Source organism: Azotobacter vinelandii CA, assembly GCF_000380335.1.
GTDB lineage: Bacteria > Pseudomonadota > Gammaproteobacteria > Pseudomonadales > Pseudomonadaceae > Azotobacter > Azotobacter vinelandii.
Genome location: NC_021149.1, coordinates 1,534,433 through 1,649,775, shown reverse-complemented (window position 1 = coordinate 1,649,775; position 115,343 = coordinate 1,534,433). Strand labels below are relative to the sequence as shown.

General features: G+C 63.1%; 93 protein-coding genes and 5 pseudogenes (2 of these 98 running past the window's edge). 24 read left to right on the top strand and 74 right to left on the bottom strand.

What is annotated here, in order from left to right; translation table 11 throughout:
* The 8 genes from AVCA_RS07620 to AVCA_RS07585 form a co-directional block, all read right to left on the bottom strand.
* Positions 1–422 carry the 5' end (the start) of a maltoporin gene (locus tag AVCA_RS07620; protein ID WP_407919057.1) on the bottom strand. The gene continues 748 nt to the left of window position 1, outside the view, so only the first 422 of its 1,170 coding nucleotides appear in the window; its start codon is at positions 420–422; the stop codon falls past the left edge of the window.
* Positions 423–708: 286 nt separating this feature from the next.
* Complete coding sequence (locus AVCA_RS07615; protein ID WP_407919052.1) at positions 709–1,737, bottom strand: IS5 family transposase; 1,029 nt, start codon at positions 1,735–1,737, stop codon at positions 709–711.
* Between the two features lie 292 nt (positions 1,738–2,029).
* On the bottom strand, positions 2,030–3,694 hold the full coding sequence (gene pgi / locus AVCA_RS07610; protein ID WP_012700286.1) for a glucose-6-phosphate isomerase: 1,665 nt from the start codon (positions 3,692–3,694) through the stop codon (positions 2,030–2,032).
* Between the two features lie 198 nt (positions 3,695–3,892).
* Positions 3,893–5,356: a glucose-6-phosphate dehydrogenase gene (zwf, locus tag AVCA_RS07605; protein ID WP_012700285.1), complete on the bottom strand. Its 1,464-nt coding sequence runs from the start codon at positions 5,354–5,356 to the stop codon at positions 3,893–3,895.
* A 186-nt stretch (positions 5,357–5,542) separates the two neighbouring features.
* Positions 5,543–6,514 carry a carbohydrate kinase family protein gene (locus tag AVCA_RS24555; RefSeq protein WP_012700284.1) on the bottom strand — a complete coding sequence of 324 codons (972 nt, stop codon included), beginning with the start codon at positions 6,512–6,514 and terminating at the stop codon, positions 5,543–5,545.
* 51 nt (positions 6,515–6,565) lie between these two features.
* Entirely contained in the window at positions 6,566–7,471 is a 906-nt protein-coding gene (locus AVCA_RS07595; protein WP_012700283.1) for a helix-turn-helix domain-containing protein, read from the bottom strand.
* Between the two features lie 49 nt (positions 7,472–7,520).
* The gene (locus AVCA_RS07590; protein WP_012700282.1) at positions 7,521–8,561 is read right to left on the bottom strand and encodes an NAD(P)-dependent alcohol dehydrogenase; all 1,041 of its coding nucleotides are present in this window, start codon (positions 8,559–8,561) and stop codon (positions 7,521–7,523) included.
* Positions 8,562–8,575: 14 nt separating this feature from the next.
* Positions 8,576–9,883 (bottom strand): MFS transporter, encoded by a 1,308-nt coding sequence (locus AVCA_RS07585; RefSeq protein WP_050764374.1) that lies wholly within the window; start codon positions 9,881–9,883, stop codon positions 8,576–8,578.
* A gap of 422 nt (positions 9,884–10,305) precedes the next feature.
* Here AVCA_RS07585 and AVCA_RS07580 point away from each other — a divergent pair.
* Positions 10,306–10,572: pseudogene (locus tag AVCA_RS07580) on the top strand (transposase); the annotation flags it as partial.
* A 377-nt stretch (positions 10,573–10,949) separates the two neighbouring features.
* Here AVCA_RS07580 and AVCA_RS07575 read toward each other — a convergent pair.
* From AVCA_RS07575 to AVCA_RS27230, 5 genes and pseudogenes are all read right to left on the bottom strand, one after another.
* Positions 10,950–12,106, bottom strand: a protein-coding gene (locus AVCA_RS07575; protein WP_085930845.1) for an IS3-like element ISAzvi9 family transposase whose coding sequence is annotated in 2 segments (ribosomal slippage) — positions 10,950–11,848 and positions 11,848–12,106 — 1,158 coding nt in all. Because the reading frame shifts where the segments join, the coding sequence is not laid out codon by codon here.
* A 241-nt stretch (positions 12,107–12,347) separates the two neighbouring features.
* On the bottom strand, positions 12,348–12,542 hold the full coding sequence (locus AVCA_RS25940; protein ID WP_144061660.1) for a sugar MFS transporter: 195 nt from the start codon (positions 12,540–12,542) through the stop codon (positions 12,348–12,350).
* Positions 12,543–12,552: 10 nt separating this feature from the next.
* Positions 12,553–13,684 (bottom strand): annotated as a pseudogene (locus AVCA_RS25935) (IS630 family transposase).
* Between the two features lie 61 nt (positions 13,685–13,745).
* Complete coding sequence (locus tag AVCA_RS07555; protein WP_012700277.1) at positions 13,746–13,955, bottom strand: hypothetical protein; 210 nt, start codon at positions 13,953–13,955, stop codon at positions 13,746–13,748.
* A 255-nt stretch (positions 13,956–14,210) separates the two neighbouring features.
* The gene (locus AVCA_RS27230) at positions 14,211–14,465 is read right to left on the bottom strand and encodes a transposase (RefSeq protein ID WP_157158202.1); all 255 of its coding nucleotides are present in this window, start codon (positions 14,463–14,465) and stop codon (positions 14,211–14,213) included.
* A gap of 230 nt (positions 14,466–14,695) precedes the next feature.
* Between AVCA_RS27230 and AVCA_RS07550 the strand changes: the two genes are divergently transcribed.
* On the top strand, positions 14,696–15,487 hold the full coding sequence (locus AVCA_RS07550; protein WP_004543221.1) for an SDR family NAD(P)-dependent oxidoreductase: 792 nt from the start codon (positions 14,696–14,698) through the stop codon (positions 15,485–15,487).
* 793 nt (positions 15,488–16,280) lie between these two features.
* On the opposite strand, the gene AVCA_RS07535 is transcribed toward AVCA_RS07550, so the two are convergent.
* A complete protein-coding gene (locus AVCA_RS07535) occupies positions 16,281–17,135 on the bottom strand; it encodes a LysR family transcriptional regulator (RefSeq protein ID WP_175556049.1) in 855 nt (284 codons plus the stop codon).
* Positions 17,136–17,224: 89 nt separating this feature from the next.
* On the opposite strand from AVCA_RS07535, the gene AVCA_RS07530 reads away from it, so the two are divergent.
* On the top strand, positions 17,225–18,154 hold the full coding sequence (locus AVCA_RS07530; protein ID WP_012700276.1) for an SDR family NAD(P)-dependent oxidoreductase: 930 nt from the start codon (positions 17,225–17,227) through the stop codon (positions 18,152–18,154).
* Between the two features lie 296 nt (positions 18,155–18,450).
* On the opposite strand, the pseudogene AVCA_RS26725 reads toward AVCA_RS07530, so the two are convergent.
* From AVCA_RS26725 to bktB, 9 genes and pseudogenes are all read right to left on the bottom strand, one after another.
* A pseudogene (locus AVCA_RS26725) lies at positions 18,451–18,732 on the bottom strand (IS3 family transposase); the annotation flags it as partial.
* Positions 18,695–18,874: pseudogene (locus tag AVCA_RS26720) on the bottom strand (transposase); the annotation flags it as partial. The pseudogenes AVCA_RS26725 and AVCA_RS26720, both read right to left, overlap by 38 nt.
* A 293-nt stretch (positions 18,875–19,167) precedes the next feature.
* Positions 19,168–20,664, bottom strand: coding sequence for an acetyl-CoA hydrolase/transferase family protein (locus tag AVCA_RS07520; protein ID WP_012700274.1), 1,497 nt, complete (start codon positions 20,662–20,664; stop codon positions 19,168–19,170).
* A 101-nt stretch (positions 20,665–20,765) separates the two neighbouring features.
* Positions 20,766–22,415 (bottom strand): electron transfer flavoprotein-ubiquinone oxidoreductase, encoded by a 1,650-nt coding sequence (locus AVCA_RS07515; protein ID WP_012700273.1) that lies wholly within the window; start codon positions 22,413–22,415, stop codon positions 20,766–20,768.
* A gap of 205 nt (positions 22,416–22,620) precedes the next feature.
* Entirely contained in the window at positions 22,621–23,550 is a 930-nt protein-coding gene (locus AVCA_RS07510; protein WP_012700272.1) for an electron transfer flavoprotein subunit alpha/FixB family protein, read from the bottom strand.
* A complete protein-coding gene (locus AVCA_RS07505; protein ID WP_012700271.1) occupies positions 23,550–24,299 on the bottom strand; it encodes an electron transfer flavoprotein subunit beta/FixA family protein in 750 nt (249 codons plus the stop codon). The genes AVCA_RS07510 and AVCA_RS07505 overlap by 1 nt, the downstream gene beginning before the upstream one ends.
* A gap of 94 nt (positions 24,300–24,393) precedes the next feature.
* The gene (locus tag AVCA_RS07500; RefSeq protein WP_041807081.1) at positions 24,394–26,169 is read right to left on the bottom strand and encodes an acyl-CoA dehydrogenase; all 1,776 of its coding nucleotides are present in this window, start codon (positions 26,167–26,169) and stop codon (positions 24,394–24,396) included.
* Positions 26,170–26,280: 111 nt separating this feature from the next.
* Positions 26,281–28,413: a fatty acid oxidation complex subunit alpha FadB gene (gene fadB / locus AVCA_RS07495; RefSeq protein ID WP_012700269.1), complete on the bottom strand. Its 2,133-nt coding sequence runs from the start codon at positions 28,411–28,413 to the stop codon at positions 26,281–26,283.
* Positions 28,414–28,542: 129 nt separating this feature from the next.
* A complete protein-coding gene (gene bktB / locus AVCA_RS07490) occupies positions 28,543–29,736 on the bottom strand; it encodes a beta-ketothiolase BktB (RefSeq protein ID WP_012700268.1) in 1,194 nt (397 codons plus the stop codon).
* A gap of 201 nt (positions 29,737–29,937) precedes the next feature.
* Between bktB and AVCA_RS07485 the strand changes: the two genes are divergently transcribed.
* Entirely contained in the window at positions 29,938–30,954 is a 1,017-nt protein-coding gene (locus AVCA_RS07485; protein WP_012700267.1) for an AraC family transcriptional regulator, read from the top strand.
* Positions 30,955–31,426: 472 nt separating this feature from the next.
* Entirely contained in the window at positions 31,427–32,656 is a 1,230-nt protein-coding gene (locus AVCA_RS07480; protein ID WP_012700266.1) for an MFS transporter, read from the top strand.
* A 66-nt stretch (positions 32,657–32,722) separates the two neighbouring features.
* Here AVCA_RS07480 and AVCA_RS07475 read toward each other — a convergent pair whose 3' ends face one another.
* A complete protein-coding gene (locus AVCA_RS07475) occupies positions 32,723–33,280 on the bottom strand; it encodes a hypothetical protein (protein WP_231876248.1) in 558 nt (185 codons plus the stop codon).
* 242 nt (positions 33,281–33,522) lie between these two features.
* Complete coding sequence (locus tag AVCA_RS07470) at positions 33,523–33,990, bottom strand: SIMPL domain-containing protein (RefSeq protein ID WP_236616359.1); 468 nt, start codon at positions 33,988–33,990, stop codon at positions 33,523–33,525.
* Between the two features lie 161 nt (positions 33,991–34,151).
* Here AVCA_RS07470 and AVCA_RS07465 point away from each other — a divergent pair, with 161 nt between their 5' ends.
* Positions 34,152–34,520: a hypothetical protein gene (locus AVCA_RS07465; protein ID WP_012700263.1), complete on the top strand. Its 369-nt coding sequence runs from the start codon at positions 34,152–34,154 to the stop codon at positions 34,518–34,520.
* A 319-nt stretch (positions 34,521–34,839) separates the two neighbouring features.
* Here the strand turns inward: AVCA_RS07465 and AVCA_RS07460 are convergent, their stop codons facing one another.
* From AVCA_RS07460 to AVCA_RS07395, 14 genes are all read right to left on the bottom strand, one after another.
* Positions 34,840–36,036 (bottom strand): MFS transporter, encoded by a 1,197-nt coding sequence (locus AVCA_RS07460; RefSeq protein WP_085930866.1) that lies wholly within the window; start codon positions 36,034–36,036, stop codon positions 34,840–34,842.
* 55 nt (positions 36,037–36,091) lie between these two features.
* Positions 36,092–36,505, bottom strand: coding sequence for a MarR family winged helix-turn-helix transcriptional regulator (locus AVCA_RS07455; protein WP_041807078.1), 414 nt, complete (start codon positions 36,503–36,505; stop codon positions 36,092–36,094).
* 50 nt (positions 36,506–36,555) lie between these two features.
* Positions 36,556–36,810 (bottom strand): Txe/YoeB family addiction module toxin, encoded by a 255-nt coding sequence (locus AVCA_RS07450; protein ID WP_175555961.1) that lies wholly within the window; start codon positions 36,808–36,810, stop codon positions 36,556–36,558.
* A 2-nt stretch (positions 36,811–36,812) separates the two neighbouring features.
* Positions 36,813–37,091, bottom strand: a complete 279-nt coding sequence (locus AVCA_RS07445; protein WP_072432612.1) for a type II toxin-antitoxin system prevent-host-death family antitoxin — start codon at positions 37,089–37,091, stop codon at positions 36,813–36,815.
* Between the two features lie 27 nt (positions 37,092–37,118).
* The gene (gene hrpA / locus AVCA_RS07440; RefSeq protein WP_012700257.1) at positions 37,119–41,243 is read right to left on the bottom strand and encodes an ATP-dependent RNA helicase HrpA; all 4,125 of its coding nucleotides are present in this window, start codon (positions 41,241–41,243) and stop codon (positions 37,119–37,121) included.
* Between the two features lie 186 nt (positions 41,244–41,429).
* Positions 41,430–42,821, bottom strand: coding sequence for a TolC family outer membrane protein (locus tag AVCA_RS07435; protein ID WP_175555962.1), 1,392 nt, complete (start codon positions 42,819–42,821; stop codon positions 41,430–41,432).
* Between the two features lie 23 nt (positions 42,822–42,844).
* Entirely contained in the window at positions 42,845–44,170 is a 1,326-nt protein-coding gene (locus AVCA_RS07430) for an HlyD family type I secretion periplasmic adaptor subunit (protein ID WP_012700255.1), read from the bottom strand.
* A gap of 14 nt (positions 44,171–44,184) precedes the next feature.
* Positions 44,185–45,927 (bottom strand): type I secretion system permease/ATPase, encoded by a 1,743-nt coding sequence (locus AVCA_RS07425; RefSeq protein WP_012700254.1) that lies wholly within the window; start codon positions 45,925–45,927, stop codon positions 44,185–44,187.
* 785 nt (positions 45,928–46,712) lie between these two features.
* Positions 46,713–48,092 carry an undecaprenyl-phosphate glucose phosphotransferase gene (locus AVCA_RS07420; protein ID WP_012700253.1) on the bottom strand — a complete coding sequence of 460 codons (1,380 nt, stop codon included), beginning with the start codon at positions 48,090–48,092 and terminating at the stop codon, positions 46,713–46,715.
* Positions 48,093–48,322: 230 nt separating this feature from the next.
* Entirely contained in the window at positions 48,323–49,429 is a 1,107-nt protein-coding gene (locus AVCA_RS07415) for a DUF1972 domain-containing protein (protein ID WP_012700252.1), read from the bottom strand.
* The gene (locus AVCA_RS07410; RefSeq protein WP_231876247.1) at positions 49,414–50,688 is read right to left on the bottom strand and encodes a glycosyltransferase family protein; all 1,275 of its coding nucleotides are present in this window, start codon (positions 50,686–50,688) and stop codon (positions 49,414–49,416) included. Before AVCA_RS07410 ends, AVCA_RS07415 begins: the two co-directional genes overlap by 16 nt.
* Positions 50,689–50,695: 7 nt before the next feature.
* A complete protein-coding gene (locus tag AVCA_RS07405; protein ID WP_012700249.1) occupies positions 50,696–52,108 on the bottom strand; it encodes an FAD/NAD(P)-binding protein in 1,413 nt (470 codons plus the stop codon).
* The gene (gene cysC, locus AVCA_RS07400) at positions 52,105–52,698 is read right to left on the bottom strand and encodes an adenylyl-sulfate kinase (RefSeq protein ID WP_012700248.1); all 594 of its coding nucleotides are present in this window, start codon (positions 52,696–52,698) and stop codon (positions 52,105–52,107) included. The genes AVCA_RS07405 and cysC overlap by 4 nt, the downstream gene beginning before the upstream one ends.
* A 15-nt stretch (positions 52,699–52,713) precedes the next feature.
* Positions 52,714–54,423, bottom strand: a complete 1,710-nt coding sequence (locus AVCA_RS07395; protein ID WP_012700247.1) for a GspE/PulE family protein — start codon at positions 54,421–54,423, stop codon at positions 52,714–52,716.
* Between the two features lie 304 nt (positions 54,424–54,727).
* Here AVCA_RS07395 and AVCA_RS07390 point away from each other — a divergent pair, with 304 nt between their 5' ends.
* From AVCA_RS07390 to AVCA_RS07345, 10 genes are all read left to right on the top strand, one after another.
* The gene (locus AVCA_RS07390) at positions 54,728–55,927 is read left to right on the top strand and encodes a type II secretion system F family protein (RefSeq protein ID WP_012700246.1); all 1,200 of its coding nucleotides are present in this window, start codon (positions 54,728–54,730) and stop codon (positions 55,925–55,927) included.
* A 21-nt stretch (positions 55,928–55,948) separates the two neighbouring features.
* Positions 55,949–56,386, top strand: a complete 438-nt coding sequence (gene gspG / locus AVCA_RS07385; RefSeq protein WP_012700245.1) for a type II secretion system major pseudopilin GspG — start codon at positions 55,949–55,951, stop codon at positions 56,384–56,386.
* A complete protein-coding gene (locus tag AVCA_RS07380; RefSeq protein ID WP_012700244.1) occupies positions 56,387–56,758 on the top strand; it encodes a prepilin-type N-terminal cleavage/methylation domain-containing protein in 372 nt (123 codons plus the stop codon).
* Between the two features lies 1 nt (position 56,759).
* Positions 56,760–57,206, top strand: coding sequence for a type IV pilus modification PilV family protein (locus AVCA_RS07375; protein WP_012700243.1), 447 nt, complete (start codon positions 56,760–56,762; stop codon positions 57,204–57,206).
* Positions 57,207–57,379: 173 nt separating this feature from the next.
* Positions 57,380–57,991, top strand: coding sequence for a PulJ/GspJ family protein (locus AVCA_RS07370; RefSeq protein WP_012700242.1), 612 nt, complete (start codon positions 57,380–57,382; stop codon positions 57,989–57,991).
* The gene (locus tag AVCA_RS07365) at positions 57,991–59,025 is read left to right on the top strand and encodes a type II secretion system minor pseudopilin (RefSeq protein WP_012700241.1); all 1,035 of its coding nucleotides are present in this window, start codon (positions 57,991–57,993) and stop codon (positions 59,023–59,025) included. The genes AVCA_RS07370 and AVCA_RS07365 overlap by 1 nt, the downstream gene beginning before the upstream one ends.
* Positions 58,931–59,956: a hypothetical protein gene (locus AVCA_RS07360; protein WP_236616358.1), complete on the top strand. Its 1,026-nt coding sequence runs from the start codon at positions 58,931–58,933 to the stop codon at positions 59,954–59,956. The genes AVCA_RS07365 and AVCA_RS07360 overlap by 95 nt, the downstream gene beginning before the upstream one ends.
* Positions 59,953–60,543 (top strand): GspMb/PilO family protein, encoded by a 591-nt coding sequence (locus tag AVCA_RS07355; protein WP_012700239.1) that lies wholly within the window; start codon positions 59,953–59,955, stop codon positions 60,541–60,543. The genes AVCA_RS07360 and AVCA_RS07355 overlap by 4 nt, the downstream gene beginning before the upstream one ends.
* Entirely contained in the window at positions 60,540–61,061 is a 522-nt protein-coding gene (locus AVCA_RS07350) for a hypothetical protein (protein WP_012700238.1), read from the top strand. Before AVCA_RS07355 ends, AVCA_RS07350 begins: the two co-directional genes overlap by 4 nt.
* Positions 61,058–63,316, top strand: a complete 2,259-nt coding sequence (locus AVCA_RS07345) for a type II secretion system protein D (protein ID WP_012700237.1) — start codon at positions 61,058–61,060, stop codon at positions 63,314–63,316. Before AVCA_RS07350 ends, AVCA_RS07345 begins: the two co-directional genes overlap by 4 nt.
* A gap of 127 nt (positions 63,317–63,443) precedes the next feature.
* On the opposite strand, the pseudogene AVCA_RS27225 reads toward AVCA_RS07345, so the two are convergent.
* Positions 63,444–63,902, bottom strand: a pseudogene (locus tag AVCA_RS27225) (REP-associated tyrosine transposase).
* A 534-nt stretch (positions 63,903–64,436) separates the two neighbouring features.
* Here AVCA_RS27225 and AVCA_RS07330 point away from each other — a divergent pair.
* Both AVCA_RS07330 and AVCA_RS07325 read left to right on the top strand, forming a co-directional pair.
* Positions 64,437–65,798 (top strand): hypothetical protein, encoded by a 1,362-nt coding sequence (locus tag AVCA_RS07330; RefSeq protein ID WP_236616357.1) that lies wholly within the window; start codon positions 64,437–64,439, stop codon positions 65,796–65,798.
* A 257-nt stretch (positions 65,799–66,055) separates the two neighbouring features.
* Positions 66,056–67,099 carry an acyltransferase family protein gene (locus AVCA_RS07325; protein ID WP_012700233.1) on the top strand — a complete coding sequence of 348 codons (1,044 nt, stop codon included), beginning with the start codon at positions 66,056–66,058 and terminating at the stop codon, positions 67,097–67,099.
* Positions 67,100–67,257: 158 nt separating this feature from the next.
* On the opposite strand, the gene AVCA_RS24525 is transcribed toward AVCA_RS07325, so the two are convergent.
* The 25 genes from AVCA_RS24525 to AVCA_RS07190 all read right to left on the bottom strand — a co-directional run bounded on the left by AVCA_RS24525 (position 67,258) and on the right by AVCA_RS07190 (position 101,406).
* Positions 67,258–67,650, bottom strand: a complete 393-nt coding sequence (locus tag AVCA_RS24525) for a GtrA family protein (protein WP_061289262.1) — start codon at positions 67,648–67,650, stop codon at positions 67,258–67,260.
* Positions 67,634–68,602 carry a glycosyltransferase gene (locus tag AVCA_RS07315; protein ID WP_012700231.1) on the bottom strand — a complete coding sequence of 323 codons (969 nt, stop codon included), beginning with the start codon at positions 68,600–68,602 and terminating at the stop codon, positions 67,634–67,636. Before AVCA_RS07315 ends, AVCA_RS24525 begins: the two co-directional genes overlap by 17 nt.
* Positions 68,603–68,613: 11 nt before the next feature.
* Complete coding sequence (locus AVCA_RS07310; protein ID WP_012700230.1) at positions 68,614–70,809, bottom strand: DUF7657 domain-containing protein; 2,196 nt, start codon at positions 70,807–70,809, stop codon at positions 68,614–68,616.
* Between the two features lie 136 nt (positions 70,810–70,945).
* Positions 70,946–72,784, bottom strand: coding sequence for an HAD family hydrolase (locus AVCA_RS24520; RefSeq protein ID WP_012700229.1), 1,839 nt, complete (start codon positions 72,782–72,784; stop codon positions 70,946–70,948).
* Complete coding sequence (locus tag AVCA_RS24515) at positions 72,784–76,332, bottom strand: glycosyltransferase (protein WP_012700228.1); 3,549 nt, start codon at positions 76,330–76,332, stop codon at positions 72,784–72,786. Before AVCA_RS24515 ends, AVCA_RS24520 begins: the two co-directional genes overlap by 1 nt.
* A gap of 12 nt (positions 76,333–76,344) precedes the next feature.
* Positions 76,345–77,700 (bottom strand): ABC transporter ATP-binding protein, encoded by a 1,356-nt coding sequence (locus AVCA_RS07285; RefSeq protein ID WP_175555959.1) that lies wholly within the window; start codon positions 77,698–77,700, stop codon positions 76,345–76,347.
* A complete protein-coding gene (locus AVCA_RS07280; protein ID WP_012700226.1) occupies positions 77,690–78,529 on the bottom strand; it encodes an ABC transporter permease in 840 nt (279 codons plus the stop codon). The genes AVCA_RS07285 and AVCA_RS07280 overlap by 11 nt, the downstream gene beginning before the upstream one ends.
* A complete protein-coding gene (gene rfbC / locus AVCA_RS07275) occupies positions 78,526–79,074 on the bottom strand; it encodes a dTDP-4-dehydrorhamnose 3,5-epimerase (RefSeq protein WP_012700225.1) in 549 nt (182 codons plus the stop codon). The genes AVCA_RS07280 and rfbC overlap by 4 nt, the downstream gene beginning before the upstream one ends.
* Positions 79,074–79,955 carry a glucose-1-phosphate thymidylyltransferase RfbA gene (gene rfbA / locus AVCA_RS07270; protein ID WP_012700224.1) on the bottom strand — a complete coding sequence of 294 codons (882 nt, stop codon included), beginning with the start codon at positions 79,953–79,955 and terminating at the stop codon, positions 79,074–79,076. The genes rfbC and rfbA overlap by 1 nt, the downstream gene beginning before the upstream one ends.
* Before the next feature lie 93 nt (positions 79,956–80,048).
* On the bottom strand, positions 80,049–80,948 hold the full coding sequence (gene rfbD / locus AVCA_RS07265) for a dTDP-4-dehydrorhamnose reductase (protein ID WP_012700223.1): 900 nt from the start codon (positions 80,946–80,948) through the stop codon (positions 80,049–80,051).
* Positions 80,945–82,000: a dTDP-glucose 4,6-dehydratase gene (rfbB, locus tag AVCA_RS07260; RefSeq protein ID WP_012700222.1), complete on the bottom strand. Its 1,056-nt coding sequence runs from the start codon at positions 81,998–82,000 to the stop codon at positions 80,945–80,947. Before rfbB ends, rfbD begins: the two co-directional genes overlap by 4 nt.
* Before the next feature lie 228 nt (positions 82,001–82,228).
* The gene (rfaH, locus tag AVCA_RS07255; RefSeq protein ID WP_175555960.1) at positions 82,229–82,750 is read right to left on the bottom strand and encodes a transcription/translation regulatory transformer protein RfaH; all 522 of its coding nucleotides are present in this window, start codon (positions 82,748–82,750) and stop codon (positions 82,229–82,231) included.
* 238 nt (positions 82,751–82,988) lie between these two features.
* Positions 82,989–84,440: an MBL fold metallo-hydrolase RNA specificity domain-containing protein gene (locus tag AVCA_RS07250; RefSeq protein ID WP_236616356.1), complete on the bottom strand. Its 1,452-nt coding sequence runs from the start codon at positions 84,438–84,440 to the stop codon at positions 82,989–82,991.
* 365 nt (positions 84,441–84,805) lie between these two features.
* Positions 84,806–85,105 carry a lipopolysaccharide assembly protein LapA domain-containing protein gene (locus AVCA_RS07245; RefSeq protein ID WP_012700219.1) on the bottom strand — a complete coding sequence of 100 codons (300 nt, stop codon included), beginning with the start codon at positions 85,103–85,105 and terminating at the stop codon, positions 84,806–84,808.
* Positions 85,106–85,254: 149 nt separating this feature from the next.
* Complete coding sequence (ihfB, locus tag AVCA_RS07240; RefSeq protein ID WP_012700218.1) at positions 85,255–85,533, bottom strand: integration host factor subunit beta; 279 nt, start codon at positions 85,531–85,533, stop codon at positions 85,255–85,257.
* Positions 85,534–85,850: 317 nt separating this feature from the next.
* Entirely contained in the window at positions 85,851–87,530 is a 1,680-nt protein-coding gene (rpsA, locus tag AVCA_RS07235) for a 30S ribosomal protein S1 (RefSeq protein ID WP_012700217.1), read from the bottom strand.
* Between the two features lie 119 nt (positions 87,531–87,649).
* A complete protein-coding gene (gene cmk / locus AVCA_RS07230) occupies positions 87,650–88,339 on the bottom strand; it encodes a (d)CMP kinase (RefSeq protein WP_012700216.1) in 690 nt (229 codons plus the stop codon).
* Positions 88,336–90,594, bottom strand: a complete 2,259-nt coding sequence (locus AVCA_RS07225; protein WP_012700215.1) for a bifunctional prephenate dehydrogenase/3-phosphoshikimate 1-carboxyvinyltransferase — start codon at positions 90,592–90,594, stop codon at positions 88,336–88,338. Before AVCA_RS07225 ends, cmk begins: the two co-directional genes overlap by 4 nt.
* Positions 90,587–91,699, bottom strand: coding sequence for a histidinol-phosphate transaminase (gene hisC / locus AVCA_RS07220; protein WP_012700214.1), 1,113 nt, complete (start codon positions 91,697–91,699; stop codon positions 90,587–90,589). Before hisC ends, AVCA_RS07225 begins: the two co-directional genes overlap by 8 nt.
* Positions 91,700–91,792: 93 nt before the next feature.
* On the bottom strand, positions 91,793–92,890 hold the full coding sequence (gene pheA, locus AVCA_RS07215; RefSeq protein WP_012700213.1) for a prephenate dehydratase: 1,098 nt from the start codon (positions 92,888–92,890) through the stop codon (positions 91,793–91,795).
* On the bottom strand, positions 92,890–93,975 hold the full coding sequence (serC, locus tag AVCA_RS07210; RefSeq protein WP_012700212.1) for a 3-phosphoserine/phosphohydroxythreonine transaminase: 1,086 nt from the start codon (positions 93,973–93,975) through the stop codon (positions 92,890–92,892). The genes pheA and serC overlap by 1 nt, the downstream gene beginning before the upstream one ends.
* Positions 93,976–94,054: 79 nt before the next feature.
* Entirely contained in the window at positions 94,055–96,787 is a 2,733-nt protein-coding gene (gyrA, locus tag AVCA_RS07205) for a DNA gyrase subunit A (RefSeq protein WP_012700211.1), read from the bottom strand.
* A gap of 141 nt (positions 96,788–96,928) precedes the next feature.
* Positions 96,929–98,005, bottom strand: coding sequence for an S-methyl-5-thioribose-1-phosphate isomerase (mtnA, locus tag AVCA_RS07200; protein WP_012700210.1), 1,077 nt, complete (start codon positions 98,003–98,005; stop codon positions 96,929–96,931).
* A gap of 741 nt (positions 98,006–98,746) precedes the next feature.
* Positions 98,747–99,892 (bottom strand): IS481-like element ISAzvi11 family transposase, encoded by a 1,146-nt coding sequence (locus AVCA_RS07195; protein ID WP_012699782.1) that lies wholly within the window; start codon positions 99,890–99,892, stop codon positions 98,747–98,749.
* 293 nt (positions 99,893–100,185) lie between these two features.
* Positions 100,186–101,406, bottom strand: a complete 1,221-nt coding sequence (locus AVCA_RS07190; protein ID WP_012700209.1) for an RNA-guided endonuclease InsQ/TnpB family protein — start codon at positions 101,404–101,406, stop codon at positions 100,186–100,188.
* Positions 101,407–101,568: 162 nt separating this feature from the next.
* On the opposite strand from AVCA_RS07190, the gene AVCA_RS07185 reads away from it, so the two are divergent.
* The 4 genes from AVCA_RS07185 to AVCA_RS07170 all read left to right on the top strand — a co-directional run bounded on the left by AVCA_RS07185 (position 101,569) and on the right by AVCA_RS07170 (position 105,245).
* Entirely contained in the window at positions 101,569–102,906 is a 1,338-nt protein-coding gene (locus AVCA_RS07185; RefSeq protein ID WP_012700208.1) for a TRZ/ATZ family hydrolase, read from the top strand.
* Between the two features lie 102 nt (positions 102,907–103,008).
* On the top strand, positions 103,009–103,707 hold the full coding sequence (ubiG, locus tag AVCA_RS07180) for a bifunctional 2-polyprenyl-6-hydroxyphenol methylase/3-demethylubiquinol 3-O-methyltransferase UbiG (protein WP_012700207.1): 699 nt from the start codon (positions 103,009–103,011) through the stop codon (positions 103,705–103,707).
* A gap of 7 nt (positions 103,708–103,714) precedes the next feature.
* Positions 103,715–104,386: an N-acetylmuramic acid 6-phosphate phosphatase MupP gene (mupP, locus tag AVCA_RS07175; RefSeq protein WP_012700206.1), complete on the top strand. Its 672-nt coding sequence runs from the start codon at positions 103,715–103,717 to the stop codon at positions 104,384–104,386.
* A gap of 100 nt (positions 104,387–104,486) precedes the next feature.
* Complete coding sequence (locus AVCA_RS07170) at positions 104,487–105,245, top strand: YciK family oxidoreductase (RefSeq protein ID WP_012700205.1); 759 nt, start codon at positions 104,487–104,489, stop codon at positions 105,243–105,245.
* Positions 105,246–105,263: 18 nt separating this feature from the next.
* Here AVCA_RS07170 and rluB read toward each other — a convergent pair whose 3' ends face one another.
* The 3 genes from rluB to pgl form a co-directional block, all read right to left on the bottom strand.
* A complete protein-coding gene (gene rluB / locus AVCA_RS07165) occupies positions 105,264–106,412 on the bottom strand; it encodes a 23S rRNA pseudouridine(2605) synthase RluB (protein ID WP_012700204.1) in 1,149 nt (382 codons plus the stop codon).
* 86 nt (positions 106,413–106,498) lie between these two features.
* Positions 106,499–107,137 carry a bifunctional 4-hydroxy-2-oxoglutarate aldolase/2-dehydro-3-deoxy-phosphogluconate aldolase gene (locus AVCA_RS07160; RefSeq protein WP_012700203.1) on the bottom strand — a complete coding sequence of 213 codons (639 nt, stop codon included), beginning with the start codon at positions 107,135–107,137 and terminating at the stop codon, positions 106,499–106,501.
* Between the two features lie 29 nt (positions 107,138–107,166).
* Complete coding sequence (pgl, locus tag AVCA_RS07155) at positions 107,167–107,883, bottom strand: 6-phosphogluconolactonase (RefSeq protein ID WP_012700202.1); 717 nt, start codon at positions 107,881–107,883, stop codon at positions 107,167–107,169.
* A gap of 174 nt (positions 107,884–108,057) precedes the next feature.
* On the opposite strand from pgl, the gene AVCA_RS07150 reads away from it, so the two are divergent.
* On the top strand, positions 108,058–108,924 hold the full coding sequence (locus tag AVCA_RS07150; RefSeq protein WP_012700201.1) for a MurR/RpiR family transcriptional regulator: 867 nt from the start codon (positions 108,058–108,060) through the stop codon (positions 108,922–108,924).
* Between the two features lie 7 nt (positions 108,925–108,931).
* Here AVCA_RS07150 and AVCA_RS07145 read toward each other — a convergent pair whose 3' ends face one another.
* From AVCA_RS07145 to AVCA_RS07120, 6 genes are read right to left on the bottom strand one after another with little or no spacing between them, the layout of a single operon-like run.
* Positions 108,932–109,900, bottom strand: coding sequence for a glucokinase (locus AVCA_RS07145; RefSeq protein ID WP_012700200.1), 969 nt, complete (start codon positions 109,898–109,900; stop codon positions 108,932–108,934).
* The gene (edd, locus tag AVCA_RS07140; protein ID WP_012700199.1) at positions 109,897–111,723 is read right to left on the bottom strand and encodes a phosphogluconate dehydratase; all 1,827 of its coding nucleotides are present in this window, start codon (positions 111,721–111,723) and stop codon (positions 109,897–109,899) included. The genes AVCA_RS07145 and edd overlap by 4 nt, the downstream gene beginning before the upstream one ends.
* Positions 111,724–111,754: 31 nt before the next feature.
* On the bottom strand, positions 111,755–112,546 hold the full coding sequence (gene scpB / locus AVCA_RS07135; protein ID WP_012700198.1) for an SMC-Scp complex subunit ScpB: 792 nt from the start codon (positions 112,544–112,546) through the stop codon (positions 111,755–111,757).
* On the bottom strand, positions 112,543–113,349 hold the full coding sequence (locus tag AVCA_RS07130; protein ID WP_050764373.1) for a segregation and condensation protein A: 807 nt from the start codon (positions 113,347–113,349) through the stop codon (positions 112,543–112,545). Before AVCA_RS07130 ends, scpB begins: the two co-directional genes overlap by 4 nt.
* Before the next feature lie 51 nt (positions 113,350–113,400).
* A complete protein-coding gene (locus AVCA_RS07125; protein ID WP_012700196.1) occupies positions 113,401–114,030 on the bottom strand; it encodes an L-threonylcarbamoyladenylate synthase in 630 nt (209 codons plus the stop codon).
* A 13-nt stretch (positions 114,031–114,043) separates the two neighbouring features.
* A complete protein-coding gene (locus tag AVCA_RS07120; protein WP_012700195.1) occupies positions 114,044–114,907 on the bottom strand; it encodes a PHP domain-containing protein in 864 nt (287 codons plus the stop codon).
* Positions 114,908–114,973: 66 nt separating this feature from the next.
* On the opposite strand from AVCA_RS07120, the gene AVCA_RS07115 reads away from it, so the two are divergent.
* A protein-coding gene (locus tag AVCA_RS07115; RefSeq protein WP_012700194.1) for a septation protein A crosses the window boundary here: on the top strand, positions 114,974–115,343 show its 5' portion. The gene runs 230 nt beyond the window's last position; the window shows 370 of its 600 coding nt (coding positions 1–370); it begins with the start codon at positions 114,974–114,976; its stop codon lies beyond the right edge, outside the window.

Below are 115,343 nucleotides of genomic sequence, written 5' to 3'. Positions count from 1 at the left end.
ACCTGATCGAAACCGAAGCCGGTACCGCTCTGGTTCCAGTAGAAGTAGTCGGAGATGTGGATATCGTTACGGTTGTACCAGCGCCGTCCGATCCAGAAGTTGCCACCGTTGAGCACGGGCATGTTCTTCCATTCGAGATACCACTCGCTCAGGCGGCTGAAGCCGTGCTCGTCGCTGAACTTCAGTTCGTGGCCGTACTGGTTGTAAAGCTGCGCCATGGTATGCAGGCCGAGCGACGAGCCATCCCCCAGATCGAGCAGGCCCTGGTCGAAGATCAGTTCGGCATATTCCTCGCACTCGTTGCCGAGACGGTATTTGGACGGTGCGCCGGGCAACCGGAAGCAGGACTGGGTGCCGCCTTCGTCCGAGCCGGCGAGGCCGATGCGGGAATAACCGCTGAAATCCAGGGCCTGGACCTGCATTGGAAGGGCCAGACAGGAACAGAGCAAAAGTAGAGCTTTTTCTCGAATGGCCTTTTTAGACGCAGGAGAATATTGGAGCAGAAAAAAATGTTTGTGGTTCTTCATTGTTTTTATTACCGGTGAAGTTTCGTGAAAAAAGCAAAAGCTCCCCCTTCGGGGCACCTCTAAAAACACCCACCTGAGCTGGGTCGAGCAGTGACGAACCCAGCGCTTGGCATCCGTTGACCGGGTTGATGTCTCGCAGAAGTTCCTGCTGCCGGTCGCGGTATGCAACCAGCGACCTGACTCAGGCCATTTCCAGTAGTCTCGACATCCGCTTGAGGTTGTAGACCGCCGATTTGACCACCAAACCGAACTCCGCCCGGACCAAGCCAATGCTTCGGACCATCTTGCCGCCCATCTGGGCCAGGCTGGCAAAGACATGTTCGACCCGGGCTCGGGGACTGGCTATGCGTTTGTTTCGTGCCTTGTCCCGTTCACCGATCGGCTTGCCGGCCTGGCCCTTGCGCTGGATAGATGGCCTCCAGCCGATCAGTTGGAGCCAGCGCTCCCGGGGTCTGTCGTGATACCCGCGATCCGCCCAGAAGTCCCGGCTGCTGTTGCCCCGGTCGAGCACATCCACCAGATGCAGGGTGTCGGCCTCGCTGGCATCGCTCACCTTCACGCAGCGGATCAGCTTGTGCCGGCGATCCACGCTGACCGACAGCTTGTAGCCGAAGTACGACTTGCCGTGCTTCTTCGTCCAGCGCGCCTCGACATCCTTTTGCCGGCGCTTGGCGGGCGACCATTCGACCGGCACAGCCTGCTCCTTCACCACGGCCTGCTCATCGGCCGTGTTGTGCTGGATGGGCGCGCGAACGATGCTGGCATCGATGATCTGCCCTTCGCGAGCCCGGAAGCCGTGTGCCTGCAACTGACGCTGCACCTCGGCAAAGATCCGATGCTCGACGTTGGCCTGTACCAGGCGCTCGCGAAAGACCCAAATCGTGTTGCGGTCCGGCACTCGGCCGGAGTTTTTCAACCCGGCAAAACGCTGGAAACTCATACGGTCGAGCAGTTGAAACTCCATCTGCTCGTCGGACAGGTTGAACAGTTGCTGGAGTACCAGCAGTCGCGTCATCTGCTCCGTTGGATAAGGCGGCCGGCCGCCCTTGGCCCTACTGGGCCTGGGAGCCCAGTGGTCGATCTCGGCGGCCAAGGATGCAAAGTCCACATGCTTGTTCAGTAGGGCCAGTGGGTCGCCCAAGCTGTCCAGCTTGGCTTCACGCTCCTGGTCGGCAAAAAGACTGAACATCAGTAGGCTCCGGGTGATCAACAGGCGGATGATCTTACCCAGCGGCCGGGCTGGTTTTTAGAGGTGCCCTTCGTAGGCACGGATGCGATAAACGAAGGAGGACAAACTCGACGTATAGCACCGAGCTCAGGTGTACTTAGGGTATGTGGATACCAGTATCCTGATCGAAAGTTTTCGGACTTTACGTTGCTTCTTATCGTATAAGCCTCCGTGGCTTTAGAGCCTGGATGAGTATGTTAGGAAAAGTGCCGGATTATTTTTCTTCGAGTACTTAGACTCCGGATGAACAATGCACTGGGCATTGGGAGATGCCCTAGCCGCGATGACGACCGCGGAAGTAATCGATCAGGCCCTGGGTCGAGGAATCCTCGGCCGGCGGCGCCTCGTAGCTGGTCAGCCGGCCATAGACGTTCTTGCCCAGCTCCTTGCCCAGCTCCACGCCCCACTGGTCGAAGGAGTTGATCCCCCAGATCACCCCCTGGACGAACACCTTGTGCTCGTACAGGGCGATCAGCGCGCCGAGGCGGCTGGGGTTGAGGGTCTCCATCACCAGGGTGTTGCTCGGCCGGTTGCCGGGAATCACCTTGTGCGGCGCCAGGCGCTTCACCTCCGCCTCCGGCAGGCCCCTGGCGCGCAGTTCCGCCTCGGCCTCCTCGCGGCTCTTGCCGAGCATCAGCGCCTGGCTCTGCGACAGGCAGTTGGCGTACAGCCACTGGTGGTGGTCGGCCACCGGGTTGTGGCTGACCACCGGCACGATGAAGTCCGCCGGGATCAGCAGGGTGCCCTGGTGCAGCAACTGGTGGTAGGCGTGCTGGCCGTTGCAGCCGACGCCGCCCCAGATCACCGGGCCGGTCTCGCAGGAGACCGGGCTGCCGTCCTGGCGCACGCTCTTGCCGTTGGACTCCATGTCCATCTGCTGCAGGTGCTTGACGAAGTTACGCAGATAGTGGTCGTAGGGCAGGATGGCATGGCTCTGCGCGCCCCAGAAGTTGCCGTACCAGACGCCGAGCATGGCCAGCAGCACCGGCATGTTGTTCTCGAACGGCTCACGGCGGAAATGGCAGTCCATGGCGTAGGCGCCGGAGAGCAGGTCCTTGAAGTTGGCCATGCCGATGGCCAGGGCGGTCGGCAGGCCGATCGCCGACCACAGCGAATAGCGTCCGCCGACCCAGTCCCACATCGGGAAGATGTTCTTCTCGCGGATGCCGAACTCGATCGCCGCCGGGATGTTGCTGGTCACCGCGATGAAGTGCCGGTACAGGCGCTCCTCGCTGCCGCCGCTGGCCAGGTACCAGGTGCGCGCGGCCTGGGCGTTCTTCAGGGTTTCCAGGGTGCCGAAGGTCTTGCTGGAGATGATGAACAGGGTGGTCTCGGCGTTCAGCCGCGCGGTCAGCTCGTGGAACTCGCTGCCGTCGATGTTCGCCAGGTAGTGACAGCGCACGCCGTGCTGGGTGTAGGGCAGCAACGCCTCGGACACCAGTTCCGGGCCCAGGTAGGAACCGCCGATGCCGATGTTCACCACGTCGGTGATGGCCTTGTCGCTGTAGCCGCGCCACAGCTTGTTGTGGATGCGCCCGACGATGTCGGTCATCTGCGCCAGGGCGGCGTGCACGTCGCGCATGATGTTGTGGCCGTCGATGAGCAGGCTGTCGCCCACCGGCCGGCGCAGGGCGGTGTGCAGCGCCGGACGCCGTTCCGAGGCGTTGACCGGCTCGCCGTCGAACATCGCCCGGGCGGCCTGCTCGACGCCGGCCTCGCGGGCCAGGTTGACCAGCAGGTCGCGGGTTGTCCGGGTAACGAGGTTCTTCGAGTAGTCGAGGAAGAGCCCGCAGCAGGACATGGAAAACTCGTGGAAGCGTCCGGGGTCGGCCTGGAAGGTTCTGCGCATATTGAAGTTCTGCATAACATCGCGATGTCCCTGCAGAACCTTCCAAGAGGACAGGCGGGTGACGTCTAACACGTGCTGGTAATAGCTCATGGGTACGGCTTCCTTGGTCAGTCTTGGCCTTGTAATGCAGCTAATAGAACCATCCCGATTGGCTGTCCGCGTCTGGAGCGGGGCGTTCCTTCGTGTCAGTCGTTCTTGCTCGCGAACTCCTTCAAGGACTCCAGTGGATTTCCAGCTCGTCGCCGAGGAGGGCGCGAACCGGCATCCCCCCTGTGGGGCAGATCGAGTTCAGAAATCTCCATACCAGCTCCTCCCGTCACGGGTGATCAGTGCGATCGACGACAGCGGCCCCCAGCTACCCGCCGCGTACGGCTTGGGCGCCTCGCCCTGCAGGCGCCAGCCGGCGATCAGCCGGTCGCACCAGCGCCAGGCGTACTCGATCTCGTCCTTGCGCACGAACAGGTTCTGGTTGCCCTTCATCACCTCCAGCAGCAGCCGCTCGTAGGCGTCCGGAATCCGCGCGCTGCGGTAGGTGTCGGAAAAATTCAGTTGCAGCGGACCGCTGCGCAGTTGCATCCCCTTGTCCAGCCCCTGCTCCTTGGTCATCACCTGCAGGGCGATGCTCTCGTTCGGCTGCAGGCGGATGATCAGCTTGTTGCCGATCAGCGGACGCTGTTCCTCGGCGAAGATGTAGTGCGGCGGCGCCTTGAAGTGGATGACGATCTGCGACAGCTTCTGCGGCATCCGCTTGCCCGTGCGCAGGTAGAACGGCACCCCCGCCCAGCGCCAGTTGCGGATCTCCGCGCGCAGCGCGACGAAGGTCTCGGTGTCGCTCTGCGCGTTGGCGTTGTCCTCCTCCAGGTAGCCCGGCACCGACTTGCCCAGGATGTTGCCGGCCACGTACTGGCCGCGCACCACCTGCTGGCTGAGCTGGGCGGCGTCGATCGGCGCCAGCGCTTTCAGCACCTTGACCTTCTCGTCGCGGATGCTGTCGGCCGACAGGTCGCCCGGCGGGTCCATGGCGATCAGGCAGAGCAGTTGCAGCAGGTGGTTCTGGATCATGTCGCGCAGTTGCCCGGCCTTGTCGAAGTAGCCCCAGCGGCCCTCGATGCCCACCTGCTCGGCCACGGTGATCTCCACGTGGGAGATGTGGTTCTGGTTCCACTGGGTCTCGAACAGGCTGTTGGCGAAGCGCAGGGCGATCAGGTTCTGCACCGTCTCCTTGCCCAGGTAGTGGTCGATCCGGTAGGTGCGGTCCTCGGGGAAATGCCGGGCCACCGCGTCGTTGACCTTGCGCGAGGAGGCCAGGTCGTGGCCGATCGGCTTCTCCAGCACCACCCGGGCGCGTCCGGCCAGGCCGACCTCGGCCAGCCCGGCGCAGATCGGCTCGTAGAGCGCGGCCGCGGTGGCGAAGTAGGCGATCAGCCGCTCGGCGGCGCCGACCCGGTCGGCCAGCGCGGCGTAGTCGCCGGGCTGGAGGAAATCCATCGACAGGTAATCCAGGCGGCCGAGAAAGCGCTGCAGCACGCCCTCGTCCAGCTCCGCAACGGGGACGTGGCGGCGCAGGTGCTCGGCGATGGTGTCCCGGGTCCCGTCGCCGGCATCGAGCGCCAGGGCCAGCAGCCGCGTATCCGGGCACAGCAGGCCGGCCCGGTCCAGTTGGTAGAGGGCGGGGAACAGCTTGCGCAGAGCCAGGTCACCCAGGGCTCCGAACAGGGCGAAGGTGCAAGGCTCGACAGGAGTAATAGCCATGATGTTTTTCTTTCAAAAAAGCCAAGTTATGAAAAATCTTATGAATCGTTACGCTTCAGCTCGATAACGATGGAAAAGGTATGTCGAGTCGATATAGTACAAAGCGAACTATATAAGTACTCTGTAAATATTTATCTATAACTCAATGGGCTCAATTGCTGCTTAGCAAGGCCTAAGGTTCAGGCTTTATGAGGTTACTGGTTGCAACTCCGTGTTTGGCTGACTCAATTCGTGGCGCCTGGGTAGGTCTGGGCCACGACGCAAACAGGTTAGTGCTGCTGCCTCTGTGGCAAAGGCCAGCATGGCATCAATATGCGAGCGCCCAAGTAGCTCCAATGCAACTGGAGAGTCGAGTCCTTGCTCTACAAGAAAAGTGATCAGGGCGGCCTGGAAAGTGTCGCCTGCACCAACCGTATCGACAGGTATTATCGAGCGGCCAGGATGCGACCAGTTACCAAGGGTACGTGTAAAGACGCTGACGCCTTGTTCTCCCTGAGTCAAGAGCACCAGTTGACATTGATCGCGAAGCCAACTACAGGCCACCGTCGCCACGTCTTCATGCGGATAAAGAAGGGCAAGATCCTCTTCGCTGGTTTTGATGATATGTGCATGTCTAGCGAAAGCCTCGATCTGTTTTTTCCACTTCGCCAAGTCAGGCTCGACATTTAGGCGAACATTGGGATCAAGCGTAATCAACAGATCCTGCGGCACGCTTGCTACCAGCTTGTAGAATGTATCGGCAATCGGAGAGACCACGAGGGAATAGGAGCCTATATGGACACCTCGAATCCCCTCGTCCAAGGCAGGTATGTGGGAAGGAAACAGTTGTCGATCTGCTCCAGACTGCCCATAAAAACTGTAATGAGGAATACCTTGCTCATCAAGACTAATTAGGCTTAACGTCGTTGATGCATCTACAGGGGCCAGGTAACGGGTTGATACTCCTTCTTCCTCCAGAACCTGGCGTAACTGCTTGCCCAGAAAATCTGTGGAAATCCCTGTCAGCAATGCAGCCTCTACACCCAGCCGGCTCAATCCAACCGCTACGTTGAAGGGGGAACCACCTGCTATTGCCTTGAAGGCAGCTTGCCTTGGTAGACTACTATGTATTGGCTCGACAAAAAAATCGAATAACATCTCGCCGCATACTAAAAACATATTGCACCTCCTTTACGGATGAGGTCTCGTATTTTTCTGGCAATACTAATGTTATTTTCTAATAATAGAGCGCATTGCGAGTTGTTTACGGTAGTCACTGGGCGTTGTATGCATTTCATGGCGGAAGTGACGATTGAAGTTCGACAGGTTGCCATAACCCACCTCTAAGCAAATCTCTGCGATCGGCTGCTGGCTTTGCAGCAGCAAGCGACATGCCCGCTGGATCCGCAACTTGCGGATCAGGCCAACGAAGGTATGTCCGGTCGTCCGCTTGAAAAAGCGTGAGAAGGCTGGTTCGCTCATCTGCAGATGTTGCGCGATGACTGACATACGGATTTCTCCAGCTAGATTTCCTAGGATGTAATCGAAGATCCGATTCATCCGCTCGGTCGTCAGGCTATCCAACATTGGCGCATAATGCGGGCTGGCCAGTATGCGACTCTCATCAGCTCCGGCCTGGACCAGGGTTTCCAGAAGCGACAGAAACAACGCTAGGCGTTTCAGGCCGTCTGTCTGTCCAATAGCCTCTAGCAGACGGGCGGCAGTACGGGCCGTTTCGCCACGAAATTCGATGCCTTGCCGAGCCCGACTGAACAGGGATTGCAACGCGCCCAGTTCGGGCAGTGTTTCACGCAAACACAGCAGGGCTTCCCCGTCGAACTGCAGAACTACATCGCGTCCCTGAATAACTTGTTCTGGCGCCAGATCGCTGATCCAGTCATGGGGTAGCCCGGGGCCCATTAGCGCCACATGACCAGGGCCGAAGTGGCCGATATAGTCCCCGGCAAGCAGCTTACCATTGCCTTGGCGGATCAGGTGGATCTCGAACTCGGGGTGATGATTCCAGCGTGCTAATGGATATGGATAGTCGTGTTCGTACCATCGGAAACTGTGCTGGGGCTCGTTGAGGATCACTTCGAAGTCCGAAGTCCTCTCGCCGAATTGCCTGCCTTTCATCACCCTGCGACTTCTGCTCTAACCTGTCATGTCAAAATAGCTATCGTGCTCAAGCATCGCCAAAGGTGATTTGCACTTTCACATCGCCCGGCTGAGCACTGGCAGCCCGCTCAAAGGCCTCGACGCCCCGTTCGAAGGGAAAGGTCGCCGAGATTAGCGGCTTCAGATCGACCTTGCCGCTGGCGATCAAGTTCACCGCCCGCTCGTAGACATTGGCGTAGCGGAACACGGTCTCGATGCGAATCTCCTTGGCCTGGGCCGCCACCACATCGAAGAGCACCGGCTCGACCGGCATGCCCACCAATACCAGCGCCCCGCCCGGGCAGACCGCCGCCAGTGCATCGCCATAGGCCCGGGCGCTACCGCTAGCCTCGAACACCACGTCCGCGCCCCAGCCGCCGGTAGCCTCAGCCACCTTGTCCTGCAGGGACTGCTCGCGCACGTTGACGGCGGTAATACCTTCATAGCGTTGGGCAATGGCCAGCTTTTCCACCATCAGGTCGGACACCAGCACTTGGCTCGCACCGCCGGCCAGCGCGGCCAGGGCAGTCATCATGCCGATCGTGCCGGCGCCAATGACAACGGCGACATCACCGGGCTTGATACGTGCCTTGACTGCTGCCTGCATGCCGATGGCGAAAGGCTCCACCAGCGCTCCTTCAGCAAAGCTGACATGGTCGGGGAGCTTGTAGGCGAAGGCCGCCGGATGGACGACTTCCGGGGTCAGGCAGCCATGTACCGGCGGGGTGGCCCAGAACACAACCGAAGGATCGACGTTATAGAGTCCCAGGCGTGAGGCCTTGGAGCGGGGATTGGGAATGCCGGGCTCCATGCAGACGCGATCCCCTTTGGCCAAGTGGGTAACGTTGCTGCCGACTTCGATGACCGTGCCGGCCGCCTCGTGCCCCAGCACCATCGGCTGGTCGACTATGAAATGACCGATCCGGCCGTGAGTGTAGTAATGCACGTCGCTGCCGCACACGCCCACAGTATGGATACGGATGCGCACGTCATCCGGCCCTAGGACCAAGGGCAAGTCGATATCGCGAATCTTCAAGTCGTGTTGCTTTTCCAAGACCAGAGCTTTCATGGAGGTTCTCCTATTTATATTGCTTCGCTGGTTTTCGAGTGATGAGAGACGGGAGCAGCAGGTTTGCCCTTGCGCTCAAGCCCAGGTTGATCAACGTGAATGAAATAAGTCAGCACTACCCCAACCAAATAAAGCGAGGCATAGATCCAGACGATGCCTTTGACGCCCACGGAGGAGATGGCCAGGGTGGCAATGGTCGGCCCCATGAAGTTGGAAAGTCCAGCGGCTAAGTTATGGGCAGAGATGGCAGCGCCTTTATGCTCAGGAGCCATGGCGGGAAAAATCGCTCCCATGGGCACGAAGGCGGATACCCCAATACCTAGGGCAATCGCTGCCACCATGGCGGCAGGAACACTGGCGCCGTATGTATGCGGCAAATAGTAGAAGGCCAAAGTGGCGAGCGCGCATCCGGCACAGCCGAACCAGCGCATCTGGAATATCCAACCAATCCGGTCGCCGATCAATCCCCACATTACATTGGTAAAAATAGTGACAATGAACAGGGCTCCCCAGATACGCAGCCATTGTTCCATCGTAAAGCCTACCTCGGGCGAGGTGAAGAACAACGGCATGATTACGGGAAAACCGAAAAGCGTCAGATTGCAGATGACCCGGACAAGGGCGGCGATGAAAATGCTGCGATGCTTGAAAAGAAGGGTAGCGCCAAGACTCAACTCACGAAGACGTCCGCCCAGACTAACGTTAGCATTAGTACCTACCATCGGTTGATTTTTTATCAGGAATAGGACCAGGGCCCCGGCCATTGCAACCCAGATAATCGCCATCCATAGGGTCCCCATGAATCCTATATGCGGGATGGTGAAGCTAGGCAGATAGGTCCCTAGAAAACCGATACCGATGGAATACATTGTCCAGTACCAGCCCATCGCCGAAGCCAGACGCTCTCTTGGCGCCACTTGGGCAACCCAGACGACGAAAGCATAAATAAACAACGGATAGGCAATAGCACGTATGCCATAGAACAAGACCATCAATGGATAATTCTGCTCACTCAAACCGAAGAACAGAAAGAGAATATGGAAGGCGATCCATCCGACCACGCCAATGAGCATGATGCGACGCGCTCCGAAAACCTCCGCCAGCACTCCACTGCTCCAGCTGGACAGGGCTGCCAGTAATCCATAGACGCTAAAAAGGAACGATGCCTGGGTAGCTGAGAAACCGAGATCCACGACATAGCGCGATAGGAAGGCTAGTTCAATACCGTCGCCAGTCATAAACAGGGCAATGGCTATATAACCCCAGATGAGGGACAAGGGCATGCCGAACAACAGCCCCCGCGATTCTTCGTGAGGAACCATGATGTTTTCCTTTGTTGTATTTGTAGTACGCCACCGCACACATAGGCTATCGCCGGTTTGGTGACTGTCCTTTTCAGGTTAACGATGGTGAAGACACATTAGCTAGTGCGTCTGTTGCAAATAACTAATACTTTTTTTCAGGAGCAGCTGAAACCTGAGAGCACCGCTAAAAAAATCCATCCGAGCTACGTAGAGCAATGGAAATACGCACGTGCTCACGGCAAAGCCGCCAGTCAGGATTGTAGTGGTCAAGGACAAGTGAAAGGTTAGCACTACCTGAAGGTCACAGCAGGCAACGACAGCAATACAACCAAGGCTGGAGGTAATTTTAAATCGGCGTCAGCCCCAAGGGGGCACATCTAAAAACCCAGCCAGGCTTCCGTATAAAATCTGCGTCCTCTTGATCAGTTGGAGTCCTGTCCATGCTCAATCTGTTTGCCGACCAAGAGCGTGAAGCGAAACTCGACAGCTTGGGCAATCCACTGGCGTTGCTGAGCAAGCATGTCAACTTCGCGGCAATGGCGGCCGAGATCGACCGCTGGGTTCTTCGGCCAAGCCGGGCCAAAGGCGCTAGATCGCCCTATCCAATAGAGTTGATGACTTGCCTTCTGGTGCTCCAGCACCTGTTCAACCTGTCTGACGAGCAGGTGGAATATCAACTTCTCGACCGCCTGAGCTTCCATCGGTTCGAGACGCTGCAGCACGCCAGCCGAGCGATAGGCGACTGGATCCATTTCTACAACCACCGCCGCCCCACCAGGCGCTCGGTATGAAAACACCGGCCGAGTCGCTTAACCTGTGCAGGTTTCGGTGGGTCAATACACTCCACCCATCTGGGAACCTGTCACCGATGTCACTCATGACACAAATGCTTGAACAGCCGGGCGAAAAATTCGCACCAGTCGACCTGAGTACACGAGAAAGTGATGTACCGCTTCAAGTCAGCACGCCAATTACAACGATTCGCCTCGGTCTACGATCAGGTCGTCAGCACTGCTATTACTACGCGAGTATGCAACAGCAGCGAATGCCGAATTGATCTTGCCCAGCCCTCGTGGACACAGGTTTAAGCACGCATCCGGGCCTCGAAGGCTTCCGGACTGATGTATCCCAGTGTGCTGTGACGACGCTGGCGGTTGTAGTCGGTTTCGATGTATTCGAACACGGTTTGACGCATCTGGGCATGCGTACCGAAGCGTTCCCCATGGATGCACTCGACCTTCAGACTGTGAAAGAAGCTTTCGGCACAGGCGTTGTCGTAGCAATTGCCCTTCGCGCTCATGCTGCCGCGCAGCCGATGGGCACGAAGCAGTTCCCGATAGGCCGCCGAACAGTACTGGCTGCCTCGATCCGTATGCACGATCACGCCTTGAGGCTGCTTGCGCCGCCACAGGGCCATGCGCAGGGCATCGCAGGCCAGCTCGGCCGTCATGCGCTCGTTCATGGCCCAGCCGATCACCCTGCGCGAGTACAGGTCGATGATCACGGCCAGATACAACCAGCCTTCTTCCGTACGCAGGTAAGTCATGTCGCCCACCCACTTCCGGTTGGGCGCCGCTGCCGTGAAGTCCTGCCGGAGCAGGTTGTCCGCCACCGGTAGTGAGTGCCTGGAATTCGTGGTGGCCTTGAACTTCCTGGCAGCCCTGGCCCGCAGTCCCTGGCGTCGCATCGAAGCAGCCACGGTCTTGCGATTGCAGGGCAGGCCCGACGCCTTCAGGTCGAGGCATAACCGCGGAGCCCCGCTGCGCCCCTTCCGCTCGTGGTAGGCCTGAGCTACCAGGCGGTCCAGTTGGGTCTGTTGCTGGCGGCGCTTCGAGAGCGTGCGCGAACACCAGGCGTAGTAGCCGCTGCGGGCAATGCCCAGCACACGGCACATGACCTTCAGTGGAAACTGCCGAGTATGGGCTTGCATGAAGGCGTACTTCACTTGAGGCTCCTGGCAAAGTACGCGGCGGCTTTTTTTACGATGGCCAACTCCTCGGACTGTTCGGCCAACAGCCGTTTGAGGCGGGCGTTTTCGTCGGCCAACAACTGCTCGCGCTCGCTGCTGGTCTGGGCCTGCTGTTTCCTGCTCCGCCAGCCATAGAGCTGGGAGGGGGGCAGCCCAAGCTGTTCGGCCGCTTTGCTGACGCCAATCCGTTCGGCCAAGGCCAGCGCTTCGTCCTTGTAGGCTTGGGAGTGGCGGATACGGGTTGGTTTCATCGGGCTTGCTTGCCTTGCCATGGATCACCTCGTTGCAGTGTATCGCTTAACGGGGTGTCCACTGAGGCGGGGCAAGATCAAATAGGGCGCCGTGACAATTTCAAATTGTTAAAACTCTTGCCGTTGGTACTGTCATATTGTTGATGTGCAGCCGACACGAAGGTGTCGGCGTGCGAGGATGAAGAACTCACGTGGCGAGACGTCCGGAAACTTCCGTCAACCTACCAACAACGTTGGTAGTACCTGCTGAGCACGAGCGTTGTCACGTGAGCTCGGGCACCTCTTGTGCTGCTGATCGCGAGACGAGCAGGCCGGCTGTCGAGCGCAGATCGAACAGGCCATAAGCTACTGCTGCTAGGAAGCAGACTCCCGGTACCGCATAAGAGATCGCCACGCCAAAGGTATCTATCAGCGCGCCCTGCAGCATTGGCACCAATGCGCCGCCCAGCAACGTCATGACTAGTATCTCAACACACTTCAATCTGCGGATATAGGCTGCGTAGCTTGACCCTCGCATCCTGGGTGGTGAACTGCCAGTTGATCTTGGCATCGAGCTGGTTGCGGCATTGCTGCCATGCGGCGACCTCCTTGCGCATCCGCTCGAGGGAGTCGATGCGCCTGTCCAGGCACTGGCCGGCGAGTACGTTGATCTCGATTTCGGCCATGTTCAGCCAACTGCCATGCTTGGGGGTGTAGACGAACTCGAAGCGATCTCTCAGGGCCTTGGCCTGCTCGGGCATAAAGGTCTCGTACAACGAGGCGGCACTGTGGGTGTTGAGGTTGTCCATCACCAGCGTGATGCGCTCGGCCCCGGACCAGGCTTGGGCGATGTCCTGCAGGAACAGCGCCCAGTCCTGCCTTTTCTTGTACTCGGTGACCTTGGCGATGCGCCGCCCGGCCAGCGGCTCACAGGCTACGAAGACGTTGCAGGTGCCAGCGCGCTCGTACTCGTATCGCGCCCGGGATGCCCCGGTACCGCCTCGAGGGGCTCGCGCACCTGGCGGATCAGTTGCCGCGGCGTTTCGTCCATGCAGACCACCGGATGGCCTTCGTCATAGGGTCGACTGTAGACATCCAGCACCTGCTCCATGGCCGCCACGAATTCCCCGCTGGCCTTCGGCGGGATCACCCAGCCAACCTTGCGCCACGGCTTGAGTTCGTTTTTTTTAGGGCACGTCGCACCGTCTCCGACGACAGCGAGTCTACATATTCCAACTCCACCGCACGCTCGGCCAGCAGTTTGAGCGTCCAGCGCGCATGACCTTCGGGAGCAGGTCCGCAGCTCAGGGCGATCAGGCGTGCCTCGAGTTCGCCGTCGATCTTGCGGGCGTATTCGCGCCGGGGTTTCTTTCTCACCAGCACCGACTCCAGACCTTCCTGCACGCAACGCCGCTTGAGGTTGTCGATCTTGCGTTGGCTCACGCCCAGCATCTGGGCGATCTGTGCACTGGTCTTGCGCGGCCCCTGGTCTTGCGAGCGGTCGCAGGCCAGCAGGATCAGGGCGTTGATGACTTGGCTTGCCGCGGTCCTGCCTTTGCTTGTCAGCTCTTGCAACCGCGCTCTTTCTTGAGGACTGAGGATGATTCTGTAATGTTCCATGCCGACATTATGCATGACGCAGATTTAGCTGTGTCATAACACTAGCCCTACCGCCCCGAACTTAGTCCCCTCCTCGCCCAGTCCCATCAGGGCGATACCGTAGATGGTCGGGAACATAGGCCTGCAGGGTGCTCATGCTGAAGACGGTGCTGAAGACCTGCACGAGCGGGTCGGTCATGGTCGCGACCACGCCCCAGGCGGCGAAGCAGCAGACCAGCAGGATGAAGGGCAGGAGCTTGTCCCTGTAGACAAAAGCTTGGCGTATCGACATATCTTTACCTCAAAAAATAAATTGGCATTAATTATTTTTAGATAGCGCAATTTACGACAATTTTTGCTTTTTTTAAGGAAAAAATTGCCATATTAAGGCTAATTACCAGAAAAAATGCCTCCAGAGAAGAAGGATTTCAGTATTTTATCATTTTAAATTATTTAGTTACGGATCACAGACTCTATTAACGTAATAACGTAACCACAATAGTACGACGACGAGGCATGCACTTCAGTGAAAGAGCAAGCCTTCTTCTCATAGCGTGTGACGATTCGCCGGTAGTACTTCACCTTGCCGAACAGGCAGCCCATCAGGCATAGCTCCTTGTAGAGATGCCAGTCGCAGGGGCGTTACTCGATGCGGTTCAGCGTCCCAGGCCAGTATCGAGTGAAGCCGGTCCCAGACGCCAAGCCGGCACCAGCGGGCAAAGTGCTTGAAAACACCGATCCATGGGCCGAAGCAACGAGGAAGCACCCACCATTGAACGCCGCTGCGCAGCATCCAGAGCACTGCATCGACCAAAGCGGCGACAGTTAGGAATGGACCGGATCACCGTCCCGACGAATCAGCGGCGCCGGATAGGCCTGTATTAGGCGTGTTTCCCTCCAAGGACATTTTGAGGCATTGACAATGTGAACCAATCGAAAATAGCATTAATTCACTATGAATGAATTATTCATAGGAGCAAGCATTTTGACAAATGGTCCATGCAGGACCGCTAACACCCAAGGAGAATCGAAATGGATCTTGGCCTGAAAAACAAAGTGGCCGTTATCACTGGCAGCAGTACGGGCATCGGCCTCACGGTGGCCGAGGGGTTGGCAACCGAAGGCGTACGCGTGGTGCTAAGCGCCCGTGGTGCCGACCGTGTTATCGTCGAAGCCGCACGTATTGCCGATACATATGGAGTCGAGACGCTAGGCGTGGCCTGTGACGTTTCGTCCAAGGAGGGTGTCGAGACACTAATTGCCGCCGTAACGGATCGTTTCGGCGGTGCCGATATTCTGATTAACAATGCTGGCACTGGCAGCAATGAAACTGTGATGCAAGCGCCTGACGAGAAGTGGCAGCATTACTGGGACCTGCACGTCATGGCCGCCGTCCGGCTAGCGCGAGGGCTCGCTCCAGGCATGAAGATGCGCGGCGGCGGGGTGATCTTGCACAATGCCTCGATCTGTGCGGTACAGCCACTCGGCTACGAGCCGATCTATAACGTGACCAAGGCTGCGTTGATGATGTTCTCCAAGAACCTCGCGACAGAGTTGATCAAAGACAACATTCGCGTAAACACCGTCAACCCAGGGCTTGTCCTGACACCTGACTGGATCAAAACGGCCAAGGAGCTAACAGCAACGACAGATGGGGAATGGCAGGCCTATCTCGACAGAATTGCAGCCGAAAGTGCCGATATCAAACGCTTTGCTAATCCAGCCGAAGTGGCGGACTTCTTCGTTTTCTTGTGTTCGGAGCGGGCAAGCTACTCAGTCGGATCAACCTACTTCGTCGATGGTGGAATGCTCAAGACGGTCTGATCCTCATTCGACGCCGACAGAGGTGAACGTCTGCAAGGCGAGCAGGAAGCGGGCCGACAGCGGCAGGCTCGCTGCACCGAGCGAGCGGGCATGGGCGCCAATGGTGCCCTCCTCGATCACAGATAGACTAATGCCGTTGGCCGGGATTTTCGTCAGATGGGTCCGTACTTTCTCTACCAATGGGATGGGTGAGATGTGGCTCGCCTACCTCATCGAAGCATGTAACGGTACGAAAGACGACAAGCGAAGTCTCGGTCAAAAAAGCAACGGATGGATGATTCTTCAGCCTCGGCTGAACGATCAGTCCATGTGAGCGCGAAGTCGTAGTGAGGCAAGTCTTGAACGTCGAGCAATCTAGCAAATTGCCTGTATCGTCGCGCCAAGTTAGCTCAGCGACCCGCTCGAAGTTGAGTACAAACTTACCCCCGCAGCTCTTATGCTCCCTCACGGATAGGTCGCAGTCGAACATTGCAGTTGGAGCTTTTTGTTCGAATATGCCCTTGAACGTCGTACCAATAATTGGCACGACAGAGAGACCATTCGTACCGCAGATATGCGTAAAGGCGAGTTTGTCATTCATCTCCATCGCACCGTCCCATGTGGGAGGCCTGGCGTCAGAACGAAACGAATCGGCAGCCCCAACGTATCGGTCAGAGCATGAGTCTTGCTGGCGAAGTCCCTCGCGAACGCCCCGGTGCCTACTGGGTGGCAGTGCTGTTGGATAAAAGCGCCGCCTGAGTGCCGGCCCGAAAAGGTCATACAGGATCGAGTCACATCGGCTTCGAGACAAGCCCTATCGTCCCAAGCGTTCGCGCAGGAATTCGATGAAGCGTTGCGTCTTCGCCGGCAGCAGGCGGGTTTCGGTCATGGCATAGACCGGCTGCGGCGTGCCGTGCCATTGGGGCATGATGCGCCGCAGCTTCCCGCTCACCAGTTCATCGGCAACGATTTCTTCCGGCAGCAGAATGATGCCCATGTCGAGCGTTGCCAGGCGGCGGAGCATACCGACGCTGTTGAGCGAGAAGCGACCGCCGACCGACACCGTGGCGGTTTTCTTGTCATCGTGAAGTGTCCACGTACCCGCCCGCAGGATGTTGAAGCACTCATGCCGTTCCAGCTCGGCAGGTTTGCTCGGCTCACCCGAGCGCTCAAGGTAGCCGGGCGAGGCATACAGGTACGGCGTGAGCGTAGCCAAGGTGCGTGCGATCAGTTGCGAGTTCTCGGACTCACCCATGCGGATTGCCACGTCGAAGGGTTCGCTGACCAGATCGACCCGGCGCGGAGTCAGATCGAAGTCGAAGATGATGCCGGGATAAAGGCTGGCGAACTCGGCAATCAGCGGTGCCAGATAGGTCACGGCGAAATCCACCGGTAGCGACGCACGCAGCACGCCGCTGGGCTGGGCCAGCATTTCACCCAAATGCTCGTGCGCCAGGCGGGCCTCATCGACGATGCGCTTGCACCTCTCGAAATAAATCTGCCCGGCCTCGGTCAACTCGATCTTGCGCGTCGTGCGATGCAACAAGCGCAGTCCGATCGACTTCTCCAGTTCGCTGATTCGCCGCGACAACGTCGAGTTTGGCATGCCCAGCGCATCTGCCGCACTGCGGAAGCCTTTGGCTTTGACGACTTCGACGAACAAGGCCATGTCTTTCAGGTAGTCATCCACACCGATTGCTCCAATATCGGACCAAAGCTCTCCAAAATACCATATTTATCCAGAGTGAGAAGCAGACGATGATTCCCTCAATCGAAATCAAGGGAATCATCATGAAGCGGAACAAGCGCGTGACATGGCATCGCAACGATGCCTCGGCGTTGGATGTTGAGGACTTGCAGATCGCCGTCGTCGGCGGCACTGGCGGTATTGGCCGCGCCTTGAGCCGGCATCTGGCTTCGCTCGGCGCCAACGTCATCGTCGTCGGGCAGAACTTCCGCGATGCGGGTACACCCAGAATCACATTCATCCAAGCCGACCTGAGCCTGATGAATGAAGCGCAGCGTGCCGCCACGCTGTTGCCTGCGGGGACGCTGGATATGGTGATCTTCACCACCGGCATCTTCGCCGCCCCGCAACGCCAGGAAACGGCGGAAGGCATCGAGCGCGACCTGGCCGTCAGCTACTTGAGCCGACTGGTCATCCTGCGCGCCATCGCGCCGCGGTTGGGCACGCAGCGTCCCAAGTCGTCCGTGAAGCCGCGCGTGTTCCTGATGGGCTACCCCGGCAGCGGCCAGATCGGCACGCCGGACGACCTCAACACCGAGAAATCCTACAAGGCGATGCCGGCGCACATGAACACCGTCGCCGGCAACGAAATGCTGGTGCTCGATTCGGCCCGGCGTTACCCGCACGCCACGTTCTTCGGCCTGAACCCTGGCCTTATCAAGACCAACATCCGCGACAACCTCCTCGGCAAGGACTCGCTGAAGTCGCGCGTGATGGAGACGCTGATCGGCTGGTTCACGCCTACCGCCGACGCCTACGCCGAACGCATCGCGCCGCTGCTGCTGACGCCCGACATCGAAGGCCACAGTGGTGCGATGTTCGATAGCAAAGGCCGGGCCATCCTGCCGTCGAACGGGCTGACCGAGCCGCACATCCGCAAGTTCATGGCCGCGTCCGAGGCATTGGCGGCCCGGACAGGCATCCAGCACACGGCTCCATAGAAGACAGACGCTTTTTTCCAAACACCACATCCGAGGACTTCATCATGACCACCGTATTCGATTCCGTCCGCCTTGGCCGCTACACCTGCAAAACCGTCTGGTGATGGCCCCGAATGACCCGCAGCCGTGCACAGTTCGATGGCACGCCGGGCAAACTAGCCGCCACCTACTACGCGCAGCGTGCCAGTGTCGGCCTGATCGTCGCCGAAAGTACCCAACCGTCCGATGACGGCCAGGCCTATGTGCATGTGACGCACCAGGGCAACGTGATCTACCCAGCAGTCGTGGACACGGTTTCAAGCACTCATCCGGAGCTCGAAGAATTCCGGACTGATGTATCCCTGCGTGCTGTGGCGCCGCTGGCGGTTGTAGTCGACTTCGATGTATTCGAACACGGTTGCTCGCATCCGGGCACGCGTATCGAAGCGTTCCCCATGGATGCACTCAACCTTCAGACTGTGGAAGAAGCTCTCGGCACAGGCGTTGTCGTAGCAGTTGCCCTTCGCGCTCATGCTGCAGCGCAGCTGATGAGCACGGATCAGCTTCTGGTAAGCCGCCGAACAGTACTGCCTGGTTCTGCTGTTGCTTGCTCCGCCAGCCGTAGAGCTGGGAAGGCTGCAGGCCGAATTGTTCGGCGGCCTTACCGACACCAATCCGCTCGGCCAGGGCCAGTGCCTCACCCTTGTAGGCTTGGGAGTGGCGAGTACGGGTTGGTTTCATCGGGCTTGCCTGCCTTGCCATGGTTGATCTCGTTGCCGTGTATCGCTTAACGGGGTGTCCACTGAGGCAGGGCAAGATCAACAAGCTATACAAGGCCGAGGTGACTCAAACCGAACGACCTCCGGAAAACCCTAGGCGGTCTCTTCACGCGACGAATGGCGCACAGAGATATCGCGGACGAAAAAAACCGGATCGGGTTGCCCCGATCCGGTCAAAGACACCGGCGCCGATCGCGGCCCCGAAGGATCGGAGGGCCGCGGCCGACTCGGCGGTCGCGAGGAAGCTTGCCCGGCTCAGATGGCCTTCAGCATGTGGCCGCGCTCTTCCAGGTTGAGATGCCAGGACAGCGCCTCGCCCAGGAGATGCGGAGTCTGCCCGCCGCGCCGGCTGGCGCGCTCGAAGTAGTCCTCCAGCGCGGCGTGGTAGTCCGGATGCACGCAGTTGTCGATGATCGCCCGCGCCCGTTCGCGCGGCGCCAGGCCGCGCAGGTCGGCCAGGCCCTGCTCGGTGACCAGGATGTCGACATCGTGCTCGGTGTGGTCGACGTGGCTGACCATCGGCACCACGCTGGAAATGGCCCCGTCCTTGGCGATGGACTTGGTGACGAAGATCGCCAGGCGCGCGTTGCGGGTGAAGTCGCCGGAGCCGCCGATGCCGTTCATCATCCGCGTGCCGCCCACGTGAGTGGAGTTGACGTTGCCGTAGATGTCGAACTCCAGGGCGGTGTTGATGCCGATGATGCCGAGGCGGCGGGCCACTTCCGGATGGTTGGAAATCTCCTGCGGGCGCAGGACCAGACGCTCCCGGTACTTGCCCAGCTCGGCGAAGACACGCCGGCCGCAGTCTTCCGACAGGGTGATCGAACAGCCGGAGGCGAACCTCAGCCGGCCGGCGTCGAACAGCGCGAAGGCCGAATCCTGCAATACCTCGGAATACAGCGTCAGATCGCTGAACGACGACTCGATCAGGCCGTGCATCACCGCGTTGGCGATGGAGCCGACGCCGACCTGCAGCGGCGCCAGGTTGCCGGCCAGCCGCCCGCGCGCCACCTCCCGCTCGAAGAAGCCGATCAGGTGGTTGGCGATGGCCTGGGTCTCGTCGTCCGGCGGCAGCATCGGGTAAGCCGTCTCGGGCGTATCGCAGATGACGATGGCGGCGATCTTCGCCGGATCGATCTCGATGGCCGGCGTGCCGATGCGATCGTCGACCCGGACCAGGGGAATCGGCTGGCGATCCGGGCGATCCGCCGGGACGTGGATGTCATGCAGCCCTTCCAGCAGCGGATTGCAGCCGAGATTGAGCTCGACGATCACCCGCTTCGCGGCCAGGGCCAGGCTGGCCGAATTGCCCACCGAGGAGGTCGGCACTATGTGCCCCCGCTCGGTGATGGCCACCGCTTCGACCACGGCGACATCCGGCGTCGGGATATGGCCGTCGCGCATCTGCTCGACGACTTCCGACAGATGCTGGTCGATGAACGCGACCTCGCCGGCGTTGATCGCCCGGCGCAGGACGGGGTCGCCCTGGAAAGGCATGCGCCGGGCGAGCAGCCCGGCCTCGGCCATCAGGCCGTCCAGTCCCTTGCCGAGGCTGGCGCCGGTGATCAGGTTGATCTTGAGAGGATCGCGCCCCGCCCGCTCGACCAGCGCAGCCGGAATGGCCTTGGCGTCGCCCGCTCCGCCGAAGCCGCTCATGCCGACGGTCATGCCGTCCTCGATCAGGGCCGCCGCCTGCTCGGCGCTCATGATTCGGTCGTGCAGGGAAACCAGGCGAATACGCTCGGAATACATGGGAAACCTCGAAGGATTGTAGTTATTCGAAAGGAGGGGCCCGGCCGCACCGGGCCAGGCCCGGATGGCCGCGCGGAAACGGTCAGGCAAGGCGACACGTCCTACATGTTCGGATAATTGGGTCCGCCACCACCCTCGGGCGTCGTCCAGACGATGTTCTGCGCCGGGTCCTTGATGTCGCAGGTCTTGCAGTGCAGGCAGTTCTGCGCGTTGATCTGCAGCCGCGGACCGCCCTGCTCTTCCTCCAGCACCTCGTACACCCCCGCCGGGCAGTAGCGCTGCGCCGGCTCGGCGTACAGCGGCAGGTTGCGACCGATCGGGATGGCCGGGTCGGCCAGCCGCAGGTGGCAGGGCTGATCCTCCTCGTGGTTGGTGTTGGAGAGGAACACCGAGCCGAGCCTGTCGAAGCCCAGCACCCCGTCCGGCTTCGGGTAGACGATGGGCGGACACTCCGCCGCCGGGCGCAGCCGGGCGTGGTCGGCCTCGCGGTCGTGCAGGGTGAACGGCAGCCGGCCGGCGAAGACATTCTGTTCGACGACGTTGAACGCCCCGCCGGCCAGCGGCCCGAGCCGGTGCAGCGCCGGGCCGAAGTTGCGTGAGCGGTACAGCTCCTCGTGCAGCCAGGAAGCCTCGAAGGCCGCCTTCCAGCGCGGCGCCCAGGCGCTGTCCGGCAGTTCCTCCAGAAGCGCGGCGAACACCGTCTCCGCCGCCAGCAGCCCCGACTTCATCGCCGTGTGGCTGCCCTTGATCTTCGCCACGTTCAGGGTCCCGGCATCGCAGCCGAGCAGCAGGCCGCCCGGAAAAGCCATCTCCGGCAGGGCGTTGAAGCCGCCCTTGGCGATGGCCCGCGCCCCGTAGGACACCCGCTTGCCGCCTTCCAGGTACTGTTTCAGCACGGGGTGGTGCTTGAGGCGCTGGAACTCGTCGAAGGGACTCAGCCAGGGGTTGGCGTAGTTCAAATCGACGATCAGCCCGACCACCACCTGGTGGTTCTCGGCGTGGTAGAGGAAGAAGCCGCCGCCGCTGTCCTTGTCCAGCGGCCAGCCGGCGCCGTGGATCACCAGCCCGGGCCGGTGGCGGGACGGCTCGATGTCCCACAGCTCCTTGATGCCCAGGCCGTAGTGCTGCGGGTCGGTGTCCCCAGCCAGTCCGAAGCGTTCGACCAGTTGCTTGCCCAGGTGGCCGCGGCAGCCCTCGGCGAACAGGGTGTAGCGGGCGTGCAGTTCCATGCCCGGCATGAAGCCGTCCTTGTGGCTGCCGTCGGCGGCCACGCCCATGTCGCCGGTGACCACGCCCTTGACCCGGCCGTTCTCGTCGTGGAGCACTTCCGCGACGGCGAAGCCGGGGAACACCTGCACGCCCAGCGCCTCGGCCTGCTCGCCCAGCCAGCGCACCAGGTTGCCGAGACTGACGATGTGGTTGCCGGCGTTGTGCAGGCTTTTCGGCAGCAGCGCGTCGGGCAGTTTCAGCGCCCGTTCGGCGTCCTTGAGCAGGTAGACCTCGTCGGCGCTGACCGGGGTGTGCAGCGGTGCGCCGCGTTCCCGCCAGTCGGGAAACAGTTCTTCCAGGGCGCGGGACTCGAACACCGCGCCGGAGAGGATGTGCGCCCCGACCTCGGAGCCCTTCTCCACCACGCAGACTTCCAGCGGCCGGCCCTGTTCGTTGGCCAGTTGCATCAGCCGGCAGGCGGCGGACAGGCCCGCCGGGCCGGCGCCGACGATGACCACGTCGAATTCCATGGCTTCGCGCATGGTGCGTTCCTCCTCGATCTTGTTGTTGTGAGTCGACGGCCACGGCGCGGCACCAACCCCCTCGCCGTGCCATCGGTGGGAGCGGATGCATTCGCGACTGGAGTGGGCACAAGGCCTCCGGCTGCCTTCGGCAGGTCGCGGATGAATCCGCTCCCACACCGAGCGATAGCGTGCCGGCCCCGCGCCGTCGAATCTGGCTGCGTCTTCAGAGGGCCCGTTCCAGCTCGGGCACCGCCTCGAACAGGTCGGCGACCAGCCCGTAGTCGGCGACCTGGAAGATCGGCGCCTCGGGGTCCTTATTGATCGCCACGATCACCTTGGAATCCTTCATCCCCGCCAGGTGCTGGATCGCCCCGGAGATACCCACCGCGATGTACAGCTCCGGCGCGACGATCTTGCCGGTCTGCCCCACCTGCATGTCGTTGGCGACGAAGCCGGCGTCCACCGCCGCCCGCGAGGCGCCGACCGCCGCGCCCAGCTTGTCGGCGAGTTTTTCCAGCAGGGCGAAGTTCTCGCCGCTGCCCAGCCCGCGACCGCCCGATACCACGATGCGCGCGCTGCCCAGTTCCGGGCGGTCGGACTTGGCCAGTTCCTCGCCGACGAAGCGCGAGGTGCCGGCGTCATGCGCGGCGTCTAAGGTCTCGACGGCGGCGCTGCCGCCCTCGGCCGGCAGCGGGTCGAAGGCGCTGGCGCGCACCGTGGCGACCACGATCGGGTCCAGCGACTGTACGGTGGCGATGGCGTTGCCGGCGTAGATCGGCCGCTTGAAGGTGTTCGGCGAGACGACGCCGACGATGTCGGAGAACTGGGCCACGTCGAGCAGCGCGGCGACCCGCGGCAGCAGGTTCTTGCCGGCCGAGCCGGCCGGCGCGAGCAGGTGCGAATAGCCCTTCCCGAGTCCCGCGACCAGCCGGGAGAGGTTTTCCGCCAACTGGTGCGCGTAGACGGCGGCATCGGCGACCAGCACCTTGCTCACCCCAGGGATGGCGGCGGCCTGGGCGACGACGGCTGCGCAGGAAAAGCCGGCGACCAACAGATGCAGCTCGCCGCCTAGTTGCGCCGCGGCGCCCAGGGTGTTCAGGGTGGCGCCCTTGAGGGCGCGGTTGTCGTGTTCGGCAATGACAAGAATGGCCATCAGATCACCTTCGCTTCGCTCTTCAGTTTTTCCACCAGCTCGCTCACGCTGCCGACCTTGATCCCGCCCTGGCGCTCGGCCGGCGCCTCGACCTTGAGCAGGCGGGTATGGGCCTTGAGCGTCACGCCGAGCTCGACGGGGCTCTTCACCTCCAGCGGCTTCTTCTTGGCCTTCATGATGTTCGGCAGCGAGGCGTAGCGCGGCTCGTTGAGGCGCAGGTCGGTGGTGACGATGGCCGGCAGGTTCAGCTCCAGGCTCTGCAGGCCGCCGTCGATCTCGCGGGTGACCCGCAGGCGGCCCGCCTCCAGGGCGAGCGCCGAGGCGAAGGTGGCCTGCGGCCAGTCCAGCAGGGCGGCGAGCATCTGCCCGGTCTGGTTGTTGTCGCCGTCGATGGACTGCTTGCCGAGGATCACCAGGTCGGGCTTCTCCGCCGCGACCACGGCGGCGAGCAGCTTGGCCACCCCCAGGGGGTCGGGCGCCTCGCCGCTGTCGATCTGGATGCCGCGGTCGGCGCCCAGGGCCAGGGCGGTGCGGAGCTGTTCCTGGCAGGCGGCCGGGCCCACCGAGACGGCGACGATCTCGCTGGCGAGACCGGCCTCCTTGAGGCGCACGGCCGCTTCCACGGCGATTTCGCAGAAGGGGTTCATGGCCATCTTGACGTTGGCCAGGTCGACGTCGCTCTGGTCGGGCTTGACCCGCACCTTGACGTTGTAGTCGATCACCCGTTTGACGGTTACCAGTACTTTCATTGCGCAAGTCCCCGCGGGACGGCCTTCGGGACCGCCCTCTCTCTTGTTGTCGTTCAGCGGCGTCCCGGCGGGACGCCGTTCCCGTGGCGCGGCATCAGAACTGTTCGTCGCTCAGCGCCATGATGCTGCCGCTGCCGGCGCGGATCGCCGCCAGCAGGGACTGGGTACGCGGCAGCAACTGCTCGCTATAGAAGCGCGCGCTGACCAGCTTGGCTTCGAGGAAGGCGCGGTCGCCGCCAGCCTCCAGCAACGCCTGGGCGCGCAGCGCCGAGCCGGCCATCAGCCAGCCGCCGCACAGGTAGCCGCAGAGCATCAGGAAGTTCACGCTGACGCTGCCGGCCAGGGCGGCATCGCCCTCGGCCCCCTCGAGCAGCAGGCGACGCGCCTCGCGGCCGGCGGCCAGCGCCTCGCCCAGGGCGCGGGCCTGAACGGCGAAGGGCGCGGCGCTTTCCAGGCGGGCGACGGTCTCGCCGATCTCGTCGAACAGGCCGGCGAGCAGTTCGCCCCTGTTCAGCAGGGTCTTGCGCCCGACCAGGTCGAGCGCCTGGATACCAGTGGTGCCCTCGTAGATGGTCAGGATGCGCGCATCGCGGTAGTGGCGGGCGGCGCCGGTTTCCTCGATGAAGCCCATGCCGCCGTGGATCTGCACGCCGAGGGAGGTCACCTCCTGGGCCAGTTCGGTCAGCCAGCCCTTGACGATCGGCGTCAGCAGATCCACACGGCCCTGGTGGCGCGCGGCGGCCGCCGGGTCCGGCGCGTGAGTCACGCGGTCGACCTCGGCGGCGGCGACCAGCGCCAGGGCGCGCATCGCCTCGATGGAGGCCTTCATCTGCAGCAGCATGCGGCGCACGTCGGGGAACTCGATGATCGGGAAGCGGCTGCCGTCCTTGCGGGTGCCCTGCAGACGCTCCCTGGCGTACTGGCGGGCCTGCTGGTAGGCGCGCTCGGAGATCGACAGGCCCTGCAGGCCGACGCTCTGGCGGGCGTGGTTCATCATGGTGAACATGCAGGCCAGGCCCTTGTGCGGCTCGCCGACCAGATAGCCGACGGCGCCCTCCTTCTCGCCGAAGCTCATCACGCAGGTCGGGCTGGCGTGGATGCCCAGCTTGTGCTCCAGGGAGACGCACTGGGCGTCGTTGCGCGCGCCCGGATTGCCCTGCGCGTCGAGCAGGAACTTGGGCACGATGAACAGCGAGATGCCCTTGACCCCGGCGGGCGCGTCCGGCAGCCGCGCCAGCACCAGATGGATGACGTTGTCGGTCATCTGGTGGTCGCCCCAGGTGATGAAGATCTTCTGCCCGCTGATCAGGTAGTGATCGCCATTGGGCACGGCCCTGGTCTTGATCGCCGCCAGGTCCGAGCCGGCGTCCGGCTCGGTGAGGTTCATGGTGCCGGTCCACTCGCCGCTGACCAGCTTCGGCAGGTAGGCCGCCTGCAGCTCGGCCGAGGCATGATGGGCGATGGCCTCGAGAGCGCCCTGGGTGAGCATCGGGCAAAGGGCGAACGCCAGGTTCGCCGAGTGCCAGATCTCGTTGACGGCAGTACCCACCACATTCGGCAGGTTCTGCCCGCCCCAGGCCTCGGCGGCGGTCAGCGACGGCCAGCCGCTTTCCTGGAACTGCCGGTAGGCGGCGGCGAAGCCGGGCGTCTCCTCGACGCCCCGCTCGCTCAGGCGCGCGCCCCGGGTGTCGCCGATGGCGTTCAGCGGCGCCAGCACCTCGGAGCCCAGCCGGCCGGCTTCGGCGAGAATGGCGGAAACCAGTTCGCCGTTGACCTCGTTCAGGCCGGCCCCGGAGCAGAAGCCTTCCAGCTCGACCAGTTCGTTCAGCACGAATTCCGTGTCGCGGTAGGGATGGACGTAGTCACTCATGATTGTTTCCTCTTTGTTCGGTGAGCGGGCGGCCAGCGTTTTCGCGGGCGGGGTCGGACCAGGGGCCATGACCCACCGACGGCGACGCCTGCCGCCTTCGGTATACGGGCTTCAGAAATAGCCCCGGCCGGCGGCCAGGCGGGCGCGGAAATCCTCGGTCAGGCGGTAGAGCCCGCCATGACGGGCGTGGGCCTCGGCCTTGGCGGCGAAGACCGCCAGGCCCTGGGTGTCGATGTAGCGCAGGGCGCCGCCGCGAAAGCGCGGGAAGCCGATGCCGAGCAGCAGCCCCATGTCGATCTCCTCGGGCGTCTCGACGATGCCGTCCTCCAGGCAGCGCACCGCCTCCAGGCACAGCGGGATCATCAGCCGGTCGACGATTTCCTCGTCGGAAACCTCCACGGCCTCGACCACCCGCCCGGCGATCAACGCGCGGGCCGCCGCGGCCGGCTGCTTGCCGCGCCGTCCGGAGGCGTCGACGGTGTATTCGTAGAAACCCCGGCCGTTCTTCTGGCCGAGCGCGCCGCTGGCCAGCAGCGCATCCATGATCGGCTCGCCGTCGTGGCCCATGCGCTCGGGGAAACCCTCCTGCAGCACATGGTCGGCGTGGACCATGGTGTCGATGCCGACCACGTCGGCCAGGTAGGCCGGGCCCATCGGCCAGCCGAAGGCTTCCATGACCCGGTCGATGCGCTCGAAGTCGACGCCGTCCCTGAGCAGGCGGTTGAAGCCGTTGAAATAGGGGAAGAGCACCCGGTTGACCAGAAAGCCCGGACAGTCGCCGACCACGATGGGCGTCTTGCCCATGGCGCTGGCGTAGGCCACGGTGCGGGCGATGGTCGCCTCGCTGCTGCGGCTGCCGCGGATCACCTCGACCAGTTGCATCAGTTGCACCGGGTTGAAGAAGTGCATGCCGCAGAAGGCTTCCGGCCGCTTCAGGCCCCGCGCCAGCAGGTCGATGGAGATGGTCGAGGTGTTGGAGGTCAGCACCGCGTTCGCCGCCACCTGGTCCTCCACCTCGGCCAGCACGGCGGCCTTGACCCTGGGATTCTCGACCACCGCCTCGACCACCAGGTCGACTTCGCCGAAGCCCGCGTAGTCCAGCGCCGGCCGGATGTTGTCCAGCACTCGCTGCTTGCCGGCGGCATCCAGGCGGCCCTTGTCGATCTGCCGGTCGAGCAGTTGCCCGGCGGTCTTCAGGCCCAGTTCGAGCGCCTCGCCGCGGATGTCTTTCATGACGATGGGCACGCCCGAGGACGCCGACTGGAAGGCCACGCCGCCGCCCATGATGCCGGCGCCGAGCACGGCGCTGCGGCGGACCGGCTCGGCCTTGCCGCTCCAGGCCCTGGCCTTCTTCCTGACCAGTTGCTCGCCGAGGAACAGGCCGATCAGCGCGCGGGCGACATCCGACTTGGCCAGCGCGCCGAAGGTACGCACCTCGACCCGCAGCGCCTCGTCCAGCGGCAGCCCGGCATGGCGGATCACCGCATCGAGGATCGCCGCCGGCGCTGGATAACGGGCATCGAGCTTGCCGCCGAGGCGTTGCCGGAGAGCGGCCAGGCGTTCCTGACTGTCGCCGAGGGGCTGCTGCTTGCGGGAGCGCTCGGCGGCGCCCGACAGCTCGCCACTGGCGGCCAGGCGCAGCAGGTTCAGCGCGACATCGCGCAGCTCCGCGGCGAGCACCACCCGGTCGACGGCGCCCAGCTCCAGCGCCCTGGCCGCGGCCTGCGGCTTGCCGGCGAGCATCCAGTCGAGCGCCGCCTCGGCGCCGATCAGCCGGCTCAGGCGAACGGTGCCGCCCCAACCCGGACAGAGGCCCAGGGTCACCTCCGGCAGGCCGACCCTGGCATCCGCCGCCAGCACCCGGAAATCGGCCGCCAGCGCCAGCTCGAAGCCGCCGCCCAGCGCCAGGCCGTTCACCGCCGCCACGCTCGGGAACGGCAGGCGCTCCAGGGCGGAGAACAGTCGCTGCCCGTAGCCGATCCAGTCCGCCACCTCGCTCTCGGGACGGGCGAAGGCCGCGGTGAATTCGGTGATGTCGGCGCCGACCACGAACGCCGGCTTGGCACTGGCGATCAGCAGACCCTCGATCTCGTGGCCGCGGGTACCGAGCAGCCGGACGACTTCGGCCAGCTCGTCCAGGGTCGGCCGGTCCAGCTTGTTGACGGAGGAGCCCTGCAGATCGAGGGTCAGCTCGACCAGCCCCGCCTCCAGTGCCTTGAGGCGCATCGCCTTGCCGTTGAACATCGTGAACTCCAGGTTGTTCTTGAGCGGCCACGCGGGGCCGCACGCATCCGCACCGTCGCCGCGCGGGCGATGGTCGGGTCGAAAAATTCGGAAAGCGGGCGCGGCCGCGCCGGACCGCGCCCGGGCCGCTCAGTCGCGCCGCAGCAGCGCCGCGATGCCCTGGCCGCCGCCGATGCACAGGCTGACGATGGCGTAGCGGCCCAGGACGCGGGCCAGCTCGTGGATCGCCTTCACCGTGATGATGGCGCCGGTGGCGCCGATCGGATGGCCCATGGAGATGCCGCTGCCGTTGGGGTTGAGGCGCTCGGCGGGCAGTTCCAGTTGCTGGGCGACGGCCAGCGCCTGGGCGGCGAAGGCCTCGTTGACCTCGAAGACGTCGATGTCGCCGACGCCCAGGCCGTTGCGTTCGAGCAACTGGCGAATGGCCGGAACCGGGCCGATGCCCATGATGCTCGGCTCGACGCCGACCACCGCATAATCGACCAATCGGGCCAGGACCTGACGACCCTCGGCTTCGGCCCTGGTGCGCGCCATCAGCACCAGGGCGGCGGCGCCGTCGTTGAGCCCGGAGGCGTTGCCGGCGGTGACCGTGCCGCCCTCCTTCTTGAACACCGGCTTCAGCGGCTCGAGGTCGCCGAGCGTGCAGTCGAAGCGGATGTGCTCGTCGGTATCGAAGAAGGTCGAGCCTTTGCGGCTCTTCAGCTCGATGGGCAGGATCTGCTCCTTGAAATACCCCTGCTCGACGGCGCGCTGGGCGCGCTTGTGGCTCTCGACGGCCAGCGCATCCTGCTGCTCGCGGGTGATGCCGTACTGCTCGGCGACGTTCTCCGCGGTCACGCCCATGTGGTAGCGGTTGATCGGGCACTGCAGGGCGCCGACCATCGGGTCGACGGTCACCCCGTCGCCCATCCGCTGGCCGAAGCGCCCGGCGGGCAGGTGGTAGGGCGCCAGGCTCATCGACTCGGCGCCGCCGGCCACCGCCGCGTCGCACAGGCCGAGCTGGATCTGCTGGGCGGCGCTGACGATGGCCTGCAGGCCGCTGCCGCACAGGCGGTTGACGGTCAGCGCCGGGGTATCCACGGACAGGCCGCCCTGCAGCGCCGCCACCCGGCTGATGTACATGTCGCGCGGCTCGCTGTGGATGACGTTGCCGAACACGCAATGGCCGATGCCGGCCGCATCGATGCCCGCCCGGCGTACCGCCTCGGCGACCAGCAGGCCGCCCAGTTCGCCGGGCCGGTGGCTCTTCAGGCTGCCGCCGAAGCCGCCGATGGCCGTGCGAACCCCGCTGACGATGACCACTTCTTGTATTTGTGCGCTCATGGATGGTTTTCCTTGGATGTGCCTGGAGCGGACAGCCCTCCGAGGGGATCGGACGGAGGTCTGCGAATGGTCGTTAGCTTCCATCCATGAGCGAGCGCCGGCAATAACGAATCCAGCCTCAGAATTGACATTAACGGACAGCACCGATCCGATCGTTTCGATAGACTCCGGTCACAGAGAAATACCTTCGCGGGACAGGCCATGAGCATCGAGCGCTACTCCATCTCCATGCATTTCCCCCGGGTGCTGATGAACGCCGCGCGCCGTCGCGGGCTCGACGAGGACAGGCTGCTCGCCGAAGCCGGCATCAGCCGCCGGCTGCTCGACAACCCGCACCTGCGCATCACCCCCGACCAGTTCAGCCGGCTGATGCGCGGCGTCTGGCGCCTGGGCGACGACGAGTTCCTCGGCATGGGCGCGCAACGCTGCCGCCAGGGCATCTTCGCGCTGATGGCCAAGCAGGTGGTCCGCTCGCGCACCCTGGGCTCGGTCTATTACAAACTCGGCCACTTCTACAATCTGGTGAACGACTCGCTGCGCATGGAACTGCAGGTCGAAGGCGACGAGGCCCGCTTCTCGATGGCCCTGACCGATCCGTCCCAGGACCCGGACTACCTGCTGCGGGAATTCCTGCTGCTGCTCTGGCACCGCTTTCCCAGTTGGCTGATCGGCCAGCGGATTCCGCTGAAGTACGCCACCTTCGACCACGCGGCCCCCGAGCATCTGGCCGAGTACCGCCTGATGTTCCCCTGCCCGGCGCGCTTCGAGCAGCCGACCAACAGCCTGGTGTTCGAGGCACGCATGCTCGACGCCCCGGTGGTGCAGACCCCCGAGGCCCTGGCCACCCACCTGCGGCGGGCGCCGATCGACTGGTTCACCCGGCCCGCCTACTACCCCGTGTATACCCGGCGGGTACGCGATCATCTGGAAAGATCCGGCGACCTGGCCGGCGCGACCATCCAGAGCACCGCCGCCGCCCTGCACCTGACCGAACGCACCCTGCGCCGCCGGCTCAGCGCCGAAGGCAGCAGCTTCCAGGGCATCAAGGACGGCATGCGCCGCGACATGGCCATCCACTACCTGACCCAGCCTTCCATGCCGATCAGCCAGGTCGCCCGGCAGTTGGGCTTTTCCGAGCCGTCCGCGTTCACCCGGGCGTTCAAGCAGTGGACTGGCGAGCTACCCAAGACCTACCGGGACGCGGCCCGAAAAATGTAACTTTTTATGTCAAGAATTCCCGCCAGGCGCCTCTCCGGCCGGTACGGGACGACGGTCCCGCCGTCGGAAATGCGGCTAAATAATTGATTCCAAAATAGTTTGAATAGAAATTTATTTTCATTGCCATGGAGTAACCCTGCGCAAGGACTACCCGATTCGGGGCTCCTCGGAGGCACTCGCGCCCCCGTGCGATCCATACTCGCCACCCGTCGGGTTCCACTCGCCGCTTTGCCCGAAAGTCGCCGAAGGCACGGCTGGCGCCGCCTCCAGGGTCATTTTCGCCATCCGCCCGGGAATGCGGGCACGCCCTGCGCGAACCACCGGCCACGGCCGGGCCCCGACAAACCGGCCATCTCTCTGAAAGCGCGTCCTTGAGCGGCTACAGCGGTTTTCTCAAGTCGTCGATAGGGGAATAATGGAGAGGCTTTCTTCCCTCCCCTGCCTTGCGATCCCACTTTTATTCGAGGTTCACATGACCGAGCACGCTCCAGCGGGCACGCCGCAGCTTTCCGCTCGCGCAATCCTATTGATCGAACTGGCCCTGGCGATGGGCGGTTTCGGTATCGGCACCGGCGAGTTCACCATCATGGGCCTGATGCCGAACGTGGCCCAGGATCTGAACATCAGCGAGCCCCAGGTGGGGCATGTGATCAGCACCTACGCCCTGGGCGTGGTGGTCGGCGCGCCGCTGCTGGCGATCCTCGGCGCCCGCCTGCCACGCCGCATCCTGCTGATGCTGCTGATGCTGTTCTTCGCCGCCGGCAACTTCGCCAGCGCCCTGGCATCGGATTATCACGCCCTGATGCTTTATCGTTTCATCGCCGGCCTGCCCCATGGCGCCTACTTCGGCGTCGCTTCGCTGGTGGCCGCCTCCATGGCACCGCCGGACAAACGCGCCAACGCGGTCAGCCGGGTGATGACGGGCCTGACCGTTGCCATTCTGGTCGGCAACCCGCTGGCCACCTGGCTCGGTCAATGGCTGAGCTGGCGCAGCGCCTTCGCCCTGGTCGGCGCCATCGCCCTGCTCACCGTGGCCCTGGTGTTCATCTACCTGCCGGTGAGCCGTCATGAGGAAACCAGCAACCCGATACGCGAACTCCGCGCCTTCAACCAGCCCCAGGTGTGGCTGGCGCTGGCCATCAGCGCGATCGGTTTCGCCGGCATGTTCTGCGTGTTCAGCTACCTGGCGCCGACCCTGCTGGAAGTGACCGGGGTGCACGAAAACTGGATTCCGTTCGGCCTGGCCGCCTTCGGCCTCGGTACCATCGTCGGCAACATAGCCGGCGGCTGGCTGTTCGACCGGCTGAAATTCAAGTCCGTCGCCCTGGTGCTGCTGTGGAGCACCGCGGTACTGCTGCTCTTTCCGATGTCGGTCCACTCGCTCTGGACCATCCTGCCGGCGATCTTCGCCGTGGGCACCATGGTCGCCCTGTCGCCGCCGCTGCAGACCCACCTGATGGATGTGGCCACCGAGGCGCAGACCCTGGCCGCCGCCTCCAACCACGCCGCCTTCAACATCGCCAACGCCCTCGGCCCCTGGCTCGGCGGCCTGGCCATCAGCGCCGGCCTCGGCTGGACCGTCACCGGCTATGTCGGCGCGGTCACCGCGATCCTCGGTCTGCTGATCTTCTTCCAGGCCTGGAAGCTGCAAGGCAACCCGGCGCAAAGCGCGCCAGCCGGGCAGGCAGTGACGGAACACTGACCCGCTTCCGCGTGCCCGGGCGGCCGAGGGGCACCCGGGCATCCCCGGCGCACTTCGCCGCCCGCCCTACCTCGTCAAGACCGCGGCCGCGAGCCCGGGCTCGGCTTCGAACTGGATGCCCGCCCCGATCAGCGGATCGATCTGGCCGGCCACCCGCGCCAGCGCATCGACCCGTTCCGTCTTCACCAGCACCCGGCCCTGGCCGTCGAAACGCATTCCCGTCTCCCGCAACGCAGCTTCGTGCCCCGGCGGCTCCGGAGCCTGCAGCGGATGAACCTCGATCTCGTAGGGCCGGAAGCCCTTCTCGCGCAGGAAGACCACGATCCGGTCGCGATCCAGGTTCAGATCCCGTTTCACTTCGTCGAACTTGTCGCTGCTGCGCCGAAAGGCCAGCGTCCAGACCGCGAAATCGCCCGTCACGCCCAGGTCGGTGAGTCCATCCACCGTCACCGCAGCGTCTCCCGTGCGAAAGCCTTCCACGCCCTGCCCCATCGCCCAACCGGAAAAGACCAGGACACTACCGACGATCAGCGCCGGAGCCCATCCAGTACACACACGGGCGCCACGGCCATCTCCCCGAAAACGCCCGAACGAGCCGGAGCCCGTTGTCATCAACCCCTTCATTTTCAATCACCCGAATATTGCGTCTCGATAGCACTGGCAGCATCGGGCAAACGAAGGAAATGAAAGTGTGCACAAGCGGAAACGGCCTTGGCTGTGCGGGAAACCGGCGATTTAGAGCTGGCCATCGAGGCACGAGGAGTTGCGCCACGAGGGGGCGGGCCGAATGGCAAGTGCGCCGGGCGGGAAAACCGCTCCGCGCGCCCGTCGCCCGGACAGCCGGGACCGCCCGACGGCGCCCGGCCTCAGCGCGTCGAAGCCGCCGCCGGCGCGGGCCTCGGCTCGGATTCGAACTGGATGCCCGCCGCGATCAGCGGATCGATCTGGCCGGCCACCCGCGCCACCGCATCGACCCGCGCCGTCTTCACCAGCACCCGGCCCTGGCCGTTGAAACGCTGTCCCGCCTGCTGCGACGAGGCTTCGTGGCCCGGCAGATCCTCGACCTGCAGCGGATGGACCTCGATCTCGTCGGCCCTGAAGCCCTTTTCGCGCAGGAAGACCACGATCCGGTCGCGATCCAGATTCAGACTCCGCCGCACCTCGGCGAACTTGTCGCTGCCTCGCCGAAAGGCCAGCGTCCAGACCGCGAAATCGTTCTTCACATCCAGATTTGTGAGTCCATTCACCGTCACCGCACGGTCCACCGCGCGAAAGCCTTCCACTCCCTGCCCCACCGCCCAACCGGAAAAGACCAGGGTACTACCGATGATCAAGGCAGGAATCCATCCAGTACGTATTGTGCTGTCCATGGCTATCCTCCCGGGGGTTTCCGAACAGGCTAGTCCATGCCAGGGCGGGCAGCGGAGCGCTTGTCGCGGGCTTTGGCGCTGGATTATGGTGCAGCACCCCGCTTTCCTACGGACGGCACCTTCCCATGCCCATTCCCGCCCCACGGCCCGGCCACTATGCCCTCGGCGGCATGCTGGCGAGCATCCTGCTCAACTTGCTGCTGCGCACCTTCGTCAAGGTCGGCGGCCTGCTCGCCACCCTGCTGATCGCCGGCCTGATCGCCGCCGGCATGGCTCTGGTCTTCGTCTGGCGAAACCGCCGCGCGCCCTGGCCCGAAGAGCGCCGGCGCATCGTCCTGTACTACGGCCTAGGCCTCGGCGTGCTCTATCTCGGCCTGCTGGGCATGATGGAGCAGCAGTACGAACACGGCCCGGTCGGGCTGATGCTGTTCGGCCTGCACTACGCCTGCTATCCGGCTCTGGCCTGGATGGCGCTGGGACGGCTCGGAAGGTAGGAAACGATGATGGACGAGCGGCACGCTGGCCGACCGGGACGCGTGCCGGAGCGCGGGAGCGGACTCATCCGCGATGGGGAGCGCCCCAGGCGGGGGCATCGCGAACAAGTTCGCTCAGCGGATATGGACGGAAAGCCATGCGACGGAAGGTAGTCCCGGCTATCGGAAAGCAGCGGGCCGGAGGAGCGATCCTCCTTGCTTCAGCAAACGCCCATCCCCAACTGCAACAGGGCCAGCCCGCCCTGTCGCCAGCCCCACCAGGCGAGGAGCGCCAACAGGCCGAGCACTGCGACGGCCGCCAGACGCACCGGCCAGCCGCTCATCCCGCCTCGGCCGCGCGCAGGCGCGCCACCGGCTGTTCGCGCACCGGCCAGTTGAGCAGCGCGGCCACCAGGCTGAGGGCGATGGAGATCTGCCAGACCAGCTCGTAGCTGCCCGTACGGTCGTAGAGCCAGCCGCCCAGCCAGCCGCCGAGAAAGGCGCCGAGCTGATGGAAGAGGAACACGATGCCGCCGAGCATCGACAGGTTGCGCACGCCGAACAGGGTCGCCACGGTGCCGTTGGTCAAGGGCACCGTGGACAGCCACAACAGGCCCATGGCCATGCCGAAGGCATAGGCGCTCCACTCGCTGAGCGGCAGGTAGACGAAGGCGACGATCACCACGGCGCGCAGCAGATAGAGCACGCTCAGCAGCGGCGGCTTGGCATGGCGCCCGCCGAGCCAACCGGCGAGATAGGTGCCGAACACGTTGAACAGCCCCACCAGCGCCAGCACCGTGGTGCCGACCTGGGCCGGCAGGTGCCGGTCCACCAGATAGGCCGGCAGGTGCACACCGATGAACACCACCTGGAAGCCACAGACGAAGAAACCCAGCGCCAGCAGCCAGAATCCGCCGTGACCGGCCGCCTCGCGCAATGCCTCGCCCAGGCTTTGCTCGTGAGCCTGCGGCGGCTGCGGGCGATCCTTCAGCAATCCCACCAGCGGCACGATCAGGGCGACCAGCAGCCCCAGCGCCAGCAGCGCCGACGACCAGCCGAGCCAGCCGATCAGGCCGAGGGTGCCGGGCAGCATGGCGAACTGGCCGAAGGAACCGGCGGCCGCGGCGATGCCCATCGCCATGCTGCGTTTCTCCGCCGGCGCGGCACGCCCGACCACGCCGAGGATCACCGAGAAGGAGGTGCCGGACAGGCCGACGCCGATCAGCAGTCCCGCGCTCAGCGATAGCGTCCAGAGCGAATCGGCCAGCGCCATCAGCACCAGCCCCAGCGCATAGAGCAGCCCGCCGACGACCACCGCCCGCGCCGCGCCGTAGCGGTCGGCCAGCGCCCCGGTGAAGGGCTGCGTCAGTCCCCAGATCAGGTTCTGCAGGGCGATGGCGAAGGCGAACACCTCCCGCCCCCAGCCGAACTCGCCGCTCATCGGCGCCAGGAATAGGCCGAAGCCATGGCGCACGCCCAGCGACAGGGCCAGGATCAGCGAGGCACCCAGCAGGACCCAGCCACTGGTGCGCCACATCGTCGAAGTCATGAAATATCCTTTATGGGTATATACCCGCTTATCCGTGAAAAAATCAGCCGAGACTTTCCAGTTCGTCCAGCAGCGCCAGCAAGGCGTTGCGCTTCTGCGCTCCGAGGCGCTGCCCGAGCCGCTCCTGCACCTGCTCCCAGGCAGGTCTCGCCTCGTCGAGGCAAGCCCTGCCCGCCGCGGTCAGAGACACCAGCCGGTTACGCTGATCCTCGCCGCCCTCCAGCGCCAACAACCCCTTGCCCTCCAGCACCCGCAGATTGCGCCCGAGGGTGCTGCGATCCAGCCCCATCGCCTCGGCCAGTTCCGTGATGCTCGGCCGCCGCAGCCGTTCGAGGTTGCGCAACAACGCATATTGCGCGGCATTCAGCCCGACGCCGGCGAGAGCATCGTCGTACAGCCGGTTCACGCTGCGCGTGGCCCGGCGGAGCTTGGTGCAGAGGCAGGGTGTCGGAAGCATGGGATAAGGGTATATACCCGGAGCGGCGGACCGTCAACTACGGCAAAAAATCAGTAGCGATAACGGCACATCACGATCTGCGGGGCATCGCCGTTCACCTTGTAGACCAATCGATGTTCCTCGCTGACGCGACGCGACCAGAAACCACTGAGGTCGTGTTTCAAAGGTTCCGGTTTGCCCAGGCCACCGAAAGGATCGCGTTGCGCCTCCCGGATCAGCAGGTTGATCCGTTTCAGCCCGGCCTTGTCGTTCTGCTGGAACCACAGATAGTCGTCCCAAACCTCGGGCGTGAAGAGAATATTCAGCGTCAATCTTCGTCGACGAGCGTTCGCGGCTCCGCCTTCCCTGCCCGCAGATTGGCGATCGAGCGGATCAGTCGTTCGGCATTGGCGGGCGAACGCAGCAGATAGGCCGTCTCTTCGAAAGCGTTGTAATCGGCCAGGGACATCATGACGACCGGCTCTCCTTTCTGCCGGGTGATCAGGATGGGCGCGCGGTCGTCGTTCACCCGCTCCATGGTTTCCGCCAGATGCTGGCGGGCCGTGGTGTAGTTGATAGTTTGGCTGCGCGATTTTCCACCCCGTATGAGCCGAGAACCGGAAAATGTTCCGGCTCAGGTTTCCACCGCCGCCCATTGCTTGCTCAGCCGCTTGTCCGACACCGGCATCCTGGTCCCCAGTTGCTGGGCGAACAGCGATACCCGGTATTCCTCCAGCATCCAGCGATACAGGGTCAGCTCGGGGTCGCGCTTGCCCTCCTGGGCGTGCTTGGCGGCGCGGGCCTGATATTGCTCCCAGAGGGCGGCGAGTTCGCCACTCCAGACGCGGTCGCGCTGGAGCTGGCCGCCGACCTTGTCGAGGCGCTGCTCGATGGCCTTGAGGTAGCGGGGATACTCGCGCAGCCAGTCGGCCGGCGTGTCGCGGACGAAGCCGGGGAAGACGAGCCGGGCGAGTTGGGCCTTGATGTCGTTGAGGGCAACGGCCTGGGCCAGGTCGATGCGCCCCTTGAAACGCTTCTGCAGGTCGTGGCGCAGCTTGAGGATGTCCAGCACCAGCTTCGCCAGGCGGCCGGCCTGTTCGGCCCAGGCGCCGCGCTTGCGCTCGGCCAGCGCGGCCAGCGCGGCACCGTCGCGGGGCAGTTGCGGCTCGCCGTCGAGGATGCTGGCGTCGAGGCTGGCCAGAAGAATGTCCTCGACCAGGGCGTCCGGCTTGCCCATGTCGCGGTACAGCAGGCTGAGCTCGGTGAGTCCTGGCAGCTTGCCGCGCAACTGCTTGGCCGGTTCGGCCAGTTGCTGCAGGAGCAGGCGTTGCAGGGCGCGGCGGTGCTGGAAGTCGGCCTCGGCCTGGGTCGGGAAGCGGTTCTCCTTCACCGTGCCGGCCTCTTCCACCAGCGCCGGGAACACCGTCATGGAGAGGCCGGCGATCTTCTGCTGGGTCTTTTCCGCCAGCGGGGCGAAGCCTTTGGCCTCGACCGGCGCGGCGTCGGCCTTGCGTTGCGGGATGGCCAGGGCCGCCTGGCTGGCCTCGGCGAAGCGGGCGGTCAGTTCGGCCAGGTCGCGGCCCTCGCCGAGGAACTTGCCGCGCGCATCGACCACCTCGATGTTCATCTTCAGGTGATTCTCGAGCTGGACGGCGGCCTCCACCCAGGCCTCCTCGGGCACGCGGGCGCCGGTCATGCGCGTGAGCTCGCGGCCCAGCGCCTCGGGCAAGGCGCCTTCGGCGAAGGCCATCCTGGCCAGCGCCGCCTTGACGAAGTCCGGTACCGGCACGAAGTTCTTGCGGATCGCCTTGGGCAGGTTGCGCACCAGGGCCACGCACTTGGCCTCCAGGAGGCCCGGCACCAGCCAGTCGAGACGTTCGGCCGGCAGTTGCGGCAACAGCGGCGCCGGCACGCGGACGGTCACCCCATCGCGGGGATGGCCCGGCTCGAAATGGTAGGTCAGCGGCAATTGCAGCTCGCCGAGGCGCAGGCTGTCGGGGTATTGCGCGGCGGTGACCTCGCTTGCGTCGCGGGCCAGCACGTCCTCCTCGCGCATCATCAGAAGCTGCGGGTCCTTCGCGCTCTCGCGCCGGTACCAGTCGTCGAAACTCGCGGTCTGGCAGATGTCCGCCGGCAGGCGCGCCTCGTAGTAGGCGAACAGGGTTTCCTCGTCGGCGAGGATGTCGCGCCGGCGCGCCTTGGCCTCCAGTTCGTCGAGCAACTCCAGCAGTTCCCGATTGGCGCTCAGGCACCTGGCGCGGCTGGCGATCTCGCCGCGCACCAGCCCCTCGCGGATGAACAGCTCGCGGGAAACCTGCGGATCGACCGGCCCGTAGTGCACCGGACGGCGACCGACCACGATCAGCCCGTAGAGGGTGATCTGCTCGAAGGCGACGACCTGGCCGCGCTTCTTCTCCCAGTGCGGTTCGAAATGGTTCTTCTTGAGCAGATGGCCGGCCAGCGGCTCGATCCAGTCCGGCTCGATTTTCGCCACCATGCGCGCGAACAGCTTGGTGGTCTCGACCAGCTCGGCGGCCATCACCCAGGCCGGCTTCTTGCGGCCGATCACGCTGGAGGGGTGAATCCAGAACCGCCGCTGGCGGGCGCCGAGGTAGTCGCCCTCCTCGGTCTTCTGGCCGATCTGGCTGAGCAGGCCGGAGAGGATGGCCTTGTGCACGGCGGAGTAGTTCCTGACCTTCTGCGCGGCCTCGCTGGCCTCGGCCTGCTGGCGAACGATGGCGTTGACCTTGTTGTCGGTAGTCGGGGCGGGCACTTCGCTGGCCAAGGCTTCGCCGTTGTCCACCCTACGGCCCTGTCCGGTGGAAAAGCCTTCGGCGTTGTCCACCCTACGGGAGTCGGATTTTGCGTAGGGTGGATGGCCGGAGCCATCCACCGCTTGGCCCATGCCGAGCTTGAGTTCACGCACGATCAGCGCGAGCTGACGGTGGGCGTCGCGCCATTCGCGCAGGCGCAGGTAGTTGAGGAAATTCTTCCGGCACCAGGTACGCAGGGCGTTGGAGCCCAGCGCCTGGCGCTGCTCCTCGAAGCCGCGCCAGAGGTTGATCAGCGCGGCGAAGTCGGAATCCGGGTCCTTCCACTGGGCATGGGCCTGGTCGGCGGCCTGCTGGCGTTCCGCCGGGCGCTCGCGCACGTCCTGCACGGACAGCGCGCTGGCGACGATCAGTACCTCTTCCAGGCTGCCCAGGCGGGCGGCCTCCAGCAGCATGCGGCCCAGGCGCGGGTCCACCGGCAGGCGCGCCAGTTGACGGCCGAGCGGAGTGAGCTGGCCTTCGCGGGTGACCGCGGACAGCTCCTGCAGCAAGTTGAAGCCGTCGCTGATCGCCTTGCCGTCCGGCGGCTCGATGAAGGGGAAATCCTCGATGCTGCCCAGGCGCAGGTGGAGCATCTGCAGGATCACCGCGGCGAGGTTGGTACGCAGGATTTCCGGATCGGTGAACTCCGGACGGGCGAGGAAATCCTCCTCGCTGTAAAGGCGCACGCAAATGCCCGGCTCCACCCGCCCGCAACGGCCCTTGCGCTGGTTGGCGCTGGCCTGGGAGACGGCCTCGATGGGCAGACGCTGGACCTTGGCCCGGTAGCTGTAGCGGCTGATCCGCGCCGTGCCGCTATCGATCACGTAGCGGATGCCCGGCACGGTAAGCGAGGTCTCGGCGACGTTGGTCGCCAGGACGATCTTGCGCCCGGCCGCCGGGCGGAAGATCTTCTGCTGCTCGGCCGGGGTCAGGCGAGCGTAGAGCGGCAGGACCTCGGTGTGTTTCAGGTTGGCCTTGCGCAGTACCTCGGCGCAGTCGCGGATCTCGCGCTCGCCGGGCAGGAACACCAGCACGTCGCCGGGACGCTTGCCGACCGAGCGCTCGTGGGCGGCGATCTCGTCGAGGGCGGCGAGGATGCCCTGGTCGACGCTCAGGTCGTCCTCGACCCGGTTGCCCTCCTCGTCAACCTCGGCGGCCAGCGGGCGATACCAGGTTTCCACCGGGTAGGTGCGCCCGGACACCTCGACGATGGGCGCAGCGTTGAAGTGCCTGGAGAAACGCTCCAGATCGATGGTCGCCGAAGTGATGATGACCTTGAGGTCGGGCCGGCGCGGCAACAGGGTCTTCAGGTAGCCGAGCAGGAAGTCGATGTTCAGGCTGCGCTCATGGGCCTCGTCGACGATGATGGTGTCGTAGCGCTCCAGGTAGCGATCGTGCTGGGTCTCGGCGAGCAGGATGCCATCGGTCATCAGCTTGATCAGGCTGCGCTCGTTGGATTGGTCCTCGAAGCGCACCTGATAGCCGACCAGTTCGCCCAGCGGCGAGCCGATCTCCTCCGCCACCCGGGTCGCCACGCTGCGCGCCGCCAGGCGCCGGGGCTGGGTGTGGCCGATCAGCCCGTGCGCACCGCGACCGATCTCCAGACAGATCTTCGGCAACTGGGTGGTCTTGCCCGAGCCGGTCTCGCCGGCGATCACCAGCACTTGATGTTTCTCAAGCGCCGCCTTGATCTCCTCGCGCTTGGCGGCGATGGGCAACTGGTCGTCGTAGCGCAGCGCCGGCACGCTGGCCCGCCGCGCCTCGACCCTGGCGCAGGAGGCCTGGAAGCGCTCCAGCCAGTGCGCCAGCCTCGCCTCGTCGGACTGGGGCGTCCCCGGCTTCTTGCGCAGTTCGTGGAGCTGGCGGCGCAGGCGGTGACGATCGGCGATCAGGGCGTGGTCGAGGTTGTTCAGGAGAGAGTCGAAAGCGGGCATTGCGTCGGTCATGGACAGCCGTTGGCGATTCGCTGAAAAGCCGCGATTGTCGCAGATTTGGCCGGCGGGAGTCGTTCCGGGTTCGGCGGGAAAGGCGCCTTTCCCGTTTCGCTGTTCACAGGGCGGACAACGCCGCGGGCCTGTCCGCCCCGGTGGATGGCTTCGGCCATCCACCCGACTGCCCGTCGCCCCGTGTCCTCAGCGCGATGCGTTGCGCCTGGCGACACGCCCCGGAGCGCCCTGGGCGAGCCATATGTTGACGTTCTCGATGGTCTGCTTGGACAGCCTGCCGGCCCAGCGATTCAGAATCAGAAGATTGGTGATGAAGTCGTACTGGGCTTGCAGGAGATCGCGCCGTGCCCGGTACTCGTTCTGCACGTTGGTCAACACGTCGGCCGCGTTCACCACGCCGAACTGGAAGCCCTTTTCGGCGGCCTCCGTGGACTTCTTCGCCGACTCGAGCGCATTGCGCGAGGCGCGGATCCGCTCCACGCTGGCCTGGGCCGTGAGATAGGAGCTGGTGGTTTCCTTGAACACCTGACGCCGCATCGCCTCGAGCTCCTGCTCGGCCGAATCCCGGTCGTTGTGCAGCGCACGGACCCGGGCGGAGGTGGAACCGCCGCTGTAGATGGGTACCTGCAGGGCGATACCGGCCGAATAGTTGTCGTAGCGGTTCGTCTGGTTGTTGTCGTAGCCGGCGTCGCTGCGCAGCGCCGACAGGTTGAGACTGAGGGAGGGATAGTGCCCGCCCTTGCCTTCGCGGATGGCCGCATCGGCCGCCGCGAGCGCGTCCTGCCGCGCCTTGAGCCCCGGGTTGGCGGCGATGGCGCGATCGATCCAGACTTCCAGGGTCTCCTGGGGAGCCTGCAGTTCGATGTCGTCGCGGATACGGCTGAGCCGCTCCTGCACAGGGCGCCCGATGACTTCGGAAAGCTCCTCGCGGCTGAGACGAACCTGGTTGCGCGCGTCGACCTCGTCGGCGGCCAGCGCATCGATGCGCGCCCGGAGATCGAGGACGTCGGTGATCATCGCCAGTTGCTTTTCGTAGAGCGCATTGACGCGGTCCAGGTTCTTCTGGGTGGCGCGGCGCTCGGCCAGGACCAGCTCGAGCTCGTCGTCGGAAGCCAGGGCGACGAAATAGCGCTGCGCCAGGTCGATGGCCGCTTCCGCCTGGGCATCCTCGGCCTCGGACTGGTCGCGTTTGGCCAGACTCTTGAAGCGCTGGTAATTCTCCCAGGCGGGCTTGTTGTAGAGATGCTGGGTCAAGGTGAGGGAATAACGCTCCGTGTCGTAGGAACTACGCGCCGCATCGTCGTCGCGCGTGTTGCGGCTGAACACGGTGGTCGCCGAGACCTGCGGCAGCAACTCTCCCAGCGCCTCGCGTTGCCGCTCCTTGCCGGCCTGGGCGCGCGCATAGGCGGCCAGGACCCGCGGGTCCTCCAGCCGCGACTCCCCGTACAACTGCAGCAGATCGGCGGTGTATTCCGAGGCGCGGACTTCCCGTTTTTCCGCGCCGGACGGCACGGCCGGCGTCGAATCGCTCCGTGGGGGCGCGGCCTGTACCGAGACGCTCACCAGGGCCAGAAACATGATGTAGGGCGTGCGTTGCACGGTCACTCCTCAATCAGCGATCTGGCGAACGCATCGGTGGCCGGCTGTAGCAGGTATTGCAGCATGGTGCGCTTGCCAGTGTTGATGTAAACCTCCGCCGGCATGCCCGGTTGCAGCCTGAGCTCGCCCAGGCGCCGGGCTCCCTCCTCGGTCAGGCCGATACGGGCCAGGTAATAGGGCATGCCGTTCTTCTCGTCGACCAGGCGGTCGGCGGAAACCCGCAGCACCTTGCCCTCGACGACCGGGGTCGTGCGGCTGTTGAAGCCACTGAAGCGGATATCGGCGGACTTGCCGGCCTCGACCCGGTCGATATCGCTGGGCGCGACCTGGGCCTCGATGACCAGATCGGAGATGGACGGCACTATGTCCAGCAGAGGCGTTCCCGGATTGATCACGCCACCGATGGTATGCACCGTCATACCCAGGATCATGCCGTCCTCGGGCGCGCGGATCACCACGCGGCTCAGGCGGTCCTCCAGGGCGGACTTCTTCTCCTGCAGATCGAAGACCTTGGTCTGCACCTCGGCCAACTGGCTGACGACATCGGCGTTGAAGTCCTTGTTGAGCTGGAGAATCTGCAGCTCGGTTTCATTGATCTGCAAGCGGATCTTGGTGATTTCCGAGCTGTGGTCGGCGATCTCGGCGCGCAGCTTGTCGAGATTGCGTTCCTGCTCGAGCAGGCGCTGCTTATCGACGAACCCCTCGGCCAGCAACTCCTTCAGTTCGCGGATTTCCTTGGTGAAAGAGTTCTGCAAGCTGCCCTTGGTGCGGATCACGCCTTTCAGGCCGTTGATCTGCTCGTGCAACTGGCCGATGCGCTTTTCCAGCACGGCCTCCTCTCCCAGGCGGGAGTTGCGGCGGGCCGTGAACACCTGGGTTTCGCCGTCGCGGGCCTCGCGCGCACGCGCGCTGTCCAGCTCGAGCATGGAGGAGAAATTGATGGTTTCCAGATTGTCGCGCTCGGCGCGCAGCCGGGCCTCCATCGCCTGCGCCGCGATCAACTGGCTGCGGGTCACCTCGTTCTCGGCGCGGATCTGGGTTTCGTCGAGGACGATCAGCGGATCGCCGGCCTTGACCATATCGCCGTCGCGCGCGTGCAGCTCCTTGACGATGCCCCCCTCGAGGTGCTGCACGGTCTTGCGATAGGTCTGCACGGTCACGACCCCCGGGGCCAGGGCCGCGCTGTCCAGGGGAGCGACGGCGGCCCAGGTGCCGAAGATGCCGAACGTGACGAAAACGATCAGGAAACCTATCGCGCGCGTGCCATGGTCGGACGTCGGCAGCTCGGCAAGCACGGGAAGCTGGCGGTTGGTGGTTGCATCGGTCATTTGTGTCTCTCTGTTCAAGCCTTGCCGGCCTGGGCGGCGTCGGGCGAGATCCTGGCCTGCTTGGCCAGATCCGTCTGCTGCTGAGCGGCGAGCTCGGCCAGCACCTTGTCGCGCGGGCCGGAAAGCGCGAGCGTACCGTTGTGCATCACCAGCAACGAGTCCAACTGGGCCAGGATGTTGGTTCGATGGGTAATGATGAAAATGGTTGCATCGGTCGCCTTGATTTGCCGGATGGCACTGGCCAGGGCGCGCTCGCCCACGTCGTCCAGGTTGGAGTTCGGCTCGTCGAGGACCAGCAGGCGCGGGTTGCCATAGAGGGCACGGGCCAGCCCCACGCGCTGGCGCTGACCGCCGGAGAGGCTGATCCCTTCACTGCCGATCACGGTGTCGTAACCATCCGGCAGTTGCAGGATCATCTCGTGCACGCCGGCCATCCTGGCGGCCTGGATCACCTTGTCCGGCTCGATCTCGCCGAAGCGGGCGATGTTCTCGCTGATGCTGCCCTCGAAGAGTTCGATGTCCTGGGGCAGGTAGCCGATATGGGGTCCGAGTTCCCGTTTGTCCCAATTGTTGATGTCGGCGCCGTCCAGGCGCACCACGCCGTGCTGGGGCGCCCATACGCCGAGCAGTGCCCTGGCGAGGGTGGACTTGCCCGAGGCACTCGGGCCGATGATGCCGACGACCGAACCGGCCGGCACGGTGAAGCTGATGTTCTTCAGGATCGGCGTCTTCGAACCGGGCGCGCCGACGACCAGGTTTTCCACCTGGACACGGCCCTCGGGCGCCGGCAACGACATGCGCTCCTGTTCGGATTTCTGCCGGTCGAGAATCTCGTTGAGTCGCGCATACTGCGAACGGGCGGTGATGAACCCCTTCCAACCGCCGATCATCATGTCGATCGGCGCCAGTGCCCGTCCCAGCAGAAGCGAACCGGCGATCATCAGGCCGGGATTGATTTCCTGCTTGACGGCCAGATAGGCGCCCACACCAAGAATCAGCGACTGGACGAGCATTCGGAACGTTTTCGACAGAGAAGTGATGAAACCGCTCTTGTCGCTGGCGACCGATTGCAAGTGCAAAACTTTATTCTGGCGCACACTCCAGCGGGCAATGAGGCTATGCAACATGCCCATGGACTGGATCACTTCGGCATTGCGCAAATTCTTGGTGGTATAAAGATTGGCCGCGATATTTTGTTTATTGGCTTCCGCCAGGGCCTTGCCGGTAAGTTTCTCGTTCAATGCGGCCAGGCAGAGCAGAACGATCGCGCTGGCAATGGCGATCCAGCCATACCACGGATGGAAAAAGAACATGACCCCGATATAAACCGGCAACCAGGGAGCATCGAAGAATGCGAAAAGTCCGGCTCCCGTCAGGAACTGCCGCAGTCCGGTCAGATCATTGAGCGGTTGCGCCGAAGCATCCATTCCGCCACTGTCCAGTGCCCGCTTGAAACTCGCCCGGTATACATCTCGCCCGAGCAGAGCATCCAGCCTGCTGCTGATGCGGACCATGATCCGGGAGCGCGTCCATTCCAGAGAGCCCATAGTCACCATGAGCGCGGTCATGATAAGCGTGAGCATCAAAAGTGTAGTTATGCTTCCGCTGGTCAGAACTCGTCCATATACTTGGAGCATATAAAAGGAAGGGACCAGCATCAGTGCATTGACGAAAAAACTGAAGAAGCCGACCGAAATGAAACTGCCTTTGCAGATCTTGAGGGCAGCCTGCAGGCTGTTCTCACGTACATTACGCATACTGTGTCGCTCGGATAAGGTAAAAAAATAAAGGCGGTACGTTATCACACGCGATCCGAGCCCCAAAGACCGGATGTCTCCGTTCCGACCAAATGTTTCTTCGCGCCTTGACAGCCATATTCCTTCGGCTACGCATAGCTCAGTCCGTTTAACGAATGGCATCAAGCCATCAAATTGCCATCATCCCGCATGAAAAATCCGGCTTGCAGCATGCAGACAAATTGTAGGCAAGAAGAGATAAGGCAAGGCAAAAAAAACAGAGTCGAAAAACACGAAGAGTTCGAGCGATCACCTTGGAAGCCACCATTAATCTTTGATTTGACTGTTCTTTCTCCCTTCACGAAACGGCGAACTAATTCCCGGATAAATTATCGTCATGAATCGGAAACCAATTCCTCATGAGAAGTCGAACCTGGCCGCTGTCCGTGAGTTACACATCGACCGGAAACAGGATGGACAATGGCCTTATGACGTCAATAGTCGAGCTATTCGATATCAATCGGACAGCCGGCCGCCGCAGCCGCATGGCCGAGCCAAGGACAGGAAGAACGGGTGGGAATGCGGAATCGGACCAGCCACAGGATGGGATGGGAAAGCCTTGCCCGGTCGGACAGACGGAACGTCTCTGCCGCCACCCGACCGCGGATAAATCCCTTCGCAGTTCGTGGACAACACCGCAGGCTTGTCCACCATGGTGGAAGGCTTCGGCCATCCGCCAACTGGCGGTGCCCTCCCACGGCCCTCGCCGGCAAGCAAGCGAAGGTCTTGAAAGAGCCGGGACTCACTCAATAGGCATTCTTGCCGACGAACCCCTTGAACACCGTCAGGAAGATGATCTTCAGGTCCAGCCACAACGACCAGTTGTCGATGTACCAGAGGTCGTACTCCACCCGCTTCTGCATCTTCTCCAAGGTATCCGTCTCGCCCCGGTAGCCACAGACTTGCGCCCAGCCGGTGATGCCCGGCTTGACCTTGTGGCGCTGCATGTAGGACTCGACCAGATCCTTGTAGTACTCGTTGTGCTCCAGGGCATGGGGACGCGGACCGACGATGGACATGCGCCCCTGCAGCACGTTGAAGAACTGCGGCAGTTCGTCGAGGCTGGTGCGCCGCAGGAAGGCTCCCAGGAGCGTGACGCGCGCATCGTTACGGCAGGCCTGGGTCACCTCGCCGTCCTTCTCCCGGTGCACCACCATCGAGCGGAACTTGTAGACCTTGAAGCGCTTGCCGTTGATGCCGGTGCGGTACTGCTTGAACAGCATAGGCCCCCGAGAGGTGAGCTTGACGGCCAGGCCGATCAGGAGACAGAGAGGCAGGATCAATACCATGACGGGAATGGCGATCAGCAGATCCTCCAGCCGCTTGATCAGTCGCGCCGGACCGTTCATCGGGCTGAAGCTCAGGTCCAGGGTATAGAGGCCGGCGATATGACTGATGCGGTGATTGAACAGGCGGATATCGTCCCATTCGGGAATGAAACGTATCTCTACCGTATGGTGACGCAATGCGTAGAGAATCGAGCGGATGGCTCCCCCCTCGCCGAGAGGAAGACAGAGCCATACCTCATGCACACCATGTTGCCTGACCCCGGCGACCAAGGTATCCAGCCAGTCCGGGTCGCGACTGAATGGCAGGCTGTGAACCACCCTGAAACCATGCTCCTCGAGCGCGCGCCCATCGCTCAGTTGGCCGGCGGAACTGCCTCCCGAATCCACCAGGAGTACGGTTTTCAGGTTTCGCCCCAGGGCACGCAGGTGGCGTAGCAGCAGGAAGGCCACCAAACGCAACAGCAGGCTCAGGGACCACCCCAGCAACAGCATGCTCACGAACCAGAGCCGTGAGTAGCTTTCCGACACCTTGAGCAGGAAGGAAAGCGAAAGCAATATGCCTGCCGCGACGAGCCAGGCAAAGGTCAGCACACTGAATTGGCGCTGGAAGGGTCGACCACGTTGCGAACCGTAAACCCCGGCCAGCGCCAGGCAAAAAACGACAACGATCGCGCTCAGCAATGTCGCGGTGTTGTAACGCCCCGACATGTCGAAATTATCGAAACGAAACTGATGGGCCAGGAGGGCTGCAGCAATGACAAAAAACAGGTCCAACAGCGCCACGAACAGAGGGACGGGGTAGCGCTCGGCGAAAGTCGGCTGAAAACGGGGAATCAAAACATGTCCTTTTGGAGTCCGAGGGTATGCCGCCGAACGAAGCAGAGTTCAAAACCTCGATCTGGCGACCCTGCTCTATGGCGACATTCCCCTTCGACTCGATCTAATCGCGAATTGACATCATGGTATCGGATACCGGGCCGCGCGAAACGATATCAGAAAGGCACGTACATACTTCCCTGGAAAGAACCAAAGACTCGTCTGTTCGAGATCAGGAAAATCCCCTGGAGTCAAGCGGGATACCAGTGGACCAGGAGCCGTTCATATTCGTTCAATACATCGCTCCATTTATAGCCTGCCCGAAAACGCTCACGGCTCGCAGCTCTCATGTTCCTGACGGACGTCTCGTCCGTCAGAAGTTCATCGAGCAAATCGGCACAAGCCGCTTCATCTCCGAAATAGGCGGCTCCAGAGCCAGCCACCCATCGATTGAACGGATTGTCGTAGGCAATGATCGCACAACCTGCACCCAGAGCCTCGACCAGGGAGGGATTGGTACCGCCGACACGATGGCCATGCAGATAGAAGCGACTGAAAAAGCGTAATGCCTGCACGATGAAGAGCTCATATATCGCACCGGGAAAAATCACCTCATCGCTTGCAGCACTCATGACCGAACGATGGAAAGGATTGCGCTCCGGCTTCAAATCGCCCAGTACGAGCAACTTATGTCCGCGTTCGGTGCGGCTGAAGGCACGCACGATCTCCAACAGCGAATTCTCCGGCTCGGGACGCGCGATGACCACGGAAAAATGCCCCGGCTCGACGCCGTAGGACGCGAGTTGCCGCGAATCGGCATCAAGGACCTCATCGGCGCCATAAGGTATCACCGTAATCTTTTCGGGCCTGGCACGGGCGATCAGGTGCTCCTTGATCACAGGATGGTCCGCTACCAGATGATTACCGATTCGGCATGCAGCGTATTCGTTCATCCAGAACCAGGCCTTGGCCGAACGTCCCCACTTGGCTCGGCGCCACTCGATACCATCCATATTGATGATATTGGTTTGCCCCTTCAGCCGCTGGAGCAGATTAAAGATTGCGGTGTTATAACCAAGCGTCAGGAAAATACCTTCCTGCGATAACGCATGATGGGTGGCTTTCCAGTCGAACATCATCGAACCCAGTCCATCGTCTCGCCGCACGGGGATTTCGACACGACGAATCCCTTTCCAAAAGCTCTCCGAAAGACTCCCACGACCGCAGCTCTGGCAATAGACGGTAACCTCCCAGCCCTTGTCGACGAGAAATAGCGACAGCCGTTCCGCAAAGGTTTCGAATCCACCATAGGCGGCAGGGACACCCCGGGTACCCAGGATATTCAGCTTGTAGCGCATTCGGTTCTCGAGACCACCTTGACCAGGGCGTAGGTGAAGAAAAGCAGAAGGGCCGGCACCAGCAATACGAAACCAGCCAGGCCCGCCATTCTCCGCATGACCGTCATGGAGGACTTCGATACCAAGGTGCCCAGTCGCTCGGCGAAGCCCGTCCAGGAAAAGCGCGGAGCCAGGGCCCGCAACGCTCGACGCATATCGGAAAGTCGCTCGGGAGAACGGCTGAGACTCGAAAGCGTCTCGCCCAAGGTAGTCCTGTCCACCACCAGGCCAGCGCCTTCGCGTTCGAGCCTCACCCCCCACTCGTCATCCATGTTCTGCACGATCGGCAAGCCCAGGGTCAGACAATCGAAGTTCCTCGTTCTCGACGCATAGTCGTTCTCATAGCCCTCGGCTCCCCACACCAGAGAAACATCGAGTCCCGCCCAATATTCGAAGCGCCTGGAAAACTCCACCCAAGGCATGAAAACGACATTCGCCCAGGCCTCCTCCCCGACGGAGCGCAGCAATTCGGCCTGACGGAACTCATCAGCCCCGAAAAAAATTATCTTTATGTTCCTGTTTTCGACGATCGCCCCCGAAACGCCACGCATCACCGAATCGAGATCGAACCAGCCATAAACCCCACCCAACCATCCGACCAGAAAATCATTCTCTTGAAATTGCCGACCGGCCAATTGCCCCAACAGCTCCCTTCCCCGTTCCCTGTCGAAAGCCCCGCAGGCATCGCAACCGAAGGGAATTATGGAAATACGCTTGAATTCGCGGGTCAAAAAAAAAGGCGCCAACGAACCTCTGAACAGATCCAGTTGCCGCTTGTTGGCCACGATCACGCCATTGAAGGTCAAGCCTCCCAGCAGGTTGCGCGCAGCATTGAAATGACTTTTTATCAGTATCTTCATCCGCGCGAGACGCTTATTACGCCTCATGAGAGCATCCAGCTCGATCCAGTGCGGGACATAACCATCCAGAACAAGCGTCTTCCCACCGAAACCCGCAGCGAGCGCCAGAAACAGAAGTACGGGTCCCCCACCGTGCAAAACAATCACATCGGCAAGAGCGAACGAAGCGATCAGGCGGAAAACATCGGTGACGGCAACGAACCGAACGCCCGATGGCAACCTCGCATCGTCGGCCGACCGCCCGGCCAGTACAGCGTCGTGACCCTGGCGGACCAGTTCGCGGGCCAGAGAAAGATAACGGAGCTCCGGTCCACGCAACTCGGCCAGATAATTTCCTTTATATACAAGCAAAAACCTCATACGACTCCTAGTCGCGCGAATCGCGGGCAGTGACGCTCCGCAAGTCTTCCGCCAACCTGATCGCCAGGGATTTGGCATGCTGACGCAACTCGGGAACGGCAGTTGCCTCCCAGAAATTCGCCCGGAGCATTGGCCCCACATAACTCAACCAGGACGCGGCGCTTCCCCGTGCATCTCTCACGGCCAGCCGCTCGTCCACGGACAAGCCGAGGCCATGAGCATCGGGCTGCACATGCCCCTCCGCGAGCAACTGGGCGATGAGCGCATTGTCCAGCCTGCGCAGATCGGCGTTGGGTCCCGTGCAATTGACGATGCCGCCGACCTCGATGGACTCGACCTGCCGGCTGCCCCGCAACCGGACACTCACCCGCAAGGCCCCCGAGCAAACCTCGACGGAGCCGATCCGCCCTTTCAGGGCCTCGATGGAACCATTGGCCAGTCCATCCTGAAAACGCTGATGGGACTCGGGGGCGGCCAGGTGCCGATGCACCTCCCAGAAAGGCTGCACATGGCGGAGAAACCGGCGGCGCTCTTCCTCCGGAAGACGCCCCCACAACTGCGGAGTATGGGGACGCAGGGCGGCGATCAAATCCCGCCAGCCCGGATCATCCCCCGCGACACTCGCCAGTTGCCGGTACTGCCGGCGCATCTCGCGCAGGTAACCACGGATGGTCGGCTGCATCCCCAGCAGGCGCAGACCCACGTCCAGGGAAGACGGTGAGCCGCTTCGCCGCAGGCGATGCGCAAGCGGACGCAGCCCTCGGCGCGACAACAGGTAAACGCGGCCCTGCGGCCTGCGACGCAACAGGTCCACGGCCACGTCCAGCGCCGTCAGGCCAGCCCCCAGCAACAAGACCGGCTTGCCCTTGTCGACGAACCCACAGAGGTCCCCCTTCCAGGGATCACGCAGGTAGAGCCCCGCCTCGGCGGCGGATAGCAGTCCGGGCGGCTCCGACGGCGGGAAATGCCCGCACGCCAGGACGACCCGATCGGCCGAAATCACCTCGCCACCAGCCAACTCGACGACGGCACCATTTCCCTGGGGCCTCAGACAGCACACCTCGCCACGCACCCGCTGCAAGGACAGGCCGGCCGGACAGTCGCGCTCGGCGGCGTCCAGCAGCGCTGCCAGATATTCGCCGTAAGACCGGCGCGTCGCGAAGGAACGAGCCGTCGCCCCCTCCATCCGCTCCTGGCAGAAGCGCAGGAAGGAGTCGGGGTCGTCGGCCAGAGCACTCATGTTGCCGGCCGGCACATTCAGTAGATGATCCGGGCTGTCGGTGCCATAAGCCAGCCCCGGGCCCATGGCCGCGGATCGATCGATCAGAACGACCTTCGTTCCCAGCGAAGCATGCCGCAGGAACTGGATGGCGGTAACGACCCCACTGAAACCCGCGCCAATGATCGCCAGGGTTTTCATGCCCTCTCCCACTTGTCCAGATAGTCCAGTATCCGGGCCACCGCCGTCGGCAAATCGTCCTTCAGGGTATCGATGCGGATGTGCGGATCGACCGGCGGCTCGTAGGCCGAATCGATGCCCGTGAAATTCTTGATCAACCCCTGGCGAGCCTTGCCATACAACCCCTTGGGATCGCGACGCTCGCACTCGGCCAGCGGCGTGTCCACGAAGATCTCGATGAAGGCTCCGTTGCCGATGACTTCCCGGGCGATGGCCCGATCCCGCCGGAACGGGGAAATGAAAGCGCTGATCACGATCAGACCGGCATCCACGAACAGGTGGGCCACTTCGGCGACACGGCGTATGTTTTCTTCGCGGTCGGCATCGCTGAATCCGAGATCGCGACACAGCCCCATGCGCACATTGTCGCCGTCCAGCAGATAGGTATGCCGTCCGCGTTCGACCAGCGCCAGTTCGAGCGCATTGGCAATGGTCGATTTACCCGCCCCACTCAGGCCGGTCAGCCACAGGGCGACTGGCTTCTGCCCTTTCGCCCGTGCCCTTCGCGCGGCATCCACAGCCAGCGCCTGGGACATCAGGTTGGTACTCATGCTCTCGATACCTCCTCAGAATTCCTGTTCGACACAAGCAACACGCATGACCTCCTCGATACTGGTCAGACCCTTGCTGGCCTTGATCAATCCATCCTCCAGCAGGCCCCGGTGCCCCTGACCCTTGATCAGCGCCTTCATCTCCTGCAGAGGCGCCTGGCGATTGACCAACTGCTGCAGGGAAGCGCTCAGGGGTACCAACTCGTATATCCCCATGCGACCGCGATAGCCGGTCTGGTGGCAATGGGCACAACCGCATGCCCGTTTCCAGTCGCCCTCCGCGACGCGACGTCCCATTGCCTGCCAGGCAGCCGGCAAGGCCGGCGCCTCGTCGCGCACCGCGCAATGCCCGCAGAGCTTGCGCACCAGACGCTGCGCCTGAACACCGCGCACCGAAGCGGCCACCAGAAAAGGCTCCAACCCCATGTCGATCAGGCGGGTGAAGGCCGAAACCGCGTCATTGGTATGCAGCGTCGACAACACCAGGTGCCCTGTCAAAGCGGACTGGATGGCGATCTGCGCGGTATCCAGGTCGCGAATCTCACCGATCATGATGGTGTCCGGGTCCTGGCGCAGAATGGCCCGCAGCGCACGAGCGAAGGTGTAGCCGATTTCCGCGTGCGCCTGGATCTGCGTCACGCCCGGTACCTGATACTCGACGGGGTCCTCCACGGTGATGATCTTGTTGCTGCCATCGCGCATCTCCTCGAGCGCCGAATACAGGGTCGTGGACTTGCCGGACCCCGTGGGCCCAGTTACTAGCACAATGCCATTAGGAAATGCCAGCCACTGCCTGAGCAACTCGATATGGTCGGACTCGAAACCCAGGCTGCCCAGCGACAGGGCACCACGGTTCTTCGGCAACAACCGCATGACGATCGACTCGCCGAAAACTCCCGGCGCCGTGGAAACCCGGATATCCATGTCCTTTCCGCTCAGGCGCAAGGTAATCCGGCCATCCTGCGGCAAACGCTTCTCGGCGATATCCAGCCCGGCGATCAGCTTGATGCGCGAACCGATCGCCGGATAACGCTCGTAAGGCTGCACCATGCGCGTGTGCAGAACGCCGTCGACTCGCATCCGCACGGTAAAACGGGTCTCCTCGGGCTCGACATGAATGTCGGAAGCTCCCGAATCGACCGCCTGCGCCAGGAGATTGTTCACCAGCTCGACGACCGGCGCTTCTTCGATCAGGCTCTTGAGGGTCTGGCGATCATCGCGAAACAGATCGGATACGGCGCTCTCCCTGCGCACCTGATCGACGAGCGTGTCGACATCCTGAGCGCGGGCCAGATAGCGCACCAGTTCCCGGTCACCGAAGGTGTAGCCCAGCAGATCCCCGATCCGCGAATCGTTCGGGTCCTTGGCCAATACGTGCACCCTGCCGGCCTCTTCCCACAGCACTACATTGTTGTCGAGCAACCAGCCCAGCCGTAACGGAAGACCGGACATGAAGGCGTAGGCAGTGGACGGGACCGGCATCCCGGCCCCGTCCAGAACCGGCAACCCCAACTGCTCATGCAGCACAACCAGCAAGGCATCCTCGGAAAGCGCGCCCATGCGAATGAAAATGGAGCCGAGCCGGCCACCCGCCTGCTGCTGCAACCCCAAGGCGCGCTGCACATCATCCTCAGTGACCAGCCCGGCCCGGACCAGCCGTTCACCCAATCTCATCGCCACCCCTCGGAATACCAGCGGGAAAGCCCCAATCCACGGGACGCCCATGCACGAAACCGGACATTCTAGCTTTCCAGCACGGGGCTTTCCCCAAAAAAACGCCGATCCTCTACAATGCCGCCCCCGACTGGGCGTGGATATCCCCCAGGCTTTTCACCTAGCGGGAAGCTGCGAGCAGTACGGTGGGCAGCCGGAGGGATTGCCAAGGTGCGGGAGCGGACTCATCTGCAATGACCAGTAAAAACAGAAACATAGCGAACAAGTTCGCTTCTGCCGGACACTTCTACCCTATAGGAGCAGATTCATCTGCGATCGGGGCGGTACCGGACGAAAGCAAGCCGGGGTGCACACGATGAAATTCGCCTACGAAGGCTTCGATGCCCAGGGAGAACGGCAGACCGGCCTGCTGGAGGCCGGCGACAAGCTCGAAGCCTTGCGCCAGTTGCAGGCCAAGAACATCGTCCCGGTCGAACTCGATCCATTGGAAGACAAGCGCAGGCCCGGCCTTTTCGCCCCTCGCCTGAGCCGACAGCACATCACCCAGGCATTGCACGAACTCACCCGCCTGATCGAATCCGAAGTCTCCATCGCCGAATCCATCGAAGCGATGGCCGATGCCGGCCACCACGAGAAGATCGACCATGCCTTCACCGGCATCGCCCGCGCCCTGCAACATGGCGAATCCTTCTCGGAGGCACTGGCCCGCTGCGGCCTGCCGCTTCCCGACTACCTGCTGCACCTGGTCAGGGCCGGCGAACTCACCGGCGACCTGGCCGGAGCCCTCAAGCGCGCCCAGGAAAAAATGGAATACGACGAGCGCACCGCCAACGAACTGCGCAACGCCCTGACCTACCCGGCCATTCTGGTGGTTTCCGGAGTCGCCGCCGTGCTGCTCATGTTCATCGTGGTCGTCCCCAAGTTCAGCGGCATGCTCGACAAGAACGCAACGGAACTGCCCTGGCTGGCCACCTTCGTCCTGACCACCGGTACCTGGTTCAACGCTCACTGGGATCTGTTGCTGGCCGGGCTTGCATGCGCGCTCGCCATCGCCATCGGCGCTCTGCGTCGACCCGGCCTGCGCGCCAGCCTGACCAACTGGCTGTCACGCCTGCCGGTCATCGGCCGCTGGCTCGACGAAACCGACATGGCCAGTTGGTCCTATACCCTGTCCGCCATGCTGGGCTGCAAGGTCGACCTGCTCGCGGCCCTCGAACTGTCGATCCACGCCATGCGCATCCCCCGCAAGCGCGCCGCGATGCAGGAGGTGATCCGTCTGGTCCGCTCGGGCAGCAACGTCTCCAGTGCCCTGGCCGAAACCCACATGCTGAACCGTACCGGCATCAACCTGGTGAAGGTCGGCGAACGTACCGGCCGTGCGGCCGAAATGCTGTCTTCCCTGGCCACCCTGTACGAAGACAACAGCAAGAACCGCATGAAAAAATTGCTGGCCCTCATCGAGCCGGCCGCCATCCTGCTGATCGGCTCGGTCATCGGCGTTATCATCCTTGGCATCATCCTGGCCATCACCAGCGTCAACGACATGGCCATCTAACCCACGGAAACCACCACCCCCATGAAACCGCTCATTCACCGCCGTACCCGGCAACGGGGCTTCACCCTCATCGAACTGCTCGTCGTCCTGGTGATCCTCGGCATGCTGGCCGGTCTGGTCGGCCCGCGCCTGTTCTCCAACGTGGACAAGTCCAAGGTCAAGACGGCGGAAACGCAGGTCAAGATGCTGCGCGGCTCGCTGCAGACCTACCGGCTCGACGTCGGCTCCTATCCCACCACCGCGCAAGGCCTCGCCGCCCTCATGAAGGCCCCCGGCGACACCCGCAACTGGCAAGGCCCCTATCTGGAAGACGAAGTGCCGAAAGACCCCTGGGGCAACCCCTATGAGTACAAGGCTCCGGTCGAAAATCTGCAGGGCTTCGCCCTCTACTCCCTCGGCGCCGACGGCAAACCCGGCGGCGAAGGACAGGACAGCGACGTCGGCATCCTGGAAAAATAAATGCGCCCGCAGCGCGCCTTCACCCTGCTCGAACTGCTGGTCGTGCTCAGCCTCATCGGCCTGGTCGCCGGAATCGTCGCCCCCCGCTTCATCGACATGGGCGACAAGCTGACCCTGAAGAACCAACTGCTCGAAGTGCGCCGGCAAATCAATGGTCTTCCCCTGCTCGCCCTGCGCGATGGCAGCACGCTGCGCATCGACGAGCAAGGGGCGCCCGTCCAGTTGCCCGGCGCCTGGCGCGCGACGGCCAATCCGCCGATCCTCTACCAGGGCAATGGCGCCTGTCTCGGCGGCCAGCTCGAAATCTGGCAGGGCGACGATCACCGCTACAGCATCCACCTGCTGCCCCCCTTCTGCCAGTGGTCCTCCTGAGATGCCTGCCTGCCGTCAGCCGGTGCCGAAACGACAACGGGGCTTTTCCCTGCTCGAAGCCATCGTCGCCCTGGTCATCCTCGCCGGTGCCTGCATGGCCCTGTTCGCCTGGATCAATACCAGCCTGACGCAACTGCAACGCGCCGAACTCTATATCGATGCCGGCCCGGCGATCGAAAGCGCCATGCAGTACCTGAAAACCGTCGATCTGGCCCGGCGTCCCACCGGCACCTTCGAGTCCGGCACCATCAGCGTCGACTGGCGGGCCAGCGCCCTGGAAGCCGACAGCACCCGCAGCCCCGAATATGGCGGCAGCAACTTCCTGCTCTCGCTCTACGCCGTCAGCCTGACCGCCCGCTCGACAACACGCAGCCTGCCCCCCCTGTATACCCGCATCGTCAACTACCGGCTGAAGCCCGGACTGCCCGACCCTACCGATGGCCTCTGAAACCCACTCCCGTCGAGGTCTCGCAGAGCCTCCCCTGTCCGAAGAGGTCGATGGCGCTTTGGCAGGAACGAACCTGTTCGCGATGCTCCGGTCTTCGTCGCCAATCATGGCTGAATCCGCCACCACAACCCTTGCCGACAAGCGGCCGACGATACTCGGCCGGAGATCTTGAAATGGCTGCCCTCGCCTTCCGCTTTCCCTCCCGCCAGCGTGGCATGACCCTGCTCGAACTGCTGGTCGTCATGACCCTGCTCGCCCTGATCGGCAGCCTGCTCATGCAGGGCTTCGGCAATGCCTTGAGTCTCTACGAACGGGTCCAGCGCCGGCAGCTCGACAGCATCCCCCTCGAACTCGGCTACGGCTGGTTCGCCGCGACCCTCGCCGGTACCCAGGCCGAACTCGACCCGCCACGCCAGTTCCGGGGCGACGGCCGGAGTCTGGAAGGCGTCACCCACCGTCCCCTGCTCGGCCTTCCCGGGCAGGTCAGCTTCTTCGCCTGGCGACTGGAGGAAGGCATCGGCGGCCGCCTGCAACTCACCTACAGCCAGCCCGGCCAGTTGCAATGGGTGATCGCCACCTGGCCGGCCGGCAGCCAGGGTCAGTTCGTCTACCGCTCGCTGCAGGGCGGACCCGCGGAACGCTGGCCCGAAGCGGCGGAGCAGACGGACGGGCAAATACCCGGCGCCATCCTGCTGCAGATCACCCCGCCCGGAGAACCGCCGCTGCGCTGGTACGCCAACCTGCCCGGACGCACCTTCCCGCGCCTCGACTACCGGGATCTCTGATGAAACAAAAAGGCTTCGCTCTCATCGCCGTGCTCGGCCTGCTGACGGTGCTCTCCCTGGTCGCCGCCTTCATCGCCGGTTACGCCGAGCAGCGCATGGAACAGACCTACCGGTTGCGCGAACGCCTGCAGGGCAAACTCGACAGCGAAGCCACCCTGGCCACCCTGCTGCATATCATCGCAACCCGTCCGCGGGTACAGAACGCCTATCTGCTGCAGGCACCCGCCAGCCGGGCCGACAACGACGACCCCTTTTCCCGCGGCCAGGATATCCCGGACATCGGCGCACTACCGCACCTCAAGGTCGATGGCCAGGTCTATCAAGGCCTCGGCAGCAGCCGCTTCGTCTTGCAGGACGAAGGCTCGCTGCTCAGCCTGCTCGACCCCGACCGCGAGCGCTGGAGCGCACTTTTCCAGCAGCACGGCCTGAGCCTGCAGCAGGCCGAACGTTTCCTCGACCAGTTGCAGGACTACACCGACCGGGACGACCTGCGCCGCCTCAACGGTGCCGTCTCCAACGACTACGCCAGCCAGGGCCTTCCCCCACCGCCGCAGCGCCTGATGATCAGCCCCGGGCAAGTCTTCAACCTGCTCGACGGCGCCGCCCTGCAAGATGACCTCCTCCGGCTGCTGCCGCTGATCACCCCCCGTAGCGGCCAGTTGCACAACATCAACACGGCGCCCCGGGAAGTCCTGCGAACCATCTCCGGCATCGATGACGCACTCGCCCAGGCGCTCGCCGACGAACGGCGCAAGCGTCCCTTCGTCGACCTCGCCGAAGCCAACCAGCGTCTCGGCCGCATTATTCCGCTCGATCCGCTGGGAACGCCCAGCCAGGCCTCGTCATTCCTGCGTATCCAGCTCTGGGCCGATGAAGGCAGACAGCCATTATGGCTTGGGCTATCATCCACGCCCGCCTCCAGACTCGCCCCGTGGGAAATTGATTACACCTTCGTTTTCAGTCTGCGGCAGCCTTCCACAGCGCCTCTATCACTGGCTTTTCCGCCGCTGTTCGAGCCAGCAATGGACGATTGACCGCGACAGCATCCGGCAGCAGCCCTATCCGGGCCTGCGTCCGCGCGTTCTGCTGTCGCGCGGCCTGTGCCTGCACTTCAGCCTGAACTTCGACAAGATCCCCGCCGGCAAGCGCGACCAGGCCCTGCGCCAGCAGTTGCTGCTGCTTTCCCCTTTCGCCGAACCGGGACACTACGCCTGCTGGCAGGACGCACGCGCCCAACTGTGGATCTGGGACCAGGCAGCCCTGCGCCAGCGTCTGCCGGCCAGCGACCGCTACAGCACCCTGCCCGATTCCGCGCTCAGCCTGGACTTTCCGCTGCACGAGGGCGAACGCCTGGTCGCCGGCCTGCACGACCAGGAGTGGCAGCGCTGGCAGAACCGGCAATTGATCGACAGCCGCTGGCACGCCACTCCCGAGAGCGGCGACAACCTCCTGCGACTCGATCCGGTGCAGCGTACCCCCCTGCAGGCCGCCGACCGCCAACTGCTCCAGCAACTCGCCTTCGTCGCCTGCACCGCGCTGCTGCTCGTCGGCCTGCTGTTGCAGGGCGGCGCCTGGCTGGATCTGAATCGGCAGCGGCACGACCTGCGGGAACAGCTCGCCGGTCTCGAAGAAGACAACCAGCTACAAGCCCAGGCGCGCCGCCGCGCCTTGCAGGATCGCCAGCTCTGGCAGACCCGCCGGGATCTGCTGCAGGGCAGCCAGAGCGAACTGATCGCCCGGCTCGGCCAAGCCCTGCCGCCCTCGGCCGGCCTCTGGCAACGCTACGACTACCAGCCCGGCCGGTTGCAGATCTTCCTGCGCGATCCCAGTCCCGACCCACGCGACTACGTCAAGCGCCTGGATGCCACCGGCCTGCTCGGCGGCGTGCAGGTGCAGCCCGAAGCGCGCAACGACATGGTCACGCTCCAGGCCATCCCTCTGCCGGACAGGTCCGTCCGCCAATGAAGGAATGGTGGCAACAGGAATGGGCGAAAAGTCGCGCGCAACTGGCCGCCAACCCGCGCCTGCGCCTCGGGCTGATGGCCATCCCGCTGATCGCCCTGCTCTACCTGAATCTGCTGCTCGGCGACAGCCGTCACGAATTGCATGCCGCCATCGCCGATCTCCACGCAGAACTGCTCGATGCCCACCAACTGGCCAGCCAGGACGCCTGGGTCGAACGCCTGGAACAGGCCCGCGCGCAGCTCGAAAACCAGCGCAAGGCCCTGTTCGGCAGCGCCGACAGCGAAGCCTTCGCCCGCGCCGACATCCAGGCGAATGCCAAGGCCCTGCTCGAACGCCAGCGCCTGGAGCAGATCCGCATCGAGGTCTCCACCGCCGGCAAGGCCGATCCCGACAGCCGCCTGATCCCCCTGCAACTGCGCCTGGCCGGCAACGCCCAGGGCGAACAGCTCTACAACCTGATCGCCGCCATGGAGGCGGGCAGCCCCGGCTACCGCATCGACAGCCTCAACGTGCAGGCACAGCAGGGCAAGCACCTGGTTTTCTCGCTGATCGCCACCGTCTGGTACGCTCCCTGGAGTGCGCCGTGAAGCTCCGCCCTCTGCTGCCCACCCTCGCCCTGCTACCCGGCCTGCCACTGATCGGCTACCTGTGGCCGCTGCCTGCCCCGCCGGCGACATCGGCCGGCGACGATCCCTGGAACTGGCCCGCGCCCCTCGAACGCCGGCAGCCCACCCTCCCTGCCGAGTTGGCCACCTTCTGGCCCGGCAGGACCCCGGCCGACCCGAAACAGGCCGCCGCGGGCGCCGAAGCGGCGGCGGCTGCCGGCAAGGGCGTGCACCAGGCCTGGACCCTGATCGGCGTGATCGGCCAGGGCCGCCGCCACAGCGCCCTGCTCCAGGACCCGCAGCGCAACATCCGCACCCTGGCGCCCGGCGATGCGCTCGACGAACGGCGCCGGATCAGCCGCATCGAAGCGACTCGCCTGCATTGGCAGGACACCGATGGGCAGACAGGGACGCTGCCCCTCTATCCCGACCCCATCGACGCCCCGACCGCCCCGGTGGACACCCCGCGGGCCACCGCAAACACCGAGACCCGCGAATGACTCGCCGTACACGTCCCGCACCGCCTGCCCGGCGCCTCCCGCGCCACTCCCTCGGCCCGCTCGCCCTGAGCCTGCTGCTGGCCGGTTGCGCCATCGACCCCAACCCGGAGCCCCTGCCCGGCCCGCTGCGCCCGCCGATGCGCCAGGAAGCCGGCGAAAGCACCCTGCGGGCCGAAGCGGTGCGAGGCGAACAGGCACCCAAGATCCCGCGCTTCCAGACGACGCCCGGCCAGCATCTTCAGCAGGGGCCGAGCTACGTCGTCGCCAGCGCCGACAAGCTCGGCCAGGACCTCACCGGCGAGCCGATCACCCTCAACCTGAACAACTTCCCGCTGCCGGCCTTCATCAACGAGGTGTTCGGCAACCGCCTCGGCCTGTCCTTCGGCATCAGTCCGGAACTGCAGGGCAAGACCGACCTGATCTCCCTGCGCCTGAGCGAACCGCAGACACCGGCCGACCTCTTCGCCACCGCCCGCTTCGTGCTCTCCGAATACGGCGTCGCCGTCACCGAACGCGAAGGCGTGCTGTTCTTCCAGTCCGCCCAGAACGCCCCCAACGACAGCCTGCCCCTGCTGGTCAGCGGTGGCGCCCTGCCCGAGGTGCCCATGTCGCACCGCCCCGTGTTCCAGCAGATCCCCATGCGCGTGGTGCGCAGCGACTCCATGGTCGCCTGGCTCAAGGACATGTTCGCCGGCAGCAGCCTGAAGGTCAGTAGCGACCCGCTGAGCAATGCGGTGATGCTGCGCGGCCCCATCGATCTCATCCGCCAGGCCAGCCAGGCCATCGAACTGTTCGACCGGCCAGCCCTCAAGGGTAGCCACAGCCTGGCCATCAGCCCCGTCTACGCCTCGGCCGACGAACTCGGCACGGCGCTGGTCAAGGTGCTCCAGGCCGAGGGTTACGACGTATCGGAGAACCCACCGCTCGGTGGCGTCGTCGTGCTCAAGCTCAAGGAGCTGCAGCGCCTGATCGTCTTCGCCGCCGACCCGGCGATCCTCGCCACCGCCCGCCAGTGGGTCGAACTGCTCGACCGCCAGAGCCAGGAACAGGTGGAGAACGGCCTGTTCCTCTACCAGGTGCGCAACACCCAGGCCGCCGGCATCGCCAGCATGCTCGGCGCCCTCGGCTACAGCGCGACCATCCCGGACACCGGCCTCAACACCAGCAACACCGTCACCCCCACCGGCGCCTCCACTGGCGAAAGCCTGGCCACCAGCGGACCGATCCGCAGCGTCACCGGCACCGGCGCGAACGCCCGCGCCAGCGCCCCGACCAGCATCGCCGGCAACCCCGAACAGGGCAGCGTGGTGGTCGACGCCAACCGCAACGCCATCATCTACAAAGGCAGCGGCCAGGAATGGCTGAAGCTGCGCCCGCTCCTGGAAGAACTGGACCGTCCGGTGCCCTCGGTGATAATCGACGTGCTGCTCGCCGAGGTGAACCTCAACGACAGGGAAGGCCTCGGCGTCGACTGGCAGAACATCACCGGTAGCCTCGGCAGCAAGCAACTGATCTTCGGCACCGCCAACGGCATAGGTTCGAGCGGCCTGAACATCAGCGCCCTGAACAGCGCCGGGCAGACCAAGGCCACCCTCAACGCCTTCTACGACAACAACCAGGCGGTGATCCGCTCCAGTCCCAAGCTGATGGTGCGCAGCGGCGAGGAGGCGACCATCGAGGTCGGCAACGAGATTCCCGTGGTCACCGGCACCACCCAGTCCACCGACACCGACAACGCGCCCATCACCCAGACCGTGCAGTACCGCAAGACCGGCGTGCTGCTCAACATCAAGCCCACCGTGCAGGCCAGCGGCGTGGTCGACCTGAAGATCAGCCAGGAGCTTTCCGAAAGCACCGATACCGGCACCGGCGATACCCTCACCCCGATCATCAACAACCGCCGGGTGGAAACCGCCCTCACCCTGCGCGACGGCGGCTCGGTGATGCTCGCCGGACTGATCTCCAGCAGCAAGGGCAAAGGCGACAATGGCGTACCGCTGCTCGGCGACCTCCCCTGGATCGGCAACCTGTTCAAGTCGCAGAGCAACAGCGAGACGCGCACCGAACTGATCGTGATGATCATCCCCTACGTCGTCCGCGACTTCGACGAGGCCCAGGACCTCAGCCGCACCTACCGTGAGCAGTTGTCGCTGAACAACAGCGACAGCCTCGAACGCCGCGGCGACCATCGCCTGCCGCCGGCCTATGCCCCCCATGCCACGGAAACCCCACCAGCCCCCGCGCATCGCCCCTGAACCTGACGGCGCCGACGCGCATATGCAGGAGCAAATAGCCCCCGCGAGCACAGGTCATGACTGCCCTGCAGGAGCGGATCCATCCGCGATCGCGAATGAGTCCGTTCTCCAGCGGAGTTGTTCACAGTCACACCGCATCCCGTAGCGGATAGTCCGCCAGTTTCGGGATCAACTCGGCACACAGGGGATTGGCGACGACATAACGGGCCATCGCCTGCAGGTCGTCGTCCCGGCGCATGGCGCGATCATGATAAGCACATTGCCGGAGCTGCCCGCTCAGGCCGAACTCCCGGTTGATGGCCTGGGCGCTGCGAGCCTTGATCCGCTTGAGAAGTGTGGCCAACGAACCGCTGCGCAACGCCAGCAACCGGTGCAGATGGTCCGGCATGATCACCCCGGCGAGGATTCGACCAGCGAATCCCGTTCGCTCAGGCGCATTTCGTCGACCAACAGACGCCCGGCGCCGAAATGCCGAAAGACCGGCTTGCGACCTCGAGTGACAGTGGTGATCAGGTAAGGACGACTCCGGCTCGGAAAAACGCCCGCGCCGCAGATCGGCAGCATGTGGAAATCCGGTATCCGGCATTCCATTGCCTCGGTCGCCACGGATCGATGCTTCGATCGACACGGACCAGCCTACAGATCATCCCCCGTAGGAGCGAACTCGTTCACGATTGCTTTTACCCGCCCCAGCCAGGAGCCCGCCTTCGCCACCTCGCGAGAATGGCATTTTGATTTCAATTCGATGTCACTATTTTGTCTTAATCCGTACAAAACGCCTGCCCACCATCGCGCCTCAAAATCGGGGCCTCCCTGGCTCCATCTGGCGAAACGGCACGAAAAATCACGAATATTGCACCTTTCGCCGGCCATCCAGCAGCGATTCCTGCCATTGATCCAAGGCAACTCCCGACTTTATTCACAACAAAATACCGGCCCTATACTTGCACTTTGATATCTATTGGCTACTATCGCTTGCGGTTACCTCTGTACAGAGACCCGCCTGGCTGGCCAGCCACCCGCCCATCCGGAAAGGGCGCGGCAGGAACAGGCCCCCGGTGTAAAGGACCAGCCCGATAGCCTTCGGGTCACCACGCTCACTTGGAGTTACTCCGTAATGATGAAAAAATCCCTGCTCGCCCTGGCCGTCGCCGCTCTGAGCGCCAATGCCTTCGCTTTTGAACTGGGTACCGATTCGGCCCTCAAGTACGCTTCCGAAATCAAATTCGACACTACCGACGGGACTGAGCTGACTCTGCCGGCAGGGGAAACAGTCGATGTCGAAACCGGCTTCTCGATCACCGCTGGCAACGTTCGCTATGTCCGCTTCGACATCACGGGCGCAGAGTTCGATACCAGCAACGTCGCAGCGGCCGACTTGGTTGCCGCCGGCCTGACCATCGACACCGAGTACAGCGTCCAAGTTTCCGCAGTGGATAGCACCAACAAGAAATACGTGATCTTCGAAATCACGCCACTTGCTGCTGGCGGCGACATGGATAACGAGCAAGAGCTCAACTTCAGTCCGAAGATCCTGGCCAAGTCCGCCGCCAACGTCACGCTTCAGTATCGCCTGTACGAAACCGGCGTAGCCGCCCTGGCAGGTAGCGATGCGGTTCTCGCCAGCAAGAGCGGTTCTGTGATCAGCTTCGCCAAGGCCTTGAGTTTCAAGGCGACTCCGAACGCTGCCATCGGCAAGATCGATGTCGCTCAAGAGTCCAAGCTCTTCACCACGGGTAACGAGACTGACCTTGGTACGGTGGAAGTTGCTCTCGACTCCGCCGTGCTGTGGACGGATGGTCTGGCAACGGAAGCTGAGGACCTGCTTTCCGATACTGCCAATGCCAACTCCATCGTCATCAGCGGTGATTTCTCTTCGGCGACTGATGTCCAGTTGGCAGGGAGCTCCATCGACCCTGACAATCTCACTGCAACCACCGCCACCTTCCCGTTTGCTAACGCCGCAAGCGTTATTGGCTCGGGTCCCATCACTTTCATCACCAACGAAACCGACGCGATTTCCCCGAGCGGTTTCACCACCAGCTTGGATCTGACCGCCGCTACCAACTCCTCGGCAACGGATATTTCCGGCGGTGCTCTGGGCTCGCTGGAGAAAAACGGCGACTCCAAGGAGGTCAACCTCAGCCTGAAGCCGAAGAGCGAAGGCGGCGTCTACGACAACTTCGTCCGCATCAGCAACACCTCCAGCCTGGCCGGCAAGTTCTTCATCACCGTGATCGCCGACGACGGCAGCACTGCCTCCCTGGCCCTGAGCGACGTGGAAGGTCAGCCGGCCGAACTGGCCGCGCGCGCCTCCACCACCCAGATGCGCATCGACGACATTTATGCCGCCGCCGTCGCCAAAGGCTTCGCCCTGAGCGGCCAAGGCAAGCTGCGCCTGGTGGTCGAAGGCGAAGTGCCGAGCCTGGACGTCCAGACCTACACCGTATCCAAGGACGCCAACAGCTTCGCCACTTTCTAAATCCGATATCCAAATCCGATTTGGAAGTGATCTTGCGGAAAAAGGGCAGCTTCGAAGCTGCCCTTTTTCTTTGCCGTTTCACCACAAAATGGAAGAGACGAACAATACCAGCGTGACAAAAAACGTTTCTGGCGCTCCGCCCCGTAGCCTCCGGTCTTTTCCCGGCCGCCAGGATAGATGACGAGCCATTCGAGATATCCTCTGGGCGATCTACGGCGGAACCCCGCCGACTCACACGACCAAAACACAAAAACACCATGCCCAATCCGCACCCTCAGCCCTTACCCGCTGCCGACGGCATCCGCGGTCTTGCCTGCTTGATCGTTCTGGTCATGCACGGCATAAGCTTCTGCTGGCCCGAGGCGTTTCCCTTACTACGAGGAGGCGGCAAGTACGGGGTCTGGCTGTTCTTCGTGCTCAGCGCCTTCCTGCTCACTCTTCGCCTGCAACAGCGCGGTTTCACTGCCGTCAGCTTGCTGGATTACGCTCTTGGTCGCATCCTGCGCATCCTGCCGCTGTTCACCCTGGCATGCCTGCTCTACTACTGGGCTGGCATGGGCATTCAAAATACCGACCAATTGCATGCCGCTCTGACTTTCGAACAAGGTTTTATCCATCTCTGGACCATTCCGGTGGAGTTCAAGTTCTACTTGCTACTCCCTCCTTTGGCTTGGGCCGGGCTATGCTTGAAACGCCGCCTCGGCAACGCCGCCATACTGCTCGCCGGCACCACCTTGCTGGTTCTGCAGCAATCCGTCTGGCCTTACTGGCAAACACCGGAAAACTCGGCGGATACTCGCTGGTATTTGCCTTCGTTCCTGTTCGGAATTCTCGCAGCCCTGCTGCTGCCATACCTGCGCAGCCTGCCCCGCATACGCCTGGCCACGCCTTTCGCTCTATTCACTTTGCTCATCCTGCTACTGGCTTTACCCGGCAGCCGCCTGTGGCTATTCAACACACCGTTGAGCGATGACCTGCTGGATAAGCATCTGTATCTTGGCCTGATGTGGGCATGCTTCACTGGCTTGCTACTGGAAGGCCATGGCCTCGCCGGCCGCCTGCTCTGCAGTCGCCCACTGGCCTTTCTCGGTATCTTCAGCTACTCCACCTACCTGTTCCACTGGCTGATACTGATGACGCTTGCCGGGCATTGGCCAGGGCACATGGCTACCTTTCTGATCGGTATTTTCCTGTCCATCGCCGCAGGAGCCGCCGGCCACTATCTAGCCGAACGACCTCTAGAAAACTTGCGCAAACGGTTAATGGCGCGAATACGGAAACCACGATATCTGCAGCAATAGGCCCGGCTTCTACTACCCTGCCGCTGAAAAGACCATTCGGGCCATGCAAGGACTCGCCCCGAGCGAAGGTAGCCGCTCCGACAGACCGACAGGACGAACACTTGCCACGCATTCATGGAGTGCTTTCAAACACGAACTGTCCATGCAGCACCAACCGTCTAGCAAAATCGATAGAGCAGATAACGCGAATTGACCAGATTGACGAACATTCCGGCCAGACTGCCTGCAGCTACCCCCACGACCGGATACTGGCTCGCGAACGGACTGGAAACGATCAACCATGCATAGACTCCATAGTTGACCCCTCCGCCTATGAGCATCAGCAGCAGATAGGCCACGAACTCTCGCCTCGTCGACAAACCGGATTTCCGCTCGCGAAACGTGAAGTATCGATTCAACAGCCAGGTGGTAAGCACTGCGGCCAGGAACGAAAAAATCCGCCCATAAAAAGGCCCGATCGGGCCTTTGAGCATATATAGGACCGCAGTGTCGACAAGGAAGCCGAAAGCGCCACTCACACCGAACAATACGATCTCACGAAGGATTTTCATGGGGCCTGTCCTGTACGCTGGGTGCCGGTATCGCGAGATAGGACAAGCGTTTCATTTCGTGCCGACCGCGAGTCACATTGTCCAGAATCAGGCCACACGAAAATGCCAGCAATGCCGACACCATCATGGAGGCCGACAATATGGCAGTAGGTAGTCGAGGTACGACTCCGGCTCGCAAATACTCGTCCAGCAAGGGAAGCGAAATCAGCACCGAGACTGCTGCCAGAACGGCCGCACAAATACCGAAGAAAGCCAATGGACGCTCACTGACATAAAGCCGCCCGATGGTCGTCAGAATGCGCCAGCCATCCCGATAGGTGGACAGCTTGCTGACCGAACCCTCCGGCCGCGCCCCATAGGGCGTCATGATCTCGCCGTAGGGCATCCGCAACTCTAGGGCATGCACGGTCAGCTCCGTTTCCGTCTCGAAACCCTGGGACAATGCCGGAAAGGATTTGGCGTAGCGGCGCGAAAAGGCCCGATATCCCGAGAGCATGTCCGTGAAGCCCCCGCCGAAGGTACGCACGACACTCTGTGTCAGCATGCGGTTTCCCCACTGATGGCCATTTCGATAAGCCTGCCCGGCAGTGGACATATCGACCTTCCTGCAGCCGACCACCATGTCGAGCCGTTCGTCCAGCAATTTGTCGACCAGCCTGACGACCGACCTGGCGTCATACGTGGCATCGCCGTCCACCATCACATAGACATCCGCCTCGACATCGGCAAACATGCGTCTCACCACATTACCCTTGCCTTTCAAAGGTACGAAGATGACGCTTGCCCCTTCCGCCTTTGCCACCTCCGCAGTCTTGTCCGAAGAGTTATTGTCGAATACATAGATTTCGAGTTCCGGCATGGCGGCACGAAACTCTCTGATGACAGAACCAATCGCTACCTCTTCGTTGTAGCAAGGAACTGTCAAGGCAATCCGTTGACCGCGATACAGCATTCCCAATCCCCTCATTTTGCGGAAAGACTCTCATCGGAATTATATCTGAGCCGGAATCGCGGCACCAAAGAGCCTGGTACACCATTTACTTGGATAGTGACCTGCCCGGATACTTTGGGATAGGTCCAGAAGGCTACCGGTTTCTGTCCATGCTCCCAATAAAACTCATAGCGGACCGGTTGATCCTTTTCCACAGAGATTGGAGAAGTAAGATTGAAACGCAGGAAAGCATTGTCGATTGATTCAGCAAGCTTCCGGGAAGCATCGGTGCAGCCCGCTGCTCCACATACTTTTAGACTCAATACTCCATCCGAGCTATTATTTCCATTGCCAATGAAAACACTAATCATCTGAACGACGCCAGAGCGATCTGGGAAAATTTCACCAGACATCTTTTGGCTTTGTTGAAGCCATAAAGGGGCTGCATCACCAGTAGTAGAAACGGATATCTCAACCCAGTCTCTCCGGAAATCAGCCATCGGAACGCCAATGGCATCAGCCTGAAGCAACCTCGGTGCTTTCTCCGGAATCAAACGAATATGCGCATATCGGTTGAAAATAGCTAAAAAATCCTCTTCCTTCATATCCGAATATTTTTTGCGCCAGAACTCCAGCATAGGTATAGGTGTAACATGCGATACGGAAGCATAGCCCAGACCATTCAACGTGGCTCCAGGCATGTCACTAAATACCAGTGAGCCGAGCGTCCCCTGGACTTCCGAATCGAGCTCTTTGATGAAATTCGTATCGTGTCTCACAAAGAAACTCTTCGACGACTGGATTGGATTGAAGCCGAACAGCACTATAGTGCTGCTGATCGCCGCAGCAATGATCAATATCGTGTATTGATCAATTCGCCACCGGCGGTTGAAAAATAGAACTGTGGCGAGCACGGGTATGACGACCAGATCATTACTGAGGCGCAGCATCGTACCGGCATCGAACCTGAAGGAGTCGCCCTTGATCAGCAGCCAGCCCGAAACGACCAGTACCAGATAGACGGCGAATCGCCCGGTGGTTACCCGCACTCCGACTACCTTGCCCAGGATAGCCACGAACATCAGCAGAACGAAACCGGCCGCATATTCCATGCGCTCCGGCTGGACACTGTTCCACAGCAGCAAACGTCCCAGCCAGGCAGGCAGCGGCAACAGCATCCAGGCCGTCATCAGGAGATAGCCGACCCCGAGCACGATGAGAGAAAAGCGGACCGTCCCTCTCTCGAAAACTACGTCACGAAGTTTTTGGTAATTCAAAAAACAAATTACCATGAGAATGATAGCCGAACCGGCTACACCAACCTCACAAATATTCTGCCCAGTAATAACACTTTCATAACGCCAATCGAAGGTTGCGAAGGGAAAAAACTGCGTCCACCACTCCTGCCAGGGCACCGAACCACCTACCATGCTACGCATACCTGGATAAATCGTCGAGGCCGACCTGAGCAAATAGTCCTTCAAATATAGAACCGCCGTTATCGACGCAGCGGCAGAAGCGAGCATCAACGGCAGAAGCCTCAGGGGAGTTAACCAGTCGCGGCCGAGAGCCAGTACGAGAAGTACACCGACAAAAGCCAAGGATATAATAAGAGGGGGATAGAAATTGGTCAGCAGCCAGGTTGTTCCCAACCAGTAGAAAAGTCCGAGCCGAGCGGCAACGGAAAAGCGGGAAAGTAGAACCAGCACTACCCAAGGGAATATCGCAAAGATCGGCCCCTTCTCGTTCCACCAGAATTGAGTAAAGCCGGTGAAATAGAGGCAGACCGAAAGGAGCAATGCCTGCGCGCGTCCGAGCCCCAGCTTTTCGAACAACAATGCATAGCCGACGATAAAGGCGGCCAGCATCACGAACCAGTGCAGCGAATAGGCATATTCAGGGGCGAGAATCAAATACCCCCACATGCTAGGCTTGAACAACAACCCCCAATCGAAGATCGGCAGCCCATAATTTATTCGCAAATCCTCGCCATAAAAGGATGTCTTATTATAGCGCTCGAAATCGTTATTGACGGTTGCCTGGGTAAAGGGTGTTACTACCCCCCACTCATCAGAGCGAATGGGCCGCGGCTCACCAAAAACAATACCAGTATCCTCAACACCAATTTGGCGCAGTACCAAACCATACGATGAAGGCGACCAGCATTGTGAGACATAAATTACCCCACAACATAGAATAGCCAGCAAATATAAATACTTTTTTTTCATGTAATTCCATCTCAACTATGATTCGGATCAGACCTGAGAAACCTCCACAAAAAATCTTTTTGAATCAGCCGAATAATCTAGTGATCCTTGAAGACAGACGCTGGGCAAAAATCAGCGCCTAACCCTAAGGACAACATCAAGCGGAAGATAAATAGTCAGTCAGACTCAGGTTATGATTGCGTGAACTCCCCCACGCATCAAAATTCTTGATCTTATTCAACAAATCATGAGTGGCTTTATCTTCATGTGCAATCAATTCAATCAAAGGAAGAATAATCTGCATCGGAGATTCTTTAAAGTTCAACCTACGCTGTATTGCGGCATATTGCTCGGCATAAAGTTCTATACCTTTGCTTACCTCTCTAGCGATCTGCTGCATATTGCCAGTATCACCACGCCCACTATCCAGAACTGGCTCAATAGCTTTTGTACCGACTTGCAAACCAATTACAGAGTGATGCGGCGCAGAGAAAAACAGCTCCACTGCTACGCGGTTAGCATAAATTCCGGCAACAGTTGCAGCGGAAGTATTGGCAGCCGTAACCATAGCCGACATGCGTTGAGTCTGCTCGCGCCGGAGGCGTTCGGGTGTATCCGCCAAGCAAAAATAATATCCGAATACCTCCAGACTCATCAGAGGACGAATCGCTTGCTCAAATGCTTCCTGGGTTGTGCCACTCCATCCTACATCCACCAAAGCTACCCGACTTCCTGGCTGTAGACCGACTTGTTTGAGATATTGATATAATGCTCGACGGTTACGCTGGCAAACTTTCAGAATTTCCCAACGATAACCGTATAGGAAGCCACAAACTTTCTCATAAAGAGCCGGGCATACGCGCACATCAGTTCCCAACCCTAACTCTGCCATGATCTGCTGCGATGGCGGCTGTACGCCAATGCGCTCAAGAAGCTCATATGGTGCTAAGCCGTCTCCTCCCGAGAGCAAAAATGGGAAAAACTGACTGAAATTATCGGCTGTAATGGAGGCCAGCGTATAAGCTGTGCGCGAGCCCAGGAAATAACAAAAATCGGGTAATCCGCAATCCTCCTGAGCCCGGGCTATACGCTCAAGCGAATAGCCATCGCGAGACAAGAAAAGTACATGATCGATACCATCCTGATGGGTACGCTCCTTGATCCACTCGAGAAACCCAAGAATTGCAGCTCCACCATAAAGAAAACCGAGTTCCACATAGGAGTTCGGCTCGATATCACGAGCTCGTGTCTGTAACAGGCCATGACCGATGGAGGCTGCGAGTGACCTCCCTTTCTTGATGCTGCGTAAGTGTTTTGACTGATAATGGAAAGCCATCAGTCCTTTCTCACGCGGCCGCTGCACATCGGCCATTTCATTATCACCGATATGCAAAATTTCCTTTGTGCGTACGCCCAATCTACTTGCTAGAATGTCAAAGAGCTCACCGGCATCGCGCTTGGTCGCATTGCAATCCGCAGATATGAACAGCGGCACGTGCTCCAGCCCATGTGGCCTAAGTACGTCACGAAAGAAGTCGACAGACAGATACATATCCGAGGTAATGACCACAGGCTTGCCACTGTCGAGTAGCATACGGAACAGCGGAAACAATTCCGGGTTTGGCTCTATCAATGCCCGCTCCAACTCATACTCAGCACGCATCAATACATCGGCGGGAGTGCTTGTTTCTGCAAAACAGGCATAGATATTCTCAAGCGTGATTTCTTTTCGCCCGGAAGCCAGCATCCGGCGAAAGGCCTCGGCCTGCGCTGCACGCCGCATAGCCCGGAAATCCGGGATATCGAATTGACAGCCAAGGACATCGAAAGCATCCTCGGGATGGGCAAGAGGGCGAACGAAAAGAGTGTCAAAAAAATCGAAGGAGATCGCTGTAGCACTTGTAATCAGTTGCTGAAGATCATCGGCAACGTCAAGCGAGAAGCGTAGAGCAGCCAAGCTGGGCATATCGCAATAATCATTGGCAATATCCTCCATTATAAAGCCACCTCAAAATTAATCCCATTTGGATGCAAGTTCGGATTATAGAAAGGATCATATTGAAAAAACATGGGATGCATATCATAAAGACGCCGAAGCTCTCTCTGTAAACGTGCGAATTTTACAGGATCGACATGATCAAGGCCTCGACTGACCGACTCATGATGGATCAGAGTCACTGATTGACACACCACATTATAATAGCCCTTCTCAACAGCTCTTATACACAACTCAATATCGTTATAAGCAACCGGCAGGGTTTCATCGAAGCCCCCCAACTCATTGAACTTATAAGCCTCCATCATCAAGCAGGCGCCAGTGACTGCCAGCCAGTTGTACTCCAACAAATTACGCATAAAATAGCCTGGGCGCTCACTATGATGACGCAGGAACGCATGAACAGGGCCATTCGCCAAATTGAGGACACCCGCATGTTGGATTTCAGAGCTATCCGGGTAAAGCAATTTGGCCCCTACAGCACCAATATGTACTAACTGAGCATACCCTCCCATGCGCTCCAGCCAGTCATTGCAAAGCACTTCGGTATCATCGTTGAGGAACAACAGCAATTCGCCACCAGCAGTCCTGGCACCGATATTATTAAGCTCGGAGAAATTGAATGGAGCATCATGACGAATAATCTGCGCTACCCCTTTTTCTTGCAACTCCTTCAGATAAGCAACAGTCGAAGCCTCAACAGAACCATTATCAAGGATGATGATTTCAAAATTCCGATAGCTACTTTTTTCCTGGATGGAATCCAGACAACGGCGAAGAACCGAACCATTATCCCGACTAGGAATGATAATCGAAATCAGGGGCGAACCTTGCAGGTGATAGTTGACACGAAAATATCCTGGAACTTGAGCTACCGGCTCTATACTCCCTTTGAGGCCTCGACGCTCCAACGCATCCAGTCGAACACGCCGGGACGCTTCAAGTACATAAGGCTTGGCGGAGATATCGGATGCGACGGAAGCCGGAATTATTCGCCAATGATAAAGAACCTTCGGAATATGACTTATACGATTCGTATGCTCGACGACACGCAAGATAAAATCCCAATCCTGACAGCCATCAAACTCCGAACGCAGTTCACCCACTTTGCTCAACAGACTGCGACGCACGCAAGATACATGGCAGGTGAACATGGTGCTCATCATGGTATCGGGAGACCAATCCGGCTTGAAATGTGGCTGGGTATATTCCCCTTCCTCGGTAAGTTTATCCTCATCACTATAGATAAAATCCGGCTGGTCGCGATTGATGCATAATGCCAACTCATACAAGCAATCGACGGTTAGTTCGTCATCGTGATCCATGAACACGATGAACTCGCCTTGAGCGGCAGCCAAGCCTACATTGGTGGCACCGGAAATACCTTTATTGCTCTCCAGGTGCAGAACCCTGATTTTCGGATCGTCTATCTCGGCCAATGCCCGCCGAGTTTCTTCGGAAGGGCTGGCGTCGTCAACCAAAATAAGCTCCCAGTGAGGATACCACTGGGCCCGTACTGAAGAGAGTACGGCATCCAGTAGTTCTGAGCTGGTGTTATAGGCAGGTACCACGATCGAGAACAAAGGCGTAATGTCGAGAATTGCGAGTCGGGCTCCCAAGTCGGCAGGCCGCTGTGGCTCGATATAGGTATAGCCTTTAGAGGTAGCGGCCAATTCGTAGCGTCCCCCAGAATGGCGCACAATGGCCATAGGTATGGAGGTCATATTTCCCGCGGAGGGAGGAGTTGGTGAGAGCTGCGGTGCAGGAGTCGCAGGGGCTAGTGTCGACAGATAATGCTGATGGCGAATTCTCGCTCTTAGCCCATTCAGTCCTTCCCGACGCAAGATTCCCAACGTCTTTTTCAGAAGAGTCGATAAAGACTCATCTCGTAGCCGGCGACAGGCGATAGCTTTAACGTCCACAACCTTGCGTCTCAGATGGTTGGCACGACGCAAAGGAGCAGTGATACGCCAACTTCTGGAGTTGTGTAGGGCATACTGTATTTCCTGCATGGCGGCAATCTGGATATCTCGCTCATGCACAATCCGACTCAGCTCTTGAATATGGCTATCACGCCCGGCAACTACCTCGTTCAGGCCGCCAATCTGCCCTTCCCTTTCCGAGACTATCCGATTCAACGCATGAATCTGGCCATTGTGCTCGGCGACAATCCTATTCAAGCCGCCAATCTGCCCTTCCCTTTCGGCGATTACCTGATCCAACGCATGAATCTGGTCATCACGCTCGACGACAATCCTATTCAAGCCGTCAATCTGTTCTTCCCTTTCTGCGATTACCTGATTCAATATACGAATTTGACCATCGCGCTCGGCTAAAACCCCGTTCAGGCTACCAACCTGCTCTTCCTTTTCTGCGATTACCTGATTCAGCGCATGGATCTGGCCGTTGCCCTCGGCGATAACCTCGTTCAGGTCACCAATCTGCCCTTCCCTTTCCAAGATTACCTGATTCAATGTATGAATCTGGCCATCGCGCTCGGCGACAATCCCGTTCAGACCGCCAATTTGCCCATCCCTTTCTGCCACTAACTGATTCAGCGTGTGAATCTGACCTTCGCGCTCGGCAATGGTCTGATTCAAGGTATCAACCTGCGCGTTACCATCGGCTATTTGTCTTTCTTGAATAGCCACTTGACTGGTGAATTCGCCAATCCGTATCTCGCATAGATCGGTGTAATGCAGCAGCGAATAACTCCGCTGTAACTCCTCGGACAACGCCGCAATAAGCCCTTCTACCTCTTGTATATCGGGGGCTATCCGATCACTGGCCATCTGCAGCAGAGCGTCGTACAACTCCTCCACCTGCGGAGAAGCTGCTTTGTCCAGACACAGATCGGCCGCTGCGAAACGGCTATGCCGGAGTCCTTCCTCCAAGAATTCTTCCTTGTACTCGGCAAAAGCCTGACTGTCCGCGTCGAACTCAAGATCCAGTGCTTGCGCGATCCGCTGCAACTGAACGGCAGGCTCTTCCATGAGAAGGTCATAGTCGACAACGACCCGAGGACGATTTTGCGTTCCCGCCAAGCTTGCCAGCATGTGTTCCAGCCATAACTGATAGGCTTTTTCCAAGGCGAAACCATCACGCTTGGCCAGCGAGCGAGCCACACTCATAGGATGGCGGCAGGCGACCACATAGCGAACCTGAACATCCAGATGGGCAAATATGCTCGTCCAGAATGGCAGCAGCCTGGCGATCCGGGGGTCCTTCAGACCAAAACTTTCGACACCGGATAACTTTTCCCTCAACAATTGCACGGCTTGCAGTTTGAAGGAGTCGAGAACCGAAGGGTTCAAATGCTCCGGCAGCAAAGGTGTCAGGGTATGCCAGTCCTGGCCCAGGGCAGCGAGCAACTCGATGTTGAGTGCATTGACATCCATATCCTCCCAGAAACCCTTTTCATTGTTTCCGGGTGCTGCCGGCATCAAGCGGGTACCAAGCTGAACACCCAGCGCCTGCAGACCTCGCGTGATTACAGAAGTACCGCTTCGATGCATGCCCAGTACGACAACTATATTTTTCTGCTCCATACACCTGATCTTTCATTCATTCGAAATAGTGAAGTCTGGGACACACTTGAAATCCACAGCGCCAGTAGCCGTTTTGTCCGCCGACGATAATACGCGGAACAGGCAGGCATCCAGCAAACGATGCAGATAGGTCTCGCTTTCTGCTGTCGCGCCGAGTACGCCGGCATTCAGAAAGTAAGTGCCCGGGTTGAGATTGCACTGAAATGCGAACTCGACCTGGATGACCGTCCCTTTCTCCACATGGGAAATGGCATCTTGCAGGCTGGCTGCACTGGCCGCCCCACCCAATTCGACCCCAGCCAGGGTCTTGATCATCATGCCGAAGCGGACTCCGGTAGCGCCGACGGCAAAGCTCGCCCGGTAGGTATAGCGATAGGTTTTGCCGCTCTTGAGGCAATTCACCGGCTCGCCGGCAAGATCGAGAATTTGCGGCGCCTCGATGAGTACCCCATGGGACTCGTAGGACAATACGCTTTGCGAACGCAGATTCGGATCGAAGCATTCATCCAGTTCAGGCTCGGCTCGCCCTTGCTCCAGGGTTTCCGGCGACACGGTCGAAGTTTCGGCGAACAGGGATTCCTTGTGGCCATCGCCAGCGATCGCGGCACGAATCGCCTCGACCTTGCCCGCCGGCGCATAAAGGAGCTTCTGATACTTGCCGATGATCGCCTTGGGCAATCCTTCGGCAAGTTTGTCGCCGCCATCCATCAGAATCGCACGGTCGCAAAGCTCGATGACAGTAGTGCCGGCATGCGATACGAAAAGGATGGTCGCGCCACTGGCCTTGATGGCTTCGATCCTTGCGAAACATTTGCGCTGGAACAATTCGTCGCCCACCGATAATGCTTCGTCGACGATAAGGATTTGCGGATCGACATTGATCGCCACCGCAAAGGCCAGCCGCACCATCATCCCGCTGGAATAAGTCTTGACCGGCTGGTCGATGAAATCGCCGATCTCGGCAAAGGCTTCGATCTCGGCGAAGCGGGCATCGGTTTCCTCTTTCGACAGGCCCAGCACCGCCGCATTCATGTAGACGTTCTCCCGCCCACTGAATTCGGGGTTGAATCCCGAACCCAACTCCAGCAGGGCGGCGACACGCCCATCGGTTCGCACCCGGCCGGAGGTGGGTGTCAGGGTGCCGCAGATGATCTGCAGCAACGTGGACTTGCCGCTGCCATTACGGCCGACGATACCAACCGTTTCGCCCTTTTTTATGTCGAATGCCACGTCCCGCAATGCCCAGAACTCGCGAAAGAACCGTCGCCTTCCCCGGCAAAGCATCTGCAGCAGGCGGTCGCGGGGCTTGTCGTAAATATGAAAGCATTTGCTCAGGTTTTCGACCTTGATCGCCACATCAGAGCACATCGGAGAATCCTTTACGGGTCTTCTGGAACCAGGCGAAGCCGGCCCACATTACGATCGAGGCGGCCGCAAAGTACCAGAACAGGCCGACGAAATCCGGCAACTGCCCCCTGATCAGGACACCGCGCGCCTGCTCGATGATGAAGGTGATCGGATTGGCCATGATCAGCGGACGGAACTCTTCCGGCAAGCTGTCCACCGGAAAGAATACCGGCGCCAGGAACATCATGATGGTGGTGACGATCGTCACGGTCTGCCCCACGTCGCGCAGGAATACTCCCAGCGAGGCAAGAAACCAGGCGAGTCCCAGCGCCAGCACCACCAATGGCAACATGACGACAGGAAACAACAGTACCTGCCAGTCCGGCGTGCCGATGAACAGCCAATAGGCCAGCAGCCAGACCATCAGGCTGACCAGGGCATGGAACAGCGCTGCGCCGGTCGAGACTACCGGCAGTATCTCCAGGGGAAAAACGACTTTCTTGACGTAATTGACATTGCCGATGATGAGTCCGGGCGCGCGGTTGAGGATTTCCGCGAACAGCGTGTGCACGATCATGCCGACGAACAGCACGATGGCGAACATGGACCTGCTTTCCTCGCCGCCCTCCGGAGCCACACCCCAGCGCGCCTTGAAGACCACCGAGAACACGAAGGTATAGACGCACAGCATTAGCAAGGGGTTGAGAAAGGACCAGCCAAGGCCCAGGAAAGACCCCTGATAGCGGCCGATCACCTCACGCCGGGTCATTTGCCGGATCAACAGCCGATGCCTCCACAGGCTGTGTGCGAAGGCCAGCAGCGAAGTCGGCTGCGCCGCATGCGGGTTCATGGGAAAACCTCGGCATTGGCGAGCAGCGGAGCCTTCTGGTCCTTGCCGGAAAGCAGCGGAGCCTCGATGCCGCGCCAGTCGATCGCCAATGCGGGATCGTTCCAGAGAATGCTTCGTTCGCTGTCCGGGGCGTAGTAGTCGGTCGTCTTGTAGAGGAACTCGGCAGTCTCCGAAAGCGTCACGAAACCATGCGCGAAGCCTTCCGGAATCCAGAATTGCCGCTTGTTTTCCGCCGATAGCAGCACCCCGACCCACTGCCCGAAGGTAGGCGACGACTTGCGGATATCCACGGCGACATCGAACACTTCACCCTGTACGACCCGCACCAGCTTGCCTTGGGCATGGGGCGGCAACTGGTAGTGCAGTCCCCGCAACACCCCTTGCGCGGAGCGGGAATGATTGTCCTGGACGAAATTCACCGCGCGACCGACGGCATCCTCGAAATGCCGCTGGTTGTAGCTTTCGAAGAAGAAACCACGGTCATCGCCGAACACCTTGGGTTCGAAAAGGACCAGACCGGAAATATCGAGCGGGGTGGCGTTCATCAGTAAACCGTCTCCACCAGGATGCGTTTGAGGTATTTGCCATAACCATTCTTCGACAGGGGTTCGGCAAGCCTTTCCAGTTGTTCGGCATCGATCCACTTCTGCCGGAAGGCGATTTCTTCCGGACAGGCGACCTTCAGTCCCTGGCGGCTTTCCAAGGTAGCGATGAACTGACCGGCTTCGAGCAACGAGTCATGGGTGCCGGTATCCAGCCAGGCGTAACCGCGACCCATGATTTCCACCGAGAGCGAGCCCTGCTCCAGGTAGATGCGATTGAGATCGGTGATTTCCAGTTCGCCGCGGGCGGAAGGCTTGATGCTCTTGGCGATATCGACCACCTGATGGTCGTAGAAATACAACCCGGTGACCGCATAGTTGGACTTGGGCTGTGCCGGCTTCTCTTCCAGGCTGACGGCTTTCCCTTGCGCATCGAACTCCACGACCCCATAGCGCTCGGGATCGTATACGTGGTAAGCGAATACGCTGGCACCCTGCTCGCGGTCCATGGCGTTGCGCAGAAGATCCTGGAAATCGTGGCCGTAATAAATGTTGTCACCCAGCACGAGCGCGGACGGAGCCTTGCCGAGGAACTCCTCGCCGATCAGGAACGCTTGCGCCAGGCCATCCGGGGATGGCTGCACCGCATAGGCGAGATTGAGTCCCCACTGGCTTCCATCCCCCAGCAGTTGCGTGAAACGCGGGGTGTCCTGCGGGGTGGAGATGATCAGGATGTCACGGATACCGGCCAGCATCAGGGTGCTCAGCGGGTAGTAGATCATCGGCTTGTCGTAGACGGGCAACAATTGTTTGGATATGGCCAGGGTGGCCGGGTGCAGACGGGTACCGGAGCCACCGGCGAGGATGATGCCTTTACGTTTCATGAGCTTGTGTCTGTCAAGTATCGAGCGGGTATGAGGCGCATGCCCCTTCGGCAGTGCCCGGCCCATGGCCGGGCAATACAGGCGAGCCAGCCCCTATGGTTTGGCGAGGAGCTCGTGCAGCATGCGTTCGACGTGATATTCCCACTGTGGAAGATGCAGATCGAAGGTACGTCGGAGTTTGCCGGTATCGAGCCGGGAGTTGGCCGGGCGCCGGGCCGGCAGCGGGTAATCGGCGGTACCGATCGCATGGATGTCGTCGGGCCCCGCCTTGAGTGACATATCCAATGCGGCAGCCTTGGCCACGACGAAACGCGCGTAGCCATGCCAACTGGTTTCGCCGGCGGCAGTCAGGTGATAGACCCCCGTTGCCTGCTCGGCCAATGCCCGATCATGCCTCAACCGATACAAAAGCAGAGCGCTCACATCGGCGATCAGTTCGGCGCTGGTCGGTGCTCCGATCTGATCGGCGATCACACGCAGTTCTTCGCGCTCGGCGGCCAGGCGCAGCATGGTCTTGATGAAGTTGCTGCCGCGTGCGGCGTACACCCAACTGGTTCTCAGGATCAGGTGCTTGCACCCGGAAGCCTGAATAGCTTGTTCGCCCTCCAGCTTCGTCTGCCCGTAGACGCTCAGCGGCCCCACGGGGTCATCTTCCGTATAGGCCGCGGCTTTGCAGCCATCGAACACATAGTCGGTCGAGTAATGCACCAGCCAGGCATCGCAACTTCGCGCGGCATCCGCCAGCACTTCCACCGATTCGGCGTTCACCCGACGCGAGCGAGCCGCGTCGGATTCGGCCTTGTCCACGGCGGTATAGGCGGCGGCATTGACGATGACCTGCGGCTGAATTCGCTCGACCAGCGCGGCCAGGCTTTCCGGCCTGTCCAGATCGGCCCGGAGACGATCGCAGATCTCCAGCCGCCCCAACGGCGCCAGGGCCCGTTGCAGTTCCCAGCCAACCTGACCGTTGGCTCCCAGTAGCAGGATTTTCATTGGTAGTGTTTGCTCACCCAGTCGCGGTAAGCACCGCTGGTGATATTTTCGACCCAGCCCTGGTTGTCCAGATACCAGCGAACGGTCTTGCGAATGCCGCTTTCGAAAGTTTCCGCCGGTTTCCAGCCCAGATCGCGCTCGAGCTTGGTCGCGTCGATGGCATAGCGACGATCGTGTCCGGGACGATCCTTGACGAAGGTGATTTGCTCGCGATAGCTCCGGCCGTCGCCACGCGGCCGCTCCTGGTCGAGGATATCGCAAAGGGTATGCACCACATCGAGGTTGGTCTTTTCGTTCCATCCTCCGACGTTATAGGTTTCACCCAGTTTCCCCGCTTCCAGCACCCGGCGAACCGCGCTGCAATGGTCTTTCACGTACAGCCAGTCACGGACTTGCTGGCCATCGCCGTAAATGGGCAGGGGCTTGCCTGACAATGCGTTGTGAATGATCAGCGGGATGAGCTTTTCCGGGAAATGATACGGTCCATAATTATTCGAGCAGTTGGTGGTCAACACCGGCAGCTTATAAGTATGGTGATAGGCTCGAACCAGATGGTCAGAAGCGGCCTTGGAGGCCGAGTAGGGACTGTTCGGTTCGTAGCGGTTCCGCTCGGTGAACGCCGGGTCGGTGGGCTCCAGCGAGCCGTATACTTCGTCCGTCGAGACATGCAGGAAACGGAAAGCAGCGGCACCATCATGCAGTTGAGCATGATAGACACGTACGGCTTCGAGTAGCCGGAAGGTTCCCACGATGTTGGTCTGGATAAAGTCTTCCGGACCGTGAATCGAGCGATCCACATGGGACTCCGCCGCAAAATTGACGACGGCCCGCGGCTGGTATTCCGCCAGAAGCCCGGCGACCAGCTTCGAATCGCCTATATCGCCCTTGACGAAGACATGTCGGTCATCGCCTTCCAGGCTTTTCAGATTGGCCAGATTACCGGCATAAGTCAGCTTATCCAGGCTGACAACCGCCTCGTCATGCTGGTGCAGCCAGTCCAGGACAAAGTTCGCCCCGATGAAGCCTGCGCTGCCTGTTACCAGAATAGTCATGTCCTTAAAGCTCTCCCGATGCACCCGGCCGATGATGCCGGTGCGTCTGCCGGAATACACCGGCTTTATCTCAATCGAAACGGCGAGTCATGCGGCTTGCCGATACTCGCTCGGGGCCAGTCCGCAGAAATGCCCAACCTGAATTCGACCGCCAGTTCTGCAAAAAATGCGGGGGATTTCCCAACGAGCCGACCGCTCGCGAACCAGCAATCGCCGAGCGGGGAATCATCAGTATTTGCGTATGTCTGCCAAAGGCAGGCTCAATCGGTGCTCGCGATGGAGCAACCTCATCAATAGCGTAACCCGCTCCTCACCATCCAGCGCCAGGAAGATGGCATCCAACTCCGTGAAGCTTCCCGCGATGATCCGTACCCTGTCGCCAGGCTTCAGAGCTGGCTCGGGCGATGACTCGATGCGTCGTTGCAGCTCGGCGACCAACTCGTCACTAACCGATAGCGGCATGTCGCCGAAGCTGACCAGACGACTCACCCCGCGAGTCGAGCGCAGCGGAGCCCAGTTGGCATCGGCAGCCAGGCGGATGAACAGATAACCGGGGAACAACGATTCGCTCTGGACCCGCAGAGCGCCATGCATCAGGCGCTCCCGCAGGCATTGTGGACGAAAGTATTCATAACCCTGGCGCTTCAGATTGTCTTCGGCACGCTCGTCCTGACGAGGCTTGCACTGCACGAGATACCACGCTTTGCCATTACGCACTTCGCATATGTCGCCCGCAGTACGAATATTCATATTCCATGTCACCCCGCCTTTGACTCAGACCTGACCATTGCAGGGCTTTTCAATTCATCGAGGTTCCTGGCTACGCTCCACAGACTTCACTCGCTCCAATAGCAACACATCCCATGTACCAGGCGGACCCGCCGACAGGGCCAGAAGCAGTATGGCCCCTTGGCAATCGCGAATGAATTCGCTCCTACAGTCTCTTTAAGCACTTGCTTTGCCCATCCAATCCATCCTCACGACATCCTCAGGGGGTAATAATGCTCACCCTCTTCTGTTTTTCCGCATAACGCCGCCGCAGTTCGGCACCGAGCGCACGCTTGGCGTCGGCCTCGCCATGGACGAGGCGTATCTCGTCCGGCCACTCGCGCATCCGGGTGATGAAACTCACCAGTCCCTGCCGATCGGCATGGGCCGAATAGCCGCCCAGGGTGGCGACCCCGGCTCTGATCTCGAGGCGCTCGCCGTCCAGGTCCACGTAACCGCCCCGTGGCCCATATTTCTGGATAGCATGCCCGGGCGTGCCCATGGCCTGGTAGCCGACGAAGAGTATATTGTGCCGACGATCTCCCAGCATGGCTTTCAGGTAGTTGACGATGCGCCCGCTGGTGCACATGCCGCTGCCGGCGATGACGATGGCCGGGCGGGCGGTGCTAGCCAGATGCTCGACCATGCGCAGGTGATCGGCGTGATTTTCCACCGTGATCAATTGCTCGAAGCCCAGCGGCTGTCGCCCCGACCTGGCCCGCTTGGTGGCCTCCCGGTCCCAGAAGGGTTGCAGCTCGCGATAGGCCTGGGTGAAACGGCTGGCGAGGGGGGAGTCGAGAATGATGGGAAGCTGCGGCCAGTCGGCGTGGCTGGATGACCGGACATCCGCCTCCCTTGCTGCCGGACGGGATCGAGTCTTGCGATAAATGATCTCTTCCAGCTCGTACAACAGCTCCTGCGTTCGCCCGATGCTGAAGGCCGGAATCAGTACACTGCCCCGGTCGGCCAGCGCCTGTTCGATCATCGTTTCGAGACGTTGCCGACGGCTGCGGCGATCTTCGTGCAAACGGTCGCCGTAGGTGCTCTCGATGACCAGGGTATCGGCCCGGTAAGGCGGCCGCGGCGCCGGCAGCAACGGCGCATGGGGGGCTCCCAGGTCGCCGGAGAAGAGGATGCGGCGCTTGCGGCCAATGGCTTTGTAAGTCAGGTCGATCTCCACGTAGGCCGAGCCGAGGATGTGACCAGCCCGCTGCAGGCGAATCCTGCAGAGCAGCGTCGATGTATCCGCCAGGGTGAACCAGTGCTTGTAGGGCAAGGCGATCGACCGCTGCCCGATCAATTCGAGATAACGCTCCACCTGTCGCTGGTCGCTACTTACGCCCAGCTTGAAGGCATCTTCCAGAACGATGGGCAGCAGCCTGGCCGAAGGCTCGCTGCAGAGGATCGGCCCCTTGAAGCCAGCCGCCAGCAGATAGGGAATCCGTCCGACATGATCGACGTGCACATGGGTCGCTATCAGTGCCTTGACGGTATCCAGCGCAAAGTCGATGGCCAGGCTGCCGGCTCCGGCCCGACCTTCGGCGGAGGTTTCCGCCCCCTGGAACAGGCCGCAGTCGATCAGCAGGCTGTGCTGCGCATCCATCAGCAACTGATGGCAGGAACCAGTGACGCCCTGGGTGGCGCCGTGGTGAAGAATTTCCGGGTATGACACTGCTCGCTCCTTCAGCTCGACACTTCCATTTGCCACGCCATGCCCGACATCCTGCCGAGCAGGCTGCTCTGGCCAAAGCACCGGAACGCCAGCCCAGGCTCATCTCTCGCCAGGGCTGCCAGAACGGCGAACCCTTCAGAGTCCGGATAACGGAAACCGAACCATCGAAACCGGCGACTTCAGAAAGAGTCGGATAGCCTGAAGACAGATGGCACAATGAAATCGAAGGAGCGAATTGTGCAGCACAAAAAGAAGATTGCAAGCCTTGACAGGGCACACGGCGATCGGCCAGGGGGGACAGGAGCCCCTATACCGGAAGGACATCGCGGCTCCTGCCATCCTGCTTTAAAAGGGAGATATCCCGGCTAGTCCGCAGTCGGCTGCTCCGTCAACCGGGCCAGCTCTTTCTGGCACTCCACCAGTTGGCGTTGACGGGAGGCCAGTTGCATTCTCAGACGGCCGTAGAACAGCATTCCCAGCAGCGGCGAGGCCAGCAGCCCCAACAGCAGGGCGGCGGAAACGAAGACGGCCATCGGCAGTTGTGGCGTAGTCCAGCCGAAGAGCACCAGCGTCGCGACCTGGCGGTTTTCCAGTACGAACACCAGCGTGGCGGCGGCTACCAGCAGCAGGATCAATCCCAGCAAGATTCGTTTCAAGTGACGCATGAGGCAGTTCTCTCGTGATGACTACACTTTCGTTCGCTCTATCCGGACAACCTGTCGCACCAGGGTGATGCGACGATCCGCTGTGCGGACGAACCAATTCCGAAGTCGCTCAGTGTACCGTCCCGGCATTCGAGCATGACATAGTCATTTCATTCATTGACGCGATCGCGTAGCTCCTTGCCGGGTTTGAAATGCGGCACGAACTTGCCATCGAGGCGAACGGTCTGTCCGGTTTTCGGATTGCGGCCGACGCGTGGCGCCCGATAGTGCAGCGAGAAACTGCCGAAACCGCGGATTTCAATGCGATCCCCGGTGGCCAGAGCCTGCGACATTTGCTCCAGCATGGTCTTGATGGCCAGTTCCACATCCTTTGCGGACAACTGCCCCTGCTGAGTGACGATGCGCTCGATCAACTCCGACTTGGTCATGGTTTTCCCTTCGTTTTCAAGCGGCTAGATCAAAATAGTGCTTGGGTTTTAGCATGCTGAACAGAGTTTGAACAGCCCGGAGCACAACCCGGCAATGACGGGCACGCGGAAAGAAAGGAATCAGGACGATAGCCCCTTTCGGGACCTTGCCCAGGAAAAGGAGGTCGATAGCACCTTGGCGGGGGCGAATTCGGTTCTGGTTTGCGCTCCACCGCGGATAAATCCGCTTCCGCAGACTGGAGGCTCCAGCCATCCTTGCGACCCACAACGAAAAAGGGCGACCGAAGTCGCCCTTTTCATTCAACGCACCACCGAACTCAGCTCTGGTTGCCCATCTGAGCACGGATCAGGTCGCCGATGGTGGTCGGGCCGGGCGCCTCGGTTTCCTGCTTGCGCAGTTCCTTGATGGCGTCCTTCTCGTCGTCCACGTCCTTGGCCTTGATCGACAGGCTGATGACACGGCTCTTGCGATCGATGCTGATGATCTTGGCTTCGACCTCGTCGCCTTCCTTCAGCACGTTGCGGGCATCTTCGACGCGATCGCGGCTGATTTCGGACGCCTTCAGCACAGCTTCGATATCGTTGCCCAGGTCGACGATCGCGCCCTTGGCATCGACTTCCTTCACGGTGCCGTGCACGATGCTGCCCTTCTCGTTGAGGGAGGCGTAGCTGGAGAACGGATCGTCCGCCAGTTGCTTGACGCCCAGCGAGATGCGCTCGCGCTCCGGATCGACGGAGAGGATGACGGTTTCCAGTTCATCGCCCTTCTTGAAGCGGCGCACGGCTTCCTCGCCCTGCTCGTTCCAAGAGATGTCGGACAGGTGGACCAGACCGTCGATGCCGCCTTCCAGGCCGATGAAGATGCCGAAATCGGTGATCGACTTGATGGTACCGGTGATGCGGTCGCCCTTGTTGTAACGGCTGGAGAAGTCTTCCCAAGGATTGGACTTGCACTGCTTGATGCCCAGGGAGATGCGGCGACGCTCTTCGTCGATGTCCAGCACCATGACTTCCACTTCGTCGCCGACCTGAACGACCTTGGACGGGTGGATGTTCTTGTTGGTCCAGTCCATCTCGGAAACGTGCACCAGGCCTTCCACGCCCTCTTCCAGCTCGGCGAAGCAGCCGTAGTCGGTGAGGTTGGTAACACGAGCCATGACGCGGGTGCCTTCCGGATAGCGGGCCTTGATGGCGACCCATGGATCCTCGCCCAGTTGCTTCAGGCCCAGGGAGACGCGATTGCGCTCGCGATCGAACTTGAGCACCTTGACGTCGATTTCGTCGCCGACGTTGACGATCTCGGACGGATGCTTGATGCGCTTCCAGGCCATGTCGGTGATGTGCAGCAGGCCGTCCACGCCGCCCAGATCGACGAACGCGCCGTAGTCGGTGAGGTTCTTGACGATACCCTTGACCTGCTGGCCTTCCTGCAGGGACTCCAGCAGGGCCTCGCGCTCGGCGCTGTTCTCGGCTTCCAGGACGCTGCGGCGGGACACGACCACGTTGTTGCGCTTCTGGTCGAGCTTGATGACCTTGAACTCGAGCTCTTTACCTTCCAGGTGGGTGGTGTCGCGCACCGGACGGACGTCGACCAGGGAACCCGGCAGGAACGCACGGATACCGTTGATGTCGACGGTGAAGCCACCCTTGACCTTGCCGTTGATGATGCCCTTGACGACTTCGTCGGCAGCGAAGGCAGCTTCCAGAACCAGCCAGGACTCGGCACGCTTGGCTTTCTCGCGGGACAGCTTGGTTTCACCGAAGCCGTCTTCCACTGCATCCAGCGCGACGTGAACCTCGTCACCCACCTTGATGGTCAGTTCGCCTTGCTCGTTGTAGAACTGTTCGACCGGGATGACGCCCTCGGACTTCAGGCCGGCATGCACGGTAACCCAGTCACCGTCGATGTCGACCACAATGCCGGTGATGATGGCACCGGGCTGCATGTCGAGGGATTTCAGGCTTTCTTCAAAAAGTTCTGCAAAGCTTTCGCTCATGTTGATTCCTGTCGATTGAGGCGGGAGGAAACCCGCCCATCTCCACATTCCAGACAATGTGGGTTCGTTTCTTTAAAAAGTCCGCAGTACAAGGCCTGGTTCTCTGCGGCCCTTGTGTATCATCCGGCGAGATCTCGCGCGGCGATTTCGCTCATGATGCGCTCCACCACCTGCTCGATCGTGAGCTCCGTGGAATCCAGCTGGATCGCGTCCGGCGCGGCCTTGAGCGGGGCGACGGCACGCTGGCTGTCGCGCTCGTCGCGCTTGCTTATCTCGCCCAGTAGACTAGACAGATTAGCATCGACACCACTCTCCTTCAACTGCTGGTAGCGGCGGCGCGCCCGCTCCTCGGCTCTCGCGGTGAGAAAGACCTTCAGCGGGGCATCTGGAAAGACCACGGTGCCCATGTCCCGGCCATCGGCCACCAGGCCCGGCGGCTCGAGGAAGGCATGCTGGCGCTGCAGCAGGGCTTCGCGCACCGCCGGCAGCGAGGCGACCTGGGAAGCCCCGGCGCCGACCTGCTCGTTGCGGATGGCATCGGTGACGTCCTCGCCCTCGAGGATGATCTGCTGCGGGTGCAGGTCCGTGGAGGTGACGAACTGCACGTCCAGATGAGCGGCCAGCACCTTGAGCGCTTCTTCGTTGGTCAGATCCACACCATGATTGCGCGCGGCGAAGGCGAGCAGACGGTACAGGGCCCCCGAGTCGAGCAGGTTCCAGCCGAGTCTCTTGGCGAGCAGGCCGGCCACGGTCCCCTTGCCGGAGCCGCTGGGGCCGTCGATGGTGATCACGACCGGACGAACGCTCATGACACCCCCTCCTCGTCCACGCGAATGCCGACATGCTTGGCCAGGGCGATGAAATTCGGGAAGGAGGTGGCCACGTTGGCGCAGTCATGGATGCGGATCGGCGCGCTGGCACGCAGCGAGGCGATGCTGAAGGACATGGCGATGCGGTGGTCTCCGTGGCTGTATATCTCCCCCCCGCCGATCGGGCCGCCCTCGATGGCGATGCCGTCCGGGGTCGGCTCGGCCTTGACGCCGAGTGCCCGCAAACCGTCGGCCATCACCTGGATGCGGTCGGACTCCTTGACCCGCAGCTCCTCGGCGCCACGCAGCACGGTGCGTCCCTCGGCGCAGGCCGCGGCGACGAACAGCACGGGGAACTCGTCGATCGCCAGCGGCACCAGGTCCAGGGGGATCTCGATGCCCTGCAGGCGCGCGGAGCGCACGCGGATGTCGGCGACCGGCTCGCCCCCCACCTCGCGCGGGTTCTCCAGCGTGATGTCGGCCCCCATCAGCTTGAGGATCTCGATCGACCCGGTGCGGGTCGGGTTGATGCCGACGTGCTCGAGCAGCAGTTCGGAGTCTTCGGCGATGGTTGCGGCCACCAGGAAGAACGTCGCCGAGGAGATGTCCGCCGGCACCTCGATCTGGGTCGCCTGCAGTTTGTGGCCGGACTCGACGGTGACCTTGCTGCCCTCGACCTTCACCGGGTAACCGAAACCGCGCAGCATGCGCTCGGTGTGGTCGCGGGTCGGCGCCGGCTCGCTGACCGAGGTTTCGCCGCCGGCATAGAGGCCGGCGAGCAGCAGGCAGGACTTCACCTGCGCGCTGGCCATGGGCATCTGGTAATGCATGCCGGTGAGCCTGCGCCCGCCTTTGATGGTCAGCGGCGGACGCCCTTCCGGCCCGGCTTCGATCTCCGCCCCCATCTCGCGCAGGGGTTTGGCCACACGGTTCATCGGCCGCTTGGAGAGCGAGGCGTCGCCGGTCAGCACGGTGTCGAACGGCTGGGCCGCGAGCAGGCCCGACAGCAGGCGCATGGAGGTGCCCGAGTTGCCCAGGTACAGCGGCCCCGGCGGTGCCTTCAGGCCATGCAGGCCGACACCATGGACGGTCACCCGGCCATGGTGAGGCCCTTCGATGACCACCCCCATGTCGCGGAACGCCTGGATGGTGGCGAGAGCATCCTCACCCTCTAGAAAGCCCTCCACTTCGGTAGTGCCCTCGGCCAGCGAGCCGAGCATGATCGAACGGTGAGAAATGGACTTGTCACCGGGAACACGAATATGTCCGCGGGCATGACCGCCCGGCAGGGCCAGGTAGATCAGGTCGTTATCGTGCATGGCATCCACATAGGCCCGACGGGCCAGTATCTTGCTGAAATGCTCACGGGCAACGCGGGCGCGGGTGAATACGCCCAGCAACTGATGCCCGTCCCCTGCGTCGACCGCGGCGCGCAGGGCGTCGAGATCGCTGCGAAAGACATCGAGAGTGCGCAATACCGCCTCGCGGTTGGCGAGGAAGATATCGCGCCACATCACCGGATCGCTGCCGGCGATCCGTGTGAAATCGCGAAAGCCGCCGGCGGCATAGCGAAAGATTTCCAGGTTTTCGTTGCGCTTGGCCAGCGAGTCCACGAGGCCGAAGGCCAGCAGATGCGGCAGATGGCTGGTGGCGGCGAGCACCTCGTCGTGGCGCTCGACGGCCATGCGCTCGACCACCGCCCCAAGCCCCCGCCAGAGTCCGTCGACCAGCGCCAGTGCCTGGGGCTCGCTCTCCTGCACCGGTGTCAGGATGACCTTGTGATGGAGGAACAGTTCGCTGTCGGCCGCCGCCACGCCGCTGCGCTCGGAGCCGGCGATCGGATGGCCCGGCACGAAGTTCAAGGGCCGGCCGGCGAAGGCCCGCCGCGCCGCCTGCAGCACATATCCCTTGGAGCTGCCGACATCGGTGATGACGGCGTCGCCCAGAGCGAGCCCGGCGAGTACGCCGAGCAGCTTCTCCATGGCCAGGATGGGGACGGCGAGCTGGATCACCTGCGCGCCCCGGCAGGCGACGGCGAGGTCCTCCTCGCAACGGTCGACCACACCCTGGGCCACGGCCAGTTCGCGGGTATGCGGGTCCAGATCCACGCCGACGACCTCGCGACACAAGCCACGCTCGCGGACCCCCTTGGCGAAGGAGCCGCCGATCAGCCCCAGTCCCACCACGACCAGGCGGCCGACCCCGGGCTCTTTCCGCTGCGTCGCGGCGGCAGTCGGGAATGCATGCTCAGACACTGGCGAGAACCTTCTGCAGCGCCGCCAGGAAGCGGGCGTTCTCTTCCGGCAGACCGATGGATACCCGCAGGAAGGTCGGCATGCCATAACCGGCCACTGGACGCACTATGACCCCTTCGCGCAGCAATGCCGCGTTGATCGGCGCGGCATCGCGGCCGAAATCGACGGCGATGAAGTTGCCCTTGCTGGGAATCCAGGACAGGTCGAGCCCGCTCAGCCCGGCCTCCAGTTGAGCCATGCCCGCATCGTTGATGCGCCGGCCTTCGGCCAGGTACGCGGCATCCTCCAGCGCGGCGCAGGCGGCGGCCAGGGCCAGGCTGTTGACGTTGAACGGCTGGCGCACGCGGTTCAGCACGGCCGCCACCTCGGGCGCGGATACGGCGTAACCGACGCGCAGGGCGGCCAGGCCATAGGCCTTGGAGAAGGTGCGCGAAACCAGCAGGTTCGGATAACGGGCCAGATAGCGGAGCCCGTCGGGCAGATCGTCGCCCGACGCGTACTCGATGTAGGCCTCGTCGAGAACTACCAGCACCTGCGCCGGCACCCGGGCGAGGAAGCGCTCCAAAGCATCCGGACCGAACCAGGTGCCGGTCGGGTTGTTGGGATTGGCGAGGAACACCACGCGGGTATCGGTGTCGATGGCGGCCAGCATCGCCTCCAGGTCATGACCGTAGTCCTTCGCCGGCACCGCCCGCCCCTCGGCGCCCACCGCCTGGGTGGAGATCGGGTAGACGGCGAAGGCGTGCTCGCTGAACACCGCGTTGAATCCGGGCGCCAGCCAGGCGCGGGCGACCAGATCGAGAATGTCGTTGGAGCCGTTACCCAGGGTGATCTGCGCGGTCGCCACGCCGCAGCGCTCGGCCAGCCTGGCCTTGAGCAGGTAGCCGCTGCCGTCGGGATAGCGGGTCAGTTCCGCCAGTTCGCCGCGGAGCGCCTCCAGCACCCTGGGGCTCGGACCGAGCGGGTTCTCGTTGCTGGCCAGCTTGACGATGCCGGCCGGATCGAGATCCAGCTCGCGCGCCAGTTCATCCACCGGCTTGCCCGGCACGTAGGGAAACAGCTTCTGCACGCCCGGCACGGCCAGGGCGAGGAAATCACAGGTCATGAATCAAGCCTCGAGCATGAAACCGCGAACTGCGTGGCCGGCCGGACAGCGGTACGCCGATGGCCGGTTCCCGGGCGCGCGCGGCGGCCGCAATCACAGTACTGCCTTGGGATAGGAACCGAGCACCTTGAGCGCCACGACCTCCTGGCTGAGCCGCTCCAGCACGCTCTTGACCAGCGGGTCGTGGCGGTGACCGACGAAGTCGATGAAGAACACGTAGGTCCATTTGCCGCTGCGCGAAGGACGGGTCTCGATGCGGGTCAGGTCGATACCGTTCTCGTGGAAGGGCATCAGGAGCGCATGCAGGGCCCCGGGCTTGTTGTTCATCGAGACGATGATCGAGGTCTTGTCGTCACCGATCGGCGGCACTTCCTGGTTGCCGATGATCAGAAAGCGCGTGGAATTGTCCGGACGATCCTCGATCTTTTCGGCGAGCTTGGTCAGGCCGTAGAGCTGGGCCGCCATGTCGCCGGCGATAGCCGCGCTGTTCCATTCGCTCTTCACCCGGCGGGCCGCGTCGGCGTTGCTCGACAGCGCCACGCGCTCGACGCTCGGGTAGTGCGCATCCAGCCACTTGCGGCATTGCGCCAGCGACTGGGCATGGGAATAGATGCGCGAAATCTTGTCGGTCCTGGTGTTTTCGCCGACCAGCAGATGATGGTGGATGCGCAGCTCCACCTCGCCGCAGATCACCAGGTCGTGCTCGAGAAAGCTGTCCAGGGTGTGGTTGACCGCCCCCTCGGTGGAATTCTCCACCGGCACCACACCGAAGTTGACCGCGCCGGCGGCGACCTCGCGGAACACCTCGTCGATCGCCGCCATGGGCAGGCTGATCACCGCATGGCCGAAGTGCTTGAGCGCGGCGGCCTGGGTGAAGGTGCCTTCCGGACCGAGGTAGGCGACCTTGAGCGGGTGTTCCAGGGCCAGACAGGAGGACATGATCTCGCGGAACAGCCGGGCGACCTCCTCGTTGCCCAGCGGCCCCTTGTTGATTTCCATGATGTGCCTGAGCACCCAGGCCTCGCGTTCGGGCCGGTAGAACACCGGCGACTCGCCGGGCTTGAGCGAGGCCATCTTCACCCGCGCCACTTCCTCGGCGCAGCGCGCACGCTCGCTGATCAGCTCGAGGATCTTCTCGTCGAGGCTGTCGATGCGTACGCGCAGAGCCTTGAGCTGATCCTGGTCGCTCATCAACCGTGCTCCTTCTCGAATTCGGCCATGTAGGCCACCAGAGCTTCCACCGCGTCCAGGCCGACCGCGTTGTAGATCGAGGCGCGCATGCCGCCGACCGAGCGATGCCCCTTGAGGTTGAGCAAGCCGCGCTCCTCGGCGCCGGCGAGGAAGGGCTTGTCCAGCTTCTCGTCGGCCAGGCGGAACGGCACGTTCATCCAGGAGCGGGCGTCGACGGCGATCGGGTTGGTGTAGAACCCGCTGCCATCGATGAAACCATAGAGCAGATCCTTCTTGGCACGGTTGCGCTGCGCCATGGCCTCGACGCCGCCCTGCTCCTTCAGCCATTCGAAGACCAGCCCGGACAGGTACCAGGAGAAGGTCGCCGGGGTGTTGTACATGGAGCCGTTGTCGGCGGCGACCTTGTAGTCGAGCATGGTCGGGCAGACGCTGCGCGCGCGGCCGAGCAGGTCTTCGCGCACGATCACCACCACCAGGCCGCTGGGACCGATGTTCTTCTGCGCGCCGGCGTAGATCAGGCCGAACCGCGACACATCGATCGGCCGGGACAGGATGTCCGAGGACATGTCCACCACCAGCGGCACCTCGCCGGTCTCCGGCACCCAGTCGAACTGCAGGCCGCCGATGGTCTCGTTGCTGGCGTAGTGCAGGTAGGCGGCGTCCTTCGACAGCCGCCACTCGTTCTGCCCGGGAAGGGCGAAGTAGTCGTAGGCCTTGGCGCTGGCGGCGACGTTGACGGTGCCGAAGCGGCGCGCCTCCTCCATGGACTTGCGCGACCAGATGCCGGTGTCGACGTAGTCGGCGACGCCACCCTCGGGCAACAGGTTCAGCGGAATCTCGGCGAACTGCTGGCTGGCGCCGCCCTGCAGGAACAGCACCTTGTAGTTCGACGGGATACCCAGCAGATCGCGCAGATCCTGCTCGGCCTTGGCAGCGATGGCCACGTACTCGTCGCTGCGATGGCTCATCTCCATCACCGACAGGCCCTTGCCCTGCCAGTCGAGAAATTCGGCCTGGGCGCGCTCGAGCACCGCGGTGGGAAGCGCGGCCGGGCCGGCGCAGAAGTTAAAGGCTCGCTTGCTCACGTCTGTCTCTCTCGTTCACCGATGGCCGCCACCCAAGGGCTCCGGCCTACTGTCTATACCGTTGGGCGGTCCGCGCCGCTCAATCCTCGCCACCTTCCGCCACGCCCGCCGGAGTCGTCTCCTCGTCGTCGAATAGCTCGTCGCCGTTGTCCGAAGGCTCCTGCACCCGCTCCAGGCCGACCAGCGTCTCGTCCCTGGCCAACTTGATCAGCATCACGCCCTGGGTGTTGCGCCCCAGCGAGGAAACCTCGTCGACGCGGGTGCGCACCAGGGTGCCCTGGTCGGAGATCAGCATGATCTCCTCGCCCTCCCGCACCTGCACCGCGCCGATCAGCGCGCCGTTGCGTTCGTTGGTGACCATGGCGATCACCCCCTGGCCGCCGCGGCCGCGGCGCGGGAACTTGCTCAGCGGGGTGCGCTTGCCGTAGCCGCGCTCGGAAGCGGTGAGGATCTGCGCGCCCGATTCGGGGATCAGCATGGAAATCAGCCGCTGGCCCTTGCCGAGCTTCATGCCGCGCACACCACGGGCATTGCGGCCCATGGTGCGCACCACGCGCTCGGCGAAACGGATCACCTTGCCGGCGTCGGAGAACAGCATGACCTCCTTGGCGCCGTCGGTGGTGGCGGCGGCGATCAGGGTATCGCCCTCGACGAGATCCAGGGCGATCAGGCCGGCCTTGCGCGGACGGCTGAACTGCACCAGCGGCACCTTCTTCACGGTGCCGAAGGCGGTGGCCATGAAGATGTAGGCGCCGGTGGGCTCGGCGACCAGCTCGGCGGTCTCGCCCTCGACCTCCTCGGTCTCGGCGGTCTCGACCACCTCGCCTTCGAGCAGCGCGCCCTCGGCCTCGTCCAGCTCGTCGTCGGCGCCATTCTGCTGCTGCAGCGCTTCCAGGTCGACCTGCAGCATGGCGGTGATGCCCTCGCCCTCGTCCAGCGGCAACAGGTTGACCAGCGGCCGTCCGCGGGAGGTGCGCGACGCCTCGGGAATCTCGTAGGTCTTCAGCCAGTAGACCTTGCCCTTGCTGGAGAACAGCAGCAGGGTGGTATGGCTGTTGGCGACCAGCAGGTGCTCGACGTAATCCTCGTCCTTGACCCCGGTGGCCGCCTTGCCTTTGCCGCCGCGGCGCTGGGCCTGGTAGGCGGCCAGCGGCTGGCTCTTCGCGTAGCCGCCGTGGGAGATGGTCACCACGCGCTCTTCCTCGGTGATCAGGTCGGCGATGGTCAGATCCACCTGGGAGGCGACGATCTCGGTGCGCCGCGCATCGCCGAACTCGGCCTTGATCTTCTCCAGCTCCTCGCGGATGACCTCCAACAGCCGCTCGGGGCTGGTGAGGATGCGGATCAGTTCGCCGATCTGGCCGAGGATTTCCTGGTATTCGGCGAGCAGCTTCTCGTGCTCCAGGCCGGTCAGGCGGTGCAGACGCAGGTCGAGGATGGCCTGCGCCTGCTCCGGCGACAGGTAATACTTGCCGTCGCGCAGGCCGTATTGCGGACCCAGCTCCTCCGGACGGCAGGCATCGGCGCCGGCGCGCTCGACCATGGCCTCCACCGCGCTGGAGGCCCAGGCGGTGGCGATCAGACGCTCCTTGGCCTCGGCCGGAGTCGGCGATGCCTTGATCAGTTCGATCACCGGGTCGATGTTGGACAGCGCGACCGCCTGGCCTTCGAGGATGTGGCCGCGCTCGCGGGCCTTGCGCAGCTCGTAGACGGTCCGCCGGGTCACCACCTCACGGCGGTGGCGGACGAACACCTCGAGCATGTCCTTGAGGTTGAGCAGCCGCGGCTGACCGTCGACCAGGGCCACCACGTTGATGCCGAACACGCTCTGCAGTTGGGTCTGGGCATAGAGGTTGTTGAGCACCACCTCGGGCACCTCGCCGCGACGCAGCTCGATTACCACGCGCATGCCGTCCTTGTCGGACTCGTCGCGCAGTTCGGTGATGCCCTCGATCTTCTTCTCCTTCACCAGTTCGGCGATCTTCTCGATCAGCCGCGCCTTGTTGAGCTGGTAGGGCAGCTCGGTGACGACGATCTGCTGGCGGCCACCGACCTTGTCGATATCCTCGATCTCGGCGCGGGCACGGATGTAGATGCGCCCGCGGCCGGTGCGGTAGGCCTCGATGATGCCGGCGCGGCCGTTGATGATCCCCGCCGTGGGGAAATCCGGACCGGGGATGTACTGCATCAGTTGGTCGATGGTCAGTTCGGGATCGTCGATCAGCGCCAGGCAGCCGTCGATCACCTCGGTGAGGTTGTGCGGTGGGATATTGGTGGCCATGCCCACGGCGATGCCCGACGAGCCGTTGACCAGCAGGTTGGGAATCCTGGTCGGCATCACCGCCGGGATCTGCTCGGTGCCGTCGTAGTTGGGCACCCAGTCGACGGTTTCCTTGTCCAGATCGGCGAGCAGTTCATGGGCCAGCTTGGCCATGCGCACTTCGGTGTAACGCATGGCCGCGGCGTTGTCGCCGTCCACCGAGCCGAAGTTGCCCTGGCCGTCGACCAGCAGGTAGCGCAGGGAGAACGGCTGGGCCATGCGCACGATGGTGTCGTACACCGCAGTGTCGCCGTGCGGGTGGTACTTACCGATGACGTCGCCGACCACGCGGGCGGATTTCTTGTACGGCTTGTTCCAGTCGTTGCCCAGCTCGCTCATGGCGAACAGCACGCGGCGATGCACCGGCTTCAGCCCATCGCGCGCATCCGGCAGGGCACGTCCGACGATCACGCTCATAGCGTAGTCGAGGTAGGACTGTTTCAGCTCGTCTTCGATATTGACCGGGAGGATTTCTTTGGCCAGTTCGCCCATGGAAGCCGGGTTCCTTTTACGTCAGCAGTGTCCTGCGTTTAAGCGCGGAATGGTAACACAGGGGAGCCACCGCCGGCTGCACGCCGTACGCGGCGAGCGGAGGCCGGAACGCCGCGCCGGCCCGCCCCTGCCGAGGCCTGCTCAGTGCAGCCGCTTGCGGCTCATCAGCTCGGCCATCTTGGCCGCGTTCGGCCGCTCGACCACGCCCCGCTCGGTGACGATGGCATCGATCAGGTCGGCCGGCGTGACGTCGAACACCGGGTTGACCGCCTCCACCGAGGCAGCCACGCGCTTGCCGCCGATCTCCAGCAGCTCGCGCCCGTCACGCTCTTCGATGGGGATATCCTCGCCGCTGTGCAGCGACATGTCGATGGTGGAACTGGGCGCCACGACCATGAAGCGCACTCCATGGTGCATGGCCACCACCGCCAGTTGATAGGTGCCGATCTTGTTGGCCACATCGCCCTCGGCGGTGATCCGGTCGGCGCCGACGATCACCCAGGTGATGCCCTTGGTCTTCATCAGGTGGGCGGCCGCGCCATCCGCATTCAGGCTCACGGGAATCCCCTCCTCGGCCAGCTCCCAGGCGGTCAGGCGTGCGCCCTGCAACCAGGGCCGGGTCTCGTCGGCATAGACCCGGTCGACCAGACCTTCCAACCAGGCCGCGCGAATCACGCCGAGGGCGGTGCCGAAGCCGCCGGTGGCCAGCGCGCCGGTATTGCAGTGGGTCAGTAGCGCCTGGGGACTGCCGCTGTGCTTGCGGATCAGTTCGAGGCCGAGCTGGGCCATGGTCAGGTTGGCCTCGCGATCGCTCTCGTGGATGCCCACAGCCTCGGCCTCCAGCGCGACCAGCGCGTCCTCGCCGTCCTTCAAGCGCGCCAGGCGCTCGCGCATCCGGTCCAGCGCCCAGAACAGATTGACCGCGGTCGGCCGCGATTCGGCCAGCACCCGGAAATCCTCCTCCAGCGCCGCCCGCCAGTCGCCGCCGGCCGCCAGCCGCCGGCGGGCGCCCAGCAGCACGCCATAGGCGGCGCTGATGCCGATCGCCGGAGCGCCGCGCACCACCATGTCGCGGATCGCCCCGGCCACGCCCGACGCGCTATCGTAGGAGAGCCAGCGCTCTTCCTGGGGCAGCAGGCGCTGGTCGAGCAGATGCAAAGTGCCATCCCGCCATTCGATGGCCTTGATTTTTTCCGCAGCCAGCAATCGCTCGCGCATGGGACACCTCGCAGTTCAGGAAACGAAAAGGGGCGGATTATAGCGAGCGGAACGAAAGGGTGCTCGACCAGGGCCTGTCGAGGCAGGGCAATCGCATGAAGCGCTCGCCTGATATCGGACTGGAAAGATTGTGTGCCTGGTCCGTTCCGGCGTGGTCTCCAGATCCGGTGCATCGGCTGCTTGCCGAGGGGCCGGACAGTCCCTGTTTCGGCCCCCCGGCCGAGTCACTTTCTCTTTGCTCGCGCGAAAGAGAAAGTAACCAAAGAGAAAGCGCGCCCGATCATTCGGCCCCGGCTGCGCCGGGGTTCCCTCGCTCCGGCGCCGCTCCGGGGGCACGTCGCGAAGGGACGTCCCTGTCCCTTCGCGACTCGCTCGGCGTCCTGCCTCGCGTCCCCCTCCGCGACACCTGCGCTCGGCCTCCTGAACGGGAGTCGGTTCCGAGCTGCCTGAAAGCGCTTTTGCTCTTCCTGTGGCACGGCCTGTCAGGCCGCGCCGGATGCCCCCTTCAGGAGGCCGAGCGGAGTCGTCGCGCAAGGGGATGAGCCGCAGGGATGCGGCGAAAGGCCCGAGGGCCATGGATGGCCTTTCGGGACGTGCCCCTGGAGCGACGACGCAGGGAGGGAACCCGGAGCGAAGCGCAGGGCCGGATGAGGGGGTGGCCTTCTTTTGGGTTACTTTTTCTTGGCCAGATGTACGGACCGGAGACATGGTGGACACATGTGCGGGGACATGGTTGACGGATTATGCGTCAGTTTTGGCTAACTCCCGCAGGTCAATCTGCACCAGCTTGTGATGGACGAAGTACACGTCGTATAAGCCGTCGGTATCGCCGCTCGGACGGATGGCCACCGGCTGGTCGCGCAGTGGATTGGAGAGTTTGTAGCTGCGTCCTTTGAACCTGATCGCCCCAAGCGCCTTCACTGTCACCACGGTATCGTCCGGCCCGTATTCAATGGTGGGCAGTTGTACAGGATAAGTCCGTGGGCTGACTCGGTAGCGTGTGACAGGCGTGACCATCCGAAGGGCTTCGTGGGGTCGCTGGTGGTTGTAGACCACACGCCAGTTGTCGAAGGCTTCCTGGGCCTGGTGCAGGGTGTGGAAGCTGCGGCCATTGAGGACTTCGGCCTTGAGTGAGCGGTGAAAGCGTTCATCCTTGCCGTTGGTTTGCGGGTGACGAGGACGGCTGAAGCTCAGGCGGATGCCCAACCGGATCAGCCAGATGGCAAGTTCGGTCAATTGCCCCGGTTGGCGCGAGGCACCCCAAGGGGCGCCGTTGTCCGTGTTGATCCGTACCGGCAAGCCATAGCGCTCGAAGATGCCGATCAGTTCACCCTGCACGGTGCCATGGCGCTGACAGGCGCAGGCCCGCAGGCCCAGGTTGAAACGCGAGTGGTCGTCCAGCACGGTCAGTGGATGACAGGGGCCTTCGGATGTCTGGAAATACCCTTTGAAATCCATTTGCCACAGATCGTTGGGTGCCGCGTGCTCGAAGCGTTTCCAGGGCACGGCCGCTTCTGAGGCCAGGGGATCGATCAGTCCGTGACGGTGCAGGATAGAGGTGATGGTGCTTGGCGCCAAGGCTGGATGCCCCAGGTCTTGCAAGCGCCGACTCAGCTTACGTCCACCCCAGCACGGATGGGCCTGGCGCAGCTCCACCACCCGGGCTTCCAGACTGGGCGATGTCAGGTGTGGGCTGGTCTTGGGGCGCCTGGAAAGGTCGGCCAGGCCGGCACGCCCTTGCTGTTCATATCGGACCAGCCACTTGTACGCAGTCTGCGGGCTGATCCCGAAGCGTCGGCACAACTCACGGCGGTTGCTGCCTTCCTGCTGGGCCAGCAGGACAAATTCTTCTCGTAGGTTCATGGTGTCTTGAATGTTCCAGGGCATGGTCGTTGGCTCGGCAGGTCACTGCCGAAAGTGTCAACCATGTCCCCGCACACCTGTCACCTAGGTCTCCGGTCTGTACAGCCAGACAAGAAAAAGTGACTCGGCCGGGGGGCCGAAACAGGGAGTGTCGGAGCACTCGGCAAGCAGCCATGCCAAGGCTCACACAATCTTTCTTTCCAGTCCGGTATGGAGCGGGCATTTCATGCGATTGCCCTGCCTGTCGAGGTTTCGGCGCGGCAACGCGGCTCACTTGACCTCCTCCCCGGCCTGAAGGCCGGAGATTCCTACGGCGCTCAAGCGCGGCATCGAGCCATTCCTGAGTCGCTTCGGTGGGTTCCTGCTGCTGGCGGCCTTACCACACCGCTCACTTCACAGGCGAACCGGGCGTGTCCCGCCCTTGACACATTGATCGCGCCGACCACATCGGCGTTTTCCTCGAAACCACACTCCACGCACTCGAACCGGGCCTGGCTCTGCCGGTTGTCCGCCGACACATGCCCGCAGCACGGGCAGGTGCGGCTGGTGTTCCGTGGCGGCACGGCAACGAGCCAGCCGCCGTTCCACGCCAGCTTGTAGTCCAGTTGACGGCGGAACTCGAACCAGCCCTGGTCGAGGATGGATTTGTTCAGGCCGGACTTGGCCCGAACGTTTCTGCCCGGTACTTCGGTTGTGCCTGCCGCCGACCTGGACAGGTTCCGCACCGGCAAGTCCTCGATACACACCATCGCGTGGTTTTGGCTGATCGTGGTCGAGATCTTGTGCAGGTAGTCGCGGCGGGCATGGCCGATCCGGGAATGGATACGCTGGACGCGGGCTTTCGCCTTCTTCCAGTTGTTGCTGAATCGGGTTTTGCGGCTCATCGCCCGCTGCGCCTTGCGCAGTCGTTTCTCATGCCGCTTGAAGCTGTTGAGCGGTGCGTAGAACGTGCCGTCCGAGAGCGTGGCGAAGCGGGTTATGCCCATGTCGATACCGACAGCCGCTCCGTCGGGAAGGGGTTGCTCGACCTCGCGCGCGGTCTGGATGCTCACGTACCACTTGCCGCACGACTGGCTGACGGTGACGTTCTTCACCATGCCGAGCGCTTCCCGGCTGTTGCGGTAGCGCAGCCAGCCGAGTTTCGGCAGGAAGATTCGGCTGTTGGCCCGATCGAGCTTGATCTGCTTCGGGTCGGGGTAGCGGAGGCTGTCGCGCTGGCCCTTCTTCTTGAAACGCGGAAAGTCGGCCCGCTGGGCGAAGAAGTTGGCGTAGGCCCGCTCCAGGTCCTTGAGTGCCTGTTGCAGCGGATGAACCGGCGCATTCGCCAGCCAGGCCGTCTCCGGATCATGCCGCCATTCCGTGAGCCGCTTGCATAGACCGGCATAGCCGAGCCTCGATTCGCCCTGTTCGTAGCGTTCCTTTTGCCACGCCAATGCCTTGTTGAACACGAACCGGCACGAGCCAGCGAAGCGGCGCATCTGGCGCTGCTGTTCGCCGGTTGGCATCAATTCGAATTTGAAGGCTTGAAGTCGAAGCATGGAAAGGACTGTCTATCCGTACAGGCGCGAGTATAGGGCCGCTCCGCGCCCCGCGCTATCCTTCTCCGGCCTGAAGGCCGAGGCTTGCCGCGCACTGGGTCAAAACCTCAACAGACCCTATACTACTGCGCCCTTCCTGTACCAATCGACAAGGATCCCGCCATGTCTGACGCCACCGCTCCGCTCGACCTCCTGCTCCTGCCGACCTGGCTGGTGCCGGTCGAGCCCGCCGGTGTCGTGCTGCACGATCATGCCCTGGGCATCCGCGACGGCCGCATCGCCCTGCTCGCCCCCCGCGACGCCGCGCTGCGCCATGCCGCCCGGGAAACCCGCGAACTGCCCGGCATGCTCCTCGCCCCCAGCCTGGTGAACGCTCACGGCCATGCCGCGATGACCCTGTTCCGCGGCCTGGCCGATGACCTGCCGCTGATGACTTGGCTGGAAAAGCACATCTGGCCGGCCGAGGCTCGCTGGGTATGCGAGGAATTCGTCCGCGACGGCACCGAACTGGCTATCGCCGAGCAGCTCAAGGGCGGCATCGGCTGCTTTTCCGACATGTACTTCCATCCGGAAATCGCCAGCGACCCCATCCACCAGAGCGGTATCCGCGCGCAACTGTGCATCCCGGTGCTGGACTTCCCGACTCCTGGCGCCCGCGATGCCGGCGAGGCGCTGCGCAAGGGCGTCGAGCTGCTCGAGGATCTCCGCCATCACCCGCGGATCCACGTCGCCTTCGGCCCCCACGCCCCCTATTCGGTGGGCGACGAAACCCTGGAGAGGATACGGGTGCTCGCCGAGGAGCTGGATGCGCTAATCCAAATGCACGTGCACGAAACCTCCCACGAGATCGCCCGCGCCCTGGAACGCGACGGCGTGCGGCCGCTGGCCCGCCTGGCGCGCTGCGGCCTGCTCGGCCCGCGCTTCCAGGCGGTGCACATGACCCAGCTCGACGACCAGGACCTGGCCCTGCTGGTGGAGAGCAACAGCAGCGTGATCCACTGCCCCGAGTCCAATCTCAAGCTGGCCAGCGGCTTCTGCCCGGTGGAGCGTCTCTGGCAGGCCGGCGTGAACGTGGCCGTCGGCACCGACGGCGCGGCGAGCAACAACGATCTCGATCTGCTCGGCGAAACCCGCACCGCGGCTCTGCTGGCCAAGGCGGTGGCCGGCTCGGCCACCGCCTTGGACGCCCACCGCGCGCTGCGCATGGCCACCCTGAACGGTGCCCGCGCCCTGGGGCTGGAGACCGAGACCGGTTCCCTGGAGCCCGGCAAGGCTGCCGACATGGTCGCTTTCGACCTCTCCGGACTGGCCCAGCAGCCGGTCTACGACCCGGTCTCGCAACTGATCTACGCCAGCGGCCGGGACTGCGTGCGGCACCTCTGGGTCGGTGGCCGGCAATTGCTGGACAACGGCCAGTTGACCCGCCTGGACGAGGAGCGCCTGAAGGACAAGGCTCGCGAATGGAGCCGGCGCATCGGAGCCTCGGACGGCGCCCGCTGACCGCTCCGCGACAAACCGACACAGGGCACGGCCTCCACGCCCCCGATAAAGCTGGCACCATGGACCGCGCCGAGTTACCGCCCGACAACCACGGAATCACTGATGAGCAACGTCGACCACGCCGAAATCGCCAAATTCGAAGCCCTGGCTCACCGCTGGTGGGATCGCGAGAGCGAGTTCAAGCCGCTGCACGAGATCAATCCGCTGCGGGTCAACTGGATCGAGGAGCACGTGCGCCTGGCCGGCAAGAAAGTGCTCGACGTCGGCTGCGGCGGCGGCATCCTCAGCGAAGCGATGGCCCTGCGCGGCGCCGCGGTGACCGCCATCGACATGGGCGAGGCGCCGCTCGCCGTGGCCCGCCTGCATCAACTGGAGTCCGGCGTCGAGGTCGATTACCGGCAGAGCACGGTCGAAGCGCTGGCGGCGGAAATGCCCGGCCGGTTCGACGTGGTCACCTGCCTGGAGATGCTCGAACACGTGCCCGACCCGGCTTCGGTGATCCACGCCTGCCACACCCTGGTCAAGCCCGGCGGCCAGGTGTTCTTCTCCACCATCAACCGCAATCCCAAGGCCTACCTGCTGGCGATCATCGGCGCCGAATACCTGCTCAAGCTGTTGCCGCGCGGCACCCACGATTTCAGGAAATTCATCCGCCCCTCGGAACTGGGCGCCTGGTGCCGCGCCAGCGGTCTGGCGATCGGCGACATCGTCGGCCTGACCTACAACCCGCTGACCCGCCACTACAAGCTGGGCACGGACGTCGACGTCAACTACATGATCCAGACCTGGCGCGAGGAGTGATCCCGTCATGACGCTACGCGCGGTCCTCTTCGACATGGACGGTACCCTGCTCGACACGGCGCCGGATTTCATCGCCATCATCCAGGCCATGCGCGCCGACCGTGGCCTGCCGCCGGCCGACGAGCGCGCCATCCGCCAGGTCGTCTCCGGCGGGGCCCGGGCGATGATCGTCGCGGCCTTCGCCGTGGAGCCTTCCAGCGCCGGGTTCGAGGCCCTGCGCCTGGAGTTCCTCGATCGCTACCAGGAGCACTGCGCGGTGTTCACCCGCCCCTACGAGGGCATGCAGGAACTGCTGGCCGACCTCGAACGGGCCCGGCTGCAGTGGGGTGTGGTGACCAACAAGCCGCTGCGCTTCGCCGAGCCGATCATGCGGCGCCTGGGGCTGGCCGAGCGCTCGGCCGTGCTGATCTGTCCGGACCACGTGAAGAACAGCAAACCCGACCCGGAACCCATGGTCCTCGCCTGCAGCCGGCTCGGCCTGGCTCCGGCCAGCGTCCTGTTCGTCGGCGACGACCTGCGCGACATCGAGTCGGGCCGCGCCGCCGGCACCCGCACCGCCGCGGTGCGCTACGGTTACATCCATCCGGACGACAATCCCGGCCACTGGGGGGCCGACGTGGTGGTGGATCATCCGCTCGACCTGCGCCGGGTTCTCGACCAGGCGCTCTGTTCGTGCTGAGACGCCGCTCCGCGGGCCGCACCGAGCGCACGGCGAGGCAGTTCGCGGGCTTGCGCCTCGCCGCCCCCTACGAAGCCGCAGTCCTCCACAGGAGATTCCCATGTTCCAATACACCGCCCGTTCCGACCTGCTGAAGGACCGCATCATCCTGGTCACCGGCGCCGGGCGCGGCATCGGCGCGGCCGCCGCCAGGACCTTCGCCGCCCATGGCGCCACCGTGCTGCTGCTGGGCAAGACCGAAGAGCACCTCAACCGGGTCTACGACGAGATCGAGAGCGCCGGGCATCCGCAGCCGGTGGTGATTCCCCTCGACCTGGAGGCCGCCCTGCCGCACCAGTACGACGAACTGGCGGCGACCATCGAGAACGAGTTCGGCCGCCTCGACGGCCTGCTCCACAACGCATCCATCCTCGGCCCGCGCACGCCGCTGGAGCAGCTTTCCGGGGATCACTTCATGCGGGTCATGCAGGTCAACGTGAACGCCATGTTCATGCTCACCAGCACCCTGCTGCCGCTGCTCAAGCTCTCCGAGGACGCCTCGGTGGTGTTCACCTCAAGCAGCGTCGGCCGCAAGGGACGCGCCTACTGGGGAGCCTATGCGGTATCCAAGTTCGCCACCGAGGGCCTGATGCAGGTGCTCGCCGACGAGGTCGACGGCACCTGCGCGGTGCGTGCCAACAGCGTCAACCCCGGCGGTACCCGCACCGACATGCGCGCCCAGGCCTATCCGGGGGAAAACCCGCTGAGCCGCCCGGGAGCGGAGGAAATCATGCCGGTCTACCTGTACCTGATGGGACCGGACAGCAAGGGGGTCAACGGCCAGGCATTCGACGCCCAGCAGGCGTCGAACATGCCCTGAACCGCCCGCCGGCCTTCTTCAGGGGCACTTGCGGCCGAATCCCGGACGCTGCCCCTCGCCGGCCGGCGGACTGCGGCGCTTGGCCGGCACCGGCCCGGGCTTGCGCGCCGGACGTTCGCCCGACTCGGCGGGCGAGCGCTCCCCGGCCGGCCGTCCCGGACGCTTGCGGACGGATTCGGCGGGGCGCTCGGCGACCGGCGTGCCGCGGCCCCGCGGAGCACGCTCCTCCTTCGGCCGGCGCGGAGCGCGGCGCTCCTGTGCCTCCGCCCCCTCGTGGGCCGGACGCAACACCCGCTCGCGTGCCCCGCCGCGCCCGACCGGCTTGGCCGACTTGCGCTGCAGGCGCTCCATCTTCTCGCGAAACCTGAGCTTCATCTCCGGCAGCGCCAGCGGCTCCAGCCCCACTTCGCGGCTGAGGATGTCCACCTCGTCCTGGGTCATCTCGCGCCAGCGGCCCATGGCCAGGTCGGACGTCATGAACACCGGACCGAAGCGCACCCGCTTCAGCCGGCTCACCACCAGCCCCTGGGACTCCCACAGGCGGCGTACCTCGCGGTTGCGTCCCTCCATCACCACGCAGTGGAACCAGTGGTTGAGGCCTTCGCCGCCGGGCGCCTCCTGGATGTCGGTGAAGCGCGCCGGGCCGTCCTCCAGCATCACGCCGCGCTTGAGGGTTTCGAGCATCTCCTCGGTGACCTCGCCACGCACGCGCACGGCGTACTCGCGATCCATTTCATAGGAAGGATGCATCAGGCGGTTGGCCAGTTCGCCGTCGGTGGTGAACAGCAGCAGACCGGTGGTATTGATGTCGAGCCGGCCGATGTTGACCCAGCGGCCCTCCTTCAGACGCGGCAGGCGGTCGAACACCGTCGGCCGGCCCTCCGGGTCGTTGCGAGTGCAGATCTCGCCGTCGGGCTTGTTGTAGATCAGCACCCGGCGCACCAGTTCGGCGCCCTCCTCGCGCCTGAGCAGGCGGCCGTCGAGGGCGATGGCGTCGTGGCGGCCGACACGCTGGCCGAGCGTGGCGACGGTCCCGTTGACCATCACCCGGCCTTCGGCGATCCGCGCCTCGATGTCGCGCCGGGAGCCGAGGCCCATGCGCGCCAGCACCTTCTGCAGCTTCTCGCCTTGGGCGGCAGGCGGGGAATTCTCTTCACGTTCGCTCATCTGGGCACCTCCCGGTGTATCGGTTCCGCTTGAATGGGGCGCACATCATACGCGCATCGCCGACAGGGCGCATCCGCCCCGCTGGCTCAGTCGAGCAGGGCCACGGCCTCGCGGGTCAGACGCTCGACGGACGCCCAGTCGCCGCGATCCATGGCCTCGGCGTCGAGCATCCAGGAACCGCCCACGCACATCACATTGGGCTGCGCCATGTACTCCCGCAGGTTGCCCGGACGGACGCCGCCGGTGGGGCAGAAACGGATGCCGGGAAAGGGCCCCGCGAAAGCCTGCAGCGCCGCCACGCCACCGCAGACCTCCGCCGGGAACAGCTTGAAGCGCCGGTAGCCCAGGCCGTGGCCGAGCATCAGGTCGGAAGCGCTGCCGGCCCCCGGCAGCAACGGCAACGGGCTTTCCAGGGCGGCCTGGAGCAATTCCGCGGTACAGCCGGGGCTGACCACGAACTGCGCGCCGGCGGCTTCGGCCTCGGCCAGCATCGTCCGATCGAGTACGGTACCGACACCGACGCACAACTGCGGCCGCTCCCGCCGCAGGGTGCGGATGGCGGTCAGGCCGTGCGACGAGCGCAGGGTGACCTCCAGGGTGCGCAGGCCGCCGGCGGCCAGAGCATCGGCCAGCGGCAGGATGTGCGCCGCCTGACGCACGGTGATCACCGGCAGGATTCGCGCCTGGGCGCAGAGACTGTCGAGGGCGGCGATCTTCTCGGCCATGGGAACGGACATGCGGGGCTCCTCGGCGCTCAGCGGCACCAGTAGATCTCGAGGGGGGAATGCAGGAAGGCGCGGATCGGCATCTGCCGGGCATCTTCTCCGGCCAGTGTGGCCCGCAGGGTGGCGAGCTTGGCGTCGCCCTGCAGTTGCAGCAGCGTCGAACGCGCCGAGGCCAGCAGGGGCAGGGTCAGCGTCAGGCGCCGGCGGGGCTCGCCGGGGGCCAGCATCGGCAGGCAACGGCGCGGACAGGCGGGATCGAGGGCCGCGTCGAGGTTCGGACTGCCGGGAAACAGCGAGGCGGTGTGACCGTCCTCGCCCATGCCCAGTACCAGCACGTCGATCGGCAGGGACAGCCCGGCCAGCGCCGCATCGGCAAGCCGCGCCGCCGCCTCGTGGGAGTCGGCCGGCTGATAGAGGCCGACGAAACGCGCCTGGACCGCCCGGCCGCGCAGCAGATGGCGCCGCACCAGGCCGGCATTGCTGTCGGGATGTCCAGGCGGCACCCAGCGCTCGTCGGCCGGGACGACCGTCAGCCGCTCCCACTCCAGCGGCTGTTCCGCCAGGCATTCGAAGAAGGCGGCCGGACTGCGCCCGCCGGACACCACCAGGGTGGCCCGGCCACGGGCCTCGATGGCCGCCTGCAGGGCCCGCGCCACCCGTTGCGCCATGGCTGTCGCGAGCGTTTCGGCATCGGCCAGTTCATGGAAGGCCAGCTCCGCTGGCCATGCGACGGAATCGATGGACATGGACAAACTCCCGTCTCAGTCCCACGGGTGAGTGCCCGGCGCAGGACATATGTTTTTTACCAGTTTATAAAAGGAACTCTCCGACTTGGCGGAAAAACTTCCGGATCATGTTGTAATAAAACTACGAGGTCCTGTAAAACAGAAAAAGCCCTTCACAAAGGACAGGGAAACCGCATGAGAAATTTCCTTGAACGGATCCAGGGGCGTCTCGGCGAGTTGAACCGGGCCGAACGCAAGGTCGCCGAGGTCATTCTGCAGGACCCGCAGCAGGTCATGGGCCTGAGCATCGCCGCTCTGGCCCAGGCGGCCGGCGTCAGCGAGCCGACCGTCAACCGCTTCTGCCGCTCCCTTGAAACCAGCGGCTACCCGGCGCTGAAGATCCAGTTGGCGCAGAGCCTGGCCAGCGGCGCCGCCTACGTCAGTCAGGCGGTGGCGGCGAGCGACGGTCCCGCCACCTACACGCGCAAGATCTTCGGCAGCACCATCGCCGCCCTCGACAATACCTGCCAGGGACTCGACCCGCAGAGCGTCGACCGGGCCGTCGACCTGCTGATCCAGGCCCGACAGATCCATTTCTTCGGCCTCGGTGCCTCGGCCTCCGTGGCCCTGGATGCGCAATACAAGTTCTTCCGCTTCAATCTCGCCGTCGCGGCGCAGAGCGACGTGCTGATGCAACGCATGCTCGCCTCGGTGGCCCACACCGGCGACCTTTTCGTGATCATTTCCTACACCGGGCGCACCCGCGAACTGGTCGAGGTGGCGTACCTGGCCCGCGAGAACGGCGCCTCGGTGCTCGGCCTGACCGCCGCCGGCTCGCCGCTGGCCCGTGCCTGCAGCCACAACCTCGATGTCCCACCGCAGGAAAACACCGACATCTACATGCCGATGACCTCGCGGATCATCCAGCTCACCGTGCTCGACGTGCTGGCCGCCGGCGTGACCCTGCGCCGCGGCACCGACCTCCAGCCGCACCTGCGCAAGATCAAGGAAAGCCTGGCGCAGACCCGCTACCCGACCGACGACGAAGTGACCGAGGAGTGAGCCCGTCTCAGGCGGGCTGGCGCTTCGCCCAGGCGTCCAGCGCCAGCCCGGCGCCCAGCAGGCCGGGCTGCTCGGCCACCGCCAGCCATACCGGGATGTCCTGCAGATAGCCGCTCATCACCCCCTTGTCGACGAAGCAGCGGGAGAAGCCGCTGTCGCGCAGGAAAGCGGCGAAATGCGGCAGGATGCCACCGGCCAGATAAACGCCGCCGCGCGCCCCCAGGGTCAGCGCATGGTTGCCGGCGACCCGTCCCAGCCAGCAGCAGAACTGCTCCAGCACCGCCATCGCGCCGGCCTCGCCGGCCAATGCCGCGGCGCTCACCGCAGCGGCCGAGTCGAGTCGCGGCTGCTGTCCGTCGAGCCTGCAACTGACGCGGTACAGCCGCAGCAGGCCGCTGCCGCAGAGCACGCTCTCCGCGGAAACGTGGCCGAGATCGCGCTGCAGCAACTGCCACAACGCCACCTCGCGCGAATTGCCGAGCGGCAGATCGACATGCCCGCCCTCGCCCGGCAGCACCCGCCAGTTTCCCGGACCATCCGGCAGCAGGGCGCTGACACCGAGCCCGGTGCCCGGCCCCAGCACCAGCCGGGGGCTGCCGACGGCAGCCTGCCCCGGCCGGATGGTCAGCCGCTCGTGCTCGGCCAGGCGGGTCATGCCGAGGGCCATGGCGGCGAAGTCGTTGATCACCAGCAACTGGCGCAGACCCAGCGCATGGGTGAGCGCCAGGCGGCCGAACCGCCAGTGATTGTTGGTCAGGCTGAACCGATCGCCATGCACGGGACCGGCACAGGCCAGGCAGGCCGTCTCCAGCGCCGCCAGCGGTAATTCCAGCGCGGCGAGGTAGGCGCGGATCGCCTCCTCGGGGCCGGGATAGTCGCCCGTGGCCAGCACTCGCAGCGCCTGCGGCCGGCCGTCCCGCCAGAGGGCGAAACGTACGTGGGTTCCGCCGATGTCGGCGATCAGGGCCAGCTTCATTCGAGCGCTCCGAGCCGCTCGGTGAACACGCAGGCGCCCTCTTCCGCCGAACTGAAGGCCGCGCGCATGAAAGCGAACAGCTCGCGGCCGCAACCGATGCCGGCATCCTCCGGGGCCGCGACGCTCTCCCGCGCCGCCCATTCCGCCTCCGGCAGCAGTACCTTCAGTTCGCCCTTTTCACCATCCACGCGGATCGGATCGCCGTCGCGCAAGCGCGCCAGCGGCCCGCCCTCCTGCGCCTCGGGACAGACATGGATGGCCGCCGGGACCTTGCCGGAAGCCCCGGACATGCGCCCGTCGGTGACCAGCGCGACACGGTAGCCACGATCCTGCAGCACCCCCAGATAAGGCGTGAGCTTGTGCAGTTCGGGCATGCCGTTGGCCTTCGGCCCCTGGAAGCGCACCACCGCCACCAGGTCGCGCTCCAGTTCGCCGGCCTGGAAGGCCGCGGCCAGTTCGGCCTGGCTGGCGAAGACCCGCGCCGGGGCCTCGACCACCCGATGCTCCGGCGCCACCGCGGAGACCTTGATCACGCCGCGCCCCAGATTGCCCTCCAGCACGCGCAGGCCGCCTTCGGCGGAGAACGGCCGGGCCACCGGGCGCAGGATGCTCTCGTCGAGGCTCTGCGCCGGGCCCTCGCGCCAGACCAGTCGCCCCTCGTCCAGAAACGGCTCCTGGGTGTAGCGGCCCAGTCCGCGCCCGAGCACGGTGTTGACGTCCTCGTGCAGCAGCCCGGCGCCGAGCAGTTCGCGGATCAGGAAAGGCGTGCCGCCGGCAGCGTGGAAGCGGTTCACGTCGTCCTGGCCATTGGGATAGACCCTGGCGATCAGCGGCACCACCTCGGACAGGTCGGCCATGTCCTGCCAGGTCAGGCGGATGCCGGCGGCCAGGGCCATGGCCGGCAGGTGCAGGCTGTGGTTGGTCGAGCCGCCGGTGGCGAGCAGCGCCACCACCGCGTTGATCGCCGCCTTCTCGTCGAAGATCTCGCACAGCGGCAGGTAGTCGCCGGCCTGCCGGGTCAGCCGCGTCGCCTGGCGGGCCGCCTCGCAGGTCAGCGCGTCGCGCAGCGGCGTGTACGGGTTGACGAAGGCGGCGCCCGGCAGATGCAGGCCGACCACGTCCATCAGCACCTGATTGGTGTTCGCCGTGCCGTAGAAGGTGCAGGTTCCGGGGCTGTGATAGGACTTCATCTCCGACTCGAGCAGTTCCGCGCGGCTGGCCTTGCCTTCGGCATAGCGCTGGCGGGTTTCCGCCTTTTCCTTGTTGGGGATGCCCGAGGGCATCGGCCCGCCCGGGACGAAGACGAACGGCAGGTGGCCGAAACGCAGCGCCCCTATCACCAGGCCGGGGACGATCTTGTCGCAGATCCCCAGGCACAGCGCCGCGTCGAACATGTTGTGGGACAGCGCCACCGCGATGGCCATGGCGATCACATCGCGGCTGGCCAGGCTCAACTCCATGCCCGCCTCGCCCTGGGTGACGCCGTCGCACATCGCCGGCACCCCGCCGGCGAACTGGCCGACCGCACCGATCTCCTGCAGCGCGGCCTTGAGGAGCGGCGGAAAGTGCTGGTAGGGCTGGTGCGCCGAGAGCATGTCGTTGTAGGCCGAGACGATCGCCACGCCGACTTCGCCGGGCAGACGCAGGCGCTGCTTGTCGGACTCGGCGCAACCGGCCACGCCATGGGCGAAGTTGGCGCAAGGCAGCCGCGCGCGCGACGGCCCCTCGGCGGCAGCGCGGCGCATCTGCTCGAGATAGCGCTCGCGAGTGGCGCGGCTGCGCTCGGTCAGCCGCTGGGTGACTTCGAGGACTCGGGGATGCATTGCGGGCTCACTCTCGCTGGCAGGTCACCCTTCATTTAGGCTCAGCGTCGGGAAATGGACAAGCCGCCCGTTCCGCCGGGGAATCGTCCGCCACCTGCTGCATGCCGCCCTCGGCCCCGGCATCCGTCTCCGGCAGGTCGTCGAAGTCGGTCTTGAGGCCCTGCTCCATGGCGTCCAGTTCGGCCAGCAGGGTGCGGAAGCTGGTCCGCTCGGCCGGTTCGGCGGCTTCGCCGGCCAACGGCGGGCCGACCGGCGGCTCCTCGCCGGCCGCACCGGCCGGCCCCGGCTCCAGGCTGCGCAGAACGGCCAGGGGCGGCAACTCGTCGAGGCTCTTCAGGTTGAAATGGTCGAGAAAGGCGCGGGTGGTGGCGAACAGCGCCGGCCGGCCGGGTACCTCGCGGTAGCCGACCACCCGAATCCACTCGCGCTCCTGCAGGGTCCTGATGATATTGCTGCTCACCGCCACGCCGCGCACTTCCTCGATCTCGCCACGGCTGATCGGCTGGCGGTAGGCGATCAGCGCCAGGGTTTCCAGCAGGGCCCGCGAGTAGCGCTGCGGCCGTTCCTCCCAGAGACGCCCGACCCAGGGCGCGAAGCGCTCGCGCACCTGCAGGCGATAGCCGGAGGCCACTTCCTTCAGCTCGAAGGCGCGCCCCTGGCAGGAGCGCGCGAGGATCGCCAGGGCGTCGCGCAGGCAGGCCGGTTCGGGCCGCTCGCCCTCCTCGAACAGTTCGCCGAGGCGCTCCAGCGACAGCGGCCGGCCGGCGGCGAGCAGCCAGGCCTCGAGCAGTACGGCCAGTTCGGCCGGATCGTTCAGGTTCATTCCGTTTCTCCCGCGGACTCGTCGCTGCGCAGGCGCACATGGATGGGCGCGAAGGGCTCGGTCTGAACCAACTCGACCAGCGATTCCTTGATCAGTTCGAGCACCGCCATGAAGGTCACCACCACGCCCAGACGACCCTCCCCGACCTGGAACAGTTGCACGAAGGGCACGAAGCCACCGCCCCGCAGGCGTTCGAGCACTTCGCTCATGCGCTCGCGGGTGGACAACGCCTCGCGGGTGACCTGGTGGCTCTCGAACAGCTCGGCGCGGCGCAGCACCTCGGCCATGGCCAGCAGCAGCTCGTCCAGGCCTACCATCGGCAGCCTGCGACGCATCTGCGCCTGCGGCGCTTCCAGCAGCGCCGGGTGCAGTTCGCGACCGACCCGGGGCAGATCGTCGAGCTCCTCGGCGGCCCGCTTGTAGCGCTCGTACTCCTGCAGGCGGCGGATCAGTTCGGCGCGCGGGTCCTCCTCTTCCTCCTCGGCCGCCACCGAACGCGGCAGTAGCATGTGCGACTTGATCTCGGCGAGCATGGCGGCCATCACCAGGTATTCGGCGGCCAGCTCCAGGCGAGCGGCCTTCATCAGCTCGACGTAGCCCATGTACTGGCGGGTTATCTCGGCCACCGGGATGTCGAGGATATCGATGTTCTGTTTGCGGATCAGGTAGAGCAACAGATCGAGCGGCCCCTCGAAGGCTTCGAGGAACACCTCCAGGGCATCCGGCGGAATGTACAGGTCCTGTGGCAGCTCGGTCAGCGCCTGCCCGTAAACCAGCGCGAAGGGGGCGCCGGCGTCCGGCATGGCGGCGGCATCGTCCGGCGCGACGCCGGCCGGTACTGGCCGGCGCAAGGCTCAGGCTTCGCCGGCGAAGGGCGCCGGATCGCCGCAACCGACGCGCAGCACCTCGGGCTCGCCCTCGAGCAGGCTGACCACGGTGGAGGCCTCCAGCGTACCGGCTCCACCGTCGACGATCAGATCGACCTGGCGTTCGAGGCGCCGGCGCATCTCCTCCGGGTCGCTCAGCGGCAGCGTCTCGCCGGGCAGGATCAGGCTGGCGCTCATCAGCGGCTCGCCGAGTTCCGCCAGCAGGGCCTGGGCGATGGGGTTGGCCGGAATGCGCAGGCCGATGGTGCGCCGCTTGGGATGCAGCATGATTCGCGGCACTTCGCGGCTGGCGTGGAGAATGAAGGTGTAGGGACCCGGGGTCCAGGTCTTGAGCAGGCGGAAGGCGCCGGTGTCGACCCGGGCGAACAGGCTCAGTTGCGAAAGGTCGCTGCACACCAGGGTGAAGTTGTGCCGGTCGTCCAGTTGCCGAAGGCGGCGGATACGCTCCAGGCCGGCCTTGTTGCCGAGCTGGCAACCGAGCGCATAGGAGGCATCGGTGGGGTAGACGATCACCCCGCCGCCGCGGACGATTTCCACCGCCTGGCGAACCAGGCGCAGTTGCGGGTTTTCCGGATGGATCTGGAAGTACTGACTCACATGAACTCCCCGTTCAGAGGACGGCGCAGTGACGGACATGGGTGAAACGCATCCAGAGCGGTGGCAGGTCGTCCGGCGGCGGGCGGTACAGGCCCAGTTCGGACCAGGTGTCGGGGGCATGGAAATCGCTGCCGGCGCTGGCCAACAGACCGAATTCGCGGACCAGGATGGCCAGGCCGCCGACCTGCTCGGCCGGCTGCAGGCCGTTGCTGACCTCCAGCGCGTGACCGCCGGCGCGGATGAAGTCGACGACCAGGCGGCGCCGCTTGCTGCGGGTGAAATCGTAGTGCCAGGGATGCGCCAGGCTGATCCAGGCACCGGCCGCGCGCAGGGTGGCGATCGCCTGCTCGAGGCTCGGCCAATACTGCTTGATGTCGCCCAGCTTGCCCGCGCCCAGCCACTTCTGGAAGGCTTGCGCGCGGTCCCGGGCATGCCCGGCGCGCACCAGGAACTCGGCGAAGTGCGGACGCGCCGGCGCGTTACCGCTGTCGCCCAGTTCGCGCTGCACCGCCCGGGCTCCCTCCAGGGCTCCGTCCATACCCTTGCCGGCCAGCCGCCGGGCGATCTCCGCGGCTCGCTGCCAGCGTCCCTCCTGCAACTCGGCCAGGGCCCGGCGCAGCGCTGGCGCCTCGCTGGAAAAGGCATAGCCGAGCACGTGCACGGTGGTCCCACCCCACAGCGCGGACAGCTCGATACCGTTGATCAGCTCGATGTCCAGCCCGGCACTGGCGGCCTGTGCCTCGGGAAGCCCGTCCAGGGTGTCGTGGTCGGTCAGCGCCAGCAGCCGAACGCCGCGCCCATGGGCGCGGCAGACCACCTCGGCGGGACTCAATGCCCCGTCGGAAGCGGTGCTGTGGCAGTGCAGATCCACCTTCATGGCGCTGGCTTTCGCGGCTGTCGAGGTTTGTTATTATGCCGGCACATCCCGCGTCTGGCTGCCACAGTGAAACAATTCATCGATTTCATTCCGCTGATTCTCTTTTTCATCGTCTACAAGCTGGAGCCCCGGATCGTCGAACTGGCCGGTCACAGCTTCACCTTCGGCGGCATCTTCAGCGCCACCGCAGTCCTGATCCTCGCCTCGCTGCTGGTTTACGGCACTCTGTTCCTGATCCAGCGACGACTGGAAAAGGGCCAGTGGATCACCCTCCTCGCCTGCCTGGTGTTCGGCGGCATGACCCTGACCTTCCAGAGCGAGACCTTCCTCAAGTGGAAGGCGCCGGTGGTCAACTGGTTGTTCGCCCTGGGCTTCGCCGCCAGCCACTTCATCGGCGACCGCCCGCTGATCCAGCGCATCCTGGGACACGCGGTCA

Bases quoted from the DNA above. Each gene is read 5' to 3' on its own strand.
- mupP (WP_012700206.1), top strand. From the start codon at position 103,715: ATGACGCTACGCGCGGTCCTCTTCGACATGGACGGTACCCTGCTCGAC.
- AVCA_RS07555 (WP_012700277.1), bottom strand. From the start codon at position 13,955: ATGTCGATACGCCAAGCTTTTGTCTACAGGGACAAGCTCCTGCCCTTC.
- AVCA_RS07480 (WP_012700266.1), top strand. From the start codon at position 31,427: ATGACCGAGCACGCTCCAGCGGGCACGCCGCAGCTTTCCGCTCGCGCA.
- AVCA_RS07185 (WP_012700208.1), top strand. From the start codon at position 101,569: ATGTCTGACGCCACCGCTCCGCTCGACCTCCTGCTCCTGCCGACCTGG.
- AVCA_RS07410 (WP_231876247.1), bottom strand. From the start codon at position 50,688: ATGAGGTTTTTGCTTGTATATAAAGGAAATTATCTGGCCGAGTTGCGT.
- AVCA_RS07405 (WP_012700249.1), bottom strand. From the start codon at position 52,108: ATGAAAACCCTGGCGATCATTGGCGCGGGTTTCAGTGGGGTCGTTACC.
- AVCA_RS07315 (WP_012700231.1), bottom strand. From the start codon at position 68,602: ATGCTGTATCGCGGTCAACGGATTGCCTTGACAGTTCCTTGCTACAAC.
- AVCA_RS24555 (WP_012700284.1), bottom strand. From the start codon at position 6,514: ATGTTTTTAGTATGCGGCGAGATGTTATTCGATTTTTTTGTCGAGCCA.
- AVCA_RS07475 (WP_231876248.1), bottom strand. From the start codon at position 33,280: ATGAAGGGGTTGATGACAACGGGCTCCGGCTCGTTCGGGCGTTTTCGG.
- gyrA (WP_012700211.1), bottom strand. From the start codon at position 96,787: ATGGGCGAACTGGCCAAAGAAATCCTCCCGGTCAATATCGAAGACGAG.
- AVCA_RS07535 (WP_175556049.1), bottom strand. From the start codon at position 17,135: ATGGCCTTGTTCGTCGAAGTCGTCAAAGCCAAAGGCTTCCGCAGTGCG.
- rfbA (WP_012700224.1), bottom strand. From the start codon at position 79,955: ATGAAACGTAAAGGCATCATCCTCGCCGGTGGCTCCGGTACCCGTCTG.
- mtnA (WP_012700210.1), bottom strand. From the start codon at position 98,005: ATGCGCGAGCGATTGCTGGCTGCGGAAAAAATCAAGGCCATCGAATGG.
- pheA (WP_012700213.1), bottom strand. From the start codon at position 92,890: ATGAGCGACCAGGATCAGCTCAAGGCTCTGCGCGTACGCATCGACAGC.
- AVCA_RS24520 (WP_012700229.1), bottom strand. From the start codon at position 72,784: ATGGAGGATATTGCCAATGATTATTGCGATATGCCCAGCTTGGCTGCT.
- AVCA_RS07515 (WP_012700273.1), bottom strand. From the start codon at position 22,415: ATGCGCGAAGCCATGGAATTCGACGTGGTCATCGTCGGCGCCGGCCCG.
- AVCA_RS07160 (WP_012700203.1), bottom strand. From the start codon at position 107,137: ATGGCCGAGAAGATCGCCGCCCTCGACAGTCTCTGCGCCCAGGCGCGA.
- AVCA_RS07310 (WP_012700230.1), bottom strand. From the start codon at position 70,809: ATGAAAAAAAAGTATTTATATTTGCTGGCTATTCTATGTTGTGGGGTA.
- AVCA_RS07505 (WP_012700271.1), bottom strand. From the start codon at position 24,299: ATGAAAGTACTGGTAACCGTCAAACGGGTGATCGACTACAACGTCAAG.
- AVCA_RS07500 (WP_041807081.1), bottom strand. From the start codon at position 26,169: ATGAGTGACTACGTCCATCCCTACCGCGACACGGAATTCGTGCTGAAC.
- AVCA_RS07280 (WP_012700226.1), bottom strand. From the start codon at position 78,529: ATGAACCCGCATGCGGCGCAGCCGACTTCGCTGCTGGCCTTCGCACAC.
- gspG (WP_012700245.1), top strand. From the start codon at position 55,949: ATGAAACCGCTCATTCACCGCCGTACCCGGCAACGGGGCTTCACCCTC.
- AVCA_RS07285 (WP_175555959.1), bottom strand. From the start codon at position 77,700: ATGTGCTCTGATGTGGCGATCAAGGTCGAAAACCTGAGCAAATGCTTT.
- AVCA_RS07530 (WP_012700276.1), top strand. From the start codon at position 17,225: ATGATTCCCTCAATCGAAATCAAGGGAATCATCATGAAGCGGAACAAG.
- rfaH (WP_175555960.1), bottom strand. From the start codon at position 82,750: ATGAATATTCGTACTGCGGGCGACATATGCGAAGTGCGTAATGGCAAA.
- rluB (WP_012700204.1), bottom strand. From the start codon at position 106,412: ATGAGCGAACGTGAAGAGAATTCCCCGCCTGCCGCCCAAGGCGAGAAG.
- hrpA (WP_012700257.1), bottom strand. From the start codon at position 41,243: ATGACCGACGCAATGCCCGCTTTCGACTCTCTCCTGAACAACCTCGAC.
- AVCA_RS07245 (WP_012700219.1), bottom strand. From the start codon at position 85,105: ATGCGTCACTTGAAACGAATCTTGCTGGGATTGATCCTGCTGCTGGTA.
- bktB (WP_012700268.1), bottom strand. From the start codon at position 29,736: ATGAGCGCACAAATACAAGAAGTGGTCATCGTCAGCGGGGTTCGCACG.
- ubiG (WP_012700207.1), top strand. From the start codon at position 103,009: ATGAGCAACGTCGACCACGCCGAAATCGCCAAATTCGAAGCCCTGGCT.
- AVCA_RS07485 (WP_012700267.1), top strand. From the start codon at position 29,938: ATGAGCATCGAGCGCTACTCCATCTCCATGCATTTCCCCCGGGTGCTG.
- AVCA_RS07195 (WP_012699782.1), bottom strand. From the start codon at position 99,892: ATGCCCTGGAACATTCAAGACACCATGAACCTACGAGAAGAATTTGTC.
- AVCA_RS07365 (WP_012700241.1), top strand. From the start codon at position 57,991: ATGAAACAAAAAGGCTTCGCTCTCATCGCCGTGCTCGGCCTGCTGACG.
- AVCA_RS07355 (WP_012700239.1), top strand. From the start codon at position 59,953: ATGAAGGAATGGTGGCAACAGGAATGGGCGAAAAGTCGCGCGCAACTG.
- AVCA_RS07455 (WP_041807078.1), bottom strand. From the start codon at position 36,505: ATGCTTCCGACACCCTGCCTCTGCACCAAGCTCCGCCGGGCCACGCGC.
- AVCA_RS07190 (WP_012700209.1), bottom strand. From the start codon at position 101,406: ATGCTTCGACTTCAAGCCTTCAAATTCGAATTGATGCCAACCGGCGAA.
- AVCA_RS07345 (WP_012700237.1), top strand. From the start codon at position 61,058: ATGACTCGCCGTACACGTCCCGCACCGCCTGCCCGGCGCCTCCCGCGC.
- AVCA_RS07590 (WP_012700282.1), bottom strand. From the start codon at position 8,561: ATGAAAGCTCTGGTCTTGGAAAAGCAACACGACTTGAAGATTCGCGAT.
- AVCA_RS07130 (WP_050764373.1), bottom strand. From the start codon at position 113,349: ATGCCGGACGCCGGCGCCCCCTTCGCGCTGGTTTACGGGCAGGCGCTG.
- AVCA_RS07550 (WP_004543221.1), top strand. From the start codon at position 14,696: ATGGATCTTGGCCTGAAAAACAAAGTGGCCGTTATCACTGGCAGCAGT.
- rfbC (WP_012700225.1), bottom strand. From the start codon at position 79,074: ATGAACGCCACCCCGCTCGATATTTCCGGTCTGGTCCTTTTCGAACCC.
- AVCA_RS07520 (WP_012700274.1), bottom strand. From the start codon at position 20,664: ATGTATTCCGAGCGTATTCGCCTGGTTTCCCTGCACGACCGAATCATG.
- AVCA_RS07585 (WP_050764374.1), bottom strand. From the start codon at position 9,883: ATGGTTCCTCACGAAGAATCGCGGGGGCTGTTGTTCGGCATGCCCTTG.
- cmk (WP_012700216.1), bottom strand. From the start codon at position 88,339: ATGAGCGTTCGTCCGGTCGTGATCACCATCGACGGCCCCAGCGGCTCC.
- AVCA_RS25940 (WP_144061660.1), bottom strand. From the start codon at position 12,542: ATGACGTTGCTGGGCGGCGCATTGGTGCCAATGCTGCAGGGCGCGCTG.
- AVCA_RS07460 (WP_085930866.1), bottom strand. From the start codon at position 36,036: ATGTGGCGCACCAGTGGCTGGGTCCTGCTGGGTGCCTCGCTGATCCTG.
- rfbB (WP_012700222.1), bottom strand. From the start codon at position 82,000: ATGACTATTCTGGTAACAGGCAGCGCAGGCTTCATCGGGGCGAACTTT.
- AVCA_RS24525 (WP_061289262.1), bottom strand. From the start codon at position 67,650: ATGAAAATCCTTCGTGAGATCGTATTGTTCGGTGTGAGTGGCGCTTTC.
- AVCA_RS07510 (WP_012700272.1), bottom strand. From the start codon at position 23,550: ATGGCCATTCTTGTCATTGCCGAACACGACAACCGCGCCCTCAAGGGC.
- cysC (WP_012700248.1), bottom strand. From the start codon at position 52,698: ATGAGTACCAACCTGATGTCCCAGGCGCTGGCTGTGGATGCCGCGCGA.
- AVCA_RS24515 (WP_012700228.1), bottom strand. From the start codon at position 76,332: ATGGAGCAGAAAAATATAGTTGTCGTACTGGGCATGCATCGAAGCGGT.
- AVCA_RS07380 (WP_012700244.1), top strand. From the start codon at position 56,387: ATGCGCCCGCAGCGCGCCTTCACCCTGCTCGAACTGCTGGTCGTGCTC.
- scpB (WP_012700198.1), bottom strand. From the start codon at position 112,546: ATGAACCTGAACGATCCGGCCGAACTGGCCGTACTGCTCGAGGCCTGG.
- AVCA_RS07170 (WP_012700205.1), top strand. From the start codon at position 104,487: ATGTTCCAATACACCGCCCGTTCCGACCTGCTGAAGGACCGCATCATC.
- AVCA_RS07370 (WP_012700242.1), top strand. From the start codon at position 57,380: ATGGCTGCCCTCGCCTTCCGCTTTCCCTCCCGCCAGCGTGGCATGACC.
- pgl (WP_012700202.1), bottom strand. From the start codon at position 107,883: ATGTCCATCGATTCCGTCGCATGGCCAGCGGAGCTGGCCTTCCATGAA.
- rfbD (WP_012700223.1), bottom strand. From the start codon at position 80,948: ATGAAAATCCTGCTACTGGGAGCCAACGGTCAGGTTGGCTGGGAACTG.
- AVCA_RS07325 (WP_012700233.1), top strand. From the start codon at position 66,056: ATGCCCAATCCGCACCCTCAGCCCTTACCCGCTGCCGACGGCATCCGC.
- AVCA_RS07415 (WP_012700252.1), bottom strand. From the start codon at position 49,429: ATGCGCTACAAGCTGAATATCCTGGGTACCCGGGGTGTCCCTGCCGCC.
- AVCA_RS07390 (WP_012700246.1), top strand. From the start codon at position 54,728: ATGAAATTCGCCTACGAAGGCTTCGATGCCCAGGGAGAACGGCAGACC.
- ihfB (WP_012700218.1), bottom strand. From the start codon at position 85,533: ATGACCAAGTCGGAGTTGATCGAGCGCATCGTCACTCAGCAGGGGCAG.
- zwf (WP_012700285.1), bottom strand. From the start codon at position 5,356: ATGGCTATTACTCCTGTCGAGCCTTGCACCTTCGCCCTGTTCGGAGCC.
- hisC (WP_012700214.1), bottom strand. From the start codon at position 91,699: ATGACCTGTGATTTCCTCGCCCTGGCCGTGCCGGGCGTGCAGAAGCTG.
- AVCA_RS07430 (WP_012700255.1), bottom strand. From the start codon at position 44,170: ATGACCGATGCAACCACCAACCGCCAGCTTCCCGTGCTTGCCGAGCTG.
- AVCA_RS07120 (WP_012700195.1), bottom strand. From the start codon at position 114,907: ATGAAGGTGGATCTGCACTGCCACAGCACCGCTTCCGACGGGGCATTG.
- AVCA_RS07330 (WP_236616357.1), top strand. From the start codon at position 64,437: ATGAAAAAATCCCTGCTCGCCCTGGCCGTCGCCGCTCTGAGCGCCAAT.
- edd (WP_012700199.1), bottom strand. From the start codon at position 111,723: ATGCATCCCCGAGTCCTCGAAGTCACCCAGCGGCTGACCGAGCGCAGC.
- AVCA_RS07425 (WP_012700254.1), bottom strand. From the start codon at position 45,927: ATGCGTAATGTACGTGAGAACAGCCTGCAGGCTGCCCTCAAGATCTGC.
- rpsA (WP_012700217.1), bottom strand. From the start codon at position 87,530: ATGAGCGAAAGCTTTGCAGAACTTTTTGAAGAAAGCCTGAAATCCCTC.
- AVCA_RS07595 (WP_012700283.1), bottom strand. From the start codon at position 7,471: ATGAAAGGCAGGCAATTCGGCGAGAGGACTTCGGACTTCGAAGTGATC.
- AVCA_RS07465 (WP_012700263.1), top strand. From the start codon at position 34,152: ATGCCCATTCCCGCCCCACGGCCCGGCCACTATGCCCTCGGCGGCATG.
- AVCA_RS07435 (WP_175555962.1), bottom strand. From the start codon at position 42,821: ATGTTTCTGGCCCTGGTGAGCGTCTCGGTACAGGCCGCGCCCCCACGG.
- AVCA_RS07145 (WP_012700200.1), bottom strand. From the start codon at position 109,900: ATGAAGCTGGCCCTGATCGCCGACATCGGCGGAACCCACGTACGTTTC.
- pgi (WP_012700286.1), bottom strand. From the start codon at position 3,694: ATGAGCTATTACCAGCACGTGTTAGACGTCACCCGCCTGTCCTCTTGG.
- AVCA_RS07150 (WP_012700201.1), top strand. From the start codon at position 108,058: ATGAGAAATTTCCTTGAACGGATCCAGGGGCGTCTCGGCGAGTTGAAC.
- AVCA_RS07395 (WP_012700247.1), bottom strand. From the start codon at position 54,423: ATGGGCGTCCCGTGGATTGGGGCTTTCCCGCTGGTATTCCGAGGGGTG.
- fadB (WP_012700269.1), bottom strand. From the start codon at position 28,413: ATGTTCAACGGCAAGGCGATGCGCCTCAAGGCACTGGAGGCGGGGCTG.
- AVCA_RS07375 (WP_012700243.1), top strand. From the start codon at position 56,760: ATGCCTGCCTGCCGTCAGCCGGTGCCGAAACGACAACGGGGCTTTTCC.